This window comes from Sphingomonas sp. 4RDLI-65 (assembly GCF_049472435.1).
Classification (GTDB): Bacteria; Pseudomonadota; Alphaproteobacteria; order Sphingomonadales; family Sphingomonadaceae; genus Sphingomonas.
The window spans coordinates 401,697-514,935 of record NZ_JBCEBT010000003.1; the positions used below are offsets into that span (position 1 = coordinate 401,697).

At 66.3% G+C, this 113,239-nt stretch carries 105 protein-coding genes, 1 tRNA gene and 1 riboswitch (1 of these 107 running past the window's edge); of the genes, 63 read left to right on the forward strand and 43 right to left on the reverse strand.

Going from position 1 to position 113,239, the window contains the following annotated elements:
- Positions 1–35 precede the first annotated feature (35 nt).
- The 8 genes from VH567_RS10050 (at position 36) to VH567_RS10085 (ending at position 9,868) form a co-directional block, all read left to right on the forward strand.
- Positions 36–1,664 (forward strand): flavin monoamine oxidase family protein, encoded by a 1,629-nt coding sequence (locus tag VH567_RS10050; protein WP_423325637.1) that lies wholly within the window; start codon positions 36–38, stop codon positions 1,662–1,664.
- 161 nt (positions 1,665–1,825) lie between these two features.
- Positions 1,826–4,378 carry a TonB-dependent receptor plug domain-containing protein gene (locus VH567_RS10055; RefSeq protein WP_423325639.1) on the forward strand — a complete coding sequence of 851 codons (2,553 nt, stop codon included), beginning with the start codon at positions 1,826–1,828 and terminating at the stop codon, positions 4,376–4,378.
- Between the two features lie 54 nt (positions 4,379–4,432).
- Positions 4,433–4,945, forward strand: a complete 513-nt coding sequence (locus VH567_RS10060) for a RidA family protein (RefSeq protein ID WP_423325641.1) — start codon at positions 4,433–4,435, stop codon at positions 4,943–4,945.
- Between the two features lie 171 nt (positions 4,946–5,116).
- Positions 5,117–5,596 carry a DUF4126 domain-containing protein gene (locus tag VH567_RS10065; protein ID WP_423325643.1) on the forward strand — a complete coding sequence of 160 codons (480 nt, stop codon included), beginning with the start codon at positions 5,117–5,119 and terminating at the stop codon, positions 5,594–5,596.
- The gene (locus VH567_RS10070; RefSeq protein WP_423325645.1) at positions 5,596–6,987 is read left to right on the forward strand and encodes an FAD-containing oxidoreductase; all 1,392 of its coding nucleotides are present in this window, start codon (positions 5,596–5,598) and stop codon (positions 6,985–6,987) included. The genes VH567_RS10065 and VH567_RS10070 overlap by 1 nt, the downstream gene beginning before the upstream one ends.
- Entirely contained in the window at positions 6,984–8,642 is a 1,659-nt protein-coding gene (locus VH567_RS10075) for an FAD-dependent oxidoreductase (RefSeq protein WP_423325647.1), read from the forward strand. The genes VH567_RS10070 and VH567_RS10075 overlap by 4 nt, the downstream gene beginning before the upstream one ends.
- Positions 8,639–8,944, forward strand: a complete 306-nt coding sequence (locus VH567_RS10080; RefSeq protein ID WP_423325649.1) for a UBP-type zinc finger domain-containing protein — start codon at positions 8,639–8,641, stop codon at positions 8,942–8,944. The genes VH567_RS10075 and VH567_RS10080 overlap by 4 nt, the downstream gene beginning before the upstream one ends.
- A gap of 252 nt (positions 8,945–9,196) precedes the next feature.
- On the forward strand, positions 9,197–9,868 hold the full coding sequence (locus tag VH567_RS10085; RefSeq protein ID WP_423325651.1) for a peptidylprolyl isomerase: 672 nt from the start codon (positions 9,197–9,199) through the stop codon (positions 9,866–9,868).
- A gap of 200 nt (positions 9,869–10,068) precedes the next feature.
- On the opposite strand, the gene VH567_RS10090 is transcribed toward VH567_RS10085, so the two are convergent.
- A complete protein-coding gene (locus VH567_RS10090) occupies positions 10,069–11,685 on the reverse strand; it encodes an NAD(P)/FAD-dependent oxidoreductase (RefSeq protein WP_423325653.1) in 1,617 nt (538 codons plus the stop codon).
- Positions 11,686–11,739: 54 nt separating this feature from the next.
- Here VH567_RS10090 and cobO point away from each other — a divergent pair, with 54 nt between their 5' ends.
- From cobO to cobS, 5 genes are all read left to right on the forward strand, one after another.
- Complete coding sequence (gene cobO, locus VH567_RS10095) at positions 11,740–12,345, forward strand: cob(I)yrinic acid a,c-diamide adenosyltransferase (protein WP_423325655.1); 606 nt, start codon at positions 11,740–11,742, stop codon at positions 12,343–12,345.
- Between the two features lie 64 nt (positions 12,346–12,409).
- Positions 12,410–12,609: riboswitch (cobalamin riboswitch) on the forward strand.
- A 175-nt stretch (positions 12,610–12,784) separates the two neighbouring features.
- Positions 12,785–13,192, forward strand: coding sequence for a DUF1636 domain-containing protein (locus VH567_RS10100; protein WP_423325657.1), 408 nt, complete (start codon positions 12,785–12,787; stop codon positions 13,190–13,192).
- Positions 13,189–14,205 carry a nicotinate-nucleotide--dimethylbenzimidazole phosphoribosyltransferase gene (cobT, locus tag VH567_RS10105; RefSeq protein WP_423325659.1) on the forward strand — a complete coding sequence of 339 codons (1,017 nt, stop codon included), beginning with the start codon at positions 13,189–13,191 and terminating at the stop codon, positions 14,203–14,205. Before VH567_RS10100 ends, cobT begins: the two co-directional genes overlap by 4 nt.
- 11 nt (positions 14,206–14,216) lie before the next feature.
- Positions 14,217–14,774 carry a histidine phosphatase family protein gene (locus VH567_RS10110; protein WP_423325890.1) on the forward strand — a complete coding sequence of 186 codons (558 nt, stop codon included), beginning with the start codon at positions 14,217–14,219 and terminating at the stop codon, positions 14,772–14,774.
- Positions 14,771–15,502 carry an adenosylcobinamide-GDP ribazoletransferase gene (gene cobS / locus VH567_RS10115; protein ID WP_423325661.1) on the forward strand — a complete coding sequence of 244 codons (732 nt, stop codon included), beginning with the start codon at positions 14,771–14,773 and terminating at the stop codon, positions 15,500–15,502. The genes VH567_RS10110 and cobS overlap by 4 nt, the downstream gene beginning before the upstream one ends.
- Here cobS and VH567_RS10120 read toward each other — a convergent pair.
- Genes VH567_RS10120 through VH567_RS10130 form a run of 3 tightly spaced genes read right to left on the reverse strand, consistent with a single transcriptional unit; the run spans position 15,455 to position 18,850 of the window.
- Positions 15,455–16,936, reverse strand: coding sequence for a cobyric acid synthase (locus VH567_RS10120; RefSeq protein WP_423325663.1), 1,482 nt, complete (start codon positions 16,934–16,936; stop codon positions 15,455–15,457). The two genes, cobS and VH567_RS10120, sit on opposite strands and share 48 nt — an antisense overlap.
- A complete protein-coding gene (gene cbiB / locus VH567_RS10125) occupies positions 16,924–17,922 on the reverse strand; it encodes an adenosylcobinamide-phosphate synthase CbiB (protein WP_423325665.1) in 999 nt (332 codons plus the stop codon). The genes VH567_RS10120 and cbiB overlap by 13 nt, the downstream gene beginning before the upstream one ends.
- A complete protein-coding gene (locus VH567_RS10130; RefSeq protein ID WP_423325667.1) occupies positions 17,879–18,850 on the reverse strand; it encodes a threonine-phosphate decarboxylase in 972 nt (323 codons plus the stop codon). Before VH567_RS10130 ends, cbiB begins: the two co-directional genes overlap by 44 nt.
- Positions 18,851–18,963: 113 nt before the next feature.
- Between VH567_RS10130 and cobU the strand changes: the two genes are divergently transcribed.
- From cobU to VH567_RS10145, 3 genes are all read left to right on the forward strand, one after another.
- Positions 18,964–19,533 (forward strand): bifunctional adenosylcobinamide kinase/adenosylcobinamide-phosphate guanylyltransferase, encoded by a 570-nt coding sequence (gene cobU / locus VH567_RS10135; protein ID WP_423325669.1) that lies wholly within the window; start codon positions 18,964–18,966, stop codon positions 19,531–19,533.
- Positions 19,534–19,659: 126 nt separating this feature from the next.
- Complete coding sequence (locus tag VH567_RS10140; protein WP_423325671.1) at positions 19,660–19,863, forward strand: hypothetical protein; 204 nt, start codon at positions 19,660–19,662, stop codon at positions 19,861–19,863.
- Positions 19,864–20,091: 228 nt separating this feature from the next.
- Entirely contained in the window at positions 20,092–20,865 is a 774-nt protein-coding gene (locus VH567_RS10145) for a Crp/Fnr family transcriptional regulator (protein WP_423325673.1), read from the forward strand.
- On the opposite strand, the gene VH567_RS10150 is transcribed toward VH567_RS10145, so the two are convergent.
- The 5 genes from VH567_RS10150 to VH567_RS10170 form a co-directional block, all read right to left on the reverse strand.
- Complete coding sequence (locus tag VH567_RS10150) at positions 20,862–21,080, reverse strand: hypothetical protein (RefSeq protein WP_423325675.1); 219 nt, start codon at positions 21,078–21,080, stop codon at positions 20,862–20,864. The genes VH567_RS10145 and VH567_RS10150 overlap by 4 nt on opposite strands.
- Positions 21,081–21,167: 87 nt before the next feature.
- Positions 21,168–22,184 carry an arginine N-succinyltransferase gene (locus tag VH567_RS10155; RefSeq protein WP_423325677.1) on the reverse strand — a complete coding sequence of 339 codons (1,017 nt, stop codon included), beginning with the start codon at positions 22,182–22,184 and terminating at the stop codon, positions 21,168–21,170.
- On the reverse strand, positions 22,181–23,386 hold the full coding sequence (locus tag VH567_RS10160) for a hydrolase (RefSeq protein ID WP_423325679.1): 1,206 nt from the start codon (positions 23,384–23,386) through the stop codon (positions 22,181–22,183). The genes VH567_RS10155 and VH567_RS10160 overlap by 4 nt, the downstream gene beginning before the upstream one ends.
- Positions 23,387–23,426: 40 nt before the next feature.
- On the reverse strand, positions 23,427–24,329 hold the full coding sequence (locus VH567_RS10165; RefSeq protein WP_423325681.1) for a DUF481 domain-containing protein: 903 nt from the start codon (positions 24,327–24,329) through the stop codon (positions 23,427–23,429).
- Between the two features lie 39 nt (positions 24,330–24,368).
- Positions 24,369–24,863, reverse strand: a complete 495-nt coding sequence (locus tag VH567_RS10170) for an RNA pyrophosphohydrolase (protein ID WP_423325683.1) — start codon at positions 24,861–24,863, stop codon at positions 24,369–24,371.
- A 60-nt stretch (positions 24,864–24,923) separates the two neighbouring features.
- Between VH567_RS10170 and VH567_RS10175 the strand changes: the two genes are divergently transcribed.
- From VH567_RS10175 to VH567_RS10185, 3 genes are all read left to right on the forward strand, one after another.
- Positions 24,924–25,865: a histone deacetylase gene (locus VH567_RS10175; protein ID WP_423325685.1), complete on the forward strand. Its 942-nt coding sequence runs from the start codon at positions 24,924–24,926 to the stop codon at positions 25,863–25,865.
- A complete protein-coding gene (locus tag VH567_RS10180) occupies positions 25,862–27,223 on the forward strand; it encodes a cryptochrome/photolyase family protein (protein ID WP_423325687.1) in 1,362 nt (453 codons plus the stop codon). The genes VH567_RS10175 and VH567_RS10180 overlap by 4 nt, the downstream gene beginning before the upstream one ends.
- A 229-nt stretch (positions 27,224–27,452) precedes the next feature.
- Positions 27,453–28,697 carry a class I SAM-dependent methyltransferase gene (locus tag VH567_RS10185; protein ID WP_423325689.1) on the forward strand — a complete coding sequence of 415 codons (1,245 nt, stop codon included), beginning with the start codon at positions 27,453–27,455 and terminating at the stop codon, positions 28,695–28,697.
- A 130-nt stretch (positions 28,698–28,827) separates the two neighbouring features.
- Here the strand turns inward: VH567_RS10185 and VH567_RS10190 are convergent, their stop codons facing one another.
- Together VH567_RS10190 and purF are read right to left on the reverse strand one after the other, a co-directional pair.
- Positions 28,828–29,538, reverse strand: a complete 711-nt coding sequence (locus tag VH567_RS10190; RefSeq protein ID WP_423325691.1) for an SDR family NAD(P)-dependent oxidoreductase — start codon at positions 29,536–29,538, stop codon at positions 28,828–28,830.
- 16 nt (positions 29,539–29,554) lie between these two features.
- Complete coding sequence (gene purF / locus VH567_RS10195) at positions 29,555–31,012, reverse strand: amidophosphoribosyltransferase (RefSeq protein WP_423325693.1); 1,458 nt, start codon at positions 31,010–31,012, stop codon at positions 29,555–29,557.
- A gap of 120 nt (positions 31,013–31,132) precedes the next feature.
- On the opposite strand from purF, the gene hisI reads away from it, so the two are divergent.
- From hisI to VH567_RS10215, 4 genes are read left to right on the forward strand one after another with little or no spacing between them, the layout of a single operon-like run.
- Entirely contained in the window at positions 31,133–31,495 is a 363-nt protein-coding gene (gene hisI, locus VH567_RS10200; protein ID WP_423325695.1) for a phosphoribosyl-AMP cyclohydrolase, read from the forward strand.
- Positions 31,492–31,977: a hypothetical protein gene (locus VH567_RS10205; RefSeq protein ID WP_423325697.1), complete on the forward strand. Its 486-nt coding sequence runs from the start codon at positions 31,492–31,494 to the stop codon at positions 31,975–31,977. Before hisI ends, VH567_RS10205 begins: the two co-directional genes overlap by 4 nt.
- Positions 31,978–32,009: 32 nt before the next feature.
- Complete coding sequence (locus VH567_RS10210; RefSeq protein ID WP_132896305.1) at positions 32,010–32,459, forward strand: MerR family transcriptional regulator; 450 nt, start codon at positions 32,010–32,012, stop codon at positions 32,457–32,459.
- Between the two features lie 3 nt (positions 32,460–32,462).
- On the forward strand, positions 32,463–34,265 hold the full coding sequence (locus tag VH567_RS10215; protein WP_423325699.1) for an acyl-CoA dehydrogenase C-terminal domain-containing protein: 1,803 nt from the start codon (positions 32,463–32,465) through the stop codon (positions 34,263–34,265).
- A 102-nt stretch (positions 34,266–34,367) separates the two neighbouring features.
- Here VH567_RS10215 and VH567_RS10220 read toward each other — a convergent pair whose 3' ends face one another.
- Together VH567_RS10220 and VH567_RS10225 are read right to left on the reverse strand one after the other, a co-directional pair.
- A complete protein-coding gene (locus VH567_RS10220) occupies positions 34,368–34,637 on the reverse strand; it encodes a DUF1488 family protein (RefSeq protein ID WP_423325701.1) in 270 nt (89 codons plus the stop codon).
- Positions 34,638–34,809: 172 nt separating this feature from the next.
- A tRNA-Pro gene (locus tag VH567_RS10225) sits at positions 34,810–34,886 on the reverse strand.
- A 269-nt stretch (positions 34,887–35,155) separates the two neighbouring features.
- Here VH567_RS10225 and VH567_RS10230 point away from each other — a divergent pair.
- From VH567_RS10230 to mazG, 9 genes are all read left to right on the forward strand, one after another.
- Positions 35,156–36,085 (forward strand): lytic murein transglycosylase, encoded by a 930-nt coding sequence (locus VH567_RS10230; RefSeq protein WP_423325892.1) that lies wholly within the window; start codon positions 35,156–35,158, stop codon positions 36,083–36,085.
- On the forward strand, positions 36,069–36,806 hold the full coding sequence (locus VH567_RS10235) for a septal ring lytic transglycosylase RlpA family protein (protein WP_423325703.1): 738 nt from the start codon (positions 36,069–36,071) through the stop codon (positions 36,804–36,806). The genes VH567_RS10230 and VH567_RS10235 overlap by 17 nt, the downstream gene beginning before the upstream one ends.
- Before the next feature lie 26 nt (positions 36,807–36,832).
- Positions 36,833–37,996, forward strand: coding sequence for a D-alanyl-D-alanine carboxypeptidase family protein (locus VH567_RS10240; protein WP_423325705.1), 1,164 nt, complete (start codon positions 36,833–36,835; stop codon positions 37,994–37,996).
- A 16-nt stretch (positions 37,997–38,012) separates the two neighbouring features.
- Positions 38,013–38,990, forward strand: a complete 978-nt coding sequence (locus VH567_RS10245; protein ID WP_423325707.1) for an AAA family ATPase — start codon at positions 38,013–38,015, stop codon at positions 38,988–38,990.
- 50 nt (positions 38,991–39,040) lie between these two features.
- Entirely contained in the window at positions 39,041–40,588 is a 1,548-nt protein-coding gene (gene metG / locus VH567_RS10250; protein ID WP_423325709.1) for a methionine--tRNA ligase, read from the forward strand.
- Positions 40,588–41,364: a TatD family hydrolase gene (locus tag VH567_RS10255; protein WP_423325711.1), complete on the forward strand. Its 777-nt coding sequence runs from the start codon at positions 40,588–40,590 to the stop codon at positions 41,362–41,364. Before metG ends, VH567_RS10255 begins: the two co-directional genes overlap by 1 nt.
- A complete protein-coding gene (locus tag VH567_RS10260) occupies positions 41,361–42,125 on the forward strand; it encodes an MBL fold metallo-hydrolase (protein ID WP_423325713.1) in 765 nt (254 codons plus the stop codon). Before VH567_RS10255 ends, VH567_RS10260 begins: the two co-directional genes overlap by 4 nt.
- On the forward strand, positions 42,122–42,709 hold the full coding sequence (locus VH567_RS10265) for a retropepsin-like aspartic protease family protein (protein ID WP_423325715.1): 588 nt from the start codon (positions 42,122–42,124) through the stop codon (positions 42,707–42,709). The genes VH567_RS10260 and VH567_RS10265 overlap by 4 nt, the downstream gene beginning before the upstream one ends.
- A gap of 83 nt (positions 42,710–42,792) precedes the next feature.
- Positions 42,793–43,527: a nucleoside triphosphate pyrophosphohydrolase gene (gene mazG, locus VH567_RS10270; RefSeq protein WP_423325717.1), complete on the forward strand. Its 735-nt coding sequence runs from the start codon at positions 42,793–42,795 to the stop codon at positions 43,525–43,527.
- Here the strand turns inward: mazG and hflX are convergent.
- The 7 genes from hflX to dusB form a co-directional block, all read right to left on the reverse strand.
- Positions 43,508–44,800 (reverse strand): GTPase HflX, encoded by a 1,293-nt coding sequence (hflX, locus tag VH567_RS10275; RefSeq protein WP_423325719.1) that lies wholly within the window; start codon positions 44,798–44,800, stop codon positions 43,508–43,510. The genes mazG and hflX overlap by 20 nt on opposite strands.
- Positions 44,797–45,354: an RNA chaperone Hfq gene (hfq, locus tag VH567_RS10280; RefSeq protein ID WP_423325894.1), complete on the reverse strand. Its 558-nt coding sequence runs from the start codon at positions 45,352–45,354 to the stop codon at positions 44,797–44,799. The genes hflX and hfq overlap by 4 nt, the downstream gene beginning before the upstream one ends.
- 88 nt (positions 45,355–45,442) lie before the next feature.
- On the reverse strand, positions 45,443–46,819 hold the full coding sequence (locus tag VH567_RS10285; RefSeq protein ID WP_423325721.1) for a sigma-54-dependent transcriptional regulator: 1,377 nt from the start codon (positions 46,817–46,819) through the stop codon (positions 45,443–45,445).
- 4 nt (positions 46,820–46,823) lie between these two features.
- A complete protein-coding gene (locus tag VH567_RS10290) occupies positions 46,824–49,064 on the reverse strand; it encodes a sensor histidine kinase (protein WP_423325723.1) in 2,241 nt (746 codons plus the stop codon).
- A gap of 52 nt (positions 49,065–49,116) precedes the next feature.
- The gene (ntrC, locus tag VH567_RS10295) at positions 49,117–50,559 is read right to left on the reverse strand and encodes a nitrogen regulation protein NR(I) (protein WP_423325725.1); all 1,443 of its coding nucleotides are present in this window, start codon (positions 50,557–50,559) and stop codon (positions 49,117–49,119) included.
- A gap of 10 nt (positions 50,560–50,569) precedes the next feature.
- Positions 50,570–51,634: a two-component system sensor histidine kinase NtrB gene (locus VH567_RS10300; RefSeq protein ID WP_423325727.1), complete on the reverse strand. Its 1,065-nt coding sequence runs from the start codon at positions 51,632–51,634 to the stop codon at positions 50,570–50,572.
- Positions 51,621–52,619 carry a tRNA dihydrouridine synthase DusB gene (dusB, locus tag VH567_RS10305; protein WP_423325729.1) on the reverse strand — a complete coding sequence of 333 codons (999 nt, stop codon included), beginning with the start codon at positions 52,617–52,619 and terminating at the stop codon, positions 51,621–51,623. Before dusB ends, VH567_RS10300 begins: the two co-directional genes overlap by 14 nt.
- Positions 52,620–52,710: 91 nt before the next feature.
- Between dusB and VH567_RS10310 the strand changes: the two genes are divergently transcribed.
- The 3 genes from VH567_RS10310 to VH567_RS10320 are packed head-to-tail and all read left to right on the forward strand — an operon-like array spanning position 52,711 to position 54,910.
- Positions 52,711–53,862, forward strand: coding sequence for a bifunctional 2-C-methyl-D-erythritol 4-phosphate cytidylyltransferase/2-C-methyl-D-erythritol 2,4-cyclodiphosphate synthase (locus tag VH567_RS10310; protein ID WP_423325731.1), 1,152 nt, complete (start codon positions 52,711–52,713; stop codon positions 53,860–53,862).
- Positions 53,859–54,395 (forward strand): hypothetical protein, encoded by a 537-nt coding sequence (locus VH567_RS10315; protein WP_423325733.1) that lies wholly within the window; start codon positions 53,859–53,861, stop codon positions 54,393–54,395. Before VH567_RS10310 ends, VH567_RS10315 begins: the two co-directional genes overlap by 4 nt.
- Positions 54,395–54,910 carry a CinA family protein gene (locus VH567_RS10320; protein WP_423325735.1) on the forward strand — a complete coding sequence of 172 codons (516 nt, stop codon included), beginning with the start codon at positions 54,395–54,397 and terminating at the stop codon, positions 54,908–54,910. Before VH567_RS10315 ends, VH567_RS10320 begins: the two co-directional genes overlap by 1 nt.
- Here VH567_RS10320 and VH567_RS10325 read toward each other — a convergent pair.
- Both VH567_RS10325 and lipA read right to left on the reverse strand, forming a co-directional pair.
- A complete protein-coding gene (locus VH567_RS10325) occupies positions 54,856–55,329 on the reverse strand; it encodes a type II toxin-antitoxin system RatA family toxin (protein WP_055876000.1) in 474 nt (157 codons plus the stop codon). The genes VH567_RS10320 and VH567_RS10325 overlap by 55 nt on opposite strands.
- On the reverse strand, positions 55,329–56,255 hold the full coding sequence (lipA, locus tag VH567_RS10330; RefSeq protein WP_423325737.1) for a lipoyl synthase: 927 nt from the start codon (positions 56,253–56,255) through the stop codon (positions 55,329–55,331). Before lipA ends, VH567_RS10325 begins: the two co-directional genes overlap by 1 nt.
- A gap of 175 nt (positions 56,256–56,430) precedes the next feature.
- Here lipA and VH567_RS10335 point away from each other — a divergent pair, with 175 nt between their 5' ends.
- Positions 56,431–57,072, forward strand: coding sequence for a carbonic anhydrase (locus tag VH567_RS10335; protein WP_423325896.1), 642 nt, complete (start codon positions 56,431–56,433; stop codon positions 57,070–57,072).
- Positions 57,073–57,076: 4 nt separating this feature from the next.
- On the opposite strand, the gene VH567_RS10340 is transcribed toward VH567_RS10335, so the two are convergent.
- The 3 genes from VH567_RS10340 to aspS form a co-directional block, all read right to left on the reverse strand.
- Positions 57,077–57,853 carry a polyphosphate kinase 2 family protein gene (locus tag VH567_RS10340; protein ID WP_423325739.1) on the reverse strand — a complete coding sequence of 259 codons (777 nt, stop codon included), beginning with the start codon at positions 57,851–57,853 and terminating at the stop codon, positions 57,077–57,079.
- The gene (locus VH567_RS10345; RefSeq protein WP_423325741.1) at positions 57,850–59,253 is read right to left on the reverse strand and encodes an APC family permease; all 1,404 of its coding nucleotides are present in this window, start codon (positions 59,251–59,253) and stop codon (positions 57,850–57,852) included. Before VH567_RS10345 ends, VH567_RS10340 begins: the two co-directional genes overlap by 4 nt.
- 216 nt (positions 59,254–59,469) lie before the next feature.
- Positions 59,470–61,293 carry an aspartate--tRNA ligase gene (gene aspS / locus VH567_RS10350; RefSeq protein ID WP_423325743.1) on the reverse strand — a complete coding sequence of 608 codons (1,824 nt, stop codon included), beginning with the start codon at positions 61,291–61,293 and terminating at the stop codon, positions 59,470–59,472.
- Positions 61,294–61,384: 91 nt separating this feature from the next.
- Between aspS and rnd the strand changes: the two genes are divergently transcribed.
- Positions 61,385–62,560 (forward strand): ribonuclease D, encoded by a 1,176-nt coding sequence (gene rnd / locus VH567_RS10355; RefSeq protein ID WP_423325745.1) that lies wholly within the window; start codon positions 61,385–61,387, stop codon positions 62,558–62,560.
- Positions 62,557–62,853 (forward strand): I78 family peptidase inhibitor, encoded by a 297-nt coding sequence (locus VH567_RS10360; protein ID WP_423325747.1) that lies wholly within the window; start codon positions 62,557–62,559, stop codon positions 62,851–62,853. Before rnd ends, VH567_RS10360 begins: the two co-directional genes overlap by 4 nt.
- 130 nt (positions 62,854–62,983) lie before the next feature.
- Here the strand turns inward: VH567_RS10360 and VH567_RS10365 are convergent, their stop codons facing one another.
- Genes VH567_RS10365 through VH567_RS10380 form a run of 4 tightly spaced genes read right to left on the reverse strand, consistent with a single transcriptional unit; the run spans position 62,984 to position 68,574 of the window.
- On the reverse strand, positions 62,984–64,495 hold the full coding sequence (locus VH567_RS10365) for a Ppx/GppA family phosphatase (protein ID WP_423325748.1): 1,512 nt from the start codon (positions 64,493–64,495) through the stop codon (positions 62,984–62,986).
- A complete protein-coding gene (locus VH567_RS10370; RefSeq protein ID WP_423325750.1) occupies positions 64,492–66,657 on the reverse strand; it encodes an RNA degradosome polyphosphate kinase in 2,166 nt (721 codons plus the stop codon). Before VH567_RS10370 ends, VH567_RS10365 begins: the two co-directional genes overlap by 4 nt.
- Positions 66,658–66,673: 16 nt before the next feature.
- A complete protein-coding gene (locus tag VH567_RS10375) occupies positions 66,674–67,318 on the reverse strand; it encodes an HdaA/DnaA family protein (protein WP_056050416.1) in 645 nt (214 codons plus the stop codon).
- A gap of 11 nt (positions 67,319–67,329) precedes the next feature.
- Positions 67,330–68,574, reverse strand: coding sequence for a heavy-metal-associated domain-containing protein (locus VH567_RS10380; protein ID WP_423325752.1), 1,245 nt, complete (start codon positions 68,572–68,574; stop codon positions 67,330–67,332).
- A gap of 64 nt (positions 68,575–68,638) precedes the next feature.
- On the opposite strand from VH567_RS10380, the gene purM reads away from it, so the two are divergent.
- Genes purM through VH567_RS10400 form a run of 4 tightly spaced genes read left to right on the forward strand, consistent with a single transcriptional unit; the run spans position 68,639 to position 71,286 of the window.
- A complete protein-coding gene (purM, locus tag VH567_RS10385; protein ID WP_423325898.1) occupies positions 68,639–69,754 on the forward strand; it encodes a phosphoribosylformylglycinamidine cyclo-ligase in 1,116 nt (371 codons plus the stop codon).
- Positions 69,747–70,319, forward strand: coding sequence for a phosphoribosylglycinamide formyltransferase (gene purN, locus VH567_RS10390; RefSeq protein WP_423325754.1), 573 nt, complete (start codon positions 69,747–69,749; stop codon positions 70,317–70,319). The genes purM and purN overlap by 8 nt, the downstream gene beginning before the upstream one ends.
- Positions 70,316–70,681: an MmcQ/YjbR family DNA-binding protein gene (locus VH567_RS10395; RefSeq protein WP_423325756.1), complete on the forward strand. Its 366-nt coding sequence runs from the start codon at positions 70,316–70,318 to the stop codon at positions 70,679–70,681. The genes purN and VH567_RS10395 overlap by 4 nt, the downstream gene beginning before the upstream one ends.
- Positions 70,678–71,286, forward strand: a complete 609-nt coding sequence (locus VH567_RS10400; protein WP_423325758.1) for a hypothetical protein — start codon at positions 70,678–70,680, stop codon at positions 71,284–71,286. The genes VH567_RS10395 and VH567_RS10400 overlap by 4 nt, the downstream gene beginning before the upstream one ends.
- Positions 71,287–71,456: 170 nt before the next feature.
- Here VH567_RS10400 and VH567_RS10405 read toward each other — a convergent pair whose 3' ends face one another.
- From VH567_RS10405 to VH567_RS10420, 4 genes are all read right to left on the reverse strand, one after another.
- Positions 71,457–71,975: a GNAT family N-acetyltransferase gene (locus VH567_RS10405; RefSeq protein ID WP_423325760.1), complete on the reverse strand. Its 519-nt coding sequence runs from the start codon at positions 71,973–71,975 to the stop codon at positions 71,457–71,459.
- Complete coding sequence (ndk, locus tag VH567_RS10410) at positions 71,975–72,397, reverse strand: nucleoside-diphosphate kinase (RefSeq protein WP_031393391.1); 423 nt, start codon at positions 72,395–72,397, stop codon at positions 71,975–71,977. The genes VH567_RS10405 and ndk overlap by 1 nt, the downstream gene beginning before the upstream one ends.
- Before the next feature lie 91 nt (positions 72,398–72,488).
- Positions 72,489–72,935: a DNA polymerase III subunit chi gene (locus VH567_RS10415; protein ID WP_423325762.1), complete on the reverse strand. Its 447-nt coding sequence runs from the start codon at positions 72,933–72,935 to the stop codon at positions 72,489–72,491.
- A gap of 116 nt (positions 72,936–73,051) precedes the next feature.
- Positions 73,052–74,527, reverse strand: a complete 1,476-nt coding sequence (locus VH567_RS10420; protein WP_423325764.1) for a leucyl aminopeptidase — start codon at positions 74,525–74,527, stop codon at positions 73,052–73,054.
- Between the two features lie 182 nt (positions 74,528–74,709).
- On the opposite strand from VH567_RS10420, the gene VH567_RS10425 reads away from it, so the two are divergent.
- From VH567_RS10425 to rsmA, 4 genes are all read left to right on the forward strand, one after another.
- Positions 74,710–76,974, forward strand: coding sequence for an LPS-assembly protein LptD (locus tag VH567_RS10425; RefSeq protein ID WP_423325766.1), 2,265 nt, complete (start codon positions 74,710–74,712; stop codon positions 76,972–76,974).
- Between the two features lie 109 nt (positions 76,975–77,083).
- Positions 77,084–78,505, forward strand: coding sequence for a peptidylprolyl isomerase (locus VH567_RS10430; RefSeq protein WP_423325768.1), 1,422 nt, complete (start codon positions 77,084–77,086; stop codon positions 78,503–78,505).
- Between the two features lie 20 nt (positions 78,506–78,525).
- Positions 78,526–79,536: a 4-hydroxythreonine-4-phosphate dehydrogenase PdxA gene (gene pdxA / locus VH567_RS10435; protein ID WP_423325771.1), complete on the forward strand. Its 1,011-nt coding sequence runs from the start codon at positions 78,526–78,528 to the stop codon at positions 79,534–79,536.
- The gene (gene rsmA, locus VH567_RS10440; RefSeq protein WP_423325773.1) at positions 79,533–80,375 is read left to right on the forward strand and encodes a 16S rRNA (adenine(1518)-N(6)/adenine(1519)-N(6))-dimethyltransferase RsmA; all 843 of its coding nucleotides are present in this window, start codon (positions 79,533–79,535) and stop codon (positions 80,373–80,375) included. The genes pdxA and rsmA overlap by 4 nt, the downstream gene beginning before the upstream one ends.
- Positions 80,376–80,527: 152 nt before the next feature.
- Here the strand turns inward: rsmA and VH567_RS10445 are convergent, their stop codons facing one another.
- Together VH567_RS10445 and VH567_RS10450 are read right to left on the reverse strand one after the other, a co-directional pair.
- Positions 80,528–81,028, reverse strand: coding sequence for a tetratricopeptide repeat protein (locus VH567_RS10445; protein WP_423325775.1), 501 nt, complete (start codon positions 81,026–81,028; stop codon positions 80,528–80,530).
- A gap of 56 nt (positions 81,029–81,084) precedes the next feature.
- The gene (locus tag VH567_RS10450; protein ID WP_423325777.1) at positions 81,085–82,272 is read right to left on the reverse strand and encodes an RsmB/NOP family class I SAM-dependent RNA methyltransferase; all 1,188 of its coding nucleotides are present in this window, start codon (positions 82,270–82,272) and stop codon (positions 81,085–81,087) included.
- 211 nt (positions 82,273–82,483) lie between these two features.
- On the opposite strand from VH567_RS10450, the gene VH567_RS10455 reads away from it, so the two are divergent.
- Positions 82,484–83,773, forward strand: a complete 1,290-nt coding sequence (locus VH567_RS10455) for an N-succinylarginine dihydrolase (protein WP_423325779.1) — start codon at positions 82,484–82,486, stop codon at positions 83,771–83,773.
- Positions 83,774–83,974: 201 nt separating this feature from the next.
- On the opposite strand, the gene VH567_RS10460 is transcribed toward VH567_RS10455, so the two are convergent.
- Entirely contained in the window at positions 83,975–84,223 is a 249-nt protein-coding gene (locus VH567_RS10460) for a hypothetical protein (RefSeq protein ID WP_423325781.1), read from the reverse strand.
- Between the two features lie 249 nt (positions 84,224–84,472).
- Here VH567_RS10460 and VH567_RS10465 point away from each other — a divergent pair, with 249 nt between their 5' ends.
- Together VH567_RS10465 and VH567_RS10470 are read left to right on the forward strand one after the other, a co-directional pair.
- The gene (locus tag VH567_RS10465) at positions 84,473–86,632 is read left to right on the forward strand and encodes a TonB-dependent siderophore receptor (protein ID WP_423325783.1); all 2,160 of its coding nucleotides are present in this window, start codon (positions 84,473–84,475) and stop codon (positions 86,630–86,632) included.
- 95 nt (positions 86,633–86,727) lie between these two features.
- Positions 86,728–87,429 (forward strand): glutathione S-transferase, encoded by a 702-nt coding sequence (locus VH567_RS10470; RefSeq protein WP_423325785.1) that lies wholly within the window; start codon positions 86,728–86,730, stop codon positions 87,427–87,429.
- Between the two features lie 32 nt (positions 87,430–87,461).
- On the opposite strand, the gene VH567_RS10475 is transcribed toward VH567_RS10470, so the two are convergent.
- Positions 87,462–88,550: a Gfo/Idh/MocA family protein gene (locus tag VH567_RS10475; protein WP_423325787.1), complete on the reverse strand. Its 1,089-nt coding sequence runs from the start codon at positions 88,548–88,550 to the stop codon at positions 87,462–87,464.
- A gap of 30 nt (positions 88,551–88,580) precedes the next feature.
- On the opposite strand from VH567_RS10475, the gene VH567_RS10480 reads away from it, so the two are divergent.
- From VH567_RS10480 to VH567_RS10495, 4 genes are all read left to right on the forward strand, one after another.
- Positions 88,581–89,486 (forward strand): aldo/keto reductase, encoded by a 906-nt coding sequence (locus VH567_RS10480; RefSeq protein ID WP_423325789.1) that lies wholly within the window; start codon positions 88,581–88,583, stop codon positions 89,484–89,486.
- Complete coding sequence (locus VH567_RS10485; RefSeq protein ID WP_423325791.1) at positions 89,483–90,562, forward strand: LLM class flavin-dependent oxidoreductase; 1,080 nt, start codon at positions 89,483–89,485, stop codon at positions 90,560–90,562. Before VH567_RS10480 ends, VH567_RS10485 begins: the two co-directional genes overlap by 4 nt.
- A 353-nt stretch (positions 90,563–90,915) precedes the next feature.
- Complete coding sequence (locus VH567_RS10490) at positions 90,916–92,163, forward strand: MFS transporter (RefSeq protein ID WP_423325793.1); 1,248 nt, start codon at positions 90,916–90,918, stop codon at positions 92,161–92,163.
- Positions 92,164–92,249: 86 nt separating this feature from the next.
- A complete protein-coding gene (locus VH567_RS10495) occupies positions 92,250–94,559 on the forward strand; it encodes a TonB-dependent receptor (RefSeq protein ID WP_423325795.1) in 2,310 nt (769 codons plus the stop codon).
- A 152-nt stretch (positions 94,560–94,711) separates the two neighbouring features.
- On the opposite strand, the gene VH567_RS10500 is transcribed toward VH567_RS10495, so the two are convergent.
- The 3 genes from VH567_RS10500 to VH567_RS10510 all read right to left on the reverse strand — a co-directional run bounded on the left by VH567_RS10500 (position 94,712) and on the right by VH567_RS10510 (position 99,351).
- Entirely contained in the window at positions 94,712–97,111 is a 2,400-nt protein-coding gene (locus tag VH567_RS10500; RefSeq protein WP_423325797.1) for a TonB-dependent receptor domain-containing protein, read from the reverse strand.
- A gap of 168 nt (positions 97,112–97,279) precedes the next feature.
- Entirely contained in the window at positions 97,280–97,672 is a 393-nt protein-coding gene (locus tag VH567_RS10505; protein ID WP_423325799.1) for a MerR family transcriptional regulator, read from the reverse strand.
- The gene (locus VH567_RS10510; protein WP_423325801.1) at positions 97,669–99,351 is read right to left on the reverse strand and encodes a long-chain-fatty-acid--CoA ligase; all 1,683 of its coding nucleotides are present in this window, start codon (positions 99,349–99,351) and stop codon (positions 97,669–97,671) included. The genes VH567_RS10505 and VH567_RS10510 overlap by 4 nt, the downstream gene beginning before the upstream one ends.
- Positions 99,352–99,482: 131 nt before the next feature.
- Here VH567_RS10510 and VH567_RS10515 point away from each other — a divergent pair, with 131 nt between their 5' ends.
- From VH567_RS10515 to VH567_RS10530, 4 genes are all read left to right on the forward strand, one after another.
- Complete coding sequence (locus VH567_RS10515; RefSeq protein ID WP_423325803.1) at positions 99,483–100,619, forward strand: thiolase family protein; 1,137 nt, start codon at positions 99,483–99,485, stop codon at positions 100,617–100,619.
- Positions 100,619–102,937, forward strand: coding sequence for a 3-hydroxyacyl-CoA dehydrogenase NAD-binding domain-containing protein (locus tag VH567_RS10520; RefSeq protein WP_423325901.1), 2,319 nt, complete (start codon positions 100,619–100,621; stop codon positions 102,935–102,937). Before VH567_RS10515 ends, VH567_RS10520 begins: the two co-directional genes overlap by 1 nt.
- 325 nt (positions 102,938–103,262) lie before the next feature.
- Positions 103,263–103,673 carry a DUF2147 domain-containing protein gene (locus VH567_RS10525; protein ID WP_423325805.1) on the forward strand — a complete coding sequence of 137 codons (411 nt, stop codon included), beginning with the start codon at positions 103,263–103,265 and terminating at the stop codon, positions 103,671–103,673.
- 62 nt (positions 103,674–103,735) lie between these two features.
- Positions 103,736–105,040 (forward strand): OmpP1/FadL family transporter, encoded by a 1,305-nt coding sequence (locus VH567_RS10530; protein WP_423325807.1) that lies wholly within the window; start codon positions 103,736–103,738, stop codon positions 105,038–105,040.
- A 134-nt stretch (positions 105,041–105,174) separates the two neighbouring features.
- Here the strand turns inward: VH567_RS10530 and VH567_RS10535 are convergent, their stop codons facing one another.
- Complete coding sequence (locus tag VH567_RS10535; RefSeq protein WP_423325809.1) at positions 105,175–105,702, reverse strand: gamma carbonic anhydrase family protein; 528 nt, start codon at positions 105,700–105,702, stop codon at positions 105,175–105,177.
- On the reverse strand, positions 105,702–107,801 hold the full coding sequence (locus VH567_RS10540) for a malate synthase G (RefSeq protein WP_423325902.1): 2,100 nt from the start codon (positions 107,799–107,801) through the stop codon (positions 105,702–105,704). The genes VH567_RS10535 and VH567_RS10540 overlap by 1 nt, the downstream gene beginning before the upstream one ends.
- Before the next feature lie 102 nt (positions 107,802–107,903).
- On the opposite strand from VH567_RS10540, the gene VH567_RS10545 reads away from it, so the two are divergent.
- A complete protein-coding gene (locus VH567_RS10545; protein ID WP_423325811.1) occupies positions 107,904–108,779 on the forward strand; it encodes a LysR family transcriptional regulator in 876 nt (291 codons plus the stop codon).
- Here VH567_RS10545 and VH567_RS10550 read toward each other — a convergent pair.
- Positions 108,734–109,222 carry a MarR family winged helix-turn-helix transcriptional regulator gene (locus VH567_RS10550; RefSeq protein ID WP_423325813.1) on the reverse strand — a complete coding sequence of 163 codons (489 nt, stop codon included), beginning with the start codon at positions 109,220–109,222 and terminating at the stop codon, positions 108,734–108,736. The genes VH567_RS10545 and VH567_RS10550 overlap by 46 nt on opposite strands.
- Positions 109,223–109,300: 78 nt before the next feature.
- On the opposite strand from VH567_RS10550, the gene hppD reads away from it, so the two are divergent.
- The 5 genes from hppD to VH567_RS10575 all read left to right on the forward strand — a co-directional run.
- Positions 109,301–110,389 (forward strand): 4-hydroxyphenylpyruvate dioxygenase, encoded by a 1,089-nt coding sequence (gene hppD / locus VH567_RS10555; protein ID WP_423325815.1) that lies wholly within the window; start codon positions 109,301–109,303, stop codon positions 110,387–110,389.
- 201 nt (positions 110,390–110,590) lie between these two features.
- Positions 110,591–111,916 carry a homogentisate 1,2-dioxygenase gene (hmgA, locus tag VH567_RS10560; protein WP_423325817.1) on the forward strand — a complete coding sequence of 442 codons (1,326 nt, stop codon included), beginning with the start codon at positions 110,591–110,593 and terminating at the stop codon, positions 111,914–111,916.
- Complete coding sequence (gene maiA / locus VH567_RS10565; RefSeq protein ID WP_423325819.1) at positions 111,913–112,557, forward strand: maleylacetoacetate isomerase; 645 nt, start codon at positions 111,913–111,915, stop codon at positions 112,555–112,557. The genes hmgA and maiA overlap by 4 nt, the downstream gene beginning before the upstream one ends.
- Positions 112,554–112,919: a Rieske (2Fe-2S) protein gene (locus VH567_RS10570; protein ID WP_423325821.1), complete on the forward strand. Its 366-nt coding sequence runs from the start codon at positions 112,554–112,556 to the stop codon at positions 112,917–112,919. The genes maiA and VH567_RS10570 overlap by 4 nt, the downstream gene beginning before the upstream one ends.
- A 54-nt stretch (positions 112,920–112,973) precedes the next feature.
- A protein-coding gene (locus VH567_RS10575) for a rhodanese-related sulfurtransferase (RefSeq protein WP_423325823.1) crosses the window boundary here: on the forward strand, positions 112,974–113,239 show its beginning. The gene runs 709 nt beyond the window's last position; the window shows 266 of its 975 coding nt (coding positions 1–266); the start codon lies at positions 112,974–112,976; its stop codon lies off the right edge, out of view.

The window sequence follows — 113,239 nt, forward strand, 5'->3', positions numbered from 1 at the left end:
GGCCCTGGGAAGGCTTGTCGTTTTCGGGGGCCTTCATGATCACGCAGACCACGGCGATTACGCGTAGAACGATATTGGGACGGCTTGGCCTGATCGGCGGGCTGGGCGCGACGCTCGGCGCGATGCAGGCGCTCGGCCTGACGGGCGGACTGATCGGCACGTCGCACGCGGAGGGCATCGCGACATTGACGCCGACATTGGGCAAGGGCGTCCACGTCGTCGTGCTCGGTGCAGGGATCGCCGGCCTCACCGCGGCATACGAGCTCGAACAGGCCGGCTTTCGGGTGACGTTGCTCGAAGCAAGAGACCGGGTCGGCGGGCGCGCCTGGACGGTGCGTGACGGCGACAAAATCGAAATGATCGGCGAGGCGACGCAGACCGCCAAATTTTCCGATGGGATCTATTTCAACGCAGGGCCAGCCCGGATTCCGAGCTTTCACCAGGGGCTGATCGGGTATGCGAAGAAATTCGACGTGCCGCTGGAGGTGGAGGTCAATTCGAGCCGCTCGGCCTATGTGATGGGCGAGAATGGCGGCAAGATCCGGATGCGGACCGCGATCAACGACATGCGCGGGCATATCGCCGAACTGCTCGCCAAGGCGCTCAACCAGGGCGCGCTCGACCAGGCGATGACCGCGGCGGACAAGCAGAAGCTGCTTCCGTTCCTGCGGGCCTATGGCGATCTCGGCACGGATTACGCCTTCGCCGGCACCGAGCGTTCGGGGTTCGGTGCGGCGCCGGGTGCGGGCGTCACGTTTTCATCCGCCGGGACCGCGGTACCGCTCGACCAGCTGCTCGCGAACGAGCGGCTGCCGATGACGCTGTTCGAAGACAATCTTTACATGCAGGCGACGATGTTCGAGCCGGTCGGGGGCATGGACTGGATCCACGCCGGGTTCGACCGCAACCTGCGCCGCGCGGCGATCCGCGGCGCCGAGGTGACCAGGATCCGCCATACGCCACAGGGCGTCGACGTGGTCTACCGCGACAAGGCGAGCGATGTCGTCGAGACGGTGACGGCGGATTACATCATCTGCACGATCCCGTTCCCGGTGCTGGCGGCGATCGACACGGACTTCTCGCCCGCGCTCAAGACGACGATCGCCGGGGTGGTCTACGATCATTCGAACAAGGTCGCGTTCGAGAGCCCGCGGTTCTGGGAACGCGAGCAGATCTATGGCGGCATCTCGTTCGTCGGCGGACCCACCACGCTGGTCTGGTATCCGTCGGCCGGGCTGCATTCGACGCGCGGCATGCTGCTCGGCTGCTATTCGTCGGGGCCGACTGCGGCCGAATTCGCCAAGCGACCGATCGCCGAGCAGATCGCGTTTTCGCGGGGGGTGGTCGACCGGTTGCACCCGGGGCACGGCGCCGATCTGGTCAATGGAATCGCGGTCAACTGGCACAAGATCCCCTATAGCCTAGGCCCCTGGCCGGACTGGAACGCGGGCAGCGCGAATGGCCATCAGGAAGGGCATATCGATACGCCGGGCTTCCGCCTGCTCCAGCAACCCGACGGGCGCGTATATTTCGCCTCTGCCGCGCTCAGCCAGACGCCGGGCTGGCAGGAGGGTGGCATCCAATCCGCGCAAGGTCAGGTGATGGCACTCGCCCGGCGCGTCGCCGCGCAGGCGGTGACGGAACGACGTCGCAAGGCAGCATGACCTGCGCGCCGCGTGGAAAGGCGCCACCTTAAAGCACAGGTGCAATTGGTAGCAGCCTGTCTGTCGGTTGCGTGCGTGAATAAGCCTCCGCGAATGACGTAAGTCATTGCGGTCTATTGGAGGGGAGCCTGCTAGCGATCAGCAATAAGGGGGGAATCCTTATGAAGACTGTTACCAGCATTTCACGCGGCGCGCTTGTCATTGCGCTGGCAAGCCTGTCGACCGTCGCTGCCCATGCGCAGGTCGTCGAAGCGGCGGGGCAGGCCTCGGCCCAGGCCATGGCGGAGCAGGGCGACGACATCATCGTGACCGGCACGCGGGCAACTGGGATCACGGCCGCCGAAAGCGCTGCGCCGATCAAGGTGCTCGGGGCCGAACTGATGAGCCATGTCGGCCAGCCGAACCTCAACCAGATCCTCACGCAGCTGGTGCCGTCGTTCACCGCGCAGGCGTTTGGCGGCGATACCGCGAACCTGACGCTGTCCGCGCGGTTGCGCGGGCTGAGCCCGAACCACACACTGGTTCTGATCAATGGCAAACGACGCCATGGCACCGCAAATCTCGCAGTCCTTGGTGGCCCCTATCAGGGCGCCGCGACCGCCGATCTCGACCTGATCTCGCCATCGTCGATCAAGCGCATCGAAGTGCTCGAGGACGGCGCGGCGGCACAATATGGCTCGGACGCGATTGCAGGCGTCATCAACATCATCCTGAAAGACAATGATTCGGGCGGCGACGGCTATGTCACCGCGGGCGAGAACTACGACACCGGCGGTCGCACCTATGCCGGTACGCTGCACATCGGCACCAAGATCGGCGAGGACGGCTTCTTCAACATCACCGCATTCCATCGCTATCACGATTTTACGCAAGTCGGCGGGCTCGATCGGCGCGTGACCGATATCAACGGCACCCTACTGACCAGCCTGTCCGCGCTCCAGAAGACGCTCTATTCCAACATTCCGGGCTATCCCTACGTCAACAAGATCAACGGCGATGCGCAGTCGCGGCTGACCAACCTGCAATACAACACCGCCTATGATTTCGGCGGCGTCGAGGCGTACAGCTTCGGGACGTTCTCGCGGCGGATTGCCAGCGCTTACGAGAATCTGCGCGTGCCGACCCGCGTGTCGCGCACGGTCAACGGCGTCACGACCTATTTCGACCCCGAAGGCGACAGCCCGGTCAACGGGTTTTCGCCGCGCGAGAAGATCCGCGAGGACGACATGGCGTTCACCGGCGGCGTGCGCGGCGATGCGGGCGGCTTTCATTACGACCTGTCGACGACGTTCGGGCAGGACAAGAACCTGATCTACACCGTCGATTCCGCCAACGCCTCGCTCTACGCCGATACCGGGTTCACACCGACGAGCTTCTACAACGGCTTCTTCAAGTCGAGCGAACTCACCGCCAACGCCGATTTCACGCGCGCGATTGAGGTCGGCATGGTCGAGCCGCTCAACGTCGCCTTCGGGGGCGAGTATCGCAAGAACGTCTACGAGATCGGCGCGGGCGATGCCGCATCGACCTACAAGGAGGGCGGGCAATCCTATCCGGGGTTCCGCCAGTCGGATGCGGGTGTCAACGGCCGCGAGAACCAGTCGGCTTATCTCGACGTCGCGGCGATGCTGACCGATGCCTGGAAGTTCGACGGCGCGGTCCGCTACGAGCATTATTCGGATTTCGGCAGCAAGGTGATCTTCAAGGGCACGTCGCGCTATGATTTCACCGACATGGTCGCGTTGCGCGGCACGGTGGCGACCGGCTTCCGGGCGCCGACGCTGGCCGAATCCTATTATTCCGCCACCAACGTCTCGCCGACTTCCGCGTTCGTCCAGCTGCCGGCCAATTCGGCCGCAGCCAAGCTGCTCGGGTTCGAGAATCTGAAGCCCGAGAAATCGACCAACTTCAGCCTCGGCACGGTATTCCGCCCCGCGCCCAAGCTGACGATCACGCTCGACGCGTATCAGGTGCGGATCAAGGACCGTATCCTCGGGACGGGCACGATCTACAGTTCGGGGGGCGGCACCAACGCCGCGGGCCAGTCGCTGAACTTCCCGCTGGTCCGTGCCGCGATCGAAGCCAATGGCAACGTCCTCGACCCGACGGTGTCGCAGACCGGCGTCAACATCTTCACCAACGGTGCCGATACCCGCACCCGCGGCATCGACCTCGTCGTCAGCTATCCGACCGATTTCGGCGAGTATGGCACGGTCAGCTGGACGGTGTCGGGCAATTACAACAAGACCAAGGTCTACAACCTCAAGGCCGCACCGTCGCTGGTCAATGATGGCCGCGTCACGGTCAACCAGGCGGTGTTCGATGCCGAGGCGGTCAGCAATATCGAGACCGCATCGCCGCGCGTGAAGCTGGTGACGTCCGCCTTCTACACGCTCGACAAGTTCTCCGCGACGCTGCGGGGGACGGTCTACGGCAAGTCTTCGTCGAAATACTCGCCCGACGGCGCGGACTATTACAACCAGAAGATCGGGACCGCGTTCGTCGGCGACGTCGAGCTGAACTACAAGCTGACCAAGGAACTGGAGCTGTCGATCGGCGCGAACAACGTGTTCGACACGCAACCGCCGACGGTTCAGGTTCTGGCCGACGGCACGATCGTCAACGGGGGCAATGTGTATGACGCACCGCTCACGTTCAGCCCGTACGGGATCAATGGCGGCTATTATTACGCGCGGTTCAACGTCAGCTTCTGATCCCAAACCGGGCGCGGTACGATTGCCGCGCCCCAACCATCGATGGAGACCAGCATGATCAAGCTTTCCTGCGCAGCGATCGTCGCTACGCTCGCACTATTCGGGGCATCGCCGGCGATCGCCGCCGACGCCGTGGTCGTGCGCCACGCGAACACGCCGCCCGGGCTGATCCTGCAAGGCGTGACCGTGGCAGCGGGCGCGAAGATGCTGTATCTCAGCGGGCAACTCGCCGCCCCGATCGACCCTGCCAAGAAGATCGCACCCGCCGACCTGACGATTGCGGATTTCGGCGATACCAGGACGCAGACGATCAGCGTGTTCACCAAGATCAAGGCGCTTCTGGCGGCACAGGGGTTCGCGATGCAGGACGTCATCAAGCTGACGGTGTTCGTCGCGGGCGATCCGAAGCTAGGCGGCAAGATGGATTTTGCGGGCATGAACGATGCGTTCAAGATGTTCTTCGGGACGGCGGAGAACCCGAATACGGTCGCGCGCTCGACCGTGCAGGTCGCTGCACTGGCGGGCCCGGCATTCCTGGTCGAGATCGAGGCCACCGCAGCGAAATAAACTCTGCCGGCGTCCACCGTGGCGATCGCAGTACATTTCAGCATGTTGTGAAGACGTCGTCTGCCACCGCCAAGTACCCAGCCGCATTTACGACGTACAGCGGCAGATGTGTGGTTTGACCTTGACTGTCAGGCGTGAGAGCGTCGTCACTACGCCGGATTGGAGATTGCCATGCTCGTCACCCCGCTCATTCTCGGACTCATCCTAGCCTTTGCGATCGGCGTCGTCGCGGGATTGCGTGCTTTTCTCGCGCTGGCCGCGGTGGCTTGGGCGGCCGTTTGGGGCCTGTTGCCGTTACAGGGAACGTGGCTGATGCTCGTGGGGTGGCGGTTCACGCCGTGGATCCTGACATTCCTGGCCGTGGGCGAACTCGTCACCGATCAGCTGCCGTCCACGCCTAGCCGCAAGGTGCCGGTGCAATTTGGCGCGCGCCTCGTGACCGGGGGGCTGTCGGGCGCGACGATCGGCTACGGGATCGGCGCGCCGCTGCCGGGGCTGGTGCTCGGCATCGTCGGTGCGGTGATCGGGACCTATGGCGGCGCTGCACTGCGGGCACGGCTGGCGGCGGCGTTCGGGCAGGATCGTCCGGCGGCACTGATCGAGGATGCGGTCGCGATCCTCGGGGCGGTGCTGGTCGTCGGGGCGCTGTAATGCCGGTTGCGGAGGAGCCGTTCGATGCGATCATCGTCGGCGCGGGGCAGGCCGGGCCGCCGCTCGCCGGGCGGCTGACGGCGGCGGGCATGCGTGTCGCGCTGATCGAGCGGAAGCTGGTCGGCGGGACGTGCGTCAATACCGGGTGCATGCCGACCAAGACGCTCGTCGCGAGCGCTTATGCCGCGCATTTGGCCCGACGCGCCGCCGACTTCGGGGTGCGGACCGGAGACGTCTCGATCGACATGCCGGCGGTGGCGGCGCGCGCGCGGGCAGTCGTCACGGACGCGCGATCGAGCAACGAACGCTGGCTGGAGGGCATGGCGGGGCTCACCTTCCTGCGCGGGCATGCGCGGTTCACCGGCCCGCACACGATCGCGGTCGACGACCGGATACTGACGGCACCGCGGATATTCCTGAACGTCGGCGGCCGCGCGAGCGTGCCCGACATGCCGGGCGTCGGCGATGTCTCGCATCTCGACAATACCGACATGGTGGCGCTGGACCGCGTGCCCGATCATCTCGTGATCGTCGGCGGAAGCTATATCGGATTGGAGTTCGCCCAGATGTATCGCCGGTTCGGTGCCGCGGTGACCGTGATCGAGCGCGGCGAACGATTGATCGGGCACGAAGACCCGGACGTCTCGCAGGCCATCCGCGAGATCCTCGAAGACGAGGGTATAACGGTGCGGACGGGCGCGAACTGCATCGCCTTCGCCCCGCACGAGACCGGCGTCGCGGTATCGGTCGATTGCCAGGCAGGCGATCCGTCGGTGATCGGCAGCCACGTGCTGCTCGCCGTCGGGCGCAGGCCCAATACCGACGATCTCGGGCTCGGTCTGGCGGGGGTCACGCTCGATGCGAAGGGCTATGTGGTGGTCGACGACACGCTCGAAACGAGCGTCCCCGGGATCTGGGCACTGGGCGATTGCAACGGCCGCGGCGCGTTCACGCATACCGCCTATAACGACTTCGAGATCGTCGCCGCCAACCTGCTCGATGGTGAGGATCGCAAGGTCAGCCAGCGGTTGCCCGGCTATGCGCTGTATACCGATCCGCCGCTCGGCCGGGTCGGCATCACGCAGACCGAGGCGGAGGCATCGGGGCGGCCGATCCTGGTATCGAAGCGGCCGATGACGCGGGTCGGGCGCGCGATCGAAAAGGGCGAGACCAAGGGCTTCATGACGATCGTCGCCGACTCCGGGACGCAGCGTATCCTGGGGGCGGCGATCCTCGGTACCGGCGGCGACGAAGCGATCCACGGGATCCTCGACATGATGAACGCCGACCAGCCGATATCGGCGCTGCGCTGGGCGGTGCCGATCCATCCGACCGTGTCCGAGCTGATCCCGACGCTGTTGCTCGGCCTCGCGGCGCCGGCGCGATCATGAGCAGCGTCGCCGCCCGCGAGTACCAGATGTTCCCGGTGCTCGACGCGGGCCAGATGGAGACCGCCAAGCGTTTTGCGAGCGGCCCGGAACGCGTCTTCGCCGCCGGCGAGGACGTCTATGCGATCGGCGAGCAGGGCGCGCCGGCATGGCTGGTGCTCGCGGGAACGATCGATGTCGTCCGGCGCGACGGGCTGAGCCACGAGGCGCCGGTGACGACGCATGGCGCCGGGCAACTCACCGGCGAGGTCAACCAGCTGGCCGGCCGCCCGTCGATCGCGCGCGGCACCGCGGGCGCGGACGGGTGCACCGCGCTGCCGTTCGATCCGGCGCATCTGCGCGCGTTGATGGTCGGCTCGGCGGACGTCGGCGAGATCGTCATGCGCGCGCTGATCCTGCGCCGCGTCGGGTTGATCGAGCAGGGCAGCGGCGGAACGATCATCGTCGGTGTGCCGGGCAGCCCCGACATCGTCCGGTTGCAGGGTTTCCTCACGCGGTCGGGCTATCCCAACATCGTGCTCGATGCCGCGTCGGACGAGGAGGGGCGCGCGCTGGTCGAGCGGATCGGGGTGCCGCACGGCGACCTGCCGCTGGTGGTCTGTCCGAACGGGACAGTCCTGAAACGACCGTCCGACGTCGAGGTGGCGGCATGCCTGGGGATCACGCCCGACCTCGATCCGGCGGCGGTGTACGATGTCGCGATCGTCGGCGCGGGGCCGGCGGGGCTGGCGGCGGCGGTGTATGCCGCGTCCGAGGGACTGTCGGTGATCGTGCTCGACGAACGCGCGATCGGCGGGCAGGCGGGCGCGTCGGCGCGGATCGAGAATTATCTGGGGTTCCCGACCGGCATCTCGGGGCAGGCGCTGGCCGGGCGTGCGTTCAACCAGGCGCTGAAGTTCGGCGCCGAGATCGCCATTCCGCTGGAAGTGGCCCGGCTCGATTGCGACGATGCGCGACCGGCGGACGATCCGCTGATCCTTGCGCTGCCCGACCAGCGGCAGGTGCGATCGCGCACCGTGATCGTCGCATCGGGCGCACGCTATCGCCGGCCTGACATTCCTGATCTGGCGATGTTCGAGGGGGCGGGCGTCTCCTATTGGGCGTCGCCGATCGAGGCGCGGTTGTGCGAGGGCGAGGAAGTGGCGCTGGTCGGCGGCGGCAATTCGGCGGGGCAGGCGGTGGTGTTCCTCGCGCCGCGCGTGAAGCAGCTGCACCTGATCGTCCGACGCGATCTAGCAGCGACGATGTCGAAATACCTGATCGACCGGATCGCCGCGCTGGCCAACGTGACTCTGCATGTCGGGAGCGAGATCGTCGGGCTGGAGGGCGAGCGGGCGACCGGGCTGACCGCGGCGACGTTCCGCAATCGCATCGACGGATCGACCAGCCGGTGCGAAGTGCGCCATCTGTTCCTGTTCATCGGCGCCGATCCGAATGCCGGCTGGTTGCAGGGCTGCGTCGATACCGACGACAAGGGCTTTATCATCACCGGCATGGCGGCCCTGCCGTTGCAGACGAGCCGCGCGCGGGTGTTTGCGATCGGCGACGTCCGTGCGGGCTCGACCAAGCGAGTCGCGGCGGCGGTCGGCGAGGGCGCGGCGGTGGTCGCGCAGGTCCATATGGCCTTGGCCGACGCCGCGGAACGGAGCGGACGATGAGCTACGGATGCACGCATATGGACACGATCGCGGCGGTCGAGCCGAGTGCGAAAGGGTGCGAAGACTGCCTGCGGATGGGGAGCCAATGGGTGCATCTACGACTGTGCCGGACCTGCGGGCATGTTGGCTGCTGCGACGATTCCCCGCACCGCCACGCGACTGCGCATTTTCAGGCGACGCGGCATCCGATCATCGAGGGCTACGACCCGCCCGAAGGCTGGGGCTGGTGCTTCGTCGACGAGACGATGGTCGATTTGCCCGACCAGACACCGCAATGGGGTCCGATCCCGCGCTATGTTTGAGGGGAAGGCGTTCGAACAGACTTGATCGTTCAATACCACCCCGGCGAAGGCCGGGGCCCAATTGGCAAGGCGGGAGTAACGGCAGACGGTCCTTCGACATTACCGTCCCCCAATTGGGCCCCGGCCTTCGCCGGGGTGGTGTAGCGCCGGGTGGCAAGTACTTTCGATCAACCACACTCGGTCACCCTCGCTTGCGTCGCCGCACCCCGACCGCTAGCCGACCTCCATCGGTAAAAGCGTGAGTGACCTACGATGCGGCGTATCATGATGGGGCTGTTCGCCATTGCGGCGCTCGCCACGGCGGGATCTGCACAGCAGGCGAACCGCGCAGGACCGAAACCGGGGATCGTCCGCGTCCGCCTCGTGACCTCGGAGGGACCGATCCTGCTCGCGCTCGACACGCGCCATGCGCCGAAGACCACCGCGAACTTCCTCGCATATGTCGATGACGGGCGGTTCGACGGGACCGACTTCTACCGCGCGAGCCGGCAGAAATCGGCGCCGAAGCTCGGCTTCATCCAGGCGGGAATCCGCACCGATGCGCGCCGCATCCTGCCGCCGTTCCCGCTCGAAACGACCGCGATGACCGGGATCAAGCACGGCGCCGCGACGATCTCGATGGCGCGGGGCATGAACCCGGCGTCGGCGGGCGGCAATTTCTTCATCACCGTCGGGCCTGCGCCGGCGATGGACGCGCGGGCGGGCTATCCGGGGTATGCGGCGTTCGGTCACGTCGTTGCGGGGATGGACGTGGTGAAGCGCATCCTCGCCAAGCCGACCGGCGGCGGGATGGATGCGTTCAAGGACCAGATGATCCTGAAGCGCGTGGCGCTGGTGAGTGCGCGGCGGCTCGACGGCGTGGCTAAGCCGACGGGGTTGCCGCGGGCGTGGCTGATCAAGACGCGGCCTGATTGGGTGAAGTGAAGTTTCGACGCTAGCGGATGGCTTCTTTGCTCACCGCCAATTGGGTCGCGCGTCTGCCCACCGAACACCCGGACCACCCCGGCGAAGGCCGGGCCCAATTGGGACGGCCCCAGTAACGTAGGGTAGTCCCCTGTGAGTGACGTCCCCCAATTGGGCCCTGGCCTCCGCCGGGGAGGTATTCTGGAAGTTAGTCCCGTCAGTCATGCAGTCAGGCTGAGCGCGACGGCCTCGGCGACCTTTATCCCGTCGACCGCCGCGGAGAGGATTCCCCCCGCATAGCCGGCACCTTCGCCCGCCGGGAACAGGCCGGGGGTGTTGAGGCTCACGAAGTCGTCCCCGCGCGTGATCCTCACTGGCGAAGAGGTTCGCGTCTCGACCCCTGTCAGGACGGCGTCGGGGTGGTCGTAGCCGGGAATCTCGCGGCCGAACGCAGGCAACGCCTCGCGCAAGGCCGTAATCGCGAACTCGGGCAGGCACTCCGACAGGTCGGTCATATGTACGCCCGGCTTGTACGACGGGATCACCGAGCCGAGCGCGGTCGAGGCGCGGCTCGCGAGCAGGTCGCCGATGCGTTGCGCGGGCGCCTTGTAGTTCGAGCCGCCGGCGACATAGGCGCGCGATTCCCAGTGGCGTTGGAGTTCGATCCCGGCGAGCGGGTGGCCGGGATAGTCGCGCTCGGGATCGATGCCGATGACGATGCCAGAGTTCGCGTTGCGTTCGTTGCGCGAATATTGGCTCATGCCGTTGGTCGCGACGCGGCCCTCTTCGGAGGTCGCGGCGACGACGGTGCCGCCGGGGCACATGCAGAAGCTGTAGACCGTCCGCCCGTTCTTGCAGTGGTGCGACAGGCTGTATGCCGCCGCGCCGAGATCGGGGTGGCCCGCGCAGGGGCCGAACCGGGCTTCGTCGATCCAAGACTGCGGATGCTCGATGCGGACGCCGATCGAGAAGGGCTTGGCCTCGACGTGGACGCCCTTGGCATGGAGCATCTCGAACGTGTCGCGCGCGCTGTGCCCGACCGCGAAGACGACGTGGTTGGCTTCGAGATAGTCGCCGGTGCTCAGGTGGAGCCCGCGGAGCTGGCGCGTGCCCGCCTCCTCGACGATGTCGAGACCGTCGACGCGGGTCGAGAAGCGGTATTCGCCACCCAGCGCCTCGATCGTCTCGCGCATGCTTTCGACCATCGTGACGAGGCGGAAGGTACCGATGTGCGGATGTGCTTCCGTCAGGATTTCGGGCGGTGCGCCGGCTTTCACGAACTCGGTCAGGACTTTCCGGCCGAGATGGCGCGGGTCCTTGATCTGGCTCCAGAGCTTGCCGTCGGAGAAGGTGCCGGCACCGCCCTCGCCGAACTGGACGTTCGATTCGGGGTTGAGGACGCTCTTGCGCCAGAGGCCCCACGTGTCCTTGGTGCGCTCGCGGACGACTTTGCCGCGGTCGAGGATGATCGGGCGGAACCCCATCTGCGCGAGGATCAGGCCCGCGAACAGCCCGCACGGGCCTGCGCCGACGACCACGGGACGCGGGCCGGTATAGCTCGCGCCGCCCTTGGTGACGAAGCGATAGCCCGTGTCCGGGGTGCGCTGGACGTGGCGGTCCTTGCGGAAGCGCTGGAGCACCGTGTCCTCGTTCTTGAGCGTGACGTCGACCGAATAGACGAGCTGGATGTCCATCTTGTCGCGGGCATCGTGCGCGCGTCGCGCCACGGTGTAGCGGATCAGGTCGCGCGGTGTGACGCGCAGGCGATCGCGGATCGCGGCGGGGAGCGCTTCGTCGGCGTGGTTGAGCGGGAGCTTGAGGTCGGTGATGCGGAGCATGGGGGACGCTCTAGCGCCGCGCGGCGCGATCCGCCATCGGGAGGACGAGAGGACATGATCATGCGGACCGACGACGAGCAGAATGCCAAGAGTGCCAGGCGCAAGGAGGTCCACGACAAGATCGTCGCGAGCAAGACGATCGAGAAGGGCTTGATCATCGTCCACACCGGCAAGGGCAAGGGCAAGTCGACCGCCGCGTTCGGCATGGCGGTGCGGATGATCGGGCATGGGCGCAAGGTCGGCGTGGTGCAGTTCGTCAAGGGCGCGATGGCGACCGGCGAGAAGGCGGTGTTCGATGCGTTCCCGGACCTGTGCGAGTTCAAGCCGATGGGGGAGGGCTTCACGTGGGACACGCAGGATCGTGCGCGCGACATCGCAGTGGCGCGCGAGGCGTGGGACGAGGTGAAGCGGATGATCGCCGATCCGTCCTATGCGATGGTGGTGGCCGACGAGCTGAACATCGTGTTGCGGTATGAGTATCTGCCGGTCGACGAGGTGCTGGCGGTGCTGGCGGCTAAGCCTGAGATGACGCATGTCGTCATAACCGGGCGCAACGCGCCGGATGCACTGATCGAGATGGCGGACCTGGTGACGGAGATGACGCAAGTGAAGCATCCGTTCCGGTCGGGGGTGAAGGCGCAGGCGGGGGTGGAGTTCTGACGTCTTGATCCTCCCCTGTCAGGGGAGGATTAGAGGCTGCTTGTCTACCGTCGATCGTACGCCTATCGCTCCTCCCGCGACAGGTTTTCCCGAGGCGGCAACGCTCAGGGAAATGAAAATGGGAACGGGTGAACCCCGGCTGCCCCTGCAACTGTAAGCGGCGAGTCACCGTGCCACACGCCATTGGGACGCGAGTTCCGAGAAGGCGGCACAGACCGGCGTCGACCCGCGAGCCAGGAGACCTGCCCGTCGCGGTCGTCTTTCGTCCGGCCAGGGTGCGCCGAACGGACGGGTAACACCCCGAGCGACGACATCGCTTCGCGTCGCGCGCGAGAGCCGGAGGCCTGCGCCTCCTGCCCTATCGCGCGGTGCGGAATCGACTGTCCGAAGGGGTTTTCATGGCAAAGATATTTCGTTTTGCGTCCGTGCGAGGGCGGACATGCTGAAACCGGTCGAAAACCGCGTTGCAGTCGTCGCGTGCAACACGTGTCGGCATTCCGCTGAGGTCCGCAACGATGCGGACGGCAAGCGCGGCGGCGCGCGACTGGTCGAAGCGCTGCGCACGGTGCAGGCTGGCGATCCGGCCTATGCCGAGGTCGCGGTACAGGAAATGCCGTGCCTGTTCGCGTGCCAGGATTTCTGCACCATCCACCTCCGCGCGCCGGCCAAGGTGGGATACGTGCTCGGCCGGTTCGAGCCGACCGAAGACTCCGCCCGCGCCATCCTCGATTATGCGCGGCTCTATGGCGAAAGCGCGTTCGGGCAGGTACCGTTCAAGCAATGGCCGCAAGGCGTGAAGGGCCATTTCATCACCCGGACCCCGCCAGAGGGGTTCGTGGTCGAATGAGCGGATTCGCGTCGCCCGCCGCCTTCCTGGCGGCGCTGCGCAATCTTCCTCAGGCCGATGCGGCGGCGCGCGCAGCCGCAGTCGCGCGGCAGGGCGTGCTGACCAAGCCGCCCGGTTCGCTGGGGCGGCTGGAGGATATCGCGGTGTTCATGGCAGGCTGGCAGGGGCGCGAGCGGCCGCGGCTCGATCGTGGGCGCGCGATCATCTTTGCGGGCAACCACGGGATCGTCGCACGCGGCGTCAGTGCGTTTCCGGCATCGGTGACCGCACAGATGGTCGCGAATTTTGAGAATGGCGGCGCTGCGATCAACGCACTGTCGACCGCAGCGGGGCTTGGATTGAGCGTCGTCGCGCTCGATCTGGACCGTCCGACCGCGGACTTCACGGTGGAGCCGGCGATGTCCGAGGACGACTGTCTGGCGGCAATCAATGCCGGCGCGGCGGCGGTTACCGACGATTTGCCCGATCTCGTAGTGTTGGGCGAGATGGGCATCGGCAATTCGACCAGCGCTGCCGCGCTGTGCACCGCGAGCTTCGGCGGACCGGCGCGTGACTGGGTCGGGCCGGGTACCGGAGTCGATGACGAGGGGATCTTGCGCAAGATCGCGACGGTCGAGGCCGGGGTCGCACTCCATCAGGACAGGCTCGCTACCCCGTTCGAGACGCTGCGCCGGCTCGGCGGGCGGGAGCTGGCGGCGATCGCGGGTGCCGTGGTCGCGGCCCGGCTCGCGGGCGTGCCGGTGATGCTCGATGGCTTCATCTGTTGCGCGGCGATCGCACCGCTTGCGGCGGCATGCCCGGATATCCTCGATCACTGCCTCGCGGGGCACGTGTCCGCCGAGCCTGGACATGGGCGCCTGATCGAGGCGTTGCGGCTTGAACCCTTGCTGTCGCTCGGGATGCGGCTGGGCGAGGGGAGCGGCGCGGCGACCGCGACGTTGCTCGTCAGGGCGGCGCTGGCGGCGCATGACGGGATGGCGACGTTCGCGGAAGCCGGGGTGTCGGGCGCGTGACGGCGCCGCACATGCTGTACCTGATGCGGCATGGTGCGCCAGCGATCGAGGGGCGACTGCTCGGGCGGACCGACGATCCGGTGACTGAGAGCGGGATTGCCGCATGCGTCGCTCGCGCGCGCGGTCTTACCTTCGCTCGGATACTATCGTCCGATCTCATACGAGCACGGGACTGTGCGGCGGCCATCGCCGCTCCTCTTGGGCTGTCCCCGACATCCGACCCGTCGTGGCGCGAACTGGATTTCGGGGATTGGGACGGGCTTCCCCCGGCCGCGGTGGATCAGGCTGCTTTGCTGCGGTTCTACGACGACCCGGACGCCGCGCCGCCGCCGCAGGGTGAGCGCTGGTCGATCTTGCAGACCCGTGTGGCGCAAGCGCTGGCGACCATGGCTCCGGTCCCGACCTTGGTCGTGACGCATGGCGGTGCCATCCGGGCGGCACTCGCCGAACTGTGCGGGTTCGACCAGCGACAGCTCTGGGCGTTCCATCTCCCCTATGCCGCGCTGGTGTCGCTGCGCATCTGGCCGGGAGAAGCGCGCACCGTTCAGATTGTCGGAGTGTCGACATGAAGCGGCTGGTCGTCGCGTTCGGTTTCCTGACCCGGCTGCCGATGCCACGCGTGACGATGGCGCCGCAGGGCTTTGCCGAGGCGATCCGGTTCTATCCCATCGTCGGCCTAACGATCGGCGTGCTGGTGGCCGCGGCGGGGTGGCTCGGCGCCCTGGTCGATCCGTGGACCGGGGCATGTGCCGCGCTGCTGGCGTGGACCGCGGTGACCGGCGCGCTGCATCTCGATGGCCTGGCGGATCTCGCCGACGGGCTCGGCGCCGCGCATGGCGACCGGACGCGGCTGCTGTCGGTGATGGCGGATCCGCATATCGGCAGCTTCGGCGTCGTCGCGATCGCGGCGCAGATGATCGCCAAGCTCGTGCTGTTGCATGCGGTCGGCGCGAGCGGATGGTGGACGATCGCCTGCGTGCCGTTCGTCGCGCGGATGGGGCCGCTGGCCTGGGCGGTGCTGTTGCCGCCACTGAGGGTCGGCGGGCTGGGGGCCGCAATCGCCGGGGCTGTGCGCACGCGCGACCTGATCGGCTGGAGCATGCTGCTCATGCTCACCTGCGTCGCGGTGCCCGCTTTGCTCGCTGCGCCGCTGCTGGTCCTTGGCGTCGCCGCTTGGTTGCGGCGGACGCTGGGGGGCGTGACCGGTGATGCGCATGGGGCGGGGATCGAGATCGTCGAGACCGGGCTGTTACTCGCGCTCGCCATTGGTGGCGCCGTGGCCGGCCGATTGGGCTAACGCGAGCATCGCATCGAGATCGACATGGCGTTCGAGGACCCGGGCGATCGCGTCCAGAGCCGCATCGATCGATGCCGCATGATCGGGCCCGACCGCGTTCACGCCGATCCGCGCAAGCCACGCAGCCCGCTGTTCCGCAAGCGCCAGCAGGCCGTGGACGTAGCTCCCCGATACCAGGCCGTCGGGGCTCGTCGCGCCTTCGGGGGTGCCGTCGGCGCGGTGGCCGACGGGGTGCACGGTCGCGGGGCCGGTCGTCTCGCCCATATGCATCTCATAGCCCAGGAACCTCGCGCCCTGCGCGAGGCCTTCCACACGCTCGAGCGTCTTGGTTGGCGTGAGGATCGTCGTGACGTCGAGCAGGCCGAGCCCCTCAATCGTGCCGGCGGGTCCTTCGATTCCGTGCGGGTCGGCGATCGAGCGGCCGAGCATCTGATAGCCCCCGCATAGCCCGAGCACGGGTTTGCCGCGGCGATGATGCGCGCGGATGTCGATATCCCAGCCCTGCGCGCGGACGAAGGCGAGGTCGGGGATGGTCGCCTTCGATCCGGCGAGCACGATCATGTCGACATCGGGAATGGCCGAGCCCGGCGGCACCATCACGAGCGTGACACCGGCCTCCAGCCGGAGCGGATCGAGATCGTCGAAATTGGCGATCCGTGGCGTGATCGGGCAGGCGATCGTCACCTGGCGTTCGGGGGACGCGACGGGGCGTTCGAGGATCACGGCGTCCTCGCTCGGCAAGCGTACTGCGTCGGCGAGCCAGGGCACGACGCCGTAGCCACGCCACTCGCTGCGCGCCTCGATCGCGCGATAGCCATCGTCGAACAGCGCAGGATCGCCGCGGAATTTGTTGATCAGGAAGCCGTGGATCATCGCCGTATCGGCCGGATCGATCACCGCGCGCGTGCCGACGATCGCCGCGATCACGCCGCCACGGTCTATGTCACCCACAAGGATCACGGGCACGTCGGCGGCACGTGCGAAGCCCATGTTGGCGATATCGGCGGCGCGCAGGTTGATTTCGGCCGGGCTGCCGGCGCCTTCGACGATCACGAGGTCGCAGCTGGCGGAAAGTCGCTCGAAACTGTCGAGGACATCGACCAGCAAGCCTTCGCGGCCCTCGCGCCAACGTGCTGCGGCGAGGATGCCGCGGACCTGGCCGCGGACGATCAATTGCGAGGTGCGGTCGCCTTGTGGCTTGAGCAAGACCGGGTTCATGTCGACGCTGGGCTCGACGCGACAGGCGATCGCCTGCGTCGCCTGCGCGCGGCCGATCTCACCGCCATCGGCGGTGACGGCGGCGTTGTTCGACATGTTCTGCGGCTTGAACGGGCGGACCGAAAGCCCGCGATTGGCGAACGCGCGACAGAGACCGGCTACCAGCACCGACTTGCCGACGTCCGAACCGGTCCCCTGCAGCATCAGAGCAGCCATGCGATCCCTCCGGCGATCAGTAGCAACAGTCCGCATGCTCGGCGATAGATGGCGAGCGCGGCGCGAATGTCCGCGGCGGTGGCGGCGGTGCGTCCTTCGCCGATATACGGCTTGGCGACGCGCACGCCATCATAGGCGATCGGTCCTGCGAGGCGAAGGTGCAGCGCGCCCGCCATGGCCGCCTCGGGCCAGCCGGCATTGGGGGAGGCGTGCTTGCCGGCATCGCGCCACATCGTCCGCCACCCGGCGTGGCCAGCAATACCGGCAAGGCCGGCGTGACCGGCAAGGCACAGCAGCACGCCGCTGAGCCGCGCGGGGATCAGGTTCGCGAGATCGTCGGTGCGGGCGGCGGCCCAGCCGAATGCGCGCCAGCGTTCCTCGCGGTGGCCGATCAGGCTGTCGGCGGTGTTGATGGCCTTGTACGCCCACAGGCCGGGCAGACCGCCGACCAGCAGCCAGAACAGCGGCGCGACGACGCCGTCGCAGACGCTCTCGGCGAGGCTCTCGATCGCGGCACGGGCTATGCCGGGCTCGTCGAGCGCCGCCACGTCGCGCCCGACGATCATTGCGACGCGCGTGCGGGCCGTTTCGAGATCGCCCTGTTCCAGTGCTTGGGCGACGGGAACGACATGATCGTGGAGGCTGCGGATCGCCAGGCCGGGTGCGGCCATCAGTCCGATCGCGATCCATGCCGCATCGCCGAGCAGTAGCCGCGCGATCGTTGCCGCAAGCCAGGATAGGCCGATCGCGACGGCGACTATCATCAGTAGCGTGACGACACCGGCGACACGACGCGAGGCAGGCGACGAGGACTGGTTCCAGCGCGTTTCTGCCCAGCCGATCAGCCGGGCAAACCCGCCGACCGGGTGGCCGATGCGCGCATACAGCGCAGGCGGCCAGCCGATAGCGACGTCGACCAGGATCGCGACGACGGCGACCGGCTCAACCACGGGCGAGCGCGTGGTCCAGGCGGTCGAATGCAGCATCGTCGGCCGGGACACCGATACGAAGCCAGCGCGGGGCGTAATCGAACGGCCGGGTCAGGATGCCGGCGCGGGCCAGACGCTCGAAAACGGCGGATGCGTCGGTATCGACGAGCCGGAACAGCGGGCAATCCCCGGTCGCTTCGAGGCCGTGGCGCAAGAGGATAGCATCGAGCCGGGTGGCCCGCGCCGCAATGGATTGCCGCGCATCGGCGAGCCAGTCGCTATCCCGATAGGCGGCCAGACCGTAGGCGATCGCATGCGCGGATACCGGCCAGCTTCCCAGGCGGTTCCGCATCGCCGCGATCCGGTCAGGGGAAGCAATCATGAAGCCGAGCCTGAGCCCCGCCAGGCCGTACATCTTGCCGAACGAGCGGAGGACGATCACCGGGTCGTCGGGTTGCAGATGCGGTACGATGCTGCCCTCCGGCACGATATCGGCAAACGCCTCGTCGACGATGAGCGAAGCACCTTGGCGCGCGATCGCGAGCAGGCGCTCGGGCTTGTCGAGATGGCCGTCAGGGTTGTTCGGGTTCGCCAGCAGCAGAGTGCCGTCGATGACGGTGTCGATCGCCGACCGGGCGATCGGGGTCGCATCCGGCAACGCCGACGCATGCGTACCGTAGCTGGGCACGACGAATCGTGCGGGGGAGGGCAGCCCGAGCGATGCGAGCGAGCGCAGCCCGATCTCGCTTCCCGGCAAAGCCATGACACGATCGGCGCACGTCCCGAATGCATCGGCCGCCGCCACCTCCAGCTCGAGGATGCAGGCCGGCGAGGGGAGCGCGCTCGGATCGACTATGAGCGGTGCGGCCGGCACCCAGGGGTTCGGATTGATGCCGGTCGACAGATCGAGCCAGGGGCGCGGCGCGTGCGGGTAGTGCAGGGCGGCGAGATCGATCCGTCCACCGTGGATACGTAGCGCCGTCATATCGTCTTTCACGCTGTCCCGCGGGGTTTGGCTCGATCCCGCGGGGTTTCGCTTGATCTTCGCCGCGTCATCGTCATTCCGGCCGCGTGCGGCAAGTACGAAGGAGAGACGGCATGCATTCGGTTGATGCTTGGTTCGGCAGGAGCCTGTTCGTGCTCGGCGGCGCCCGCTCCGGCAAGAGCCGCCACGCCCAGGCGCTCGCCGAAGCTGCGGCGGCCAACGGTGGCGCGCGCCTCGTCTATATCGCGACGGCGCAGGCGTTCGACGAGGAGATGGTGGACCGCATCGCCCGGCACCGCGCAGATCGCGATGCGCGCTGGCGAACCGTCGATGCCCCGATCGAACTGGCCGAGGCGCTGGTGACGGCAGATTCCGAGGACACCGTGATTCTGGTCGATTGCCTGACGCTGTGGATGTCGAACCTCCTGCTGTCCGATCAGGATATCTCGGCGCGTACCGACGACCTGGTAGATACGCTGGCGCAACTGGCCGGTCGGGTCATACTGGTTTCCAACGAGGTCGGGCTGGGGATCGTCCCCGACAACGCGCTTGCCCGGCGCTTCCGGGACGCCGCGGGCAGGCTTCACCAGCAGGTCGCGGCGCAGGTCGAGTCGGTCGACATGGTGATGGCGGGTCTGGTCCAGCGCTGGAAGGCGCCGGCAGGTCGACACGAAGGGCGCTAGCGCATCGCCGCACGCCACCGTCCGGTCGTCGCGATTGGCTTTATACCCGAACAGCGCGCATGATAGGTGATCACGTCTTATGCAGAGGGTGGCGGTATGGTTGGAGATGCGCAAACGATCGCACGGTTGAAATCCATGCTGTTCCTCGTCGAGGAAGCGCTGCGAATCGCCGACGAGGGCGAAAGCGCGATGCTCGGCGCGAAACTCAGCGACTGTATCGATTGCCTCCATGTCGAACTGTCCCAGGTCGACGGTCACTCGCAGGCGGCTGTCGAACCCCGCCCCGGCATTCTGCCTGACGCTCCGATCACGATCCTATTGTCGTCCTAGTCTTCACCGGCTCTAAAATACTGATCAGTATTTCAAACGATCCTTCTCGATGATGATGTAATTCGGCACCAGATTCAAAAAGATGTTTTGCTTAGCACACCTGCGCTGAAGAAATTCATGTTCGACGCGATCGCGAATATTCGAACATATATTTAATAGAAGCCGCGCGAAGTATGTTACGGTCTTTCATCGCCAGCCGATCCTTGGGCACTGACGACCGAGAGATGCATGTGCTCCCGCCCCGATATTTGCGGGAATACGCATATGACTACCGTATCCGGGCCCCTGGCCCTGATGGTTCGCAAGCTGGAAACGCATGCGGTTCTCGATGCCGCGGACCGTCAGGCTTTGCTGGCGTTGCCATGCACTTACCGGACGTACGAACCCTCGTCCTATCTGGTGCGGGAGGGCGATGCGCCGGAACAATGCGCCGTTCTGCTGACCGGATTCGCCTATCGTCAAAAGCTCACCGGTGCGGGCATGCGACAGATCGTATCGCTGCATATCCCCGGCGAGGCACTCGATTTCCAGCACCTGTTCCTCGATGTCGCAGACCATAACGTGCAGACGCTGACGCGCGCCGAAGTCGCGACCATTCCCCGCAACGCACTGCGTGAACTGGCGCGGTCTCGTGCGGCGATCGGCAACGCCATCTTCGTCAACACACTGGTCGAGGGATCGATCTTTCGTGAGTGGATCCTCAATATCGGTCGCCGCGACGCGCGATCGCGACTGGCGCATTTCCTGTGCGAATTTGCCATCCGGCTCGATATGCAGGGGCTGACCGGCGAAGACGGATACGAGCTGCCGATGAGCCAGGAGCAGCTGGGCGATGCCCTGGGCCTGACGGCGGTGCACGTGAACCGGACGATCAAGTCGCTCGAAGCCGACGGCCTGATCACCCGGAACCGCCGGCGGATCAGCTTTCCGAACTGGGACGCACTGCGCGAACTCGCGGACTTCTCAAGCCGCTACCTGCATCTGGCGCAGCAGAAGACCTAGCCGTCGCGCGCGTGGTCGACGGAATCGATGATCCGCCCGCCGGCCATGAATACCGCGATCGGGCAGGCCGCGAACAGCATCCAGCCGCCGTAACCCGGATATTGCTGGAGATAATGCACGCCGCGCTCGACCGCGCCGAGGCCTAAGCCATAGATGACGAGAAACGCCTCGAACTTGGTCTTGATGATGAAGAGGCGGGCGAAGCGGTTCCACATGTGCGCGACCTAGCAAGACGCGTACCAATGGCCGAAATGCGCGGTTTCGCTACGCCAGGACATGGTTAAGTGTAAATTAACTCGACGCTATAGCCGGGGGACGTGGACGATATGGTCGTCTTCGCCGATACCCAGGGCATGCGCACATTCTTCTGCGAGGACGACGCCGTCGCTCGCCTCGCGCACGCGGCCGAAGGCGGCACGGAAATCGGCGAGCGCGCCGGTCGCGACCAGCGCTTCGGTGCCGCCGTCACGATCGATCGCGACGATCCTGCTCTCCCTTGCGTCGGCAATCGCACGGACGCGGTCGGTACGCGCCGTCATGGTCGGGCCACCGTCGAAGATGTCGACGTAATTCTCGAACGCGAACCCTTCATTTTCCAGCATGCGCATCGCGGCGCGGCCCGAGGGGTGCGGCAAGCCGATCGCCGCGCGCGCGCTTTCCGTCAGCATCGCGGTGTAGATCGGGTGCTTGGGCATCAGGTCGGCGATGAACTGATGGCCGTTGATCGCATTGAACTGATCCGCGTCCTGGAAATTCATCCCGAAGAAGCGGCCTGCGAGACCGTCCCAGAAGGGTGAGCCGCCGGCTTCGTCGATCACCCCGCGCAGCTCCGCGAGGATGCGATCGGCGAAGCGCGCGCGGTGCATCTTGATGAAGAGATAGCGGCTGCGGGCGAGCAGCAGGCCCAGGCCACCCGCGCGTTCGCCGGGGTGCAGGAACAGTCCGCCGACTTCGCTCGCGCCTTCGAGATCGGTGGCGAGTGACAGCATGTCGGCGCGGAAGGTGCGGTTGAGCTCCTTGCTGTGCTGCGTCAGCTGGCCGATCCGATAGCTGTAGAACGGGTAGCTCTGCCCGACCTGCGTGAAGATCTGGCAGGTGCCGCGGACTTCGCGAGTCTCGATATTCTCCAGGATCAGGACGAACAGCTCGTCCTGCAGCGGGCCGTCGGTGCGTGCGAAAGCGGCGTGGCTGCGTTCGAGCTTGGCGGTAAGCGCGCGGCGGTCAGGCGGCAGGTTGGTGAAGCCGCCGCCGGTGAGCTTGGCCATTTCATAGAGATGCTGGAGATCGTCGTCGACCGCGGCCCGGATCCTGAAGCTCACAACCGGCCCTCCGCAATGCGCATTATGGTGATGGCCGACAACGCGGCGCGCTCGGCTAGGCTGTCGGGGATCATGAATTCGTCCGCCGAATGGATCGCACCGCCGCGCACGCCCATCGTGTCGACCACGGGTACACCCGCCGCGGCGATGTTGTTGCCGTCGCACACCCCGCCGGTCGCTTTCCAGGCTATGTCGAGGCCGAGGTCCGCACCGGATGTCTTGACCAGGTCGAACAGGCGCGCGGCGCCCGCGTCGATCGGTTTGGGGGGGCGGTTGAAGCTGCCATGGACCTCGATACGGGCGTCGTGCTCGGCGGCGACCACCGCGACGGTGGAATCGATATGCGACTGCGCGCGCGTGATCTCTTCGAGGGACGCGGGGCGGAAGTTGATCCGGAGGATGGCGAGGTCGGGGATGACGTTGTTCGGACCACCGCCTTCGATACGCGCCGGGTTCACCGCAAGATGGGGACCGCGGACCTTTGACAGGCGCACCGCGATGTCGGCGGCCGCGACGAGGGCGTTGCGGCCTTCCTCGGGGTTGCGACCGGCGTGCGCGCTGCGGCCGTGGACGATGATCGAGAAATTGCCCGTGCCGCCACGCGCTCCGGCAAGCGTGCCGTCGGCGAGCGCCGGTTCGTAGGTCAGCGCTGCGACCTTGCCGTGGGCGGCGCGGGCCAGCAGCGCGGCGGACGAGAAGGAGCCGGTTTCCTCGTCCGAGTTGATGACGACGTCATAGCCGATCCGGGCGGCGAGCGGGCTGGCTTCGACCGCGCGCAGTGCCGCGAGCATGACGGCAAGGCCCCCCTTCATGTCGGCGACGCCGGGGCCGTTCAGCCGACCGTCGTCGCGCCACTGGAGCGACTGGAACGCGTGATCGACCGGGTAGACCGTGTCCATGTGCCCGGTGAACAGCATCCGTACCGGCGCGTCGGGGCGGACGACGAGATGCAGATGCTTGCCGTGCTCGATCGCCGATACCACGCCATCCGAGCCCACGCTGTCGACCGGCGCTGGATCGACCAGCGTGATCTCGCCCGGCAGGATCGCGAACGCATCGCCGAGCAGCCCGGCCATCGTCGCAAGCCCCGCGAGGTTGCGCGTGCCGCTGTTGATGGCCGCCCACGCCTCGACCTGGGCCAGCATCGGTGCAGCGCCCGCCGTTTCCACGGCATCGCGCTCGATCGTCGAAAGTCCTCTCATCGCACGACCCTAGCGAGGCCGGACGCGCGAGGGAACCGGGTCAGAAGCTGTAGACCAGCGAGGCTCGGCTGGTGGTGTCGGTCGAGACCGAGCCGACCGGCGGTTCGCTCTCATACTGGACGCTGTACGACAGCGACGCCGACAAGGGCCCGATCAGCTTGGCGTTGACCGACGTCGTGCCGCTGAGCGTGCTGTTGAAACGCTGGACATAGGCCGACGCGACCTGGCTGACCGACAGGCCGCTGAGGATACGCACGCTGAAATTGGCCGTCCCGCGTGCGGCAAGGCTGCTTTGCGTGGTGTCGTCGGTGAATTCGGTATGACGATACGCCGGCCCAAGTTCGAGATCGAGCTTGGTGCCGGCGGTCTTGATCAGGCTGTAGCCGGCACCGACCGAGGTCGAGTAACGGTTGAAATAGCCGAGGAAGCGGTCGCCCTCATATTGCGCGACGCCGTAGATGTAGGCGCGGTCGTCGACCTTGTAGTTGGGTTCGTACGAGGCGAGGTAATGCTCGCGCGTCGTGATATCGAGGTTCGACTGATAGTCGGCCTGGGCGTGGAACTTGTGCCGCCAGCGAAGGCCTTCGCGGTTGAGGTCGAGCACGGCGGTGCCGCCCGCCGTGTCGGAATTGCCGGTTGTCAGATAGCCACCGACCTCGGCCCGGCCGCTCCAGAGATCGAGGAAGCTGGCCTGGCGGATGACCTGCGTGCGCTGCGCTGCACGGTCGGCCTTCCACTTCTCGGCGATCGCCAGCACCGCGTCGCCGCTGAGCGGATCGGCGGCGCGGGCGTATTTGGCGACCGTGTTGACGTCCGCCTCGTTCCCCGATTCGAGCGCCGCATCGAGCATCGCCCGGATCGTCTCCGGGATCATCACCGATTGCGGATCGGGCGCGTTCGCCAGCAGTAACGGGGCGAGAAGGAGAAGGGATAAGCGGCGCACAGCCGTTCCGTAGCGGCAGTGCAGCATATTGGGAACTGGTCAGCGCGCGCTGGTTGCGCCGAGATGTGGCGCGAAGGCGGCGAGTACCTGCTCGTACAGCGCCTTCTTGAACGGGACGATCAGCACGGGCAGGTCGGCGGGGTCGCTCCAGCGCCACGCGCGGAATTCCTGGTGCTCGGTGGCGATGTCGATGTCGGCGTCGGTGCCAAGGAAGCGGTACAGGAACCAGCGCTGCGTCTGGCCGCGCCATTTGCCTTTCCAGACCTTGCCGAGCAGCTCGGGGGGAAGGTCGTAGACGAACTCGCCGGGCGCCTCCGTGATCAGTTGGACCTTGTCGGGCATGACGCCGGTTTCCTCGCCGAGTTCGCGCAGCGCGGCGGCTTGCGCGTCCTCGCCCGGGTCGATCCCGCCCTGCGGCATCTGCCACGCGTCCGAAGACGAATCGTTGCGCTGGCCGACGAAGATCTTGCCGTCCGCGTTGACGAGCATGATCCCGGCGCACGGGCGATAGGGCAGGGTCGAATAATCGGTCAACTTGGTCTCCGGACGGCAAGAATGCTTGGGCGGCAGGGGGCTCGCCCCTACCTATTGACCATGATCCATGTCGTCCACCACCCCGACTATGTCGCGCCCGCGCCGGCGCGCTCGACCTATCGCTGGAACAAGAACGGCCTGATCCGCGACCTGCTGCTCGCAAAGGGGGATGCGGTTGCGTGGCACAGGGCCAAACCGGCGCCGCGCGACTGGCTGGAGGCGGTGCATGATCCGGACTATGTGGCCGAGGTGCTGGAGGCTCGGGTGCCGCGCGAAAAGGAGCGGCGGATCGGCTTTCCGGTGACCGAGCCGGTGGCGAGGCGTGCGGCGATCGTGCCGCAGGGGACGTGGCTGGCGGCATGCCTCGCGCTGGAGCACGGGTTTGCGGCGAATACGGCGGGTGGGAGCCACCATGCGCTGGCGAACACCGGGGCAGGGTTCTGCGTCTTCAACGACCTTGCGGTTGCGGCCGTGCGCCTGATCGAGGAGCGACGGGTGCAGCGCGTGCTAGTGGTCGATTGCGACGTGCATCAGGGCGACGGGACGGCGGCACTGCTGGCGGGGCGACCGGAGATCGCGACCTATTCGATTCATGCGGAGAAGAACTTCCCGGTGCGCAAGGCACGCTCGACGCTGGACGTGCCGTTGGCGGACGGGATCGGCGACGCCGCGTACCTAGCGACGCTGGAGGCGACTTTGGTGCCGATGCTCGATGATTTTCGCCCGGACCTGATCCTGTATCAGGCGGGGGTCGACCCGTATGCGGGGGATCGGCTGGGGCGTCTGTCGGTGTCGCTGGAGGGGTTGGCGTACCGCGAGATGCTGGTGGCGCGCCTGGCGATCGAGCGGGGCGTGCCGCTCGCAAGCACCGTCGGCGGCGGGTATGGCGACGATGCGCTGGCGATCGCCGAGCGGCATGTCGCGGCGATCATGACGCTTGGCGAAACTTTCGCCGCAGCAGGTGACGCCGGCGGGCGCGTTCGTGCATTGAACAGTCGATGACGACACCGACCCTGCTCTGGCTCCGCCAGGACCTCCGCCTGCACGACCAGCCCGCCTTGATCGCCGCCGCGCATGCGGGGCCGGTGATCCCGGTCTATGTGCTCGACGATGACGCGCCCGGCGCATGGGCGATCGGCGGCGCGCAACGCTGGTGGCTGCACCATACGCTTGCCTCGTTCGCGGCGTCGCTGGCGGACAAGGGATCGAGGCTGATCCTGCGCCGCGGCGATGCGGTCGAGGTGCTGACCGCGTTGCTGGAGGAGACCGGCGCCGAGCACGTCCATGCGATCCGGCATTACGAGCCGTGGTGGCGCAAGGCGGAGGCAGCGCTGGGCGATCGGCTGTGCCTGCATGACGGCAACCATCTGGCACGGATCGAGGACGTGACGACTGGCTCGGGCGGGCAGTTCAAGGTGTATTCGTCGTTCTGGAAGGCGCTGAACCAGATGATGCCGCCGGGCGAACCCGAGCCTGTGCCGCATACGATCCCCGCGCCGAAATCCTGGCCTAAGAGCGAGAAGCTGGCCGACTGGGATCTGCTGCCGACCAAGCCGGACTGGTCGACCGGCTTTGCCGACTGGACGCCCGGCGAGGCACAAGCGCTCAAGAACGCGAAGGCGATGGCGCCGATCGTCGAGGCGTATGACGTCGACCGCAACATGCCCTCGATCGAAGGCACCTCGCGCCTGTCGCCGCACCTCCATTTCGGCGAGATTTCGGCGCGTGCGGTGTGGCACGCCGTGGACGGGCACGGCGATGCAACGACGTTTCGCAAGGAACTGGCATGGCGGGACTTCACGCAGGGCGTCGTGCTGACGATGCCCGATTACGGCGAGACGAACGGGCGGCCTAAGTTCGACAAGCTGCCTTGGCGGTCGGGCAAGGCCGCCGATGCCGACCTCAAGGCATGGCAGACCGGGCGCACGGGCTATCCGATCGTCGATGCCGGGATGCGCCAGTTGTGGGCGACCGGGTGGATGCACAACCGGGTGCGGATGATCACCGCGAGCTTCCTGGTGAAGCATCTGCTGATCGACTGGCGCAAGGGTGAGCGCTGGTTCTGGGATTGCCTGGTCGATGCGGACTACGGGAATAATGCGGTGAACTGGCAGTGGGTGGCCGGGACCGGGGTGGATTCAAATATGTTCGGGCGGATCATGGCGCCGTTGTCGCAGTCCGAGAAGTTCGATGCGGGGGATTATATCCGCGAATGGGTGCCGGAACTGGCGAAGGTCTCGGGCGAGGCGATCCATGATCCGGACGAGTCCGGATGCCGGCCTCGTGAGTATCCGGCAAAGATCGTCGGGCATCGCGAGGGGCGCGAGCGGGCGCTCGAAGCCGGGCGCCACGCGCGGTAGGGTGTAGCCAAGTCCACAGTCTTCTCGCCGTCATGCCGGACTGGTTCCGGCATCCACGGTGCCGCGATCTCGACAAAGTATGATGTGCGGATCGGTGGCCCCCGGAACCAGTCCGGGGTGACGAGGAAATTTAGGCCTGGTTCGGTGCTCAGCATCGGACCGCAATCAGCTTGCGTGTTTCACCGACACCTCTTTCCTAGCTCGCGCCCCTGTTGCATGGAGCGCCGCGATGACTGCCGTTCCCGCTTTCGATGATGTGCCCGCCGCGCAGGTTTCCACGGTCGCGCGCGTCGCCGCGCCGGTGTTTCACCGGTTGCTCGACCGGATCGATGCCGGGCTTGAGAGCGGCGGGATCGATGCGCGACTGCCCGATGGTACGCGGCGGCTGATCGGCGGCCGCACGGCGGGGCCTTTGCCGGTCGTGACCGTGCATCGTTGGCGCGCGCTGGTCCGGCTGGCGACGGCGGGATCGGTCGGCTGGTACGAAGGCTGGGCGGCCGGCGACTGGTCCAGCCCCGATCCCGTCCCGCTGTTCGAACTGTTCATGCGGAACCGGATATCGCTCGGATCGGCGGCGCGGTCGGGTGGCTTTGCGCGGCTGTCGGCGCGTGCGTGGCACTGGATGCGACGCAACCATCGTACCGGGTCGCGGCGCAACATCGCCGCGCATTACGACCTGGGGAACGACTTCTATGAACTGTGGCTCGATCCGGGGCTGACCTATTCGAGTGCGATCTTTGCCGAGCCTGTGTCGGAGGCGGAAACGCTCGAGCAGGCGCAGGCGACCAAGCTCCAGGCCATCCTGGATCGGACCGGGACCAAGCCCGGCGACCGGATCCTCGAGATCGGTTGTGGTTGGGGATCGTTTGCCGAGCTCGCGGCGCGCGCCGGCGTCGACGTGCATGGACTGACGCTGTCGGTCGAGCAGAAGCGGCAGGTCGAGGCGCGGATCGCGGATGCCGGGCTGTCGGGCGTGACGGTCGCGTTGACCGACTACCGCGACGTCACCGGCACGTATGACGCCGTGGCGAGCATCGAGATGGTCGAGGCCGTCGGCGAGCGATATTGGCCGGCGTATCTCGATGCGATCGCGCGTGCGTTGAAGCCGGGCGGGCGGGCGGCGATCCAGTATATCTCGATCGACGATGCGATCTTCGATGCGTATTCGACCAGCGTGGATTTCATCCAGCGGTACGTTTTTCCGGGCGGGATGCTGTTGTCGGAGCCGCGGTTTCGCGCACTGGCGGAGGCTCGGGGACTGACCTGGGAGGACCGGCGCGGGTTCGGGCTGCATTATGCGGAGACGTGCCGGCGGTGGCGGGCGGCATTCGATGCGGTCGTCGCGCAGGGGCGGCTGCCGGCTCGGCTGGATGCGCGGTTCGTGGCGTTGTGGCGCTATTATTTGATGTATTGCGAGGGCGGGTTTCGCGGCGGTGGGATCGATGTCGCGCAGGTTACGCTGGTGAAGCGCTAAAATCCTCCCCCGCCAGGGGGAGGTGGCTAGCGCTTGCCAGACGGAGGGGGAGGTAAGCGACCACGTAGGTTCCGTATCCTCCCCCTCCGTCGCCTTTGGCGCCACCTCCCCCTGGCGGGGGAGGATTCCTTTAGTTCACCCGCTCGAAATGACCCGCTTCGAAGCCTTCGATCGCCAGCGCGACGATGCGGTCGGCTACCACTGTGGGCTCTTTCACCGAGTTCGGATCCTCGCCCGGATAAGCCCGCGCGCGCATCTTGGTGCGCGTTGCGCCGGGGTCGACGATCGCGGTGCGGATCGCGCTGATCTCGGCCATCTCGTCGCCGTATGCGCCGAGCAGCGTCTCGAACGCCGCCTTGGACGCGCCGTAGAGGCCCCAGTACGCGCGAGGCTTGCGGCCCACGCTCGACGTCACGCCGATCACGCGGGCCGACTTGGCTTTCTTCAGCATCGTGTCGAACGCCGCGATCATCGCCGCCTGCGCGCTGACGTTGAGCGTCAGGACCTGCGCCATTTCCTTCGGGTCGATCGCCGGAACCGACGACAAGGAGCCGAGCATGCCAGCGTTTAGTACCAGTATGTCGAGCGCGTCCCAGCGGTCGCCTATCGCGGTGGCGAGGCGCGCGATCGCCTCGCTTTCCGCCAGGTCGAGCGGGGCGATCGTCGCCGAGCCGCCGGCCGCGTGGATCGCCGCCTCGACCTCTTCGAGACCACCAGGGGTGCGCGCGGTCAGGACGACGTGCGCGCCCTTTGCCGCCAGCGCGATCGCCGTCGCGGCGCCGATGCCGCGGCTGGCGCCGGTGACCAGCGCGAGCCGGCCTTCGAGAGGCTTGTCTGTCATAATCGCTCCGGGGGTATCAGATCACGCGTTCGGCGAGCATCGCGAACTGATCGACCTCGGCGCCCTCGTCATGGTCGGTCAGCGTGGTTGGATAGTCGCCGGTGAAGCACGCGTCGCAGTATTTCGGGCGGATATCCGCGCGCTTCGCCTCGCCGAGCGCCTTGTAGAGGCCGTCGATCGAGATGAAGGCGAGGCTGTCGGCGTGGATGAAGCCGGTCATGCCGCCCAGATCGAGCTTGGCCGCGAGCAGTTTCGCACGCTCGGGCGTGTCGACGCCGTAGAAGCACGAATGCCGCGTCGGCGGGCTGGCGATGCGCATGTGCACTTCGGCGGCACCCGCCTCGCGCATCATCTGGACGATCTTGAGCGAGGTCGTGCCGCGGACGATCGAATCGTCGACCAGGATGACCCGCTTGCCCTTGATCAGCGCGCGGTTGGCGTTGTGCTTCAGCTTCACGCCAAGATGGCGGACCTTGTCGCCCGGCGAGATGAAGGTTCGGCCGACATAATGCGAGCGGATGATGCCGAGCTCGAACGGAATACCCGATTGCTGGGCGTAACCGATCGCGGCAGGTGTCCCCGAATCGGGGACGGGGATGACGAGGTCGGCATCGACCGGCGATTCGATCGCGAGCTGCGCGCCGATCGCCTTGCGGACCGAATAGACCGAGTGATCGTCGACGATCGAATCGGGGCGCGAGAAATACACCCATTCGAAGATGCACGGCCGCGCCGCCATCGGCGCGAACGGGCGGATCGAGCGGATCTCGGAGCCCTGGACGATGACCAGTTCGCCCGGCTCGACCGCGCGGACGAAGGTGGCACCGACCACGTCGAGCGCGACCGTCTCCGAGGCGAAGATCACCGCGTCGCCGAGCTTGCCCATCACCAGCGGACGAATACCGAGTGGATCGCGGCAGGCGATCATGCCCTCGGGCGTCATCACGATCAGCGAATACGCGCCCTCGATCTGCTTGAGCGCATCGATGAAGCGGTCGAGCAATGTCCGATAGTTCGAGGTGGCGACGAGATGGATGATCGTCTCGGTATCGCTGGTCGACTGGAAGATCGAACCTCGGCGGACGAGCTCGCGACGCAGCCGCATCGCGTTGGAAATGTTGCCGTTATGCGCGATCGCGAAGCCGCCGGTCGACAGCTCGGCGTAGAGCGGCTGGACGTTGCGCAGCGCGGTCTCGCCCGAGGTCGAATAGCGGACATGGCCGCAGGCGACGGTGCCTGGCAAGGATCGGATGACGTCGTCGCGGTCGAAGTTGCCGGCGACATGGCCCATCGCGCGGTGCGTATGAAAATGCGCGCCATCGAAGGTGGTGATGCCGGCGGCTTCCTGGCCGCGGTGCTGGAGCGCGTGCAGCCCCAGGGCTACGAGCGCGGCCGCGCCATCGGTGGCGGAGACGCCGAACACCCCGCACTCTTCGCGGAGTTTGTCATCATCATAGGGGTTTGTCGTCAGCATGCCGGATCTCACGTCGTGCGGAAGCTGCCCTATACGAGCGGTTGGCGGCGTTGTCGCCTGTTTGTAATAACATTGCGTCCCGCTGGTCGCATCGGGGCGGGTTTCGGGTATATCCGGGGCATGACAGACAGCCGCGACACGGGCCTGACGCTCGATCCGAAATTCGATTCCATCGGGCTTTTGACCGCGGTCGTCACCGACCGGGTGTCGGGCGACGTGCTGATGGTCGCGCATATGAATGCGGAGGCACTGGCGCAGACGCAGGCGACCGGCGAGGCGCATTTCTGGTCGCGGAGTCGCGAGAAGCTCTGGAAGAAGGGTGAGACGTCGGGGAACGTGCTGCGTGTCGCCGAACTGCGGATCGATTGCGATCAGGATGCGGTGTGGGTGATCGCCGATGCGGCGGGGCCGGCATGCCATACCGGCGAGCGGACGTGCTTCTTCCGGCGGATCGAGGGGGGCGGACTGGTGCCGGCCGAATGAGGCAGGTGCTGCTGTTTGCTCTGGTGTTGGGCGGGTGTGGGCAGGAACCGTCCAATGTCGTCGCGGACAGCGCGGGTGCTCGGCTGGAAGCCGCCGCGGAGACGACGGGGATCGTGCCCGATCCGAACGCGCCGCTGCAGGGATCCTGGGCGCGCGATACCGACCGGGTCTGCGTCGTCGGCACCGAGAAGACCGCCCGCATCGGGGTCAGCGTCGATTATGGCGAGGACCAGGGCTGTGCCGCTTCGGGTACGGTCGAGCGCTCGGGGGATGCGCTGAAACTCGCGTTTGGCGCGTGCACGTTCGACGCCCGGTTCGATGGCGACCGGATCGTCTTCCCGGCCGAAATGCCTGCGGCCTGCGAATCGCTGTGCACCGGCCGTGCCTCGCTCGCCGCGCTGACCGTCGATCGGATCAGCGATTCGCGTTCGGAGGCCTCGACGCTGCGATCATCTGCGGGGAAGTTGCTCTGCGCTAATTGACGTTGACGTAAACGAGAGTTATCTCTTCGGGGATGGCGACACGAGCATCTCCTTCCCCGGTCTCTCCCGAATCCTACGCGGTGATCGAACCGCGGCATGACCGTGAGAGCTTCACGATCTCCGACCTCTCGGCCGAGTTCGACGTGACCGCACGCGCGCTCCGGTTCTACGAGGACGAAGGGCTGATCGCGCCCGAGCGTCGCGGGACCCAGCGCATCTATTCGCACCGCGACCGCGCGCGTCTTGCTTGGATCCTCCGCGGCAAGCGCGTCGGGTTCAGCCTTGGCGAAATCCGCGAGATGATCGACCTCTACGACCTCGGCGACGGCCGGCGTGCGCAGCGCCAGGTCGTGATCGAGCGCAGCCAGGCGCGGATCGCGCTGCTGACCGCGCAGAAGCGCGACATCGATCTCGCCATCGACGAACTCACCAGTTTCGTGGCCCTTCTCGAAGTCAGCCGCGCCCAGGACAACCAAGGATAAACCATGCCCCAGTATACGCCCCCCGTCCGCGACACGCGTTTCGTCCTCGAGCATGTCGTCGGCCTGCCACGCTATTCCAATCTCCCCGGCTTCGATGCCGCCTCGCCCGACGTCGTCGATGCAGTTCTTGAGGAGGGCGGCAAGTTCGTCGCGGAGGTGCTGTTCCCGCTCAACCTGTCGGGCGACCAGCAGGGTTGCACGCGGCATGAGGACGGCTCGGTGACGACGCCGGACGGCTTCAAGGAAGCCTACAAGCAGTATGTCGAGAGCGGCTGGGCGACGCTCGGCAACCAGCCGGAGTATGGCGGGCAGGGGATGCCGCACGTCGTGTCGACCGCGTTCCAGGAATACATGATCTCGTCGAACATGGCGTTCGCGATGTATCCCGGCCTCACGCACGGCGCGATCGCCGCGCTGATCGCCAAGGGCTCGGACGCGCAGAAGGCGATGTACGTGCCGAAGATGGTGTCGGGCGAATGGGGCGGGACGATGAACCTGACCGAGCCGCAGTGCGGCACCGATCTGGGCCTGATCCGCACCAAGGCCGAGCCGCGGGCGGATGGCTCGTATGCGATCACCGGGACCAAGATCTTCATCTCGTCGGGCGAGCATGACCTGACCGACAACATCATCCACCTCGTGCTCGCCAAGACGCCGGGCGCGCCGGATACCGTGAAGGGCATTTCGCTGTTCGTGGTGCCGAAGGTGCTGGTGAACGAGGACGGTTCGCTCGGCGCGCGCAACGGCGTCACCTGCGGCTCGATCGAGCACAAGATGGGAATTCACGCAAATTCGACCTGCGTGATGAACTATGATTCGGCGACCGGCTGGCTGGTCGGCGAGGAGACGAAGGGCCTCGCCGCGATGTTCATCATGATGAACGCCGCGCGTCTCGGCGTGGGCTTGCAGGGGCTCGGTGTTGCGGAAGTCGCCTACCAGAATGCGGTCCAGTACGCGCAGGATCGTCGCCAGGGCCGCGCGCTGACCGGGCCGAAGGAGCCGCAGGAGAAGGCGGACACGCTGTTCGTGCATCCCGACATCCGCCGCATGCTGATGGAGGGCAAGTCGCTGACCGAGGGCCTGCGCGCGCTGATCCTGTGGACCGCGCTCCAGGCCGATCTCGAGCATCACGCCGAGAGCGAGGAAGAGCGCCAGCTCGCCGGCGACCTGATCTCGCTGCTGACCCCGGTCATCAAGGGATACGGCACCGACATGGGCTATGCGATCGCGACCAACGCACAGCAGGTCTACGGCGGTCACGGCTACATCGCCGAATGGGGCATGGAGCAGTATGTCCGCGATGCGCGCATCGCGATGATCTACGAGGGCACGAACGGCGTCCAGGCGATGGATTTGGTCGGACGCAAGCTCGCGCAGAATGGCGGGCGCGGGATCCAGGCGTTCTTCAAGCTGGTGGCGGACGACGTCGCCGCAGCCAAGGGCGATCCGGCAACGGCATCGTTTGCCGAGGCGCTGGAGAAGGCGAACGGCCAGCTTCAGGCGGCGACGATGTGGTTCATGGCCAATGGCATGAAGAACCCCGAGAACGTCGGTGCCGGCGCGGTCAGCTACATGCACCTGATGGGGATCGTCGCGGTCGGCACGATGTGGCTGCGGATGGCGGTCGCTGCGACCAAGCTGAAGGCGGCAGGCGAGGGCGAGGCTGCGTTCCTCGACGCCAAGCTGGTCACGGCGCGCTTCTATGCCGAGCGGATCCTGCCGGATGCGGGCGCACTGCGTCGCAAGATCGAGGGTGGCGCAGAGTCGCTGATGGCGCTGCCGCCCGAGATGTTCATGGCGGCCTGAAGCCAGTCAGTATCACGGCCCGCTTTCGTCATCGACGAGCGGGCCGTCGTTCTTCCGGCCAGGCGGGCCGACTGAGCACGCCTGGTCGGACATCGATATACGTTATTCGAGATCGTTCTCGTCGACGATCACGACGGTCGCCGAGGGCTTGCGCTCGATCGCGGCAAGGCAGGCATCGACGATATCGTCGTTGAACCGGTTGAACAGCTCGATCGCATCGTCCTCGGGCTCGTCGCCGCTCAGTTCCTTGAGAACCGCGTACTTCACCGCAAACTCATATTCGTCGCTGTCGAATTCGCCGGTGAATTCGATCTGCTTTTCGACGTCGTTGTCGACGATGCTCGACTGGTCGATTTCGAGACTGTTGGCCATGCTTGAACTCCTGGATTTCACGCGTCTACTGCCTGCCGTCGATGGCCAGCGCAAGTCACCGTTTCCGGGTGACCGCAACACCTCGATTTCGATGGAAGGCCAAGACGTACGCAAACAGCGCGGGCGGCCCAAAGGATCCGCTCGACACGCTGTTCGCGACGATTTTCGATGATGGTCGGGGAGACAGGATTCGAACCTGCGACCCCCTGGTCCCAAACCAGGTGCGCTACCAGCCTGCGCCACTCCCCGACGGCGCTGCGGTTAGGCGGTGTCGCCGGGATGTGCAAGCGCGATAACGCAATACCGGCGAATTTGCGCGGTAGCGGCTGTCCGAGGCTGGCGTACGACGATGCGAGGTTCCGATCCGGGGGCGGGTGTGGCACATCCGCGTCATGGGTGGGACATCTACAGTATCGAAGCGCGCGACCTGGCTGCGCAACGGCGTCATCGGCATCATCGCGGCGCTGTCGGGCAGCGGGCCTGCGTTGGCGCAGGATGATGCGGGCTTCCAAGCGTATATGAGCGCGCTCCGCCAGCAGGCGATTGCGGAGGGTGTCAGCACGCGGACCGCGGATGCCGTGTTCCCCGGACTGACGCTCAACATGCGGGTCATCGAGCTCGATCGAGGGCAGCCGGGCGCGACCAACTCCAGCGCCATTCCCGCCTTCGCGCCGTATCGCCTGCAGCATGTCGATGCGGCCCGGATCGCGCGTGGTCGCCAGACCTATCAGGCGCAGCGCTCCCGGCTCCAGCGGATCGAGCAGCAGACCGGCGTACCCGAATCGATCATGGTCGCGATCTGGGGGCATGAGACGAATTACGGCAGCTATACGGGTAACTTCGACCTGCTGCGGTCGCTTGCCAGCCTTGCCTATGAGGGACGCCGGCGATCGCTGTTCGCGGGCGAGTTCATCGCCGGACTGAAGATGCTCGATCGCGGCGTGACGCGCGAGCAGCTCAAGGGCAGCTGGGCAGGTGCGACCGGCAATCCGCAGTTCCTGCCGTCGATCTATCTGCGCGTGGCGCGCGACGGTGACGGCGACGGACGCGCGGACATCTGGAACAGCCCGGCCGACACGCTCGCCTCGATCGGCAATTATTTCACCGATGCCGGGTGGCGCGCGGGCCAGCCCTGGGGCGTGGCGGTCAACGTGCCCGCCGGGTTCGATCGATCGCAGGTGCGCAATCGGCTGGTGTCGCCACGTTGCCCGCGGGTGTTCGAACGGCATAGCGGCTGGCGGACGATCGCCGAATGGCGCGCGCTGGGCGTGACGCCGCAAGGCCGGAGCCTGCCTGCCGACAGCGTGATGGCGACGTTGCTCGAGCCCGACGGGCAGGGGGCGACCGCCTATCTGCTGACCAGCAACTACCGTGTGATCCTCGATTACAACTGCTCGAACTTCTACGCGCTGTCGGTCGGATTGCTGGCCGATGCGGTCGAGCGCTAGGGCCCTTTGCCTCGCCGTCGCGGTTGCCGTCGGTGGAAGCGCGACCGGCAGTGTCGCCGCGACCTTGCCGCCCGCCGAGCTGTACGGCAGCTATCAGGACACGGGTCTGGCAAGCTGGTACGGCGAGGAATTGACCGGCAACCGCACCGCATCGGGCGAGGCGTTCGATCCCGCGGCGATGACAGCGGCGCACCGTACCCTGCCGCTCGGATCGTTCGTCGAGGTGACGTCGGTCGAGACCGGGCGCTCGATCCTGGTCCGCATCAACGATCGCGGGCCGGGACGTCGCGACCGGATGATCGACCTGTCACGCGCCGCCGCGCATCTGCTCGGTACCGATCGACGCCAGCTGGCCGCGGTGCGCATCCGCGCGATCGTGCAGGACGCGTCGATCCTGCGTGCCGGCAAGGCGACCGCGTTGCGGATGCCGGAGTTTACGCGCGCTGCGGTGTTCCATGCGCTGCCAACGCGGTCGCCGTTGCCGCGCTTCGTCGCGGGGCGTCGCTATGTGCTGCAGGTCGCGACCTTCTCGAATCAGCCGCGCGCGTCAGCGCTTGCGCAAAGACTCAGCGGCGCCCTGGTCAAAAGCGGGGTGATCGAAAGCGGTGGTCTCTATCGCGTCCGCATCGGGCCGTTTTCGGATGCCGCCAGCCTGCAACGCGCACGTGACGCGGTCGCCGAGCGCGGCTATGGAGATGCACAGGTCCTGCCCACGGATTGAGTTCCCTTTTGCTCACGGAATACCCCATGAAGAAGCTGATCGTCGCACCGCTCGCCGCCATCGCGCTGGCGCACCCGTCCATCGCCGCCGCGCCGCAATTCCAGACCGCTGCGCCGATCGCGTATATGGAGGACCTGTCCTCCGGCGCGGTGCTGTTCGCGCGCGACGCGGACCGTCGTATGCCGCCGGCCTCGCTTGCCAAGATGATGACCGTCTATGTCGCGTTCGACATGGTCCGGAAGGGCGAGCTGAAGCTCGACCAGATGATGACGGTGCGCCCCGAGACTTGGGCGAAATGGCATGGTCCTTCCGCGGGTTCGACGATGTTCCTGTCGTCGGGTGAGAACGTCAGCGTCGCCAATCTGCTGTACGGCATCGTCACGCTGTCGGGTAACGATGCGTGCATCGTGCTTGCCGAGGGCATCTCGGGGTCGGAGCAGGCGTTCACCGAGCGCATGAACCGAAAGGCTGCCGAACTCGGCCTCAAGGACAGTCATTTCGGCACCGCGAACGGCTGGCCCGACAACGGCGTCACCTATGTCACCGCGCATGATCTCGCCAAGCTCGCCGCGGCGACGATCACCAACTATCCCGATCTCTACAAGCAATTCTATTCGAAGCGCGATTTCACGTGGGGCAAGACGATGGGCGGCAGCGCCATCACCCAGGCGAACCGCGATCCGATCCTCGGCCGCGTCGCGGGCGCGGATGGCCTGAAGACCGGTCACACCGAAGAGGCCGGCTATGGCTTCACCGGATCCGCCGTGCAGAATGGCCGCCGCCTGGTGATGGTCGTCGCCGGCCTGACGAGCTCGGGCCAGCGCGCCGAGGAATCGGTGCGGTTCATGGAATGGGGCTTTCGCGCGTGGCAGTCCAAGCCGATCGTTGCGAAGGGCAAGAAGATCGAGACCGCGGCCGTCCAGCTCGGCGATTCGTCGAGCGTCGGCCTCGTCGCTCCCAAGGCGCTGACCGTGACGCTGCCCGCCGGCACCTCGCCGAACCTGACCGCGAAAGTGGTCTATGACGGTCCGATCAAGGCGCCGATCAAGGCGGGCCAGCATATCGCCGACCTCGTCGTGACCACCTCGGACGGACTCCAGCAGACGATGCCGCTGGTCGCCGACAAGGATGTCGCGGTCGCCGGGTTCTTCGGTCGTGCCTGGGCGGGTCTCACCGGGTTCTTCGGGTGAAGAGCGCGCCGAAGGCATGACGTCGATTATCGGCAACACCGCCGCGCAGGCCGCTTTCGAGGCGGCGATGCGTGGCGGATCGTTGCATCACGCCTGGTTGCTGACGGGGCCTCAGGGCGTCGGCAAGGCGACGTTCGCGCGTGCGGCCGCGATGCGCATGCTCGCCGACGCGGTGGCGCCCGAGCGCATTTCGATCGGGTTCGACGTGCCCGAAGGCGACCGGACGCGTTCGCTGATCGAAGCGGGGTCGCACCCCGATTACCGGGTACTGGCGCGCTTGCCGAAGGACGCGGAGAAGCCCGACCAGGATCTCGCGCGCAGTATCACGATCGCGCAGGTGCGGACCTTGCAGCCGCTGTTCGCGACAACCCCGTCGATGAGTCCGCGCCGTGTCGTCCTGATCGATGCCGCCGACGACCTGGAGCGGAACGGCGCAAACGCGTTGCTCAAGAATCTGGAGGAGCCGCCTGCGGGAACGATCTTCCTGCTGGTCAGCCACGCGCCGGGACGATTGCTGCCGACGATCCGGTCGCGTTGCCGGCTTCTCCGCTTCGAGGCGCTGGGCAATGACGAGGTCGCCAGCGCGATCCGGACGCTTCAGCCCGATGCGGACGAACAGGAAGTCGCTGCGCTGGTGCGTGCCAGCGATGGGGCTCCGGGGCGGGCGCTGCGCTATGCCGGGCTCGATATCGCCGCGATCGACGCCGCCATCGCAGCGATTGCATCGGATGGCGACCGCGACAATGGCCGCCGACTGAAACTGGCCAAGGCGCTCGGACTGAAGACGGCGCAACCGCGCTACGAGGCATTTCTCGACCGCGTGCCCGCGTTCATCGCCGATGCGGCGCGAAGCCGATCGGGCCCGGCGCTGCGATCCGCGCTGGACGCGCACGCAGCGGCGCGCGATCTGGCGGGGGCCGCGATCGGGCTTTCGCTCGACGCGCAGGCCACCGTGTTCGAGATGGCGGGGATCGTCGCGACATTACGCCATTGAAGAGGTCGCACAGGCTTCACCTGATCGGGACGATGCTCTAGGAGCGCGGCATGGCCGATCCTTTCTATATCACGACCGCAATCCACTATCCCAATGGCCGTCCGCATATCGGCCATGCCTACGAAATGGTGGCCGCCGATGCGATCGCGCGCTTCCAGCGGCAGGCCGGGCGCGACGTGCTGTTCCAGACCGGGACCGACGAACACGGCCTCAAGATGGTCCAGGCAGCGCGCGAGCGGGATATCCCGGTGCGCGAACTGGCCAATGAAATGTCGTCGTATTTCCATGCGATGGCCGATCGTTTTGGCATCTCGTATGACCGCTTCATCCGCACCGTCGACGAGGATCATTACGCCGCGAGCGCCGCGATCTGGCAGGCGATGGCGGATGCGGGCGATCTGTATCTCGATCGCTACGAGGGCTGGTACTCGGTCCGCGACGAGGCGTTCTACGACGAGTCCGAACTAACCGGGAAGGGCGATGATCGCCGTTCGCCGCAGGGCACGCCGGTCGAATGGACCGCCGAGGAGACTTGGTTCTTCAAGCTGTCGAAATATCAGCAGCCCTTGCTCGATCTCTTCGCCGCCAACCCCGATTTCATCCGCCCCGAAAGCCGCCGCAACGAGGTGATGCGCTTCGTCGAGGGTGGCCTGAAGGATCTTTCCGTCTCGCGGACCAGCTTCGACTGGGGTGTCCCGGTACCCGGCAGCCCCGGGCACGTCATGTACGTGTGGGTCGATGCGCTCACCAACTATCTGACCGGCATCGGTTATCCCGACATGGCCGGGGACAAGGCGAAATACTGGCCGGCGGATATCCATCTGATCGGCAAGGATATCGTCCGCTTCCACGCGGTGTATTGGCCGGCGTTCCTGCTGTCGGCGGGCATTCCCCTGCCCAAGAGCGTGTTCGGCCACGGTTTCCTGCTCACGCGCGGCGAGAAGATGTCAAAGTCGGTCGGCAACGTCGTCGACCCGATGGCGCTGGCAGATGCGTTCGGCGTCGATGCGCTGCGCTATTTTTTCCTCCGCGAGGTGAGCTTCGGCCAGGACGGCAGCTACTCGCCCGAGGCGATCGTCATGCGCGTGAATGCCGAGTTGGCGAACAGCTTCGGCAATCTGGCGCAGCGGACTTTGTCGTTCATTGCCAAGAACCTTGACGGCGTCTTTCCCAGCACGGGTACGGTCGACGACGCCGACGGCATGCTGATCGAGGAGATCGTCGTGGCATGCGCCGGGCTCAAGTCGGGCTTTACCGATCTGGCACTGTCGCAAGGCATCGAGGCGTGGATGCGCGGCGTGTTCGCATGCAACCAGTATATCGACGCGCAGGCGCCCTGGGCCCTGCGCAAGACCGATCCCGAGCGGATGCACGCGGTGCTGCGCACGCTGGTCCGTGTGATCCGCATGCTCGCCATCGCGATCCTGCCGGTCGTGCCCGAGTCCGCCGGCAAGGTCCTCGACCAGATCGGCGCGACCGAGCGCGATCATGCCGCGATCGACGACGATGGCTGGTACGACCGCGTTGCCGCTTCGGACTTCCGGATCGCACCACCGTCGCCCGTGTTTCCCCGTCTCGAAATGCCCGCGGAGGCCTGATGCTCGCCGACAGCCATTGCCACCTGAACTACAAGGGCTTGGTCGAGGACCAGCAGGCCGTGCTCGCGCGGGCACGGGCGAGGGGGGTGACGGCGATGCTCAACATCTCGACGCGCGAGAGCGAGTGGGACGATATCGTCGCCACCGCCGAGCGCGAGCCCGATGTGTGGGCGACGATCGGTATCCATCCCAACGAGGCGGATACCTATCCCGACGTCGATGCCGCCAAGCTGATCGCGCGAGCACGGCACCCTCGCGTGGTCGGCCTCGGCGAGAGCGGTCTCGACTATTTCCGCGACACGTCCGATCGCGCCCGCCAGCAGGCGAGCTTTCGGGCGCACATAACCGCCTCACGCGAAACCGGCCTGCCGATCGTCGTCCATACGCGTGATGCCGAGGACGACACCGCCGCGATCATGGCGGAGGAGATGGGGAAGGGGGCCTATCCAGGCGTTATCCACTGCTTCACCGCCAGTGGAGCTTTCGCCGACAAGGCGCTGGATTTGGGGCTTTATATTTCCATATCCGGGATCGTCACGTTCAAGAACGCGCGTGACCTTCAGGAGACCGCCGCGCGACTTCCGATCGAGCGGCTGCTGATCGAGACCGATGCGCCATTCCTCGCGCCGGTGCCGCATCGCGGCAAGACCGGCGAACCCGGCTTCGTCGCCGACACCGCGCAGTTCCTCGCCGAGCTCCGCGGCGAGAATGTCGAGGAATTGTCGCGGCGTACGGCCGAGAACTTCCACACGCTGTTCGGCAAGACGCGGGCGTGAAGATCACTATCCTGGGCTCCGGAACGTCGTCCGGCGTGCCGCGGATCGGCAACGACTGGGGCGAATGCGACCCGACCGAACCGCGCAACCGGCGGACCCGCGCGTCCGCACTGGTCGAGCATGCCGGCACGCGGATCCTGATCGACACCAGCCCTGACATGCGCGAGCAATTGCTGGCGGCGGATATCGACCGGGTCGATGCGGTGATCTGGACGCACGATCACGCCGATCATTGCCACGGCATCGACGATCTCCGGCAACTGTTCCACGCAACCGGTACCCCCGTGCGCGGCTATGCACGCCCGGCGACGCTCGCCGCGCTCGACGCGCGGTTCACCTACGCGTTCCACGGGCGAACCGGGTATCCGCCGACGATCGCGGCCGAGATCTTGCCGGACCGCCTGACCATCGGCGGCATCGACATTCGCGTCACCGACCAGCCTCACGGCAACATCCACGCGGCAGGCCTGCGGTTCGATGCGGATGGCGTGTCGATCGGATATGCTACCGATTTCAATATCATGACCGACGATATGGCCAACCTGTATGAGGGGCTCGACGTCTGGGTCGTCGACGCACTGCGCCGTCGGCCGCATCCGACGCACATGGAGCTTCCTGCCGTGCTCGGCTGGGTCGAACGCCTGCGGCCGGGTCGGACCGCGTTGATCCACATGGATCACAGCATGGACTATAAGACGCTATGTCGAGAACTGCCGGCGGGCGTCGAGCCTGGCTATGACGGATTAGTCCTGACCGCATGAGCGGCGATCGCGCAGCCCAGTTCGCGCTGTATGCGGTGATGCTGATCCTGCCGCTCAGCGCGCTGGTCGCGCGTCGACAGCCGATCGGGCCGATGCTCAAGATGGCGCTGGCCTGGGTCGCGATCTTTTCCGTGGGTTTGCTGGTCGCCAGCCAGCGTGACCGGCTCTCCGGACTGACGGCTCTGTTTGCCGACCAGCAGGTCAGCGGGACCGAGACGCGCATTCATATCGCCGACGACGGACATTTCTGGGCCGATGTCGAGATCGACGGCGTCGGGCGGCGCATGCTGATCGACAGCGGCGCCACGACGACCGCGTTGTCGACGGCAACCGCGAAGGCGGCGGGACTGGACGACGAAGAGAGTCCGTTCCCGATGGTGATCGACACCGCCGATGGGCAAGTGACCGCGCGCACCGCGACGGCAAAGCGTGTCACGATCGGCTCGATCACCGCGACCGACCTGGGCATCGTGACGTCGCCGTCGTTCGGCGAGACCGACGTGATCGGGATGAACTTCCTATCGCGTCTGGAATCGTGGCGGGTCGAGAACGGGACGCTCGTTCTCACCCCCAAACAGATCTAGGTTTTACATAATGTTTATTATCGATCTTGCGTGTGACAGGATCTTGCAATCGTATTCGAGGACCTACCGATGATCGCCCCCTTATGATCGAACGCCTCGTTTCCATCATGTCGCGGTTGCGCGATCCGGTCGACGGCTGCGACTGGGATCGTGTGCAGACTTGGGCCTCGATCGCGCCCTATACGATCGAGGAAGCGTATGAGGTCGCCGATGCGATCGCGCGCAACGATGTCGCCGATCTCAAGGACGAACTGGGCGACCTGCTGCTCCAGGTCGTCTTCCACAGTCGCATTGCCGAAGAGGCCGGCGCGTTCGCGCTGTCCGACGTCGTCGCGGCGATCAGCGACAAGATGGAGCGTCGCCATCCGCACATCTTCGGCGACGCCGAAACATCGCCTGGCTGGGAAACGATCAAGGCAACCGAACGCGCTGCCAAGCCTGACAGCAGCGCACTCGCCGGCGTGGCGATCGGACTGCCCGCGCTGTCGCGTGCGGACAAGCTGCAGAAGCGCGCTGCGCGCGTCGGATTCGACTGGCCCGACGCAACCGGACCGCTCGCCAAGGTGATCGAGGAAATCGACGAGGTCCGCACGGCGGATGTGGATCATGTCGCCGAGGAGATCGGCGACCTGTTGTTTGCGGTGACGAACTGGGCGCGGCATCTGGGGATCGATCCCGAAGCCGCGCTCCGGGCAGGCAACGCGAAGTTCGAGGCGCGCTTCCGGGCGATCGAGGCCGATGCCGGCGATGCGTTTGCCGACATGTCGCTCGATCAGAAGGAAGCCTTATGGCAGGCGGTCAAGCGTCGCGGCGGATGAACCGGTCGTAATCGGCCTCGGACAGACGCACATCGTAGGTCGTTTCCAGATCGTCGATCGCGCTGCCGAGGACCTCGCCATGCGCATGGAGCCATGCGGCCCCCGCCCCGTCGCTGGCCTCGATCGTGATGCTGTAGCGGCGATGCGCGTCGGTCAGCTTGGCGGCAACCTGTTCGATCAGGTGTTGCACCCCTTCCCCGCTCAGCGCCGAAATCGCCACGACATCATCGCGGTGCGCCGCCTGCCCGGCGATCTCGTCATGCGTGTCGGGATCGAGCAGATCGAGCTTGTTCCAGACTTCGAAGCGCGGCGTATTCTCGTCGACGCCGATCTCGGCCAGGACCGTCTCGACGTCGGCGCGCTGCGCCTCGGTATCGGGATGCGCGATGTCACGAATGTGCACGAGCAGATCGGCGGACACCACCTCCTCGAGCGTCGCCTTGAACGCCGCGACCAGCTGCGTCGGCAGGTCCGAGACGAAGCCGACCGTATCGGAGAGGATCGCCTTGTCGATGCCGGGCAGCTGGATCTGCCGCAGCGTGGGGTCGAGCGTGGCGAACAGCAGGTCCTCCGCCATGACGTCGGCGCCGGTCAACCGGTTGAACAGCGTCGACTTTCCCGCATTGGTATAGCCGACGAGGGCAATGATAGGCCACGGCGCACGCTGGCGACGTTCGCGGTGGAGGCCCCGCGTACGACTGACCTGTTCGAGCTCGCGCTTCAGCCGCGCCATCCGGTCGCGAATCAGGCGACGATCCGCCTCGATCTGCGTCTCGCCCGGACCACCGAGAAAGCCGAAGCCGCCACGCTGGCGTTCGAGATGCGTCCAGCTCCGCACGAGCCGACCGGCCTGGTAATCGAGATGCGCGAGTTCGACCTGCAGGCGTCCCTCGGCGGTCGCGGCGCGTTCGCCGAAGATCTCGAGGATCAGGCCGGTGCGATCGATAACCTTGGTTTCGAGCGCCTTTTCCAGATTGCGCTGCTGGATCGGGCTGAGGCTGGCGTCGAATACGACCAGTCCCGCCTCTTCCATGCGGACCTGCGTCGCAAGCAATTCGACCTGCCCGCTGCCGATCAGCGTGGCAGGCTTGGCCTGGCGCACGCGGTAGGCGATCCGCTCGACGACTTCGACGCCGATCGCCGCGGCGAGACCGGCGGTCTCCTCGAGGCGGGCATCGACGTCGCGCGTGGCGTCGCCCTGATCGGGAAGGACGACGATCGCGCGCATACCGCGCGTGAACTCGTCCCGATCGCGTTCGAAACCACTACTCAATCGTCATCGTCCGTTTCATCGGTGTCGGTGGGCTCTTCGGCGAGGTTCAGCGGGCGTGCCGGCTGGATCGTCGAGACGGCATGCTTGTAGACAAGCTGCGCCATGCCTTCGCGCTGGAGCAGCATGCAGAACAGGTCGAAGCCTGCGATCTGGCCCTGCAGCATGACGCCGTTGATCAGGAACATCGTCACGCTGTCTTCGGATTTGCGCACCGCATTGAGGAAGATTTCCTGCAACAACGGATGCTTCTTCTGGTTTTCTCCCACCGCCTCGACGATAGCGGAGACGTCCATCGGGCCTGCGGGCATGATCGTCGAGATTGCATGCTTGTAGATCAGCTGCGACTGGCCATCGCGGCGCAGAAGGACGGAGAAATTATCGAACCATGTGACGATGCCCTGGAGCTTCACGCCCTTGACGAGGAACATCGTGACCGGCGTCTTGGAGCGCCGTAGTGCATTCAGAAACAGATCCTGAAGCGAGCCTGGTTTTTCGGCCAATGGGATAACCCTTTGTTTTTGGCGGGACTTTGCCCGCAAGGCGCTGTTTCCCAGCGTCGGAGATGCACCCGGTTACCGGGCACAGGTACTGATCTATGATCGACACCCTCCTAGTTCCAGAGGGCGGCGAAAATGCGGCGATTTATTCGTCGCGTGTTTCGGTGATGCCCAGCAGCTTCAATTTCCGGTGCAGCGCAGAGCGCTCCATGCCGATGAAGCTCGCCGTGCGCGAGATGTTGCCCGAGAAACGCCGGATCTGGACGCGGAGATATTCCCGCTCGAACGTCTCGCGCGCCTCGCGGAGCGGCGATCCCATGATCGCGGTGCTGCCGGCCGACCCCATGTCGCCTTGGTCGCCCAACACTTCGGCGGGCAGCAGATCGAGGTCGATCCGGCCAATACGATCCCCGGGGGCGAGGATGATGGTCCGCTCGACGACGTTGCGAAGCTGGCGGACATTGCCCGGCCAGTCGTAGGATTGCAGCGCAACCATCGCATCCGGCGCGATTTCCGGCGTCGGCACGCGGCGTTCGGAAGCGTAGTGCGCGATGAAATGCTGGACCAGCGCGGGGATGTCCTCACGCCTGTCGGACAGCGGCGGGATCATCACCGGAACGACGTTCAGCCGGTAATAGAGGTCCTCGCGGAACCGTCCCTCGGCAATCGCGAAGACGAGGTCGCGCGCGGTGGCCGAGACGACGCGAACGTCGACCTTGACCACCCGGGTACCACCGACGCGCGTGAAGCTCTGGTCGGTCAGCGCGCGCAGAATCCGCGCCTGCGTGGTGATCGGCATGTCCGCGATCTCGTCGAGGAACAGCGTGCCGCCATGCGCCTGCTCGAACAGGCCGGGACGGACGAGATCACCCGCCTCCTCGACACCGAACAACTCCTCGTCGACGCGCTCCGGAGTCATCCGGGCGGCGCTGACGACGATGAACGGCGCGTCGGTGCGCAGGCTCCAGCCGTGGAGCAGGCGCGCGGCGACTTCCTTGCCGACGCCCGCCGCGCCCATGATCAGCACGCGGCTGCCGGTGGCCGCAACCCGCTTCAAGGTCGCGCGAACACCGTTGATCGAGCCCGAACTGCCGGTGAGATCAGTTTCCCGGCCGACGGTCGCGCGGAGCGACGCGACTTCGCGACGGAGACGTTCGGTCTCGGTGGCCCGCGCGACCATCAGCAGCAGGCGCTCGGCCTCGAACGGCTTCTCGATGAAATCGGACGCGCCGCGCCGGATCGCCGCGACCGCCGTGTCGAGATTGCCGTGGCCCGAGATCACCAGCACCGGGATCGACGGATCGCGCCGCTTGATCTCGTCGAGCAGCTCGAGCCCGTCGAGCCGCGAGCCCTGGAGCCAGACGTCGAGCAGGACCAGCGACGGGCGTCGTGCCGCGATCGCCTCCAGCGCGGTATCGCTGTCGCCAGCGTCGCGCGTGTCATAGCCTTCGTCCTCCAGAACGCCGGCCACCAGTTCGCGAATGTCACGTTCGTCGTCTACGACGAGAATATCGAGCGCCATCAAATCATGTCCGGTTACGAGTCATCATGGCGAGTTGGCCCTCCCCTGCCAACTCGGGTGCGGATGCCCCTTGGTCGAGCGCAGCCAGCGCCTTGGCGTCGAAGATCATGGTGACGACCGTGCCGCCACCCGGTCGATCGGAAAACCCGATCGTTCCGCAATGCTCCTCGATGATCTTCTTGACGATGGCAAGCCCGAGACCGGTGCCGCGGGCACGCGTCGTCACATAGGGCTCGACGATCCGGTCGCGATCGGCGGGGAGGCCGATCCCGGTATCGGCGACGGCGATTCCGACTGTTCGGCCCTCGTCCTGGGTCAGGGTCATCGTCACGGACCCACCGAGTTCGCCCCGTGTTTCAATGGCCTCGACCGCGTTCTTCACGATGTTCGTGAGCGCCTGGCCGATCTGGCGTCGGTCGCAGACGAGGGCCAACCCGGGATCGTCGTTGACCAGCGTGAAGCTGATACCGGGATGCGCGACTTCGTGCAGGAACAGCGCTTGGCGGGCGGCATCGACCAGCGATTCCTCGCGGAACACGGGTTTGGGCATGCGCGCGAACGACGAGAATTCGTCGACCATGCGGCGCAGATCGCCGACCTGGCGGATGATCGTGTCGGTCAGCCGCGAGAAGGTGCCGTCCTGCGCCTCGATCTTGCCACCGTAGCGGCGCTGCAACCGCTCCGCCGCGAGCTGGATCGGGGTCAGCGGGTTCTTGATCTCGTGCGCGATCCGCCGGGCGACGTCGGACCATGCCGCGCGGCGCTGATCGAGCAGTTGCTGCGTGATGTCGTCAAAGGTAAGGATCGGGCCGGTCGCCGGGCGCGCGATGCGCACCGCAAGCGTGCGGACCTCGCCCCCCTGCCCGACCTCGACGATCGCCTCGCGGTCGCCACCGTCGAGCATCTCGTCGAGTTCGGGGGCGACATCGACTAGGCGGCGCCCGACGAGCCCGCCCGCACCGGTGCCCAGCAAGGCGGTCGCGGAATCGTTGGCGATCGTGATCGTGCGCTCGCGGCCGGTCGCGACGACGCCCGCCGATACGCCAGCCATCACCGCCTCGATCAGCGCACGACGGTTTTCGAGCTGGCCGTTCGCCGTGACGAGCTCGGTATTCTGCTCCTCGAGGCGGTCGGTCATCTGGTTGAACGCATTCGCCAGCGTGCCGACCTCGTCGCGGCTGCGCGGATCGGGAACGCGTGCGGTCAGGTCGCCGGCCGCGACGCGACGCGCTGCATCGACAAGCTCCCCGACGGGACGGACGAGGCGATCGGCCACCGCAAGCGCGATCCAGACCGCGATACCGACGATCAGCAGCGAGATCACGAGCAACGCCGCGTTGAACCGCAGCTGCAGGCTCCGCGACCGCGCGAGGAGTGAGCGATAGCTCGTCAGCACCTCGTTCGCGCGGATCGTCTGGCCTGAGAGCAGCTTGGTATCCTCGACGCGTCCGGCATAGAGAAACAGCTCGTCGGAGCCCGGCAGCAACGTGATGGTCTGAATGCGGTCGCCGGTGACCGCGACGACCGCCGACTTGCCGCCGCGCAACTGGGCGATCGACTGGGGCGTCACCTGGCGCGCGAAATCGATCTTGTAGGGATCGACCACGGCGAAGGTCTGGATCTCATTCTGCGGCGTGACCTTGAACAGCGCGGCCTCGGACAGGCTGCGGTAATAGACCTGCTGGAGGAAATAGCCGGAGAAATCGGGGCTCTGGAGCGACTTGGCCTCGAGATAGCCCGACATGTCTGCGGCCATCGTGACGGTCGCCTCCTCCCACCGGCTGAGCTGGCGCGCGTAGGACGATTGCGCGAGCGCGGTGGCGTTTTCGAGCATCCCGCGGGCCTGGTCCGAATACCAGAACTGGACGCCGTACTGGAACAGCAGCGAGGCAAAGATCGTCACCAGCAGCATCGGCACCGCGGCGACGACCGAAAACAGCGCGACGAGCCGGACATGCAGTCGGCCACCACCACCGACCGGCGATCGTGCGGCGCGGCGCATCGCCACGCGACGCCCGAGCAGCATCAGCAACGCTATGCCGGGTACGAGGTTGGCGACCAGCAGCAGTGCGACCAGCGGCGGCGGGATCAGGCGCTGGGGGGCATCGCTGCCGTCGATAACGAAGTAGCTCGTCACGCCGACCGCGATCGCCGTCGCCAGCACGAGCGCCTCTACCGCAGGCGTCACTGCGAACCGGTGTGCAGGCCCGTCATCATCCATCGGTAGCGTCGCGGAAGCGATCATCGTTGCCCCGATACAACGTCAACCGTTGCCGGGAAACCACATAATGCGAGATTCAGAGTCGCCGCTGATCGTTCGGGCGCTGCGCGTCGCCGACATCGATGCCAAGCGTGTCGAGACGCTTGCGCAACGTGTTGCGATTGATCCCCATCGCCCGTGCGGCGCGGAGCTGGTTCTGGCCGTGGCGCGCGAGCATGGCTTCGATCAGGGGGCGCTCAACCTCGCCGATCACCCGGTCGTACAGGCTGCCGTCATCGAGTGCGGCAGGATTCTCGCGGGCGATCCGCTCGATCATCGCGCGTACCGCCTGGCCGATATCGAGATCGGCGGGTTCGCCGACGATCGCCTGCGTGCCGATCATCGCGCGGATCGCATCCGCCCCGATCACCTCGTCGCGCGACAGGACCGCGAGGCGGCGCATCAAATTCTCGAGCTCGCGGACGTTGCCGGGCCAGTCATGCGTGCCGAGCTGGGTCAGCGCATCGCTCGCCAACTGGCGGCGCGGCAACCCCTGGACCGCGGCGTGGTCGAGGAAATGGCGGGCGAGCAGGGCAATGTCCTGGCGGCGCTCGCGCAAGGCCGGCAGCGCGATCGGCACGACGTTAAGGCGGTAGAACAGGTCTTCGCGGAACTGCCCGGTCGCGACCTGGGCCGAGAGATCGCGATTGGTCGCCGCGACGATGCGGACGTCGACACGGATCGTCCGGGCCCCGCCGACGCTGGTGAACTCGCCCGACTGGAGCACGCGCAGCAACCGGGTCTGCGCCTCCATCGGCATGTCGCCGATCTCGTCGAGGAACAAGGTGCCGCCGGATGCCTGCTCGAATCGCCCGGCGTTGCGCGTCGCCGCGCCCGTAAAGGCACCGCGCTCGTGGCCGAACAGCTCGGCCTCGATCAGTTCGCGCGGGATTGCCGCCATGTTGATCGCCACGAACGGCGCGGTGCTGCGCGGACCCAGATCGTGGATGGCGCGCGCGACCAGCTCCTTGCCGGTGCCGGATTCGCCGGAGATCAGCACCGTCAGGTCGTTCGAGACGACACGCGCGATGACCCGGTACACGTCCTGCATCGCCGCGGACCGTCCGATCAGCGGAAGCGCGCGGTCCTCTTCACGCAGATCGTCGTCGGATACCATCCCGCCGCGCGCGAGCGCCCCCGTCACAGCGCGCGTCAGCACGTCGAGATCGAACGGCTTGGGGAGGTATTCGTATGCGCCGACCTCGGCCGCGCGGACTGCGGTGGTCAGGGTGTTCTGCGCGGAGAGGACGATGATCGGGAGCAGCGGAAAGCGCGCGGCGACGCTGCGAACATGATCGATGCCATCGCCATCCGGCAGGATCACGTCAGTCACGATCACGTCGGGCAAGGCGACGGCAAGCGCGCGTTCGAGCTGCGCGAGGCTGTCTGCAACCGTCACGTCGTGCCCGGCCCGGCGCAACGCCTGCGCGACGACGGTCCGGATCGCGGCGTCGTCGTCGACGACCAGAACGTTGCTCATGTCGGGACTCTCATGACGCGGCTCTCGGCAGCAGCAGGCGAAGGACGGTCATCTCGGGCGCACCCTCCCGGGCGTATTGGACGATCCCGCCCATGTCGCGCGTCAGCTTGTCGACGAGCGCGAGGCCGAGCCCCTGCCCTTCGCGCCGGCCGGACACGAACGGATCGAAGAGATGATCGGCGATGTCGACGGGCGCGCCCGGGCCATTGTCGAACACGCAGATCTCGATCGGCAGCGGCAGGCGTGGCTTGCCCGGCGCCGAACTGACGGTGATGCCGTGCCGGTAGGCGGTGGTCATCACGATGCGGGGTTCGCGTTCGTTTCGAACGGCTTCGCGGGCGTTCTTGAGAAGATTTATGATGATCTGGAGCAGCGCGTCTCGGTTGATCTGCGCGGGAGGAAGCGATGGGTCGAAGCGTTCCTCGATCGCGATACCGCGGGCGAAGCCGGCCAGTGCGAGGCGGCGGGCATGGCCGAGCAGCGGGTAGATGTTCTCGCTGGCGAGCGGCAGCGGCCGGGTATCGCTAAAATCCTGCATCCGATCGATCAGCGCCGCGATGCGGTCGACTTCGGTAACGATGAGCGTGGTGAGTTCGCCTGCGCCGAGCAATTGCGCCGCACCGCGGATGCCCGACAGCGGGTTCTTGATCTCGTGCGCGAGCATCGCCGCTGCGCCGACCGCTGCGCGCGCGCCGGCCGCGCGGTCGGCGGAATGGCCGAGGCGCCTTGAGGTTGCGGCGGAATGGAGCGTGATGGCGCGCCAGCCGGGATAGTCGGCGATCTGCGTCTCGGCGAAATCGACGCGGATCTTCACGCCGCGCGCGGTCGCTATCTCGGTGTCGTAGACCGCCAGTCCGTGGCCATCGCGGTTGCGCGGATCGTCGGGCGGCGGGATGATCGCGTCCAACGGCTGGCCGATCATCAGCCGCTCGGAGAAGTTGAGCAGTTGTTCGGCCAGCGCATTGGCGTGCGCGACACGGTGGTCGGGATCGACGACGACGACCGCGACCGGCAGCGCGGCGAACAGGTCCGCGAAGCCCGGTCGCGCGCGCGAATGCGTGTCAGGCTGCTGCAAGATCGCGCCAGGGAGCGTAGAACTCGGCCAGCATCGCCTTGACCTGCTTGGGATCAGGGATCTGGTTCACCTTGTTGCGGAACTCGGCCGAACCGGGCAGCCCCTTGGTGTACCAGCCGATATGTTTCCGCGCCATGTTGACGCCGGTCTCGATCCCGTAATGTTCGAGCATCGCTTCGTAGTGGCCTGCGATCGCGTCATATTGTTCGGTGATCGACGGGTCCTCGATGCGCCGGCCGGTGGCGAACCATTCCATCACCTGGCCGAGCACCCACGGACGGCCATAGCTGCCGCGACCGATCATCAGGCCGTCGGCGCCGGACTGGTCCATCGCCGCCTCGGCGTCCTCGATGGTGCAGATGTCGCCATTGACGATCACTGGCACGCTTACCGCGTCCTTGACCTTCCGGACGAAGCCCCAGTCGGCGTTGCCCTTGTACATCTGATTGCGCGTGCGGCCGTGGACGGTGATCAGCTTGATGCCGAGGTCCTCGGCAATGCGGGCTAGATCGGGGGCGTTGAGGCTGTCGTGGCACCAGCCCATCCGCATTTTCAGCGTCACGGGCACGTTGACCGCCTTGACCGTGGCCTCGATGATCGCGCTGGCGAGCTTGGTGTCGCGCATCAGCGCCGAGCCCGCGTCGCCGTTGACGACTTTGCGCACCGGGCAGCCCATGTTGATATCGATGATCGCGGCGCCGCGATCCTGGCTGAGCTTCGCGGCCTCGCCCATCTCGTAGGGAGTGCAGCCGATCAGCTGCATCGACACCGGCTCCTCGAGCCGATCCCACGCTGCCTTCTGCAACGACTGGCGCGTCTCGCGGATCGCCGCCTGGCTCGCCACCATCTCGGTGACGTTGAGGCCCGAACCATAGCGTCGCACGAGCGTGCGGAACGGCATGTCGGTGACGCCGGTCATCGGCGCGAGCACGACGGGGCTTTCGATCCGGACGGGACCGATCTGGATGGGGTTCAAGTTACGCATGAATGTGCCTGAAAAAGAGGCATCGCCCTACCGCGTCCGGTGGTTTTTCGCAAGACTGGCGAGCATCGGGACGAACCGCTAGGTCGCGAGGATGACACAGACCCAGCGTATCGTCGCGATCATCGTCGCCGCCGGAACCGGCGTGCGCGCCGGGGGAGCGGTTCCCAAGCAGTTCGCGCTGATCGCCGGGCGTCCGATGGTCGCCTATTCCTACGATGCGTTCGCCGCGCATCCTTCGATTGCCGAGACGATCGTCATTATCGGTGAAGGGCAGCAAGCCCTTGCCACCGAATCGCTCGACCGCGGCGTGAGAACCGTGATCGGTGGAACGACGCGCCGCGAGTCGGTCGCGAACGGACTCACAGCGGTCGCCGATGCGACGCACGTGCTGATCCACGACGCGGCCCGCCCCTTTCTTTCTGCCGCCGTCATCGATTCGCTCGTCTCGGCCTTGAAGACCCGGGACGCAGTTATCCCCGTCCTTCCGGTGGCCGATACGCTTGCCCGTGGCACGGTCCTGCTAGGCGACATCGTGCCTCGCGCGGACCTCAACCGAGTGCAGACTCCGCAGGCGTTTTCCGTTGAAGCGTTACGCGCCGCGCACGCCGTCTGGCCCGCTGACGAGGACGCCACCGACGACGCGCAGATGGTGCGGCGGCTTGGCGTCGGCGTCGCGTTGGTGCAGGGCTCGGCGATGCTCGAGAAAGTCACCCACCCCGAAGATTTCGCGGCCGCCGAAGCGCGCGTCGCCTACGAAACCCGCACCGCGATGGGTTTCGACGTCCACCGGCTCGAAGTCGGCGAGGAGCTTTGGCTCGGCGGCGTCCAGATCCCGCACGACAAGGGGCTGTCGGGGCATAGCGACGCCGACGTCGCGCTCCACGCGCTGACCGACGCGCTGCTTGGGACGATCGCGGCGGGCGATATCGGTACGCATTTTCCGCCGAGCGACCCGCAGTGGAAGGGCGCCGACTCCGCGCAGTTCCTCCAGCACGCCGCCAAGCTGATCGCGGACAAGCGCGGCCGGATCGATTTCGTCGACCTGACGCTGATGTGTGAAGCGCCGAAAATCGGGCCGCACCGCGCGGCGATGACTGCGCGGATCGCCGACCTGCTTGGCCTCACGATCGACCGGGTCAGCGTCAAGGCAACGACGACGGAGCGGCTCGGTTTCACCGGTCGCGGCGAAGGGATCGCGGCGCAGGCTGTTGCGACCGTCCGCGTTCCCGGAATGCCGGCATGAAGGCCCGCATGAGAATCGGCGCTGCACTTGCCTCCGTCGCGCTCCTCGCCAGCCCGGCGGTCGCGCAACCCCGCTGCATCACTGGACCCGAGGCAGAGTCGCTGACGCTCGTCGCGATGCCTGACATACTGCGCGAAACCGGCCGCGTGTGTGCGGCGCAGCTTCCCGCCGCCAGTCTCATCCGGTCGCAGTCGAGTGCGCTGATCGACCGGTATCAGATCGAGTCCGACCGGGCCTGGCCATCCGCGCGCGCGGCGATCGTCAAGCTGAGCGATCCTGCGGTCGACGCGATGCTAGATTCGGAGTTTGCGCGGCCGTTGCTGACGACGCTGCTGGTGCCGCAGATCGTCGGGCGGATCGCGACGCGCGATTGCGGGACGATCGACCGGATGGTGACGCTGCTCCAGCCCTTGCCACCGCGCAACACCGCGGGCATCGTCGTGGAGACGTTGCGGTACCTGAAATCTCAGAAGCCGCGCGGCGGTGATATCGCCGCGGTAGCGATGCTGCTGTGCCCGGTGGAGACACGTTGATGGACACGATCCTTCCCGCCGAACTGGTTGCTGCCGCGCGTAAGGTCGTCGAGCAGAACCGCGCTATCGGCCGCCGGGTCGCGGTCGCCGAAAGCTGCACCGGCGGCCTCGTCGCAGCGGCGCTGACCGAGATTCCTGGATCGTCCGACGTGTTCGAGGTGGGCTTCGTCACCTATTCGAACGAAGCCAAGCTCGGCGTGTTGAAGATCAGTTCCGACGTGCTGGAGACTTTCGGCGCGGTCTCGATCGCGGTGGCGTGGAGCATGGCGCAGGCCGCACTCAAGCAGTCTGGCGCGGACATCGCGGTCGCGATTACCGGTGTCGCTGGCCCCGGCGGCGGTTCGCTCAAGAAGCCGGTCGGCACCGTCGTGTTCGGTCGCGCTGAGAAGGGCGGCGATCCGTCCGACGTCCATGCCGATCGCAAGGATTTCGGCGATCTCGGCCGCGGCGGGATTCGGCTTCAGGCCGCGTTGTGTGCGCTTGAACTCTTGCTACCGGATGCGTCAGCCCCGTAAAGCTCGGCGGCGCGGGTCTCGAACGCGCCGATCATTTTCCGCAACGCGGCACCGAACACCTGCCCGGCGATCATCTCGAACATCCGGTTCTTGAACGCAAAGTCGACGGTGAAGTCGACCGCGCAGCCTTGCGGTTCGGGCCGGAAATGCCATTCGTTGCGCAGGTACTTGAGTGGCCCGTCGACGTAATCGACGGTGAGTTCGCTCGGGCGCACCTTCTCCACCCGCGACGTGAACGTCTCGCGCAGGCCCTTGAAGCCGACGATCATGTCGGCGAGCGTCTCGGTCTCGCTGTTCGACCGCACACGCATCGCGCTGACCCAGGGCAGGAACTCTGCGTAGCGTCCGACATCGGCGACCAGGTCGAACATCTGCTCAGGTGTGTAGGGCAAATGGCGCGTTTCCGAATGCTTCGGCATCAGATGCGCGCGACGCCCAGTTTCGCATCGCGGTTCGCGCGCAATTTCTCGAAATCGTCGCCGGCGTGATAGCTCGACCGGGTGAGCGGCGACGATGCGACCAGCAGGAAGCCCTTGGCGCGGGCGATCGAGGCATAGGCGTCGAACGCCTTGGGCGGCACGAACTCTGCGACCTTCGCATGGCGCGGTGTGGGCTGGAGATACTGGCCCATCGTCAGGAAATCGATGTCGGCGCAGCGCATGTCATCCATCACCTGATGGATCTCCAGGCGCTCCTCGCCGAGCCCGAGCATCACGCCCGATTTGGTGAAGATCGACGGATCATGCTTCTTGACGCTCTCCAGCAGCCGCAGCGACGCATAGTAGCGCGCACCCGGGCGGATCGTCGGATAGAGCCGCGGCACGGTCTCGAGATTGTGGTTGTAGACGTCGGGTCGTGCCTCGACGATTGACTCGATCGCGGCCTGCGCCTTGTTGCGGAAATCGGGCGTCAGGATCTCGATCGTCGTCGTCGGGTTCGACGCGCGGATCGCCTGGATAACCTTCACGAACTGCGACGCGCCACCATCGGGCAGATCGTCGCGATCGACCGAGGTGATGACGATGTGGTTGAGCCCCATCTGCGCGGCCGCGTCGGCGACGTTCTGCGGCTCCATGCGATCGACTGCGCGGGGCATGCCGGTCTTGACGTTGCAGAACGCACAGGCGCGCGTGCAGGTGTCGCCGAGGATCATGACGGTAGCATGCTTCTTCGACCAGCATTCGCCGATGTTGGGGCACGCCGCCTCTTCGCACACGGTCGTTAGGCTTTTCGAGCGCATCAACTCGCGGGTCTTTGCGAAGCCAGCGGAGGTCGGCGCCTTGACGCGGATCCAGTCGGGCTTGCGCGCGCGGACCGGCGCAGCCATCGGGGTCATGTCGTTCATGAGGTGCCAGATAGCCCCGCCCTGCCCTGGAGACAATGGTGGCGGATCAGGTCGGCCCGTTTGAACGGCTGGAAAAACGGGATAAAATGATGGAACCAGATCCAACATGACAAGTTTGTCATGTTGCAGTGCAAACGTCCATGAAAGGCTAACCGTGCCAACTCACTTTCCGGAAATGATCGAAGGCTATCACCGTTTCAAGGACGGCCCCTGGGAGGAGCAGCGCGAGCGCTGGAAGGAACTGAAAGACGGCCAGAGCCCGAAGGTGATGATCATCGCCTGCTCGGACAGCCGCGTCGAACCCGCGCAGATTTTCGACACGCTGCCGGGCGAAGTGTTCGTCGTCCGTAACGTCGCCAACCTGGTACCGCCGTTCGAAACCGGTGGTGGTTATCACGGCGTCTCGGCGGCGATCGAGTTCGCCGTCACCCAGCTGAAGGTCGAAGAGATCGTCGTGATGGGCCATGAGAAGTGCGGTGGCTGCAAGGCGGCCCTGACGCAGGCGTTCGCGGATGCCGAGCACGGCGCGGGCGGCTTCGTCTCCGACTGGGTCAGCCTGCTCGATGGCGCGCGCGAGAAGGTGATCGCGAAGTATGGCGAGGGCGCCGAGGCCGGTCGCGAGATGGAACTCGAGTCAGTCCGCACCTCGATCGCCAACCTGCGCACCTTCCCGTTCGTCACCGAAGCCGAGGCCGCCGGGACGCTGGCGCTGCGCGGTGCCTATTTCGGCATCGACAAGGGCCAGATGCTGCTGCTCAACGAGGATGACGAGTTCATCCAGGCCGAGGCAGCAGAGGCCAAGTCCGCAAAGGCCTGACGGTTCAGCGAAGGCCTAACGCCTTCTCCGCCACGCGCTTGACCTTCGGGTCGAGCGGTGGCGGCACCATCGACACCCCGGCTTCGAGGCGGTCCGCGATCAGCGTCAGCGCTGCGATCCGGGCCGCCTTTTTGTCGTTGCCGTCTATCACCGTCCACGGCGCGGTCGCGGTATCGGTGCGCGCGAACATCTCCGCCATCGCCTCCAGATAATCGCCGCGCTTCGACCGGTTGTGATAATCGTCGAGCCCGGTCTTCCAATGCTTCCACGGATCGTCGAGCCGCGCCTTCAGGCGACGGTCCTGTTCCTTCTGCGTGGTGTGGATGAACAGCTTTACGAGGGTGGTGCCGCTCTCGACCTGCTGCGCTTCGAACGCGTTGATCTCGTCATAGCCGTGGCGCCATTCTGTCTCGCTGGCGAACCCTTCGACGCGCTCGACCAGGACGCGGCCGTACCAGCTGCGATCGAACACCGCGATGTTGCTGCAGGCGGGCAAGCGGTTCCAGAAGCGCCAGAGGAAATGGTGCGCCTTCTCGTCCGCGGTCGGCGCGGCGATCGGCCAGACCTTGTAGTTGCGCGGGTCCCATTCGGCGGAGAGGCGCTGGATGATGCCGCCCTTCCCCGCCGCGTCCCAGCCCTCGAACATGATGATGGCGCGCGTTCCACCGACGATGTGCGCGACCTGGATGTGCTCGAGACGCTTCTGGAGTTCCTTCAGGTCGTGCTTGTACTTGCCGTCATATTCGTCGCCGGTTTCGTAGTCGGCCAGATGGATCGTCATGCGTTGCTCTCCGTCGCTAGTGGAACATGAACGTTCCAAGGCCCTCGACGACGCAGGACGAACCAATAATAGGCAATCGAGAGCAGGATTTCGGCCGCGGTCATGATCAGGCCGGGGCGGCCCTCCTCCAGATCGAACCAGCTCGTCCAGCAGACATAGCCGAGCGCCAGCAGCGTTACGAGGGGCGCCAGCGGATAGAGCGGCATCTGGTACGGCGCGTGGGCGGTCTTGCCGGTCCGCCTGCCGACCATCGCCGCGACGCAGATGCCCGCGTAGATCGCGACGAGGCCGGTGCCGCTGAGGACGAGCAACAGTTGCAGCGGCAGGAAGCAGGCGACGATCCCGAACCCGCCGACGAGCAGCGTACCGACCCAGGGCGAGCCGAACTTCGGGTGGACGTGCGCCATCCACTGATCGAGCGGGCGGCCCCATGAGCCGTCACGCGCGGTGCCGTAGAAGAACCGCGCGCAGGCGAGGATGCAGGCAATCACCGCGTTGACGATCGCGACAACCACGCCGACCGAAATCCAGTTGGCCATTGCCGAGCCGCTCCGGAGGGCGACGAGGAGGCCGAAAGGATCGCTCGCGGTGAGCGTGGCGTGGAGGTCGGGTGCGCCGACGAGGACAGCGACGATCGGGATGCCCTCGAACAGCAGCGTCAGCGCGAGGGACGCCATGATCGCGCGGGCGATCAACCGCGGCGCGTCGAGCATCTCCTCGCCGAAATACACCGCGGCGCCATAGCCATTGAGCGCGAAGATCGCGATCGAGGTGGCGAGGCCGATCGACGCGGCGGACGCCGGAACTAGGGCAGCACCTTGCGGCATCACCGAGTGGAGGAGCAGGTCGCCGAACGGGCGCACGGCGTCGGCAAATCCGAGCCAGACGACCGCGAGGATCGCCAGCATCTCGACCAGCAGGAAGAGCCCGGTGAGCCAGGCGTTCACCTTGATCTGGAGGATCGCGACCAGCGTCGATCCGGCGACTACGGCGATCGCGACGGGAATCTGCGGCAGGCCGGGAACGAGCGTGCCGAGCACCGCGCTGACGCCGAGCCCAGCGACCGGCGGGAAGAGCAGGTTGTTGAAGACGTTGACGCCGAGCATGACGAACCCCGCCATCGGCCCGAGGGTATGCGCGACCGCGACATACTCGCCGCCGGCGACCGGCCAAGCGGACGAGAGTTCGGCATAGACGAACGCGGTGGCGACGCAGACGAGTCCGGCGATCAGCGTCGCCCACACCGCGCCGGTGCCCGCGACCTGGAGCATGCCGGGGACGATGACGAACACCGACGAGGCCGGGGTCGCGACCGAGAGGGTGAGGAAGAGGACGCCCATGACGCCGAGGCTGCGGACGAGTCTCGGCGCCGCCGCCGGTGTCATCTGATCGTCGAGCATGCCATCCCCTTACAGTGGAGGGGTATTTGCATGGTTAACTGGGTTGGGAAAGCGGCGGGGTGTACAACTTTACCCCTCGCCCCTCCGGGGAGAGGGAGGGGCCCGCCCGCGCTTGCGGGTGGGAGGGTGAGGGCACGCGCTCGTGTCGCAACGTGCCCTCACCCTCGTTCGCTTTGCGAGCTTTCCCTCTCCCCGGCGGGGAGAGGGTTAGGGACGTCACCCAGCGTTAGGCGCGACCACCTTCGTCGCGTCTTTCGGGCCATCGACGGTCAACCGGATGTTGAGTTCCTTCAACTGCTTCGCGCTGACCGGGCTCGGCGCGCCCATCATCAGATCCTCGGCCTTCTGGTTCATCGGGAACAGCACGACCTCACGGATGTTCGGCTCGCCCGCGAGCAGCATCACCATCCGGTCGATCCCCGGCGCCGAGCCACCATGCGGCGGCGCGCCGACCTTGAACGCGTTGATCATGCCCGCGAAGTTCGTGTCGACGTCGGCCTGCGTATAGCCGGCGATCTCGAACGCCTTGTACATGATCTCAGGGCGATGGTTCCGGATCGCGCCCGACGACAGCTCGACGCCGTTGCAGACGATATCGTATTGGTACGCGAGGATATCGAGCGGATCCTTGGTCTCCAGCGCCTCCATCTCGCCCTGCGGCATCGAGAACGGGTTGTGGCTGAAGTCGACCTTCTTCGCGTCCTCGTCATATTCGAACATCGGGAAGTCGACGATCCAGCAGAACTCGAACCGGTTCTCGTCGATCAGGCCGAGGTCCGCGCCGATCCGCGCGCGGGCTGCGCCTGCGAGCTTAGAGGCGGGCAGTTCCTTGCCGGCCGCGAAGAAGATGCCGTCGTTCGGGCCGAGGCCCATCTCGGCGATCAGTTTCCGCGTCGCTTCCTCGCCGTGGTTCTTGGCGATCGGGCCACCGAGTTCACCGTTCTTCTGCGTGATGTAGCCGAGCCCGGCATGCCCTTCGGCACGCGCCCAGTCGTTCATGTCGGTGAAGAATTTGCGGCTCTTGTCCGCGGTGTTCGGCGCGGGAATCGCCCGGACCACGTCACCGCCTGCGACGATGCCCGCGAACAGGCCGAAGCCCGAATCGACGAAGTGATGGCCGACGTCGTGAATCAGGATCGGGTTGCGCAGATCGGGCTTGTCGCTGCCGTATTTGAGCATCGATTCGCGGTAGGGGATGCGCTTGAACGGGAGGGCCGACACTTGGCGACCCTTGCCCTGCCAGTCAGCGAATTCCTCGAACACGCCGTGAAGGACGGGCTCGATCGCGTTGAATACGTCGTCCTGCGTGACGAAGCTCATCTCGAAATCGAGCTGGTAGAATTCACCCGGCGAACGATCGGCGCGCGCGTCCTCGTCGCGGAAGCACGGCGCGATCTGGAAATAGCGGTCGAAGCCTGCGACCATCAGCAGCTGCTTGAACATCTGCGGCGCCTGCGGGAGCGCGTAGAACTTGCCCGGATGGACGCGGCTCGGCACCAGGTAATCGCGTGCGCCCTCAGGGCTCGACGCGGTCAGGATCGGCGTCTGGAATTCGGTGAACCCCTGCCCGTTCATGCGGTTACGCAGCGATGTTATCACCTGGCTCCGGAGCATGATGTTGGCGTGCAGCCGCTCGCGACGCAGATCGAGGTAGCGATAGCGCAGGCGGATATCCTCGGGATACTCGGCCTCGCCCGCGACCGGCATCGGCAACTCGCCGGCCATCGACTGGACCGTTGCGGCGGTCGCGCGGATCTCGATCCCGCCGGTCGGCAGGTTCGGGTTCACGGCTTCGGGCGCCCTGGCCGTGACCTTGCCGGTGATCGTGACGACGCTTTCGCTCTTCAGGCCCTCGATGACCTTGAAGACCGGGCCGCTGACGTCGGTGACGATCTGGGTGATGCCATAGTGATCGCGCAGATCGATGAAGACGAGGTCGCCGTGATCGCGCTTCTTGTGGACCCAGCCGGAGACGCGGACCTCTTCGCCGACCTGTTCGGGGCGGAGGGCGGCGCAGTTGTGGGTGCGATAGGCGTGCATGATGGGTCTTCTCGGACGATAAACAGGTGGTCCGCGCTTCCCTTCATCACCCGCCTTTGTCAACCTTGGCGAGCCTCGCTATGGACGGTCCATGCATATCCACCCGCTTATCTCCGACAGTGCCACGCTCGCCAATCTGTGCGCGCGCATGGCCGACGCCGACTATGTGTGCGTCGACACCGAATTCATGCGCGAGAGCACCTATTACCCGGAGCTCTGCCTGATCCAGATCGCCGACGACAAGGAGGCGGCCGCAATCGACCCGATGGCACCGGGGATCGACCTGAAGCCGCTGCTCGACCTGCTCGTCGAGAATCACGACGTGCTGAAGGTGGTTCACGCCGGCGGGCAGGACATCGAGATCGTCTACAACCTCACCGGCAAGACGCCCTTCCCGCTGTTCGACACGCAGGTCGCGGCGATGGCGCTCGGCCAGGGCGAGCAGATCGGCTATTCGAACCTCGTCGACAGCTGGCTCGGAATCGCGGTCGACAAGGGCGCGCGGTTTACCGACTGGGCGCGCCGGCCGCTCGACGCACGGCAGATCGAATATGCGATCGGCGACGTCACGCATCTGTCGAAGATCTTCCCGAAGATGCTCGAGCGGTTGCGCAAGACCGGGCGCGGCGTGTGGCTCGATCAGGAGATGGAGCGGCTTGGCGACATTGCCAATTATGCGAACGATCCGGATCTGGCGTGGAAGCGCGTGCGGATTTCGGGGCGCAAGCCTGACGTGCTGGGCAGGTTGAAGGCGCTGGCGCGGTGGCGCGAGCTCGAGGCGCAGGCGAAGGATTTGCCGCGCGGGCGGATCGTCAAGGACGAGACGCTGGGCGACATGGCGGGGCATCCGCCGCGGAAGCAGGCGGACTTGGCCCGGATCCGTGGGTTGTCGGCGACTTGGGCCGGCAACGATATTGGTGGTCGCTTGATGGCGGCGATCGAGGGTGCACAGCCGCTGAGCGACGAAGAAATGCCGCCGCGCGACGATCGTAAGCCGGGGCTCGGCAAGGAGGGGTCGCTGGTCGCAGACCTCCTCAAGCTGTTGCTCAAGATTCGCTCGCGAGACATTGATGTTGCGTCGAAATTGCTCGCGCGAACCGATGAGCTAGAGGCGCTGGCAGCCGGCGTTCGGACCGGGCTGCCGATGCTGGAAGGCTGGCGGTTCGATCAGTTCGGGCGTGATGCGCTCGACTTGGTCGAAGGACGACTCGCGTTTGCGGTCATCGGCGGCAAGCTCAAGATGACGCGTACGGAGGATGCCGCATGAGGATCGTTCTGGTCGCAGTCTTGGCCGCCACGGCGGCGTGTACGCCGGTAGAGATGCGCGGCGAGACGCCGGCTGCTGCACCGGTGGCTGCGGCGTGCAATGCCGATTCGCTGGGCGATCTAGTCGGCAAGCGCGCGAGCGATGCCCGGGCGGATGTGATGCAGACCCGGTCGGGATCGCGGACGCTGCGCTGGATCGCGCCGAACACCGCGGTGACGATGGATTTTCGGCCTGACCGGCTGAATGTGTACGTCGATGCGAAGGGCCGGATCGAACGCTTCACCTGCGCCTAAATCTGCTCGGTATATCCTCCCCTTGCAGGGGAGGTGGCTGGCGCTTGCCAGACGGAGGGGTGCCTCCCTCGATAGCGCGATACCCCTCCGTCAGTCCTCCGGACTGCCACCTCCCCTGCCAGGGGAGGAATTAGCTGAGTGCCAACACGGGTTTGCGGCCTAACGCGGTCGCCAGAGCGGTATGGCGACGTTCTACCGCCTCTCCGTAGAGCCCGCGATCGTCCGAGCGGAGCGTCAGCGTCAGGGAGACACCGTCGTCCGCGAGGCTGGAGCGTTTCAACGGTCCGGCCAGGCCGCCGCTCATGCGCTGGCCAAGGCGCATCGCCAGCCCCCACGCGGTCGCGCTCTTTACCGCCGCAGGACTTGCCAAGCGGCCTACCGGATCTGCGGCCGCCAAGTCGCCGCCCAGGCTCGTATATAGCGCTTGCGCCAACATGCCCCGACCCGGGGCGTCGATCGCCACCCAATTGCCGTGCAGCGCGACCTCCACGCCCCGTTCGGCGCGGAACTCCGGATTGGCTCGCCAGCCAACGTCCGCGAGCAGGCATGCGGTATGACGGAGTCGCGCCATTGCAGGCGGCTCGGTGGTAAATAACGGCGCGAGCCAGCGATCGAGCAAGTCGCCGTGCTCGGGAAACCGGCCCAGCAGGCGGCCTTCTTCGCGGGCGGCAACGATCAGCGGGTCGAGCGTGCGGTCTGCGGGCTTCAGATGTTCGTAGAGCAGCCCTTCGCGCAGACCGTAGGCCGATACGACCGTCGTCTTGCTGCCGAGCTGGCGCATCAGCACGCCGAGCAATGCGGCGGCGTCGGCCAGCGTCGCGGTACGGCCCGACGACAAGCCCGGGATAGCCTTCAGGCGGGGCTTCGAAAGCTGCGGGATCGTCCGGCTCAACCGCGTGATGGTCGCGGCGGTCATCGGGTATTGGTGGATGATCGGCAGCGGATAGTCCGACAGCTCCATGTCGAGACGCGCGAGCGCACGCCACGATCCGCCGACGAGGTAGAGCGGAAGCCCCTGCCCCTTGGCCGTCCAGCCCGCCTCGCGGACCAACCTCGCCACGTAGCGTTCGAGCACTTTGCCGCGTTTGGCGCGAAGCGGGCCGATGCGGAGCACGCCGAGCGGGAACGAGACGCGATCCTCGATCTTGCCGCGGCGGACGCGGACGAGTTCGAGACTGCCGCCGCCGAGATCGCCGACGATGCCGTCTGCATCGGGGATCGCGGAGAGCACGCCGTAGCCGGCCGCACTCGCTTCCTGCTCGCCCGAAAGCGTCTCTACCTTGAGGCCGAGTTGCTCAGCCGTTGCAATGAGTTCGCCGCCGTTCTTCGCATCACGAACCGCCGCCGTCGCGACCGTGCGGAGCGTCGAGCATTCCATCTCGCGTGCGACGGCCGCGAACCGAGCAAGTGCCACCCGCGCCGTCTTTAGCGCCGACTTCTCGATTGACCCGGTTGCCGCCAGGCCTCGACCAAGCCCCGCAAGCACCTTCTCGTTGAACCGGATCGCGGGCAGCCGTGGCGGTCCCTGATACACGACCAGACGAATCGAGTTCGAGCCGATGTCGATGATCCCCGTACGCGGGTGATCGTCGGTCTCGGCCTTGGGGGGCGAATTGCCGAACAGGACGCTGGTGACGCTCATCGTTTTCGGCGGAGCGACAGCGTTGGCACGGCATTACTGGTCGCGAGCGAGGCGCCGCGGCCGGAGAGCGAAGGATTCGTCATGAAATACCGATGCAGGTTGAACGGGCGGTCGCCGGGATCGACGCGGCTATATTCGCCGTCGGGGCCTAGCTCCCAACTCTGCTCGTTGTCGATCAGGTTCGCGACCATCACCTGGTCGAGGATCTGATCGTGGACGGTCGGGTTGAGGATCGGCAGCATATATTCGACACGGCGGTCGAAGTTGCGCGGCATCCAGTCGGCCGACGAGATGAACAGCTTGGCGCCGTCATTGGGGAGCGCCTTGCCGTTGCCGAACGCCCAGATCCTGCTGTGCTCGAGGAACCGCCCGATCACCGACTTCACGCGGATCGTTTCGGACAATCCGGGCACGCCGGGGCGCAGGCAGCAGATGCCGCGGATGATCAGGTCGATCTCAACCCCTGCCCCGCTCGCCTCGTACAGCTTCTCGATCACCGCGGGGTCGACCAGCGAGTTCATCTTCGCCCAGACGCCGGCGGGCTTGCCGGCGCGGGCGTTGGCGATCTCGACGTCGATCAGGTTCATCAGGTTCTGGCGAAGATCGCGCGGGCTCAGGCTGACGCGCGCCATGTCGGTCGGTTCGACATAGCCGGTGATGTAGTTGAACATTTGTGCCGCATCGCGCCCGACCGCAGCGTCAGCGGTGAAGAAGCTGAGGTCGGTGTAGATCTTGGCGGTGACAGGGTGATAATTGCCGGTGCCGAAATGGCAGTAGGTGCGGAACGCCTGGCCTTCGCGGCGGACCACCAGCGAGACCTTCGCGTGCGTCTTCCAGTCGATGAAGCCGTAGACGACCTGCACGCCTGCGCGTTCCAGTGCTGAGGCCCAGACCATGTTCTGTTCTTCGTCGAACCGTGCCTTCAGCTCGACGACTGCGGTTACCGACTTGCCGGCTTCGGCCGCGGTGATGAGCGCGTTGATGACCGCAGGCTGCTTGCCGGCGCGGTACAGCGTCTGCTTGATCGCCACGACGTCGGGGTCGTTCGCCGCCTGTTTCAGGAAGGCAAGCACCACCTCGAACGTTTCGTACGGGTGGTGGACGACGATGTCCTTGGCCTTGATCGCCGCGAAGCAGTCGCCGCCGAATTCGCGGATTCGCTCGGGGAAGCGCGGCGTGAACGGCGGGAACTTCAGGTCGGGGCGATCCTCGTCGACCAAGCCGTCGAGGTCGACGATGCCGAGAAGGTTGCCGCTTTCGGTGATGATCGCGTCGGCGCCGCCGAGTTCGTCCTTGAGGACCGCGGCGAGCACGTCGGGGATGCCGGTTTCGAGTTCGAGCCGGATCACGCGACCGCGGCGGCGGCGCTTGATCGCGTTGGCGAAGTAGCGGACGAGATCTTCGGCTTCCTCCTCGATCTCCATGTCGCTGTCGCGCAGCACGCGGAAGCTGGCGGCGGCGAGGACGTCGTAGCCGGGGAACAGGACGGGGGCGAACCGCTTGAGCAGCGTCTCGACCGCGATATAGCGCGCCGGCTCGCCGGGCAGGCGGATGAAGCGGGTCATCGTGTGCGGGAGCATGACCAGTTCGCGGACCGGCTCGTTGTCCGAGATGCGGACGAGGTCGAAGATCACCGACAGGCCGCGGTTCGGGATGAACGGGAAGGGATGCGCGGGATCGAGCGCCTGCGGGGTCAGGATCGGGAAGATCTGGTCGCGGAAATGCGTTTCGAGCCATTCGTCCGCCTCGCCTTCGATGGCTTCGCGGCGGAGGACGAACAGCCCGGCTTCGTCGAGCAGCACGCGGAGATCGCCCCATACCGCCTGCTGGCTCGCCATCAGCGCGTCGGCCTCGCGGACGATAGCGGTCAGCTGCTGGCCGGCAGTCAGCCCGTCTGCCGAGCGCCGATCGACGTCCTGCGTCTGCTGCCCCTTCAGGCCGGCGACGCGGACCATGAAGAACTCGTCGAGATTCGAGCCCGAGATCGACAGGAAGCGGAGCCGTTCGAGCAGCGGATGCGCTGGGTTGCACGCCTCCTCCAGCACGCGGCGGTTGAACGCCAGCCAGGACAGTTCGCGGTTGAAATACCGGTCGTTCGGCTCTGCGCCGATGGGATCGTCGTCGTCTTCCGCTTGGCGGACGATATGGGCTGGACGGTTCATCGGGCCTCTTGGGGGCTTATGGTGGCGTAAAGAGCGGCAAATCCAGGGCGAGTTGCGGTCGGAGGATCAGCCCGGCCTCGGTGAGTGTGGTTCGTGCAAGAGGAATGGACAAGCGCTTGCGACGTTCCATCGCCTCCTGATCGAGCGCATCGACGGTTCGCGTTACGGTAATATGACTGCGCTCGATTCGGGTCGCGAGCCAGTCGATCAGATCGGGCCGCGCATCGAGGCTGCGGCGCTCGAACAGATGCGCCAGCAACAGCCGCATGAGTTCGTCGTCGGGCGCGCCGATCGCCGCGATCGGGCTGGCGGCGAGGCGCGAGCGGAGATCGGGGAGCTTCACCTTCCATTCGGGCGGCGCAGCGTCCGCAACGATCAGCAGCGGCCTGTGCTCCTCTTGCGCGCGGTTCCAGGCGTGGAACAACTGCGCCTCTGGCACGCGTTCGGCATCGTCGATGATCGTGCCGCCGCTCTTCGCCGCGAAGATCCGCGCGAGCAGGCTGCGGCCCGATTTGCGCGGGCCGGTGAGGATGGCGGTCATGACGGGCCAGGTGGCCGTATGCTCCAAAGTGTGGACCGCTCGCGAGTTGGAGGGGGTAACCAGAAAGGCGTCGTCGCGAGGGTCCGCCGGCCACCCGAGTGGCAGCGCGATTTGAGTCATCTTGGTCGCGCTCACCCTGTCGTCACGTTGTCCGCGGGCAGATCCGGCGGAAGAAGTTGGGCGACCCGGCGAATTCGGATCGTCTGGCCGGAGCCGAATACCTGGTAGCCGCGGGCTTCCAATGCGGTCTTCAGCGCCGCCGGATCGCCGTCGTACGCGACGCGCATCAACGAGACGCCACCGAGCGCGAGACTGGTCGTCGCTGCGGAGCGGACGCCGGGGATCGCGCGGAGGGCGGCTTCGGTCGAAGACACCGCCGTAGCTGCGGGCGTGTCGAACTGGACGGTGATCGAGATGCCCGCGCCACCGGTCAGGACCGCTGTGTTCGCATCGGCGGTCTCGTCGTTTGGCAGGTCGTCGATCAACGCAGCTTCGGGCGGTGGTGGCGGCGAGAGGCTGTAGTCGACACGCAGCGAGCCGTTGCGACGCGCCTGCTGGTACAGGTCGTCGATCCGCTTCACGCCGGTGTCGAGCAATTGCGCGATGCCATCGGGCGTGCCGACTCGCAGCGTGAAGCGGCCGATGAGGTCGTTGTCGGGGCCGTGGCGCGCTTCGAACACGCCGATCACCGGGCCGCCGGGCCATTGGCGATAAAGCTTCACGACCGGCATCAGCACGTCGCTCGCGCCATATTGGTCGAGCACCGTCCGCCACCAACCGCGGCCGGGACGCTGCGTCTGGCCGACGTTGAGGAGGAGTGCGTCGGGGCCGGAGCCGGACGGGCGGACATAATCGATGCTGCTGTTGCCGGTGCGATATCGTGCCCAGGCCTGCTGCCACTGCGTGCTCTGCTCGAAGGCCTGGCCGACGCCGCCCGAATATTGGATGGGGATCGTCAGCATCGGCTGCGAGCGATCGGCATAGGTCGAGATGCCGAGGATCGATCCGGCGCGGGTGCGGTCGAACAGCACGCCGAGCTTGGCGATGTAGCGCTGCGGGCCGATCTGCTCGTTCTCGACGACGATCCCGGAGACCAGCGAATCGAGCGTGCCATCTGACACGAGGCCGCCACCGCCGCCCAGTCGGTTCGACAATTGCACCCAGGCCTTGCGCTGGGCGAGCCGCCAACCGCTGTAGCGCGCGGCGTCGGCGGTCTTGCCCGCGACGTCGACAGTCACGCCGCTCACCTCGTACGCGCTGCCGCTGTCGACAGGGGCTGCGCCTCGGCTGCCGCCCTCGATCTGCGCGAGCACGGCTCCGCCGCTGAGCAGCAGTGCGGCGCCGGCTAGGGCTGTGGGAAGGGTACGGATACGCATCAAGCGGGCCTTTTGGCGAAGCAGACGTGGAAATCCAAGCGCGATGTGGCTAGCAGCACCGATCATGACCGATACGCCAGACTCCGCCGCTCCCGCCACGGGCTCCTATACCTACGCTCAAGCGGGCGTTTCGATCGCCGCGGGCAACGCGCTGGTGCGGGCGATCGCTCCGCTTGCGCGCTCGACGAGGCGGCCGGGGGCGGACGCCGATCTTGGCGGGTTCGGCGGGATGTTCGACCTCAAGGCGGCGGGGTTCGTCGATCCGTTGCTGGTGGCGGCGAACGACGGCGTCGGGACGAAGCTGAAGCTGGCTATCGAATGGGACCGGCATGAAGGCGTCGGCGTCGACCTCGTCGCAATGTGCGTCAACGACCTGATCGTTCAGGGTGCCGAGCCGCTGTTTTTCCTCGATTATTACGCAAGCGGGAAGCTCGATGCGGCGGTCGCCGAGCGCGTCGTCGCGTCGATCGCGGAAGGGTGCAAGACCGCCGGCTGCGCGCTGATCGGCGGCGAGACCGCCGAGATGCCGGGCATGTATGCGGACGGCGATTACGATCTGGCGGGTTTCTGCGTCGGTGCGGTCGAGCGGACCAACGTGCTCACCGGGCGCGAGATCGCGGCCGGCGACGTGATGCTCGGGCTGGCGTCGTCGGGTGTGCATTCGAACGGGTTCTCGCTGGTTCGCCGGCTGGCCACCGATCGCGGGTGGAAGCTCGATCGGCCTGCGCTGTTCGACCAGGACAAGTTGCTGATCGATCATTTGATGGCGCCGACTCGGATCTATGTTGCGAGCCTGCTGCCGTTGTTGCGCGAGCGGCGGATCAAGGGGCTGGCGCATATCACCGGTGGCGGTCTGCTCGAGAATATCCCGCGCGTCCTGCCTGAGGGCGTGCATGCGGTGGTCGATGTGGATGCATGGGAGCAGTCGCGATTGATGGCGTTCCTGCAAGCCCAGGGTGCGATCGAGCCGGAGGAGATGGCGCGGACGTTCAACTGCGGGATCGGCATGGTCGTGATCATCAGCGCCGACGAGGCCGAGGCGGTGACCGCGGCGCTTCAGGCGGCGGACGAGACTGTGTTCACGATCGGGCGGATCGAGAATGGCGCACACGGTTGTACGGTCCGCGGCTCGGCGGGGACGTGGAGCGCACGCGAGGACTGGACCGCGACGCATGGCTGAGAAGACGCGCGTCGGCGTGCTGATCTCCGGGCGCGGATCGAACATGATGGCGCTGGTTGGCGCATCGCGCGCAGCCGAGTGTCCGTATGAGATTGCGCTGGTGGCTTCGGACAAGCCTTATGCGGCTGGGCTCGAATGGGCGCGGTCCGAGGGTGTCGCGACGTTCGCGCTCTCGCCAAAGGGTCTGGGCAAGCCGGCGTACGAAGCTGCGATCGATGCGGCGTTGCGCGAGGCTGGCGTCGAGGTCGTCGCGCTGGCCGGCTATATGCGGTTGCTGTCGGATGGGTTCGTCGCGGCGTGGCGGGACCGGATCGTCAACATCCATCCCTCGCTGCTGCCCAAATACAAGGGTCTGGACACGCATGCGCGGGCGATCGCGGCGGGCGATGCGGTCGGCGGGTGTTCGGTGCATGTCGTGACCGAGGAACTCGATGGCGGCGTGGTGCTCGGGCAGGCCGAGGTGCCGATCCTGACAGGCGACGATGCGGATGCGCTTGCGGCGCGCGTGCTGGCGGCGGAACATGCTTTGTACCCGAAGACCTTGGCGGAGTTCGTGACGCGATGACCGACTTGTCCCCCCTCGACCGTGTTCGTGCGGCGGCGCTGGCGTTGCCCGAGACCGAGGAAAAGGTGTCGCATGGCCAGCCGACGTTCTTCGTCGCGGGCAAGCAGTTCGCGCAGTTCCGGGCGGATCATCATGGTGATGGACTGACGGTCATATGCGTGAAGACGGGCGGAAGCGACGAGCAGGCGATGCTGATCGAGGCGAACCCGGACGTGTATTCGCGGCCTGCTTACCTGGGAGCGACCGGGTGGGTTGGAATGAACCTGGCGGGCGACCCCGATTGGGCACTGATCGAGGACCGGATCGCGCGCAGTTGGGAACTGGCGGCCCCTGCCCGGCTGCTGGAGGCTGGCGGTCGATGAGCGGCGAGACTCCGACCGAACGGCGCGAGGCTGCGGCGACGCGGCGGCGCTGGGTGACGCTGGCCGAGGTGCTGGCGGTGGCCGGCGTGCTGATCGCGGCGCTGACCTTGTGGAGCAACTGGTCGGAGCGCAGCGCTGACAATGCCGAGAAGGCGAGCGCGCGGGCTAGCGAGGCGCGGAAGGATCAGCGCTTCGAAATCCGCGCGGTGGCGGCGGAAAATGGCGACTCGCTGATGCTGTTGCGTGACGAGAAGCACGAGATCGTGGACGCGACCGTGGCGTTTCCGACCGCCCTCGGCGTCGGGCGGCAGGATGCGTTGACCGATCAGATCCAGCGGAGTTGGTTCGAGAAGGCGCTGCTGAAGGCGACCGATGGCGGCGCGGACGATCAGGCTGGGCGGCTGCCGGTGTTCATCACGGTGAACTATACCGATGGCGATGCGACCCGGTCTGCAAGCGGGATTTACGATGTGATCTGGCAGACGAAGGCTGGCGGGTTCCTGTCCGGGCGTTCGTTGAAGTTGCAGGGGTTGCGGGTTCGGCAGCGTGGTGGGGATCAGGCTAGGCTTGATGCGATCTGGGCGAAGGAAAAACCGGCGGCGTAAGTCGATGATGTCCGAGCGGCACCACCCCGGCGGAGGCCGGGGCCCAGTTGGGGAACGTCGCTAACTGAGGATCGCACGTCGTTACTGCGACCATGCCACCTGGGCCCCGGCCTCCGCCGGGGTGGTGGCTTCCGCAGGGGTGGTGGCCATTCTAGTTGGAGCGCCCTTGCTCAAATCGCTCGTGCGTAGACCGGATCGTCGTGGAGGGTGGTGCCGACCGTGAACTGGCGGGCGCCGATTACCTTGAAGCCTTGGCGTTCATAGAAGGCTCGAGCGCGGGTGTTTTGGTCCCATACGCCTAGTAGTACTCGGGTCCTGCCAGCCTTGGCCGCGTCTTCGAGCGCGCGGGCCATCAGGGCGGCGCCTAGGCCTGAGCCTTGGGCCTGCTTCATGAGATAGATGCGGCGGAGTTCTATATCCGCGGGGCCGGGTTCGATCGGGAAGTCCGGTGCGGTCAACACCGTGTAGCCGATCGGCGCGTGGCCGGGCTCGTACTCCGCCAGCGTCACGATCGTGGCCGGATCAGCCAGCCACGTCTCGAACGTGGCGATGCTGTTCTTCATCGTGCAATGGGCGACGATGTCCGCCCCCGTCAGCACGGTCGCGTAGGTATCAAGAAACGTGGCGGATGCGACGAGCGATAGCGCGGGCGCATCGCCCGGCCCTGCCCGTCGCAGCCGCCAGGTCATCAGCCGACGATTTCTTCGGGCTTGAAGAAATAGGCGATCTCGATCTCGGCGTTCTCGTCCGAATCCGAACCGTGCACCGAGTTCGCTTCGATCGACTCGGCGAGTTCCTTGCGGATCGTGCCGGGCTCTGCGTTGGCGGGGTTGGTGGCGCCCATGATGTCGCGGTTGCGCTGCATCGCGTTCTCGCCTTCGAGAACCTGGACGACGACCGGGCCGGAGATCATGAACGAGACGAGCTCGCCGAAGAACGGACGCTCCTTGTGGACCGCATAGAAGCCTTCGGCCTGCTCGCGGGTCATCTGAATGCGCTTCGAGGCGACGACGCGCAGGCCGGCTTCCTCGAGCATCTTGGTGACCGCACCGGTCAGGTTGCGGCGGGTTGCGTCGGGCTTGATGATCGAAAAGGTACGGTTCGCGGCCATGATGGTCACGGGCTCCTGTGTTGACGGTAATTGGATGCGCGGCGCTTAGGCGGGAGACGCGCCTAAAGCAACCTAAACGGCCGGTTCCCGCCTAAGCGGCCTGTTCCCAACGGCCGGAGTCGTTCTGCTTCCAGTAGCGGCGTTCGACGCCTTCGCGATCGGCTAGTGCCTTCCAGGCGAGGCGGGCTTCGCGGATCGCTTCGTCGTCGAAGATATGGAAGGCGCGGTCGAAGGTCAGGGTCAGGTCCCGCCACCGACCATCGACGATCGCGACGTTGCGCGCCGCATTGGCTGGGGCGCTTTCGGATATGTCGTCCGCAATCAGGATGGGCTGGGCTGCATCGTCGTTGCTGCCGGCCTGGGCGTGAGGGAGGAAGCTCTCGGGCGCGTAGGACCAGAGCAGGCGATCGAGTGCGGTGCGTTGCTCCTGGGGTTCGGCGACGATGAGCAGGCGACCGCCGGTTGCGACGACGCGCTCGGCGATACGCGGGAGGACGCGGTCGAGGGGGCTGGTGAGGTGGTAGAAATCGACCTGCATTCTTACTCCCCTTCCGCTTGCGGGAGGGGTCGGGGGAGGGGGTCGCCTCGCTCGACACCGCTCGCGGTTGGCCCCTCCCCTAACCCCTCCCTCAAGCGGGAGGGGAATTCTTGCGTTCAGCCCTCGAAATTATCCGCGACGAACTGGTCGAGCAACCGCACGCCGTAGCCGGTTGCACCCTTGTCGTGGTTCGTCCCCGGCTTGTCCGACCAGACCATGCCGGCGATATCGAGATGCGCCCACTTCACGCCTTCGTCGACGAAGCGCTTGATGAACTGCGCCGCGGTGATCGAGCCGGCACCGCGCGGCCCCACGTTCTTCATGTCGGCGATCGGCGAGTCGATCAGCTTGTCGTAAGCGGGCGACAGCGGGAAGCGCCACAGCGTGTCGCCAGTGGTCTTGCCGGCCGCGATCAGCTGGTCGGCGAGCGCGTCGTCGTTTGCGAAGATGCCGCCATTCTCGGTGCCGAGCGCGACGATCATCGCACCAGTCAGCGTCGCGAGATCGACGATCGTGGTCGGCTTGTGCGCCTGCTGCACCCAGGTCACGCAATCGCAGAGCACGAGGCGACCCTCGGCGTCGGTGTTGAGCACTTCGATCGTCTGGCCCGACATCGAGGTGATGACGTCGCTTGGACGCAGCGCGGCGCCGTCGGGCATGTTCTCGACGAGGCCCATCACGCCGACGACGTTCGCCTTGGCTTTACGCGATGCCAGCGCCTTCATCGCGCCGGCGACCGCGCCCGCCCCGCCCATGTCCCACTTCATGTCTTCCATGCCCGCGCCGGGCTTGATCGAGATGCCGCCCGAATCGAACGTGACGCCCTTGCCGACGAACGCGAGCGTGGGCGCATCGGCCCCTGCCCCGTTCCACTTGAGCGCGAGGATGCGCGCTTCCCGCCGGGAGCCCTGGCTGACGCCGAGCAGCGAGCCCATGCCGAGCTCGGTCATCTGCGCCTCGTCGAGCACGGTGATCTCGAGCCCGAGGCCCTCGACGTCCTTAGTCACCTTCTCGACGAAGCTCTCGGGATAGACGACGTTCGGCGGCGACGTGACCAGCCAGCGCGTCAGGTCGAGACCGCCAGTGACGGCCAGCTGCTCGGCCCAGGCCGCGTCGGTGCCTTCGGGCGCACCCGCGATGGTGATCTCGGTCAGCGTCGGCTTCGACTTCTCGGCCAGCTTGGTGCGGTACGTGTCGTAGCGCCATGCCCGCTGAGCGGCGGCAGCGGCGAAGTGTGCGGCGGCCTTCGGCGTCGGCGTGGCACCCGCCGAGAGGTCGGCGACGACCGACGTTGCGCCCGAGGTCAGCAGGCGTGCGGTGATCGCGCCGCCAGCCTTCTCCCAATCGGCGTTCTCGCCTGCGCCGACACCGACGAGCAGGACCTGGCGCACTGCGCCATCGACGGCCACGAACAGTTCGACGACCGAACCGGCCTCGCCTGCGAACCGGGCCGCGCTTGCCGCGCTCGTCGCCACCGCCTCGACATCGCCGCCGATCGCGCTCCAGTTGACCTTTGCCACGCCGTCCTTTGCGACGGGCACGGCGAGGATCGGGGCGTTGGCGGGAACGGTCGGGGCGAAGACGATCTGCATGAAGAAACCTCGGGAAGCTTTGAACGGTAGGAATGACTTGGCCCTAAGTTGATACCGCGTGCTCGGCAAAGCAAGGTGGCGGCCTGTCATCTCACGGCGATTGCAGCGAAGCCCCGGTGGTGCGATAGGCGGCCGATATGGCGGCAAACGGCTGCCCAGTGCCAAAGGGGTTGGTTCGGATCGTGTTGCGTATCGACCTTTTGACGGGTTGCGCCCTTTCGCTCGCGCTGGCGACCGGACTCGCCGCGACCCCGGCTCAGGCCCAGGATTTCCAGAACCGCCCGGTTGCGCCGCCCGTGCCCGAAGCGCCAGTCGCCAATGCGTCGACGGCGACGCCGGCTGAAGATCAGGTGCAGTTCAGCTCGACCGCGCTGGAATACAACACCAACACCGATATCGTCACCGCGACCGGTGAGGTCCGGATGTTCCGCCAGGGCAGCCGCCTGCGCGCCGACAAGGTCGTCTGGAACCGCAAGACCGGCAAGGTCGTCGCGACCGGCAACATCGCGGTCACCAATCCCGAAGGCGATATCGCGTACGGCGACGAGATCAACCTGACCGATTCGCTGAAGGACGGCGTGGTCGACAACATGCTCGTCGTGCTCGAACAGGGCGGGCGCCTGGCGGCCAAGCAGGGCGAGCGCGACGCGGACGGCACGGTCAACCTGCGCACCGCGGCCTATACCCCGTGCGGCGTCACCAATGCGGCCGGCTGCCCGAAGGAGCCGACCTGGAAGATCACCGCGGTTCGCGTCACCTATCGCCCCGAACGCAAGCGGATCTATTATTCGGGTGCGCGGCTGCATCTGTTCGGGCTGCCGAGCCTGCCGCTCCCCAAATTCTCCAACCCGGTTGGCGGTGGCAGCGACAGCGGGCTGCTGTCGCCCAATGGCGGGTATAGCCGCGTCAACGGCCTCGAAGTCAGCGTCCCCTATTACTGGAAGCTGGCCCCCAACCAGGGGCTGGTCGTCACGCCGCACATCTACAGCAGTGTGCTGCCGATGGCGCAGGTCGATTACTCAGCGCTCAATTCGAAGGGCGCGTTCCGCGTCCGGGCCTATGCCACGGAGAGCCGTCGCAGCGACGATCTCAGCACGGCGGTATCGACCGACACGAGCATGGCGTTCCGCGGCTATATCGACGGCATGGCGCGGTATCAGCTGTCCACCAACTGGACCGCGAGCGGCTCGCTCCGCCTGACGACCGATCGCACCTTCCTGCGTCGCTACGACATTTCGCGCGACGACCGGCTGCGCAGCACCGCCAGCCTCGAGCGGATCGACGACAGCAGCTATTTCTCGCTGAGCGGCTGGTATGCGCAGACGCTGCGGGTGAACGACAGCCAGGGCGAACAGCCGATCGCGCTGCCCGAGATCGATTATCGCAAGCGGTTCGACGACGGGCTGGTCGGCGGCAAGGTCCAGCTGCAGCTCAACACGCTCGCGCTGACCCGGACCGACGGGCAGGATACGCAGCGCGCGTTTGCAAGCCTCCAATGGGACCTGCGCCGTTTCACGAACTGGGGCCAGGAGGTCACGTTCACGGCGTTCGCGCGGGGTGATCTGTACAATACCAGCGACATCGAAGCCACGATCCCCAGCTATCAGGGGTTCGAAGGTTTCCACCAGCGCGTCATCGGCGCGGCCGCGGTGGACGTAAAATGGCCGTTCATCGGCACGTTCCTTGGCGGGACTCAGCGCTTTACGCCGCGCGTCCAGTTCGTCGCGGCACCCAAGGTCGCCAATATTTCGTTACCGAACGAGGATTCGCGCGCCGTCGACCTGGACGATACCAACCTGTTCTCGCTCAACCGGTTCGCCGGCTATGATCGGTTCGAGGACTCGTCGCGCGTCACCTATGGCGGCGAATGGGCGCTCGACCTGCCGGGTATCGCATTCACCACCAACGTCGGCCAGAGCTACCGCGTGAACACGCGGCCGACGATCCTGCCGAACGGCACCGGGCTCAGCGACCGTTTCTCGGATATCGTCGGGCGCAGCGAACTCCGGTTCCGCGACTTCGTCTCGATCGTCCACCGCTACCGGCTCGACAAGGACGGGTTCACGATCCGCCGCAACGAGCTGGACGCGACGATCGGCTCGCGCGCGACCTATGTGCTGGTCGGCTATCTGAAGCTCAACCGCAACATCGACGCGGCGATCGAGGATCTGCGCGACCGCGAGGAAATCCGCGTTGCCGGCCGGGTCCAGTTCGCGCGGTTCTGGTCGGCGTTCGGCTCGGGCGTGGTCGACCTGACCAACGCATCCGAGGACCCGCTGTCGGTGAGCGACGGCTTCACGCCGATCCGCCACCGCCTGGGCATCCAGTACGAGGACGACTGCCTCCGCCTCGGCGGGACGTGGCGGCGGACCTACAACGACACCGGCGACGCGCGGAAGGGCAACAGCTTCCTGTTGACGCTGGCCTTCACCAACCTCGGCCGCTAAGCCCGCGTTCAGCTACTTTGAGGCAAGCCGCGCCGGATACGCGTCGCCATGACAATGGCGATACGATTTGCGGGACGATTTGCGGGACGCGATGATGGGATACCGACACTTGAAGCATGATGTTCGACTGGCGGCGCGTGGCGGCCGTGTGATCGGGGCGGTGGTTCTGGCCGCGCTGACGGCAAGTGCGATCGCCCAGGGTGTGCCGCCGCAGGGCGCACCGCAATCCCCGCCGCCGCAGCAGGGCGCATCCGGCCAGACGGTGCAGGACCAGAGCGTTCCCGACAATACCGGCCTCGATATCCCGACCAACCTGCAGATTTTTGGCAAGCTCGACCCCAATGTCCGCAAGCCGACCGCGATCGTCAACGACACGGTGATCACCGGTACCGACGTCGACCAGCGCGTGGCGCTGGTGGCGATGGCGAACGAGGCGAAGCTGTCGCAGGAGGATCGAGAGCGGCTGAAGCTCCAGGTGCTGCGCCAGCTGATCGACGAGACGCTGCAGATCCAGGAGGCGAGGACCGCCGACGTCGTCATCACGCCCGCCGAGCTGACGCAGAGCTATGACGCGGTGTCGAAGCGCTTCAACCGCACGCCCGTCGCAATGCGCGCGTATCTGCGCGAATCGGGGTCATCGGAGCGCTCGCTCAAGCGCCAGATCGAGGGCGAGCTGGCGTGGCAGCGCTACCTGCGCAAGCGGGTCGAGCCGTTCGTCAACGTCGGCGACGAAGAAGTGAAGTCGATCATCGACCGTCTCCAGGCGGCCAAGGGCACCGACGAGTTCAACCTCAAGGAAATCTATCTCGCGGCGACGCCGGCCAACAGCCAGCAGGTCTATGCGAACGCCAAGCAGATCCTGCAGGAAATCCAGAAGGGCGCGCAGCCGTTCGAATATTATGCGCGCCAGTTCTCGGAAGCATCGACCCGTGCGGTCGGCGGCGATCTGGGCTGGATCCGCGCCGCGACGCTGCCGGCGGCGCTGTCCGAGGCTGCGACGACGATGCAGGTCGGCCAGGTCGCAGGGCCGATCGAGGTCTCCGGTGGCTATTCGATCCTGTACCTGACCGACAAGCGCCAGGTGCTGACCGCGGATCCGCGCGACGCCAAGCTCAGCCTCAAGCAGCTGACGTTGCGCTTCCCGCCCAACACCAACCAGGCGCAGGCCTCGGTTCGCGCGCAGGCGTTCGCCAAGGCGACGCAGGAGCTTCGCGGCTGCGGCACGGTGGCGAAGGTCGCGGCCGGGATCGGCGCGGACGTGGTCGACAACGACACGGTCCGTATCCGCGACCTGCCGCCGCAGCTCCAGGAGATCATGCTAAAGCTGCAGGTCGGCGAGTCGAGCCCGCCATTCGGCTCCGCGGAGCAGGGCGTTCGCGCGCTGGTGCTGTGCGGTCGCGACGAGGCAGCGGGTGGATCGGTGCCGAATTCTGAGCAGATCCAGGGTCAACTCGAACAGCAGCGCGTCAACCTGCGCGCTCAGCAGAAGCTGCGCGATCTGCGGCGCGACGCGGTGGTCGACTATCGTTGAGCGCCGTCGTTGATCCGCGCGTGACCCGTATCGTGCCGCTCGCGGTGTCGATGGGCGATCCCGCCGGGATCGGTCCGGAGATCATCGCCAAGGCGTGGGACGCACGCGAGATGCAGGCCTTGCCGCCGTTCGTGGCGGTCGGCGACGCGCGCGCAATCGAGCGGGTCTGGGCGGGGCCGATCGCACGCGTTGCGGATATCTCGGCGGCGGTGGGCGCGTTCGCGACCGCGCTGCCGGTGCTGACCGTCGGCGATGCCGGCGCGATCGTTCCGGGTGAGCCGGACGCGGATGGCGCACGCTGCGCGCTGCATTCGCTCGAACTGGCCGTCGGGCTGGTGCGCACCGGGGCGGCGCGCGCGCTCGTGACCGGGCCGGTGTCGAAGGCGCAGCTGTACGCGATCGGATTCACGCATCCCGGCCAGACCGAGTTCGTCGCCGAACGCTACGGCGTGGCGGGCGACAATGCGGTGATGATGCTGGCAGGACCATCGCTGCGCGTCGTGCCGATCACCACGCACGTGCCGTTGAAGGACGTTTCCGGGCTGCTGACGGTGGATCTGATCGTCGCCAAGGCACGCGCGACCGCGCGCGGCCTGTTGCGCAATTTCGGGATCGAGAATCCGCGGCTCGCCTTTGCCGGGTTCAATCCGCATGCCGGCGAACAGGGTGCGCTCGGGCGCGAGGAAATCGAGATCATCGCGCCCGCGATTGCGATCCTGTGCGGCGAGGGCATCGACGCAACCGGACCGTTCGCGGCGGACACGATGTTCCATCCGAGGGCACGCGCGACGTACGACGTCGTGATGTGCTGCTATCACGACCAAGCCTTGGTGCCGCTCAAGACGATCCATTTCGACGAGGGCGTGAACATGACGCTCGGGCTGCCGATCGTGCGGACCTCGCCCGATCACGGCACTGCGTTCGCGATCGCCGGCAAGAACCTGGCCGAGCCCGGCGCGATGATCGCCGCTATCAGGATGGCCGGCGAGGCTGCCGATCGACGCGCGCAGACCGCCGCCGCCAGATCATGAGCGACGCGGTGACCGTCCTGCCGCCGCTGCGCGAGGTGATCGCGCGCTATGGCTTGAATGCGAGCAAGGCGCTCGGCCAAAACTTCCTGTTCGACGGGCAGTTGCTCAAGCGGATCGCGGCTGTGCCCGGCGATCTGCGCGATGCCGAAGTGCTCGAAGTGGGGCCCGGCCCCGGTGGCCTGACGCGTGCGCTGCTCGCTGCGGGTGCGCGGGTAACCGCGATCGAGCGCGATCGGCGCTGCATCCCGGCGCTGGCTGAACTCGGCGAGGCGTATCCGGGGCAGCTTCGAGTCATCGAAGGCGATGCGATGGAGATCGAAGCTTCGGCACTGTTCGAGGGCAAGCCGCATATCGTCTCGAACCTGCCGTATAATATCGGCACCGCGCTGCTGGTCGGGTGGCTGTCGACGTCGTGGCTGCCGTGGTGGCAGTCGTGCACGCTGATGTTCCAGAAGGAAGTCGCCGAGCGAATCGTCGCCAAAACCAACGACGATCATTACGGTCGGCTGGCCGTACTCGCGCAGTGGCGCTCGACTGCGCGGATCGCGATGCCGGTGCACCGGTCGGCCTTTACGCCGCCGCCCAAGGTGATGTCGGCGGTGGTGCACCTGACGCCGGTCGAAGCGCCCGAAGGGGTGAACTTCGCTATTCTCGAACGGCTGACGGGTGCGGCGTTCGGGCAGCGGCGGAAAATGCTGCGGCAGAGTCTGAAGGGCGTACCGGGCGCGCTCGATGCGCTGGAGCGGATCGGGGTGGAGGCGACGCGGCGGGCGGAGACGCTGTCGGTGGAGGATTTCACCGCACTGGCTAAGGCGGTTGGCTCGACGCGGCGCGACTAGTCCGCGCGCGCAGGACATTTCGAGAAGCCCCACCCCAGCGGAGGCCGGGGCCCAATTGGTAAGGTCGTAGTAACGACCCGCCGTCCTACGTTATCGCCGTTCCCCAATTGGGCCCCGGCCTCCGCCGGGAGGTGCAGCGTTCGTGGGAAAACTCAGTCCTTGGACGCGACCGGCGTCTTGTCGACCTGCGCGGTGGCGATCGGCGGCCCCTTGGCGATCACCGCCGCGAGCTGCGTCGCCTCCGGGCAGACGCCCTTGCACAGCGTCCGGATCTTCACGAGATTATCTTTTGCGCGAACCACGGCGCCCTTGGCAACCAAGGCCTCGCCCTGCCCCTTCAACGCCGCGACGTCGTTCGGCTCGAGCAGCAGAGCCTCGCGGTACAGGCGGATCGCCTTGCCCGGCAGGTCGCGCGTTTCGGCTACCCGCGCGAGCAGCAGGAACGCCGCCCGGTTGCGCGGATCGACCGCCACCGAAGTCTCCAGCACGTCGGTCGCACCGTCGAGATTGCCCGCGGCCACCAACGAGCGTCCCTGCGCCAGCAGCTGCATCGAGCGTGCGTCGATCTGACTATCGGGCCGTTGCCCGTTCAGCGACGTCGACACACACACGATGGTCAGCGCGGCGGCAAGGGCAACGGACGAAAAACGCATGAACGTCTCCAGGCGGGTCACGGGGTGGGCCGCAAGTTGGACCATAAGGCGGCTGGCTAGCACGCGGCCCGGAGGCGCGCGACAAAAAAGCCGTCGGTGCCATCGCGGCCGGGTTCGAGGCGGACGCCGTGGCCGTGTTTCGCGCCAGCGGGGAGCGAAACGGCCTCCGTGGTCCAGCCCGGATGCGCGTTCAGGAACCACGTGACCTGGTCGGTGCCCTCGGCGTCGAGCAGCGAGCAGACGATATAGACGAGCGCGCCGCCGGGCTTGACCAAAGTGGCGGCGACCGACAGCACCTGCTGCTGCGTCGATTGCAGCCGCGAGACGCGGTCGGGGGTAAGCCGCCAGCGCGCCTCGGGATTGCGCCGCCACGTGCCCGTCCCCGAGCACGGCGCGTCGACCAGCACGCCGTCGGCACGCCCAGCCCATTCGCTGAGCGCCTCGATCTCGCGCGTCGGGTTGAGCAACCGGCTCTCGACGATCGTCGCACCGGCACGCGTCGCTCTCGGCGCAAGGCGCGAAAGGCGGTTGCGGTCGGTATCGCAGGCGAGGATCACGCCTCGGTTGGCCATCGTCGCGGCCAGCGCCAGCGTCTTGCCGCCGGCGCCCGCGCAGAGATCGACGATCCGCTCGCCCGGTTTCGCCTGCATCGCGAGGCCGACCAGCTGGCTGCCCTCGTCCTGCACCTCCAGCGCGCCTTCGTTGAACAGCGGCAGCGCCTCGACGTTGGTGCCGGTCGGCAAGCGGATGCCGTCCGGGGCATGCGGGGTGGCTTCGGCTTCGGGGAGTGCGGCAAGCACGGTCGCGCGGTCGGAGATCAGCGTGTTGACGCGGAGGTCGAGCGTGGCACGCCCGGCCAGATCGGTCAGCGCGGCGCCGTCGAGCCCGGACGCACGCAGGGCCTTGGTCAGCCACTGCGGCGCGACACCGGCGCGTGCGCGCGGTTCGTCCTTGGCGATCGGCGCCGGCGCGTGGGTCGAGCCGTCGAAGGTCGCAGCGACCGCCGGATCCGCATCGGCGACCAGCAGCATTGCGGCGCGCCCGTCCTCGGGGCGATCGCCGGCCTTGCGGATCGCGGCGTAGACGAGCTCGCGGACGGCGCGGCGGTCCTTCGAGCCGGCATAGCGGCGGGTGGCGAAGTAGCGCGCGATCAGCGTGTCGGCGGCGGCGCCGCTTTCACGGGCGGCGGCGATGATCTGGTCGAGGAGTTCGATCGCGGCCTGGGTACGGGCGGGAGGCGTCACGTGCGACCTCCCGAGATCGCGGGTGTTCCGGGGCAGGCGTGGTACGGGGTGTTCGTCATCATCCCCTCCCCTAGCCTTTCCGGCGCGTAGCAGGCGAATACTTTCCGCCGGGCCCCGTGGGCGGCCGCATGCGCAAAGCGAAAATCCTGTTCGGAGCGCGGCATCGGATCGGCTAGCGTCGCCGCCGGATCATGAGGAAGGACGCAACGCGGTGATCGAGATCAATTTCGACGGGATCGTCGGACCAACGCACAATTATGCCGGCCTCTCGTTCGGCAACCTCGCCTCGTCGAACAACGCCGGCGCCGTCTCCGCCCCGCGTCTCGCGGCCTTGCAGGGCGTCGCCAAGATGCGGCGACTGATGGCGCTGGGTCTCCGCCAGGGCATCTTCCTGCCGCATGTCCGCCCCAATGTCAGTTGGCTGCGCACCCTCGGGTTCGGCGGCGACGATGCGGAGGTGCTCGCGACCGCCTGGAGCACCGACCGCGCGCTCGTCGCCAACGCGCTGTCGGCATCGGCGATGTGGACGGCGAATGCGGGCACGGTTTCGCCCGGTACCGACACCGTCGATGGCCTGTGCCATATCTCGGTCGCGAACCTGTCGACGATGCCGCATCGCGCCGCCGAGGCGGAGCAGACCGAGCGGCAGTTGCGGCTCGCCTTTGCCGATCCCCGCGTCTTCCACGTCCACGGCCCCGTCCCCGCTCCGTTCGGCGACGAGGGCGCGGCGAATTTCATGCGCGTCGTGCCGCCATCGGGCGGGCGGGGCGTCGAGATCTTCGTGTACGGCGAAACGGGCGGCGGCGTCTTCCCGTCCCGCCAGCGCCGCACCGCCAGCGAGGCCGTCGCGCGCCGACACGGGCTGAACCCCGACCGCACGCTGTTCGTCCAGCAGAGCGAGGCGGCGATCGCGGCCGGCGCGTTCCACAACGACGTCGTCGCGGTCGCCAACGGCCATGTCGTCTTCGCGCACGAACACGCCTTCGCGGACCCCGCCGCATTCCACGCGGCGCTGCGCCGGATCGTGCCCGAGGTCGCGATTATCGAGGTGCCCGCCGATCGTGTCGACCTCGATACCGCGATCCGCACCTATCTGTTCAATTCGCAGCTGGTCACGCTACCCGACGGCAGCATGACGCTGGTCCTGCCCGCCGAGGCCCGCGAGAATGCCGGCGTCTGGACATGGCTGACCGAACTAATCGAGAGCGGCGGCCCGATCCGGCGGCTGGAGGTGGTCGACGTCCGGGAATCGATGCGCAACGGCGGCGGCCCGGCCTGCCTGCGGTTACGCGTGCAGATCGAACCGGACGCACTGGCGGCGATCGACCCGCGTTTCCTGCTCGACGACGCGGCGTGCACGCGGATCGAAGCGGTCGTCGCCCGCGAATGGCCCGAGGCGATCGCGTTCGACGATCTGGGCGATCCCCGATTGTGGGCGCGCTGCCATCGCGCATGCACTGCATTGACGCAGGCGCTGGGCTTCCAACCGGACGAGATCTGATTTTTTGATACGAAGCGGGAAACGAGGCGCCCCGCCCGTCCGTGCGACACTCTCGTATCCGGGCGGGGCACCGAGGACGCAGCACCCTTCGGCAGCGCGTCACTAAGGGTAAGCTAGCACGGGATGCTCGGCTGGAAAGTCATGTCGCGCAAGTTGGCGCTTCGTTTTATCCGATATTTCGCCCGTCATGCCGCCGTTCGGTCAGGCGTGGCCGCGTCCTGGCAGCTTTACCTTGCGCAGCGACGCGATCATCTGCCGCGCGCCTGGCGGCGCGACTTGCACGAACAGATCGAAAAGATCCTCGTCGTCGAGCGCATCGGTATCGACGCCGGTCGGCAGCGCGATCGCCTGTCGGCTGCGGGCGCCCGGCTGCGCCTCGATCACGATCGTCCGCCACGCCATGCCGACCGGCGGATCACCCGCGACATCGTCGAACTCGCCCGGCACCATGTTGCGGATCCTCAGGCGACGGTCCGTATGCCTGTCGAACCACGCGGCGTCTCTTCCGGTCGCGATACCTGCTGCGATTCCCATTCCCGTCATTGCCCTGCCTCAGTTCGTCACGTGCGCGATTCAGTCCGTCACAGGTGTTGCGCGATTGCCGCAGGTGCAAGGCTTAAAATGAAAACCGACGCCGGTTCGTGTTGATAATAGTTCGCATAAACATTAGCGGAGGCGTCATAACGTAAAGGGTACATCATGACACGTCGTCGTTTCGGCATCGCCTTCCTACTGGGCTCCGCATTCACCGCCGCGCCAAGCTATGCGCAAACGACGGCCCCCAGTGTCGATGCGAACGTAATCGTCGTCAACGGCCAACACCCACGCAACCAGGCGTCGTCGGGCACCAAGACGGCGACTCCGCTCGCCGAGACCCCGCAGTCGATCACCGTTATCACCCCTGAGGATATCGCCGGTCTGGGGTTGCAGAACCTAAACCAGGCGCTGCGCTTCGTCGCCGGCGTCACGCCGGAAACGCGCGGCGCGAGTGCCGAGGTTTATGACCAGTTCAAGCTGCGTGGCTTCGACGCTCCGGTCTATCTCGACGGCCTGAAGCAGTTCGGCAGCGCCACCGGCTATGCGGTGCCGCAGGTCGACGTGTCGCGGCTCGACCGCATCGAGATCGTCAAGGGACCCGCCTCGGTGCTGTACGGTCAGTCTAGCCCCGGCGGCTTGGTCGCCGAAGCCAGCAAGCTGCCACTCGACCGGGATCTCTACGGTGCGGTCAGCGGGACCTATGGCAGCTACGACCTGTACCGCGTCGATGCCGATATCGGCGGGCGCGCGGGCGAGGGCGTGCTGTGGCGAGTGTATGGCAGCACCAACGGTGCCGACGACCAGCAGACGCAGGGCCAGGGCAAGCGCGAACGCCAGACGATCTCCGCCGCGGTGACCGCCGGCGCGGGCAGCAGCACCAGCTTCACGCTGCTCGGGGCCTATTCGCACGATCCGTTCAACGGCAATTACGGCGTGTTCCCGGCGCTCGGCACGCTGATCGACAACCCGGCCGGCAAGATCTCGAGCAAGTTCTACGGCGGCGAACCGGGCGACTTCTTCAGCCGCGAACAGGCCGCGCTGACCTACATCTTCAATCACGATTTCGGCGACGGCTGGGCGCTGCGCTCATCCGGCCGCTACCAGTATGTCGGCAGCCGGATGGGCATAGTCTATACCGCAGGCGCCGCGGTCGATCCGCTCGCGGCCGCGCCGACGGTCTATACCCGCTACTCCTATTCGACTCGCGAGCAGCTCAACAACTGGACCTTCGACAACCAGCTGACGGGCAAGATCGTGACCGGGCCGTTGACGCACAGCCTCCTGTTCGGCGTCGATCGACAGGTCGCGCACTCGGCCGGGCTCTCGGCGTTCGGTGGTGCGACATCGATCGACGTGTTCGACCCGGTCTACGGCACGATGGCCACGCCGCAGACTCCGTACGAGGTCCAGGGCTATGCCCTCGACGGCAGTTTCGCGGACGTCGCCTCGGCCAACGTCCGGCAGCGCCAGCAGGGAATCTATGCGCAGGACCAGATTTCGGTCGGCGGGCTGCGCGTGACGCTGAGCGGGCGGCAGGACTGGGCGCGTCAGGCCCAGGGCACAGCGTCGCAAAAGAACGACAAGTTCACCTGGCGTGCCGGTGCGCTGTATTTGCTGCCGTTCGGCCTGGCGCCCTATGCGAGCTATTCGACCTCGTTCGAGCCGCAGAATGCAAGGCTTCGCAGCGGCGATCTGGCGCAGCCGTCGCTCGGCAAGCAGGTCGAGGTCGGCGCGAAATACCAGCCGCCCGGCACGCCCATTCTCGTCACTGCCGCCTGGTTCCGGATCGAACAGACCAACGTCGTCGTGTCCTATCCCGATTTCACCTCGGACCAGGTCGGCAAGGTGCGGTCGCAGGGTATCGAGGTCGAGGCGAGCGCCCCGCTGCCTTACGGCTTCAACGCCAAGCTCGCCTATAGCCGCCAGCGCGTGAAGAAGGTCGAGGACGTCGTCCCCGCCAATATCGGTCTGCCGCTCGCGACGGTCGGGCGCGGCGGCATCTCGGCGAACCTGGAATGGGCACCCACCGAAGGGCCAGCGTCGGGTTTTGCGATCGGTGGCGCGGTCCGCCATGTCGACAAGACATATGCCGATTTCTATGCGGACGGCATCGCGCGCTATACGCCTGCCTACACCGTGTTCGACGCATTGCTGCGCTATGACCTGGGCAAGGTCAGCCCGCGGTTTGCCAACGTCAATCTCGGCGTCAACGCGACCAACGTGTTCGACAAGAAGTATCTGACGTCGTGCTTCGCCAATTACGGCTGGTGCTGGTACGGCAACCGCCGCACCGTGCAGGCGACGATCGGCTATCGGTTCTGAGGCCTCTCGACCGTGATCCGCGCTCGGTATCGGGCGCAGATCACGGTCGACAAGACCACGCGACCCAAGCGCAGCATCGCGGTATACGCGGCCCGATGCTGCCGATCCTCTACAGTTTCCGTCGATGCCCCTATGCGATGCGCGCGCGTCTCGCGGTTCTGGCGAACGGCGTCCGCGTCGCGATGCGCGAAGTCAGCTTGCGTGACAAGCCGGCCGCGATGCTCGAGGCATCGCCCAAGGGCACCGTCCCGGTGCTCGTGCTGCCCGACGGAACGGTGATCGATCAGAGCCTGGAGATCATGCGCTGGACGCTCCCGCCAGCCGATCGCGCGCTGTGGCCGAACGAGACCGCCGCGGCGCTCGTCTCGGTCAATGACGGCGCGTTCAAGCATCATCTGGACCGATACAAATACGCCGATCGCTACGGGGTGGACGGACATCACCACCGCGATATCGCGACGGAAATCCTGAAGCGGCTCGACGCGGCGCTGGGCCGCGATGGCAAGCTTGGCGGCGCACTTGGAGACGCGGCGGGCAGCGCGGCGGAGTCGATGACCGATCTCGCGATCATGCCGTTCGTCCGCCAGTTCGCGGAGACCGACCGATCCTATTTCGACGCACTGCCGTTCCCCGCGCTGCAGGCATGGCTCGCGCGGCATCTGGAATCGGCGCCGTTCGCGCGCGTCATGCTACGCCCGGCTCCCTGGCAGCCGGGCGATGTACCGATCCTGTTTCCGCCGCTCGCGACACCGGGCGATCTCGTCCCTGATCCCGTAGCGGCTGGATCTGGCGGCTAGCTCGTTACCGGCCCACCCATCCGGAAACGCCGTTAGAGCCCCAGCTCGGCCAGCGTCACCACGCGGTGTTCGCGCGCGCTGATCTCGGCCGCGGTGCCGATCGCGACCGCGCGCAGGCCGTCTTCGGCGGTAACCTGGACCGGACCTTCGCCACGGACCGCTGCGGCAAACGCGGCGTGCTGGTAGTAGGTCGCTCCCTCATGCGAGCCGGCGGCTTTGGCAGCGGGATCGACCGCGACGTGGCTGCGTTCGACGGCCTTCGGGTTCAGGAAGCCGACGCGGGGGGAGTAGACCAGCTCACCTGCCGGGATCAGCACGTCAAGGCGCGCGGCGTCGCCGGTGGCGGACATCTCCTCCTGGTTCTCCGCACCGTCGGCGAACATGCTGAGGTCGAGCATCGCCCGGACGCCGTTGGCGAAATCGACGGTGGTGTAGCTGTTGTCGATGATGTCGGGGCGCTGGCCGTCATAGCGTTCGTCGAGATGGTTCACGTCCATCGCGCCCGAGCAATAGACGCGGACCGCTTCGGACCCGACGATCAGCCGCATCAGATCGAAGAAATGGCAGCATTTCTCGACCATCGTGCCGCCGGTGTTGCGCGAAAAGCGGTTCCAGTCGCCGACCTTGGGGAGGAACGGGAAGCGGTGTTCGCGGATCGAGAGCATCTGGAGTCGGCCGACGCGGCCGCCTTTTACCTGCTCGATGAATGCCGCGGCGGGGGGCATGAAGCGGTACTCCATGCCGGTCCAGAACGGTTTCACATGGGACGCGGCGCGTTCGACGATCCAGCGCGCGTCCTCCATCGTCGTCGCCAGCGGCTTCTCGCAGAGGATCGCGGCGTCCATGTCGAACAGCCGCTCCAGCACGTCGCGGTGCGTGTTGTTGGGCGAGGCGATGACGATGGCGTCGACATCGGCGCCCTTCGCGAACGCCTCGACCGAATCGAACCGTGCGACGCCAGCGGCACTGTCGCCCAACGCCTCGGTCGCCCAGTCGATCGAGGTCGCGACCGGATCGGCGATCGCGACGATCTCCGCGCTCGGCAGAATCGCCAGGTTCCGGATGTGTTCGACGCCCATCATGCCCGTTCCGACGACGCCGTATCTGATCGTGGCTACCAAGCTGTCATTCCCTATGCCATGGCCGCCTGCATGACGACGATCCGCCTTTCCAACGACCTCCGCCCGCTCGGCAAGAGCGAAATCCTTGTTTCACCGATAGCCTGGGGCATGTGGCGGCTGGCCGGAGAGACTGCACCAGATACCGGGCCGGTCCACGCGATGATCGAAGCCGCGCTGTCGGCCGGGATCAACTTCTTCGACACCGCCGACATCTATGGCTGCGACGTGCCCGCCGGGTTCGGCTCGGCGGAGGAACTGTTCGGGCGTGCGCTGGCCGAAGACCGGTCATTACGTGCGCAGATGGTGATCGCGACCAAGGCGGGCATCCGGCCCGGCATCCCGTATAATTCGAGCGCGACGTATCTTGCCGATGCGCTCGACGCGTCGCTGACGCGGATCGGGGTCGAGCAGGTCGACCTTTACCAGATCCACCGCCGCGATTTCCTGACGCATCCGCACGAAGTGGCCGAGACGCTGACGCGGATGGTCGACACGGGCAAGATCCGCAGCATCGGCGTGTCGAATTACAGCGTGCACGAGTTCGACGCGTTGCAGGCGTTCCTCGGCCAGCCGATCGTCAGCACGCAGCCGGAGTTCTCACCGTTGCGGACCGCGCCGCTGTTCGACGGGACGCTGGACCAGGCGATGCGGCACGACGTCGCGGTGATGGCGTGGTCGCCGCTCGGTGGCGGTCGGCTGGCGCAAGGCGATCACCCCGCGGCCAAGCTGCTGGCCGAGCACGGCGCGCGCTACGGCGTCGATGCGGCAACGGCGACGCTCGCCTGGATCATGGCGCATCCGGCGCGAATCATTCCGATCGTGGGGTCGCAGACTCCAGCGCGGATCGCGGCTTCGGCTGAAGCGTACAAGGTCGAGTGGACGTGGGCCGAATGGTACGGCGTGTTGCAGGCCGGGATGGGTGAGAATTTGCCATGAGTGACCCGGTGTCGAGCTTGCCCCCCTGCGAGATTAGCTGGTTTTCCGCGCTGTGCGACGACGATTACGAGTTTCTCGGCGTGCCCGACGCGGCGCTGAAGTCGAGCTGGGAGCATTGCCGCGACATCGTGATGCAGGCGGAGACCGCGGGCTACGACAACATCCTGCTGCCGTCGGGCTATGCGCTGGGGATCGACACGACCGCGTTCGCCGCGGGGATCGCGCCGATGCTGAAACGGCTGCGGTTGCTGATGGCGGTGCGGATCGGCGAGAGCTGGCCGCCGCAGTTGGCACGCCAGATTGCGACGATCGACCGGATGCTCGGCGGGCGGCTGGCGATCAACATCATCTCGAGCGACCTGCCGGGCGAAAAGCTGGAGAGCGCGCCGCGCTATGCGCGCACGGTCGAGGCGATGCATATCCTGCGGACGTTGCTCGACGGCAAGCCGCTCGATCATGATGGGGATTTCTGGAAGCTGAAGGTCGATCCGCCTCGGGTGACGACGGTGTCGGGGGCATGCCCGGCGCTGTATTTCGGCGGGCTGTCGGAGGCTGCGCGCGATGCGGCGGCGACCAATGCCGACGTGTATCTGATGTGGCCGGACACGATGGACGCGGTGCGCGCGATCATCGCGGATCTGCGATCACGGGCGGCGAAGCATGGCCGCACGCTTAAGTTCGGCTACCGCGTGCATGTCGTCGTCCGCGAGACTGAGGCCGAAGCCCGCACTGCCGCCGACCGGCTACTCTCGAAGCTCGACGATGCCGAGGGTCGCGCGATCCGGGAGCGGTCGCTGGATTCGCAGTCGGCTGGCGTGCGACGCCAGGCCGAACTGCGCGAGGGGTCGGACGACGGCTATGCGGAGGCTAATCTCTGGACCGGGATCGGGCGGGCTCGGTCGGGGTGCGGGGCGGCGATCGTCGGCGATCCGGATCAGGTGCTGGCGAAACTGAACGCGTACCGGGCCGAGGGGATCGATGCGTTTATTCTTTCTGGGTATCCGCATGCGGCGGAGGCGGATTTGTTCGCACGGCATGTGTTGCCGCTGATCGAGCATGGGCCTTTGGTTATTTGATCGCGGGCTTACCCGGTAAATAACGCCACCCCGGCGAAGGCCGGGGCCCAATTGGGGAACATCGCTAACTGAGGGCCGCGCTTCGTTACTGCAGCCTCTCCAATTGGGCCCCGGCCTTCGCCGGGGTGGTGATGGGTTGGGGTGGCCCTTTCCCTCCTTGTTCTCCCGCGAAGGCGGGAGCCCAGTCTGGATCCCCGCCTTCGCGGGGAAACACACTTGCTTGCTCGAGCGGGATACCGCCGAACAAATCCGAGGAGCGAGCGCGGGCCTGCCCACTCCCTGCAATCAAATAACCGCGTCCGCGAAGAGAAACTGGCTAGCCTCTCCCCTCCGCTCGTTCATGCTCGTCCGCTATGACCAAGCCTACCAAGACCGTCGCGCAACTCAGCGCACGCGCACGCGCCCTGTTGTTCGCGCTCGTCGTCACCGCCGGCATCCTCAATCTCGTCGACCGCCAGATCATCTCGGTCCTCAAGCCGACGATCGCTGCCGATCTCGGCTGGAGCGACGACGATTATGGCACGCTCGCCGCGTGGTTCCAGGGGGGCGCGGCGTTCGCGTTTCTGTTCACCGGGTGGATCGTCGACAAGCTCGGCGTCAAATGGGCGAATCCGATCGGCGTCGCGGCGTGGAGCATCGCGGCGATGGCGCATGGCTGGGCGCGGTCGATGACCGAGTTCGTGATGATCCGCGTCAGCCTCGGCGCGACCGAAGCGATGGGGACGCCGACGGGAATCAAGACGATCGCGTCGGTGCTGCCCAAGAACTGGCGGTCGAGCGGGTTCGGCGCGACCAATGCCGCGAACAGCATCGGCGCGATCCTGGCGCCGCTTGCGATCCCCGGCGTCGCGTCACTGGTCGGCTGGCGCGGGACGTTCGTCGCGGCGGGGGCGCTCGGGCTTGTCTGGGCCGCGGTCTGGCTGATCGCGACGCGCCGCGTGACGTTCTCCCCACCAAGTCCGGTCGAGACGGACGCCGCTCCACCGACCGAGTACGGCCCGATCCTGCGCAACCGCCAGACCTGGGCAGTCGCGGGCGCGAAAATTCTGTCGGACGCGACGTGGTGGCTGCTGCTGTTCTGGCTGCCTGACTTCTTCCACCGCCAATACGGCCTGACCGGCGTCGCGCTCGGCGTGCCGCTCGCGATCGCCTATGGCGGCGCGGCGGTCGGATCGCTGCTCGGCGGCGGTGTTTCGACGCGGTTGCTGAGCCTCGGCTACAGCGTCAACGCGGTGCGCAAAGGCATATTGCTGGTCGCCGCGCTCTGTGTCCTGCCGATCCCGCTGGTGCTGTATGCGGGCAATTACGCGCTTACGATCGGATTGATGGCGCTCACGCTCGCCGCACATCAGGCGTTCTCGACCAATCTCTTCGCGCTGATCGCCGATGTCGTGCCACAGGATAAGCTCGGCCGCGTGACCGCATTCGGATCGTTCAGCGGCAATGTCGGGGGCATGGTGATCGCCAAGGTCGCGGGGCTCGTGCTCACCGCAGGGCTCGGATATCTCCCGCTATTCCTGTTCGCGAGCGTCTCGTACCTGCTCGCGGTCGGCTGGATCCAGCTGCTGCTGCCGGTGCTGCGACCGGTCGAGGCACGCTAAAGCTGACACGACGCGCCTGCATGCCATTCTTTATACCCATCGCACGAATGGGAATTAAAAGACGCTATCATTTCGGGAGGGAAACCATGTTCGACCCACGTACCCAGCGCCTCAGCCTTGCGCTTCTCGCCAGCACCGCACTCGCCACCCCGGCGTTTGCACAGGAAACGCCCGCGCCGGCTGCCGCGCCCGCCGCACCACAGAGCGACGAGGTGATCGTCACCGCGCGCTACCGCAACGAGACGCTCCAGTCGGTGCCGATCGCGATCACCGCGGTCAGCGGCCAGTCGCTCGCCGAACGCCAGTTGAACACCGTCGAGAACATCGCCGCGACCATCCCCTCGGTCGGCTTCCGCAGCGGCGCGTCGAACAAGGATCGCACGATCTTCATCCGCGGCGTCGGCACGATCACGACTTCGCCCGGCGTCGAGCCCTCGGTATCAACCGTGCTCGACGGCGTCGTCCTGACCCGCCCCGGCCAGTCGACGCTCGATCTCGGCGAAGTCGAGCGGATCGAGGTGTTGCGCGGACCGCAGGGCACGCTGTTCGGCAAGAACGCCTCGGCGGGCGTAGTCAACATCGTGACCCGCAGCCCGACCGACGAATTCCGCGCGTTCGGCGAGGCCGGCGTTACCTCGGACGAGGAATACCGGCTCAAGGCCGGCATTTCAGGCGCGCTCGTGCCCGGCAAGGTGCAAGCCCTGATCGGCGGCCTGTACGACGACTATAAGGGCAACGTCCGCAACGTCGCGCGCAACCGGGACGTCAACGGCTACCGGCGCTCCGGCGCGCGCGGCAAGCTGGTCGTGACACCCAGCGACGACCTGAAGTTCACGATCATCGGCGATTATCTCAACTCGCACGATACGACACCGACCAGCGTCTATGCGGCTACCAGCCGCACGGCGTATCCGACCGGTGTCGTCACCAATTCGCCCGACCTCGCCGCCGCTCTCGGCGCAAGCGGGATCGTTGCGGGGCCGAGCAATCGCCGGACCAACAACAACACGATCACCGACGTGAAGGACGAGAATTACGGCGGGTCGTTCACCGGCGAACTCGCGCTCGGCGATTATCACGTCACCTCGATCACCGGCTGGCGGCAATGGCTCAACAACCAGCGCCAGGATTACGACAGCGTCGCCGCGCTCTCGACCGTCTTCCCGTCGGGGCAGGATGCGGGCAGCGTGAATACCAAGCAATTCTCCGAGGAACTGCGGCTGACGTCGCCCAAGGGCGGGCTAATCGATTACGTCGTCGGCGCCTATTACCTGCACGCGACGACCGACGAGCAGTACCAGCGCACGTTGACTTCGCTCGCCGCCGGCGGCGCGCAGACCACGACGACGGGCGTCGCGAACTACGGCATCACCAACGACAATTACGCGCTGTTCGGCGAGGCGAACGTCAATTTCACGCCGAAATTCCGCGGCATCGCCGGTTACCGCTCGACGTGGGACAGCCTGGATTATTATCACGTCCGCACGTCGACCGCGGACCCGCTCAACACCGGCGCGGCGGCGCTCGATCGGCCCGGCGTCCGCGCCTATCACAACACGACCGGCGGGATCGACAAGCGCGGCGACAGCTACCGGCTTGGGCTTCAGTACGATCTGGGCGAGCATGCGCAGACCTATTTCACCTATTCGCACGGCTATAAGGGCCCAGCGTACAACGTGTATTTCAACATGCGTTCGCTCAACGCAACGACGCCGCTCGACGAAGTGCCGCTGAGCCCGGAGACGTCCAATTCCTACGAGGTCGGGCTGAAGGGCAGCACCGCGAACCGCGCGCTGAGCTACAGCCTGGCGGCGTTCACGACCAACTTCGATGGCTATCAGGCGAGCTTCAACGACGTCGTCGCGGGTGCGCAGGTCAGCCGGCTGATCAACGCCGGGTCGGTCCGCTCGCGCGGGGTCGAGGCGGACGTGACGCTGCGCCCGACCAAAGGCCTGACGCTCGACATCTCCGCCGCCTATACCGACGCAACGGTACGCAACTTCCTCTGCCCGACCGGCGCGCCGACGAGCTGCAACATCAACGGCCAGCCCCTCCCCTACGCGCCGAAGATCAAGCTGTATGAGAATGCGGCGTACAAGTTCGGGCTGACCGACACGCTGGCGCTCGAGCTGCAGACCGACGTGACGTTCAGCAGCAAGGTACAATATTCGCTCGCCGAGACGCCGAGCACGGTCCAGCCGTCCTATGCGATCTGGAACGCGAGCGTCGCGGTGCTGAGCGATACGTCCGGGTGGCAGCTGCGCGCGTATGTGAAGAACCTGACGAACACGTCCTATTCGTCGTTCCTCACCGCAGGCACGTTTGCCGGTACGGTGCGGTTCGTGCCGCGCGACGACAAGCGCTATGCCGGGCTGCTGCTGCGCAAGGACTTCTAAGAGGCGGCGCGTTACCGCGTATCGGAAAAGCCCCCCGGCGAAGGCCGGGGCCCAATTGGAAAGGCCGCAGTAACGGAGCGCCGTACTTCGTCGGCGACGTCCTCCAATTGGGCCCCGGCCTTCGCCGGGGAGGTACGATGATATGCTGAAGCTCAGAACCCGACGCTGATCGTCCCGAACACCTGGCGAGGTGCCACCGGGAACTGGTTGAAGGTGCCGCTCGCCGCGCCGATGCTCAGCGTCGAGGCGGCGCGCTTGTTGGTGATGTTGGTGACGTTGAGGCTGACCGTGGCGGTGCGGACGATCTGCCCTGCCGACAACGGTACCTTTGCCGCGATCCGGCCCGACAGCGTGAAGTAGGCCGGCACCGACAGATCGTTGGTGTAGGTTGCGAACCGCTTGCCGATATAATCCCCGACCAGTTGCGCGTCGAAGATGTCGTAATTGGCCGACGCGGTGAACTTGTTGAGCCAATCGGGGCTGCCCGGCACCTTCTTGCCCGCCGTCGCGACCGTGCTCGTGCCGCTGATGTAATTCTCCTCGTAGCGCGAGTTGTTGTATGACAGCGCGTCGTAGAACGAGAAGTGCGAGCCGAACCGGAACGTGCCGGCGACATCGAACCCGTCGGTCTTCACCGCGCCGACATTCTGGAGGATCGCCGCGCCGCTGACGACCGCGGTCACCACCGGCGTCGGGCTGATGCCGAGCAGGCGGTTGCTGAAATCGACGTGATAGACGCTGATCTGGCCGTCGAACCCGGTGAGCGGGCCGAGGTTCAGCGCGTGGTGCGAGCGTAGTCCAGCCTCGTAGGTCCAGCTCGTCTCGGGCTCGACATCCTGCTTGAACAGGTCGAACGCCGCTTGGCTGCCGAGCGCGAACGGCGACAGGCCGGCCGCGGCGCTGGTCTGGAACTGGCGAATGTTCTTCTGCACGTTGACGAACACCTGCTCGTCGTCGGTCACGTCCCACAGCGCACCCAGTTGCGGCAGGAAGTATTCGTGTGTGTCGATTCTGCCGACCGGCAGCGCGACCGAGCCGGTGAACGAGCCCGGGATCGGCTGCGTCGGCACGCGCTGCGATGCGTTCTGGAACGTACTCTTGACGCCGCCCTGGATCGCCAGCGTCGGCAGCAGCTTCCAGCTATCCTGGATATGCGCCTGGTATTCGTCGACGCGGACTTCGCTGTGATATTGCGTGATCAGCGGCGTCAGCGTGTCGTGCGGACGCTGATAGGGCGTGGTCGGAGCATTGACCGGGAACGCGTACCAGCGGCGATAGGCGGACGAGCTCTGACGCTCGTACCAGGCCCCGAACTCGATGTGATGCGCGCCGAGGTCGATGCCGACGCTCGATACCAGGCCACCGCGATCGATGCGGTATTCGGTGGTGCGCGTGGCGAGGCCGGAGCCGCCGAACACCGACGTCAGGTTCTGGCCGGGATAATAGAACGAGAACAATTTGGGCAGGCCAGCGACGTCGATCGGGCCACCGATGACGCCGACACCGTCGTTATGATGGTAATAGGCCTGGTTCGAGAAGGTCACCCGGTCGCTGACGTTCCAGTCGTATTTGACGTAGCCGAGATAGTCGGTGCGCGCCGCGACGCCGTAGTAATTGCGATAGTTGGACCCGTCCGCCTTGTACGCGCCCGAATTCAGATAGGTCAGCATCTCGTTGAAATTGGGATAGACGAAGGGCCGGACATAGGGTGCGGTCGCCTGCGTCGCGGTGGTGATGACGGTCGAGTCCTCGTTGGGCTCGGTCTTGTCCGAATAGGCGGCATAGAGCGTCAGCTTGCCGTTCGAGTCGTCGTGGACGAACTTCGCATTGGCCTGATAGCCGCCCTGGATACCGTTGAAATCCCACGCCTTGGCCTTCTGGCGCGAGCCGGACACATAGAAGCTGTTGCCGTTGCCGAACGTCCCGCTGTCGATCCGCGCGAACAGCCGCGAGGTGGAGTGGCTGCCCAGCGTCTGATCGACCTGGACGCCGAGATCCTTGCGCGGGTCGCTCGAGAAGGTGTCGATCGTCCCGCCGAGATTGCTGGTCGACGCGGTGCCGAGATCGCCTGCGCCGCTGGCCAGCGTGACCCGCGAGACGTTCTCCGAGATGATCGCACGTTGCGGCGACAGGCCGTTGTAATTGCCGTAATTCTGGTCGCCGAGCGGCAGGCCGTCGAGCGTGTAGCCGAGCTGCTGCGCGTTGAAGCCGTGGACGAACAGCGAGATGTTCTGCTCGTTATTGCCCCAGGGATCGGCGGTCAGGAACGTGACGCCGGGCAGCGTCTGGAGCGCCTTCAACGGGCTCACGCCGGGCAGGATCTTCTGCATGTCGACGCCGCTGACCTGGGTCACGGAGCGCGTGGCGGCGCCGGTGACGACGATCGTGTCGTCCTGTCCGGGCGCGGCAGCCGGCTGCGCGCTGCCGACCGGTTCGGCAGGGTCGGTCGCGACCAGCGATTGCGCCGACGCGGCGATCGGCAAGACGGCAATTGTGGCGATCCCGACCGCGGTGCCCAGCAGCCGCGCGGTCGTCCGTGAAAACATCGTCATACTGTAAAACCCCTAGCGAGATCGATCGATCGTCACTCCCGGAGCTGCGCCTATGGGCATCGCGAGACAGTCGCATGACCGCCACGCTACAGTTTTAATTCGCTGTGCCGAAGCGCGAAGGCGTCCGCCCCGGAGAGGCTCACGTTACGCCGTCCCGGCGGGCTCGCGTTACACGGTCGCGGCGGGGATCCGCGCCAACGCTTCCTGCTCGATCTTTTCGAGCTCGTCGCGGGTCTGGACGATCGCTTCGCGTTGCGCGTCGAGCAGGTCGATCCGTTGGCGACAGCGTTCGGCCAGCGCGCGCATCTGTTCGACATGCGTCGGATCCGCGTCGTACAGATCGAGGAATTCCTCGATATCGCGCAACGTGAAGCCGAGCCGCTTGCCACGCAGGATCAGCTGCATCCGCGCCACGTCGCGCCGGGTATAGACCCGGGTCGTGCCGATCCGGCACGGCTCGATCAGCCCCTTGTCCTCGTAGAACCGCAACGTCCGCGCACTGACGCCGAGCGTCCGCGACACTTCCTGGATACCGGTAAGATCGTCCTGACGATCGTTCATGTCTGTACGTCCCTCTCCCCAGACGCCGCTTTCGCGTTTTCTTCAGCGACAAGTTCCTTTTTGGATAGCTTGCCGATCAGCGTCTTGGGCAGAGTGTCGCGGATTTCGACCTCGCGGGGAAGCTCGATCTTGCTGATCTTGTCGCGGAGAAAATCGCGCAGTTCGAGCGGGGTAGCCACCGCACCTTCGGCCAGCACGACGAACGCCTTGGGGGCCTGGCCGCGGTATTTGTCCGGCACGCCGATGACGACCGCTTCGAGCACCGCGGGGTGTTCGTACAGCGCCTCCTCGATCACGCGCGGATAGACGTTGTAGCCGCCGGCGAGGATCAGGTCCTTGATCCGGTCGACGATGAACAGATAGCCGTCTTCGTCGAGATGGCCGACGTCCCCAGTCCGCAGCGCCCCGTCCACGAACAGCTCGGCGGTCGCGGCGGGCTTGTGCCAATAGCCTTGCGTGATCTGGGGACCGCGTGCGCAAATCTCGCCATTCTCGCCGATCGGGAGCAGCCGGGTCGGGTCCTCGCGGTCGCGGATCTCGATCGTCGTGCCGGGGAAGGGCAAGCCCGCCGAACCCGGCTTGTTGAGCCCGCCGATCGGATTGCAGGTGATGATCGGCGACGCTTCGGACAGGCCATAGCCCTCGACGAGCTTGGCGCCGGTCGCGGCCTCGAACGCGGTGCGGACCTCGGCGGGGAGCGGCGCGCCGCCCGAGATGCACGCGTGGATCGACGACAGGTCGATCTTCTGCGTCTCGGCGGCCGTGGTGATCGCCGCGTAGATCGTCGGCACCGCGGGGAAATAGCTCGGCTTGGTGCGGTCGATCGTCTTGAGCAACTGCTGCAGTTCGAAGCGCGGCAGCAGGATCATCTCCGCGCCGGTGCGGATCGAATAGGTCAGTACCGTCGTCAGCGCGAAGACGTGGAACAACGGCAAAGCGCCGAGCACTCGGTCCTGGTGCGGCTGCTCGCCACCGACGAACATCACCATCGCATCGGCGTTCGCGACGAGGTTCGCGTGGCTGAGCATCGCCGCCTTGGGCTCGCCGGTGGTGCCGCCGGTATATTGCAGCACGGCGACCTCGTTCGGGGAGACCGCGACCGGAGCGGGCGCGCCCTTCGCCTTCAACAGCGAATCGAACGTGCAATGGCGCGCATCGCTGGGGACGTGGCCGATCTCGGCACGCTTGAAGATGCGGTAGGCGATCGACTTCACCGTCGGCAGTGCGCCTGCGATCGGACAGGTTATGACGTGCTTGACGCCCATCTGCCTGGCGACCTTGATGACGCGCGCATGGATCTCGGCAATGTCGCAGGTGGCGATGATCGTCGCGCCCGAATCCTCGAGCAGGTGCGCCAGCTCGCGTTCGACATAGAGCGGGTTGACGTTGACGACGATGCCGCCGGCCTTGAGGATCGCGAAGAACAGGATCGGGTAATAGGGCGTATTCGGCAGGCAGAGTGCGACGCGTGTACCCTTGACGACGCCAAGGTCCTGGAGCCCCTTCGCGGCCCGATCGACCTGCTCGCCGAGCTCGGCATAGGTCAGCGTCCGACCCATGAAGTCGAGCACATTGCGCGACCCGAACCGGCGCACCGACGTGTCGAGCATGTCACCCAGCAGCCGTGGCTCGCCCTGCAACGGCATGCCGATCGCCTTGCCCCCGGAAGTGTCCTGCATCTCGCTCTCCATAAGATGGTGTGCGTAAGCCATATTGTCGGCCGCTTCACCTTGACGTAAAGGTGAGGTATCGCACCTTAAGGGTAACCCGCAAGCGTTAACCGGGTCGACCGCAATATGAGAGGATCATCGTGACCAACGTCGTCATCGCCGGGTACGCCCGTTCGCCGTTCCACCTCGCCGGCAAGGGCGAGCTCGCCCGCGTCCGTCCGGACGATCTCGCCGCGCAGACGATTCGCGGGTTGCTCGACAAGACTGGCGTCGATCCCGCCGAGATCGAGGACATCATCCTCGGCTGCGCGTTCCCCGAGGGCGAACAGGGCCTCAACGTCGCCAAGCTGATCGCGCAGATCGCCGACCTGCCGATCTCGGTCGGCGGCATGACGGTCAACCGGTTCTGCGGCTCGTCGATGAGCGCGATCCACATCGCCTACGGCCAGATCGCGGTCGGCGCGGGCGAGGCGTTCATCTGCGCGGGGCTCGAGTCGATGAGCCGCGTGCCGATGGGCGGCTACAACCCCCTCCCCAACCCCGCGCTCGCGAAGAAGAGCGCCGGCGCGTACATGGGCATGGGCGAGACCGCCGAGAACGTCGCGCGCCAATACCAGATCACGCGCGCCGAGCAGGATGCGTTCGCGGTGAAGAGCCAGGACAAGGCCGCCGCCGCGCGCGCCGATGGTCGGCTGTCCGACGAGATCGTGACGATCCAGACCAAGGCTGGCCCGGTCAGCCAGGACGGTACGATCCGCGCCGGCACCACGACCGAAGCGCTCGCCGGGCTGAAGCCCGCGTTCAGCGCGGAAGGCTCGGTGACCGCCGGTACGTCCTCGCCGCTGACCGATGGTGCGTCCGCTGTACTGGTCACCTCGGAGGAGTTCGCCAAGAAGCACGGGCTGACGATCCTCGCACGGATCAAGTCGATCGGCGTGTCGGGTTGTGCGCCGGAGACGATGGGGCTCGGGCCGATCGGGGCGTCGAAGAAGGCGCTGGAGCGTGCCGGGATCACCGTCGCCGACCTCGACGTGGTCGAGATCAACGAGGCGTTCGCGAGCCAGGCGATCGCCTGCATCCGCGACCTCGGGCTGAAGGACGAGACGATCAACCTCGACGGCGGCGCGATCGCGATCGGTCATCCGCTCGGCGCGACCGGCGCGCGGATCGTCGGCAAGGCTGCGTCGCTGTTGTCGCGCGAGGGGGGGCGTTATGCGCTCGCCACCCAGTGCATCGGCGGCGGTCAGGGCATCGCTACGGTGCTGGAGCGCGCATGATGGTCGATGCTGTGAAGAAGGTCTGCGTCATCGGCGCAGGCGTCATGGGTGCGGGCATTGCGGCACAGGTCGCGAACGCCGGCATCCCCGTGCTGTTGCTTGATATCGTCCCCCGCGAGGGTGACGACCGTGACGCAGTGGCGAAGGGTGCGGTCGCGAAAATGCTCAAGACCGACCCTGCCCCCTTCATGTCGAAGCGGGCGGCCAAGCTGGTCGAGACGGGCAACATCGACGATCACCTCGACCGCGTCGCCGAGTGCGACTGGATCGTCGAGGCGATCGTCGAGCGGCTCGACATCAAGCAGGCGCTGTACGCCAAGCTGGAAGCGCTGAAGCGTCCCGGCACCGCGGTGTCGTCGAACACCTCGACCATCCCGCTCGGCAACCTCGTCGAGGGGCGCTCGGACCAGTTCAAGGCCGACTTCCTCATCACGCATTTCTTCAATCCGCCGCGCTACATGCGGCTGGTCGAGATCGTCCGCGGCGAGCACACCGATGTTGCGGTCGCGGATAAGGTCGAGGATTTCGTCGATCGTTTCATGGGCAAGCGGATCGTTCGCGCGAAGGACACGCCGGGGTTCATCGCCAACCGCATCGGCACCTACTGGCTGGCGATCGCGATCAACGCGGCGATGGATCAGGGGCTCACCGTCGAGGAGGCCGACCAGATCGGCGGCCGTCCGATGGGCGTGCCGAGGACGGGCATTTTTGGTCTAGTCGACCTCGTTGGCGTCGACCTGATGCCGCTGCTCTCGAAGAGCCTCTCCTCCACGCTGCCCGCGGGCGATCCGTATTTCGATACGGTCCGCCCGCTGCCGCTGGTCGACAAGATGATCGCGGAGGGCTTCACCGGCCGCAAGGGCAAGGGAGGCTTCTACCGCTTCGACAAGGCGACCCGCACGAAGCTGTCGCTCGATCTCGCGACTGGTGAGTATCGCCCGGAGGCCAAGCCGGCTGAGCTACCCGGCAAGACCGGCAAGGACCTCGCCGGACTGATCGCGGAGCCCGGCAAGATCGGCACCTACGCGTGGTCGATCCTCGGCAACACGCTGTCCTACGCGGCGATGCTCGTCGGCGAAGCGGCGGACGATATCGTCGCGATCGATGACGCGATGAAGCTCGGGTATAACTGGAAATACGGACCGTTCGAACTGATCGACCGGATGGGCCCCGGCGTGCTCGCCGCGCGCCTTGCCGACGAAGGTCGCGACGTTCCGGCGATCCTGACCACCGCGGGTGATCGTCCGTTCTACCGCGTCGAGAACGGCCAGCGCCAGTATCTCACCGCCGCCGGTGACTATGCCGACGTCCCCCGCGCGGACGGCGTCGAGCTGCTGGAGGACATCAAGCTCCGGTCGCAGCCGATCCTCCAGAACCTGTCGGCGTCGCTCTGGGATGTCGGCGACGGCGTCGCGGCGCTCGAATTCCACACCAAGATGAACGCGCTCGACGACCAGGTCGTGGCGCTCATCAACGAGGCGATTCCGGTCGTCCGCGAGCGCTTCAGGGCGCTGGTGGTGTATAACGAAGCGTCGAACTTCTCGGCGGGTGCAAACCTCGGCGCGGCGATGTTCGCGGTCGGGGCGGGCCTTTGGGACATGGTCGAGGCCAGCGTCTCGGGCGGGCAGCAGGCGTACAAGGCGCTCAAATACGCGCCCTTCCCGGTCGTCAGCGCGCCGGCCGGGCTCGCGCTCGGCGGCGGGTGCGAGATCCTGCTCCACTCGGACGCGGTGCAGGCGCATGCCGAGACCTATGCAGGGCTCGTCGAATGCGGCGTCGGGCTCGTCCCCGGTTGGGGCGGCAATGGCGAGATGCTCGACCGCTGGGCCAAGTCGGGTATGGTCCCGAAGGGCCCGATGCCGGTGCTGACCAAGGTGTTCCAGGCGGTCTCCACCGCGCAGGTCGCCAAGTCGGCGGCGGAGGCCAAGGAGATGATGATCCTGCGCAAGGACGACGGCATCACGATGAACCGCGACCGGTTGCTGGCGGACGCAAAGGCCAAGGCGCTGTCGCTGGTCGAGGGCTATGTCGCGCCGGAGAAGCCGACCTTCCGTCTGGCGGGCGAGAGCGGCCGGACCGGGCTGAACATGGCGGTGGCGGACTTCCACAAGAAGGGCATGGCAACCGGCTACGACCTCGTCGTCGCGGATCGTCTCGCCGAGGTGCTGACGGGTGGCGAGGCGGATCTGGTCGACACCGTGACCGAGGACGAGTTGCTCGACTTGGAGCGCGCGGCGTTCATGGCGAGCGTCAAGGATCCGAGGACCCAGGCTCGGGTCGTGCATATGCTGCAGACGGGCAAACCGTTGCGCAACTGAGGCACAGCACTCACTCCATCCACTCCGTCACCCCAGACTGGTTCCGGGGTCCACCGTTCCGCCAACTCGATGCCGTCGGGTGTGCGGAACGGTGGATGCCGGAACGAGCCCGGCATGACGGCGTCTTCGTGACGACGCGCGCCGCATGAACACTTTTTCACCCGCTGGAATCGGTAAGAAGACTTGACTTGTCTTCGTACAATTCTAGTCGGGATCAGTAACTGCCGTATACGGCAACAGGGTCGCGATAACGTCGATGGCCTGACGAGAAATTCGGTGACCGTACGCATGCGGCGCCCCCAACGACACTAGGAGAGGATAGAAGATGTCCCTGTTGATTATCGCCGCAATGCTCGCGGGCGCTTCGGCCACCCCCGACACCGTGATCGGTCGCTGGAAGACCGAGACGCACAACGCCATCGTCGAGATCGCCCGCTGCGGCCCGTCGATCTGCGGCAAGATCCTCACCTCCGACGCACTGCGCGCCAATCCTTCGATGAAGGACGCGAACAACGCCAACACCGCGCTGCGCAACCGCCCGATTCAGGGCATGCAGATGCTCAGCGGGTTCAAGCCCGACAAGGACGGCGTCTGGAGCAGCGGGCAGGTCTACAATGCCGAGGACGGCAAGACCTATAGCGGCAAGATCACGCCCCTCGGCGCAAACCAGCTAAAACTGCGTGGCTGCGTCTTCTTCCCGCTCTGCAAGACGCAGACCTGGACGCGCGTGCGCTGAGGCGCGCCGCCCAGTCTTCGCTACCTCCCCGACCAATCAGTAAAGCTTTCAGGATCTTCCTCATGACTATGCGTACCAAAGCTCCGCTCCTCGCGGTATCCGCACTCGTGTCCGCCTTCGGCTTCGCCAGCACCGCCTATGCCGACGCCTTCTATCTCCAGGCGCAGTCCGCACGCGGTGCAGGCCGTGCCTTCTCCGGTGAGGCCGCCGACACCGGTGCCGAATCGCTGTGGTGGAACCCCGCCGCGATCGCCGGCATCCGCGACGGCAGCGCGACGCTCAGCGCCAGCGCGATCCTGCCGAAGGGCGACGTCGTCGACACGGGCACGCGGATCTGCCGCCCGGGCCAGGCCTGCACCACGATCAGCGGTCAGTCGAACTCGAGCGACCCGATCAACAAGGGCATCGTACCGTCGGGCGCGATCGCCTATCCGCTGACCGACCGGATCGCCGTCGGCCTCGCGGTCACGTCGCCGTTCAGCTTCACCACCAATTACGACGCGGACAGCTGGGCCCGCTACAGCGCCGACAAGACCCGCCTGCGGACGATCGACATCCAGCCGTCGGTTGGCGTCGTGGTGACCGACTGGCTGCGTGTCGGTGGTGCGCTGAACGTCGAATATACCGATGCGAGCCTCAGCAACGCGCTGCCCAACCTACTCGCGTCGCTGCCTGACGGGCATCAGGAATTGAGCGGCGACGGCTGGGATCTTGGCTGGACCGCGGGCGTGCAGTTGCACAACGACTTCGCGACGGTCGGCGTCACGTACAAGTCGAGCATCCGCCATCACCTGAAGGGCGACCTCGTCGTCAGCGGCCTCGTCGGCTCGCTTGCATCGCAGAACACGACCGTGTCGGGGGCCAAAGCGAGCTTCAATACGCCGGGCCAAGTGATCGTCGCCGGTCGGTTCCGCGGCACCGACAAGCTGACGCTGAACGCACAGGTCGTTGCCTATAGCTGGAACAAGTTCGACACGATCGATCTCGGCGCACCGCTGAACACCGCGATCCCGGAGAACTACAAGGACAGCTGGAGCCTGGCCGGCGGTCTCGATTACGACGTCACGCCGAAGCTGACCGTGCGCGGCGGCGTGCAGCGCACCAAGTCGCCGACGCAGGATGGCCAGCGGGACGCGCGCGTGCCCGACGCCGATCGCTGGACCTATGCAGCGGGTGGCTCGTACCAATTGTCGCGCCGGATCGCGCTCGACGCAGCCGCGCAATATGTCGACTTCGAGAACACCACGATCGACCGCGTGACGGCGGCGTATGTCGGCTCGCTGGCGCAGACGAATATCCTGACGTCGGGTGCTCTGCGTAACGCATCGGCGGTCGTGCTGTCGCTTGGTGGCCGCGTGAGCTTCTAAAAATTTCACGATCCTCCCCCGCAAGGGGGAGGTGGCGCAAAGCGACGGAGGGGGAGGACACGGAACCGACGTGTCGGCTACCTCCCCCTCCGACTGGCAAGTGCCAGCCACCTCCCCCTGGCGGGGGAGGATTTCTACACTTCGACCAGCCTCAGGCCCTCGGCGTAGACTCGCTGCTTGGCTGCATAGCCCGCGGCCGACATCTTCAGCCCGGCGATCGCTTTCGGCGACAACTCCCGCACCGCCTTGGCCGGCGAGCCGACGATCAGGCTCCCCGCCGGAAACACCTTCCCCTCCGTCACCAGCGCGTTCGCGCCGATCAGGCAATTATCGCCGATCACGGCGTGGTTGAGGATCGTCGCGCCCATTCCGACCAGCACGTTGCTGCCGATCGTGCACCCATGCAGAATCGCATGATGACCGATTGTGCACCCCTCGCCCACGCTCAGAGGCGCGCCCGGATCGGAGTGCAGCATCGCCCCCTCCTGGATATTGGTCCGCGCGCCGACGAGGATCGGCGTGTTGTCCGCGCGGATCACCGCGCCGAACCAGACGCTCGCGCCCTCCCCCAGCCGCGCGTCGCCGATCACGTCTGCGGAGGGCGCGACCCACACGTCGTCGGCCAGGGTCGGGCGTTTTCCCTCGATCGCGTAAAGTGGCATCAGGCGGCATCCCTCTCCTTTGCCCGCGCGCGGAACGCGTGGAGCAGCGGCTCGGTATAGCCGCTCGGCTGCGTCAGGCCATCGAACACGAGCGCGCGGGCGGCCTGGAACGCGAGGCTCTCGTCCTCGTGCCCCGCCATCGGCCGATACAGCGGATCGCCCGCATTCTGCGCATCGACCTTCGCCGCCATCCGCCGCAGCGCCGCGTCCGCCTGCTCCGGCGTGGCTATGCTGTGGAGCAGCCAGTTCGCCATGTGCTGCGAACTGATCCGCAGCGTCGCGCGGTCCTCCATCAGGCCGATGTCGTGGATGTCGGGCACCTTCGAACAGCCGACGCCCTGGTCGATCCAGCGCACGACATAGCCGAGGATGCCTTGCGCGTTGTTCTCCAGCTCCTCGCGAACATCGTCCGGCTGCCAGTTATGCCCGGTCGCGACCGGGATCGTCAGCAGCGCATCGAGCGAGGCGATCGGCTCGGCCTTGCGCTCCGCCTGCCGCGCGAACACGTCGACACGGTGGTAATGCGTCGCGTGCAGCGTCGCGGCGGTCGGCGACGGCACCCAGGCCGTATTCGCGCCGGTCATCGGATGCGCGATCTTCTGCTCGAGCATGTCCGCCATCCGGTCCGGCGCGGCCCACATGCCCTTGCCGATCTGCGCCTTGCCGCTGAGCCCGCAGGCGAGCCCGATCTGGACGTTGCGATCCTCATACGCCTTGATCCACGACGAGGCCTTCATCTCGCCCTTGCGGATCATCGGCCCGGCCCGCATCGACGTGTGCATCTCGTCGCCGGTGCGATCGAGGAAGCCGGTATTGATGAACACCACGCGGTCCTTCACCGCAGCGATGCAGGCGGCGAGGTTGGCGGAGGTGCGGCGCTCCTCGTCCATCACGCCGACCTTGATCGTGTGGCGCGCGAGGCCGAGCAGGTCCTCGATTCCGTCGAACAGCTGGTTGGTGAAGGCGGCTTCGTCGGGGCCGTGCATCTTCGGCTTGACGATGTAGATCGAGCCCGCGCGGCTGTTGCGGATCGGGCCTGTGCCCTTCAGGTCGTGCAAGCCGATCAGCGACGTGACGATGCCGTCGAGGATACCCTCGGGCGCCTCTTGGCCGTCGGCGAGCAGGATGGCGGGCGTCGTCATCAGATGACCGACGTTGCGCACGAACATCAGGCTGCGGCCGGGGAGCGTGAACGCGCTGCCATCGGGGGCGGTGTACTGCCGGTCCGGTTCGAGTGCGCGCGTGACCGTGCGGCCGCCCTTGTCGAAGCTAGCGGTCAGGTCGCCCTTCATCAGCCCGAGCCAATTGGCGTAGGCGGCCACCTTGTCCTCCGCATCGACTGCGGCGATCGAATCCTCGAGATCGGCGATCGTGCTGAGCGCGGATTCGAGGACCACGTCGGCGAGGTTCGCAGGGTCGTCGCGACCGATCGCATGCTGAGAATCGATCACCAGTTCGATGTGCAGGCCGTTGTGACGCAACAGGATATTGTCGCCTGCGTGCCCGACGAGCTGGCTCGGCTCGGCGAGCTGCGGCGTGCCCCCGGTCCAGTCGGTCCACGACCCGCTCGCCAGCGGCACCCCATCGTCGAGGAATGCCTTCGCCCACGCGATGACCTGCGTGCCTCGGGCGGCGTCATAGCCCTTGCCGGACGCCGCGCCAGTAATCGCATCGGTGCCGTAGAGCGCATCGTACAGGCTTCCCCAGCGCGCGTTCGCGGCGTTGAGCAGGAAGCGGGCGTTGAGGATCGGCACTACCAGTTGCGCGCCGGCGAGCGAGGCGACCTCCGCATCGACGTTTGTCGGGGCGACCGCGAACGGGGCGGGCTCGTCGACCAGATAGCCGATCTCGCGCAGGAACGCCTGATATTCGGGCTGGTCGATCGGCTTCCCGGCGCGGGCTTCGTGCCAGGCGTCGATCCTTGCCTGGAGGTCGTCGCGGACTGCGAGTAGCGCGGCATTCTCCGGCGCGAAGCTGGCGTAGATATCGGACACGCCTTGCCAGAACGCCGCGGCTTCAAGCCCCGTCCCCGGCAACGCCTGCTTTTCGATGAAGTCCACCAGCGATGCGGCGATCTTCAGACCTGCCTTTTCGATCATCTCGGCCATGCTGCTCTCCTATGCTCTGGCAGCACGATAGACGTCCGCCACCTTCGCCACTAGACACCATAAACCGAAAGCTGTTGATCGTCTGGAGAACGAATGGATCCTGACATCGTCCTCTTCGCCGAAGTGGTCCGCACTGCCAGCCTCAGCGCGGCGGGGCGATCGCTCGGCATATCGCCGGCGATGGTGTCGAAACGGATCGCACGGCTGGAAGCGCGTCTCGGCGTGCGGTTGCTCAACCGGACGACGCGGCGGCTCGACCTCACCGCACGCGGTGCGGCCTATCACCGCGACATGGTGGGGATCCTTGCCGCGATCCGCGATGCCGAGGCACGCGTGTCGGACCGCGCCGAGACGCCCGCGGGGCCGCTCCGGGTGAGCGCGCCGACCTCGTTCGGTCGTCTCCACATCGCGCCGCACCTGAAGCCGTTCCTCGACGCGCATCCGGCGATCGAACTCGACCTCGATCTGTCGGACGGCTTCTCCGACGTCATAGGCGACCGGCTCGACCTCGCCATCCGGATCGCGCCTGCGGTGCCGCCGAGCCTCACAGGTTATCGTCTCGCCGACAGCCGCCGCGTTCTCTGCGCCGCGCCAAGCTGCATTGCGCCAAACGATGCGGCAGATCTCACAAAACACCGCCTGCTCGCGGCAAAAGGCCAGATGCCATGGCGGCTGGCCGGGCCGGACGGCGACGTCACGGTCGACCGCCCCAGCTACGTCTCGACCAATTCCAGCGAAGTCGTCCGCGAACTCACGTTGGCGGGGGTCGGCATCGCACTGCGCTCGCTCTGGGACGTCAGCGCGGATCTCGCGAGCGGTCGGCTTGTCCGCGTCCTGCCGGAACTTGCCGGGTCGGCGGACGTCGGCATTTATGCGGTGCACGCATGCGGGCCGGTGTCGTCGGGGACCACCGCGCTGCTCGATTACCTGCGCGGTCTCTGGTCGCCGATCCCGCCGTGGGAGTCCTGAACGAGGTCGATCGTCACCGCGTCGATCCGTCGCAACATCGCCACGAACTGCTCGACTTCCTTAGCTGAAAACCCGGCGAAGATCCGCCGCTCCAGATCGAGCGCTTTCGGCGCGACCGACGCGTAGAGCGTTTGCCCGTCTTCCGTCAGCTTCAGCAAGTGCGAGCGACGATCCTCGGGATTCGCGTGCCGCTGCATCAGCCCGCGTTCGACCAGCGCGATCGCCGCGCGGCTGACCGTGACCTTGTCCATACGCGTCTGCTGGCCGATCTGCTGCTGCGTGATCCCGCCGGCCTCTGCGACCACGGTAACCAGCCGCCACTCCGGAATCGTCAGGCCGAACAGCGCTTCGTAGGTGTCCGCCACCGCTTCGCTGACGAGGTTGGAGGTGATCGACAGGCGATACGGGATGAAATCGTCCAGGACGAGTGCGCGGTCAGCCATGGAGAAATCGTAACGATTGACACCAGTTGTTCAACCCGCCAGATTGGTAACAACGGATACCAATTTGAGGATCGAGTCATGGACCATATGCCCCAGTCTGACCATATGGACGTAAACCCGATGGGTCTCGACGGGTTCGAGTTCGCCGAGTTCACCTCGCCCGATCCCGACCGGATGGCCGCGCAGTTCGAGCAGTTCGGCTTCGTCGCCGCCTCGACCCACCCGACCAAGGCCGTTACGCGCTACAAGCAGGGCCGCATCAACCTGTTGCTCAACCGCGAGGAAAGCGGTCATGCGGCGGCATTCCGCGCGGATCATGGCCCGTCGGCGAGCGGCATGGCGTTCCGCGTTCATGACGCCAAGGAAGCGTTTGACGCCGCCCTCGCGCGCGGTGCCAAGGCGGCGGATGCCAGCTCGGGTGCACTCGGCGAGGGCAGCTACGTGCTCGAAGGGATCGGCGGTTCGCTGCTGTATCTCGTCGACAAGCACGGCGCGGCCGGCAGCCTGTACGACGACTGGAATGCGGTTCCGGGCGCGGCCGAAGCCGAGGCCGAGAACAATGTCGGCCTCGACCTGCTCGATCACCTCACGCACAACGTGAAGCGTGGCCAGATGCGGACCTGGGCGGAGTTCTACGGCCAGATCTTCGGCTTCGAGGAGCAGAAGTATTTCGACATCAAGGGCAAGGCGACTGGGCTGTTCAGCCAGGCGATGATCGCGCCCGACCGCGCGATCCGCATCCCGCTCAACGAGAGCCAGGACGACAAGAGCCAGATCGAGGAATTCATCAAGGATTACAACGGCGAGGGCATCCAGCATCTGGCGCTGACCACCGACGATATCTTCGAGACGGTCGAAAAGCTGCGCGCACGCGGCGTCAAGCTGCAGGACACGATCGAGACCTATTACGAGCTGGTCGACAAGCGCGTGCCGAACCACGGCCACGATCTCGAACGCCTGCGCCGCAACCGGATCCTGATCGACGGCAATGTCGGCGAGGAGGGGCTGCTGCTGCAGATCTTCACCGAGAACATGTTCGGGCCGATCTTCTTCGAGATCATCCAGCGCAAGGGGAATGAGGGCTTCGGCAACGGCAATTTCCAGGCGTTGTACGAGAGCATCGAGTTGGACCAGATCCGCCGTGGGGTGATCACGGTCGACGCGTGAGTTTTAAACCCTCTCCCTCGGGGAGAGGGAAAGGCGCGCCAGCGCCGAGGGTGAGGGCACGCGCGACGCCAGCACGTGCCCTCACCCTTCCGCCGCGCAAGTGCGCGTCTCCCTCCCTCTCCCCCGAGGGGAGAGGGCAAATAAGAGTTTGAACGGCCGGCGGTTCGGGCGTTGATCGGAACAGGTGACGGAGAGGAAGCCATGACAATTCACCAGCCGACCAATGCCGCAGGCGAGACCGCCGGCCAGACCGAGTATCTGCCCGGCTTCGGCAACCACGTATCGACCGAGGCGATCCCCGGCGCACTCCCGATCGGCCGCAATTCACCACAGCGCCCCGCGTTCGGTCTTTATACCGAGCAGCTCTCCGGCACCGCGTTCACCGCGCCGCGCCACGAGAACCGCCGCAGTTGGCTCTACCGGATGCGCCCGACCGCCGAGCATCCGCCGTTCGAGCGCTACATCGGCGCCGAGCGGTTCGCGCCCGGCACCACCGATGCGCCACTCGCGCCCAACCGGCTGCGCTGGGACCCAATCGCCGCCCCCGCTCCGAATATCGATCTGATCGACGGCATGACGACAATGCTCGCCAACCGCGATCCTGCCGATCTCGAAGGCGTTGCGCTGCATGTCTATGCCGCCAACGCGGACATGACGGACCGAGTGTTCATGGATGCCGACGGCGAACTGCTGTTCGTGCCGCAGGCCGGACGTCTCCGGTTGCTGACCGAGCTCGGCCGAATCGACATTGCCCCCGGCCAGATCGCGCTCGTCCCGCGCGGTGTCCGCTTCCGCGCCGAACTCCCCGATGGCGAAGCGCGCGGCTATGTCGCGGAGAACCACGGCGCGCTGTTCCGCTTGCCCGACCTCGGCCCGATCGGCGCCAACGGCCTCGCCAACCCGCGCGATTTCGAGACCCCGGTCGCGTGGTGCGAAGACCGCGACGAGCCGGTCGAGGTGGTCCAGAAGTTCATGGGTTCGCTATGGACGACGACGCTCGATCATTCTCCGCTCGACGTCGTCGCATGGCACGGCAACCTCGCGCCGTGGCGCTACGATCTGTCGCGGTTCAACACGATCAACACGGTCAGCTTCGACCATCCCGATCCTTCGATCTTCACGCTGCTGACCTCGCCGAGCGACGTGCCCGGCCGTGCCAACGCCGATTTCGTGATCTTCCCGCCGCGCTGGATGGTCGCAGAAGGCACCTTCCGCCCGCCGTGGTTCCACCGCAACGTCATGTCCGAGGCGATGGGGCTGATCACCGGCGCATACGACGCGAAGGCGGAGGGGTTCGCGCCGGGCGGCATCTCGCTGCATAACCTCATGTCGGGCCACGGGCCGGATCTGGCGAGCTGGCAGGGTGCGAGTGCGGCGGACCTGAAGCCGCACAAGATCGACGGGACGATGGCGTTCATGCTGGAGAGCTGCTGGCCGTACAAGCCGACCGCCTACGCGCTGGAGCATTCGCAGTTGGATTACGATGCGGTCTGGTCGGATTTTCCGAAGGCGGTCCTGCCGAAGTGAGCCTCACGCTGCACGGCTATTGGCGCTCGACCACCGCCTATCGCGTCCGCATCGCGTTGGCTCTGAAGGGCATCGCGTACGAACAGGTCACGCACGATCTCCGCACCGGCGCGCAACGCAAGGCCGAGTATCGGACGCTCAATCCCCAGGGGCTCGTTCCGGCGCTGGAGACCGACGATGTAGTCCTGACGCAGAGCCCAGCGATCCTCGAATGGATCGACGAGGTGTATCCCGACCCACCGTTGCTTCCCGTCGACGCAGATGGCCGGGCGATCGTCCGCGCGATGGGGGCGGCGATCGCGTGCGATATCCACCCCGTGAACAACCTCCGCATCCTGAACGCCTTGCGGACCGAGTTCGGGGCCAACGAGGCAGCGGTGAACCGCTGGATCGCGCGCTGGATCGGCGAGGGGTTCGCTGCGCTGGAGACGCTGATCGCGCGTCATGGCGACGGCTTTGCGTTCGGTGCGACGCCGACGATCGCCGACTGTCATCTGGTGCCGCAGGTCTATTCGGCCGAGCGGTTCGCGGTCGATCTCTCGCCCTATCCGCACCTCAAGAGCGCCGCCGACAAGGCACGCGCCCTCCCCGCCTTTGCCGCCGCGCATCCGGACCGGCAGCCGGACGCCGACCGCGCATGAGCGACGGCGAACGGCTGACCGCCACGCCCGACGGGATCAAGCTCGCGCCGCTCGATGCGATCGCCGAGGGTAAGGCGCGAAACTTCGTGCTCCAGATGCGCGCCGGCCGTTTCCATGGCTTCGTCGTGCGCAGGGGCGATGCGGTGTTCGGCTATGTCGACCGCTGTCCGCACATGGGCCTGCCGCTCGCGCAGGTGCTCGACGACTATCTCACGCCGAGTGGCGACCTGATCGCGTGCAGTTGGCACTCCGCGTTGTTCGAAATCGAGAGCGGCAATTGTGTCGGGGGGCCTTGCGGCGGGACAAGGCTGACGCCGTGGCCGGTCGTGGTGGCTGATGGGATGATCGTCACCGCAGGCTGACGCGGGGGTGGAGTTGCGCTAAGGGACGGCCCCTCACCCCTGCATGATAGACCGATGACCGAAATCCTGCCCATCCGCGTCGTGGCGCTGTACCGCTTCACGCCGTTCGCCGACATCGCCGCGATCCAGCCGCCGCTTGCGCTCGTGTGCTGTTCGAACGGGGTGAAGGGGACGCTGCTGCTCGCCGCCGAGGGGATCAACGGGACGATCGCCGGGTCCGAAGAGGGGATCGACGCGGTGCTGACGCATATCCGCGCTCTGCCGGGTTGCGCCGACCTCGACGTCAAGGAATCACGCGCGGAGACGATGCCGTTCCACCG

Coding starts and splice junctions, on each gene's coding strand:
- VH567_RS10050 (WP_423325637.1), top strand. CDS start 36: ATGATCACGCAGACCACGGCGATTACGCGTAGAACGATATTGGGACGG.
- VH567_RS10055 (WP_423325639.1), top strand. CDS start 1,826: ATGAAGACTGTTACCAGCATTTCACGCGGCGCGCTTGTCATTGCGCTG.
- VH567_RS10060 (WP_423325641.1), top strand. CDS start 4,433: ATGATCAAGCTTTCCTGCGCAGCGATCGTCGCTACGCTCGCACTATTC.
- VH567_RS10065 (WP_423325643.1), top strand. CDS start 5,117: ATGCTCGTCACCCCGCTCATTCTCGGACTCATCCTAGCCTTTGCGATC.
- VH567_RS10070 (WP_423325645.1), top strand. CDS start 5,596: ATGCCGGTTGCGGAGGAGCCGTTCGATGCGATCATCGTCGGCGCGGGG.
- VH567_RS10075 (WP_423325647.1), top strand. CDS start 6,984: ATGAGCAGCGTCGCCGCCCGCGAGTACCAGATGTTCCCGGTGCTCGAC.
- VH567_RS10080 (WP_423325649.1), top strand. CDS start 8,639: ATGAGCTACGGATGCACGCATATGGACACGATCGCGGCGGTCGAGCCG.
- VH567_RS10085 (WP_423325651.1), top strand. CDS start 9,197: ATGCGGCGTATCATGATGGGGCTGTTCGCCATTGCGGCGCTCGCCACG.
- VH567_RS10090 (WP_423325653.1), bottom strand. CDS start 11,685: ATGCTCCGCATCACCGACCTCAAGCTCCCGCTCAACCACGCCGACGAA.
- cobO (WP_423325655.1), top strand. CDS start 11,740: ATGATCATGCGGACCGACGACGAGCAGAATGCCAAGAGTGCCAGGCGC.
- VH567_RS10100 (WP_423325657.1), top strand. CDS start 12,785: ATGCTGAAACCGGTCGAAAACCGCGTTGCAGTCGTCGCGTGCAACACG.
- cobT (WP_423325659.1), top strand. CDS start 13,189: ATGAGCGGATTCGCGTCGCCCGCCGCCTTCCTGGCGGCGCTGCGCAAT.
- VH567_RS10110 (WP_423325890.1), top strand. CDS start 14,217: ATGCTGTACCTGATGCGGCATGGTGCGCCAGCGATCGAGGGGCGACTG.
- cobS (WP_423325661.1), top strand. CDS start 14,771: ATGAAGCGGCTGGTCGTCGCGTTCGGTTTCCTGACCCGGCTGCCGATG.
- VH567_RS10120 (WP_423325663.1), bottom strand. CDS start 16,936: ATGGCTGCTCTGATGCTGCAGGGGACCGGTTCGGACGTCGGCAAGTCG.
- cbiB (WP_423325665.1), bottom strand. CDS start 17,922: ATGCTGCATTCGACCGCCTGGACCACGCGCTCGCCCGTGGTTGAGCCG.
- VH567_RS10130 (WP_423325667.1), bottom strand. CDS start 18,850: ATGACGGCGCTACGTATCCACGGTGGACGGATCGATCTCGCCGCCCTG.
- cobU (WP_423325669.1), top strand. CDS start 18,964: ATGCATTCGGTTGATGCTTGGTTCGGCAGGAGCCTGTTCGTGCTCGGC.
- VH567_RS10145 (WP_423325673.1), top strand. CDS start 20,092: ATGTGCTCCCGCCCCGATATTTGCGGGAATACGCATATGACTACCGTA.
- VH567_RS10150 (WP_423325675.1), bottom strand. CDS start 21,080: ATGTGGAACCGCTTCGCCCGCCTCTTCATCATCAAGACCAAGTTCGAG.
- VH567_RS10160 (WP_423325679.1), bottom strand. CDS start 23,386: ATGAGAGGACTTTCGACGATCGAGCGCGATGCCGTGGAAACGGCGGGC.
- VH567_RS10175 (WP_423325685.1), top strand. CDS start 24,924: ATGATCCATGTCGTCCACCACCCCGACTATGTCGCGCCCGCGCCGGCG.
- VH567_RS10180 (WP_423325687.1), top strand. CDS start 25,862: ATGACGACACCGACCCTGCTCTGGCTCCGCCAGGACCTCCGCCTGCAC.
- VH567_RS10185 (WP_423325689.1), top strand. CDS start 27,453: ATGACTGCCGTTCCCGCTTTCGATGATGTGCCCGCCGCGCAGGTTTCC.
- VH567_RS10190 (WP_423325691.1), bottom strand. CDS start 29,538: ATGACAGACAAGCCTCTCGAAGGCCGGCTCGCGCTGGTCACCGGCGCC.
- purF (WP_423325693.1), bottom strand. CDS start 31,012: ATGCTGACGACAAACCCCTATGATGATGACAAACTCCGCGAAGAGTGC.
- hisI (WP_423325695.1), top strand. CDS start 31,133: ATGACAGACAGCCGCGACACGGGCCTGACGCTCGATCCGAAATTCGAT.
- VH567_RS10205 (WP_423325697.1), top strand. CDS start 31,492: ATGAGGCAGGTGCTGCTGTTTGCTCTGGTGTTGGGCGGGTGTGGGCAG.
- VH567_RS10210 (WP_132896305.1), top strand. CDS start 32,010: ATGGCGACACGAGCATCTCCTTCCCCGGTCTCTCCCGAATCCTACGCG.
- VH567_RS10215 (WP_423325699.1), top strand. CDS start 32,463: ATGCCCCAGTATACGCCCCCCGTCCGCGACACGCGTTTCGTCCTCGAG.
- VH567_RS10220 (WP_423325701.1), bottom strand. CDS start 34,637: ATGGCCAACAGTCTCGAAATCGACCAGTCGAGCATCGTCGACAACGAC.
- VH567_RS10230 (WP_423325892.1), top strand. CDS start 35,156: ATGAGCGCGCTCCGCCAGCAGGCGATTGCGGAGGGTGTCAGCACGCGG.
- VH567_RS10235 (WP_423325703.1), top strand. CDS start 36,069: ATGCGGTCGAGCGCTAGGGCCCTTTGCCTCGCCGTCGCGGTTGCCGTC.
- VH567_RS10240 (WP_423325705.1), top strand. CDS start 36,833: ATGAAGAAGCTGATCGTCGCACCGCTCGCCGCCATCGCGCTGGCGCAC.
- VH567_RS10245 (WP_423325707.1), top strand. CDS start 38,013: ATGACGTCGATTATCGGCAACACCGCCGCGCAGGCCGCTTTCGAGGCG.
- metG (WP_423325709.1), top strand. CDS start 39,041: ATGGCCGATCCTTTCTATATCACGACCGCAATCCACTATCCCAATGGC.
- VH567_RS10255 (WP_423325711.1), top strand. CDS start 40,588: ATGCTCGCCGACAGCCATTGCCACCTGAACTACAAGGGCTTGGTCGAG.
- VH567_RS10265 (WP_423325715.1), top strand. CDS start 42,122: ATGAGCGGCGATCGCGCAGCCCAGTTCGCGCTGTATGCGGTGATGCTG.
- mazG (WP_423325717.1), top strand. CDS start 42,793: ATGATCGAACGCCTCGTTTCCATCATGTCGCGGTTGCGCGATCCGGTC.
- VH567_RS10285 (WP_423325721.1), bottom strand. CDS start 46,819: ATGGCGCTCGATATTCTCGTCGTAGACGACGAACGTGACATTCGCGAA.
- VH567_RS10290 (WP_423325723.1), bottom strand. CDS start 49,064: ATGATCGCTTCCGCGACGCTACCGATGGATGATGACGGGCCTGCACAC.
- ntrC (WP_423325725.1), bottom strand. CDS start 50,559: ATGAGCAACGTTCTGGTCGTCGACGACGACGCCGCGATCCGGACCGTC.
- dusB (WP_423325729.1), bottom strand. CDS start 52,619: ATGCGTAACTTGAACCCCATCCAGATCGGTCCCGTCCGGATCGAAAGC.
- VH567_RS10310 (WP_423325731.1), top strand. CDS start 52,711: ATGACACAGACCCAGCGTATCGTCGCGATCATCGTCGCCGCCGGAACC.
- VH567_RS10315 (WP_423325733.1), top strand. CDS start 53,859: ATGAAGGCCCGCATGAGAATCGGCGCTGCACTTGCCTCCGTCGCGCTC.
- VH567_RS10320 (WP_423325735.1), top strand. CDS start 54,395: ATGGACACGATCCTTCCCGCCGAACTGGTTGCTGCCGCGCGTAAGGTC.
- VH567_RS10325 (WP_055876000.1), bottom strand. CDS start 55,329: ATGCCGAAGCATTCGGAAACGCGCCATTTGCCCTACACACCTGAGCAG.
- lipA (WP_423325737.1), bottom strand. CDS start 56,255: ATGAACGACATGACCCCGATGGCTGCGCCGGTCCGCGCGCGCAAGCCC.
- VH567_RS10335 (WP_423325896.1), top strand. CDS start 56,431: ATGATCGAAGGCTATCACCGTTTCAAGGACGGCCCCTGGGAGGAGCAG.
- VH567_RS10340 (WP_423325739.1), bottom strand. CDS start 57,853: ATGACGATCCATCTGGCCGACTACGAAACCGGCGACGAATATGACGGC.
- VH567_RS10345 (WP_423325741.1), bottom strand. CDS start 59,253: ATGCTCGACGATCAGATGACACCGGCGGCGGCGCCGAGACTCGTCCGC.
- aspS (WP_423325743.1), bottom strand. CDS start 61,293: ATGCACGCCTATCGCACCCACAACTGCGCCGCCCTCCGCCCCGAACAG.
- rnd (WP_423325745.1), top strand. CDS start 61,385: ATGCATATCCACCCGCTTATCTCCGACAGTGCCACGCTCGCCAATCTG.
- VH567_RS10360 (WP_423325747.1), top strand. CDS start 62,557: ATGAGGATCGTTCTGGTCGCAGTCTTGGCCGCCACGGCGGCGTGTACG.
- VH567_RS10365 (WP_423325748.1), bottom strand. CDS start 64,495: ATGAGCGTCACCAGCGTCCTGTTCGGCAATTCGCCCCCCAAGGCCGAG.
- VH567_RS10370 (WP_423325750.1), bottom strand. CDS start 66,657: ATGAACCGTCCAGCCCATATCGTCCGCCAAGCGGAAGACGACGACGAT.
- VH567_RS10375 (WP_056050416.1), bottom strand. CDS start 67,318: ATGACTCAAATCGCGCTGCCACTCGGGTGGCCGGCGGACCCTCGCGAC.
- VH567_RS10380 (WP_423325752.1), bottom strand. CDS start 68,574: ATGCGTATCCGTACCCTTCCCACAGCCCTAGCCGGCGCCGCACTGCTG.
- purM (WP_423325898.1), top strand. CDS start 68,639: ATGACCGATACGCCAGACTCCGCCGCTCCCGCCACGGGCTCCTATACC.
- purN (WP_423325754.1), top strand. CDS start 69,747: ATGGCTGAGAAGACGCGCGTCGGCGTGCTGATCTCCGGGCGCGGATCG.
- VH567_RS10395 (WP_423325756.1), top strand. CDS start 70,316: ATGACCGACTTGTCCCCCCTCGACCGTGTTCGTGCGGCGGCGCTGGCG.
- VH567_RS10400 (WP_423325758.1), top strand. CDS start 70,678: ATGAGCGGCGAGACTCCGACCGAACGGCGCGAGGCTGCGGCGACGCGG.
- VH567_RS10405 (WP_423325760.1), bottom strand. CDS start 71,975: ATGACCTGGCGGCTGCGACGGGCAGGGCCGGGCGATGCGCCCGCGCTA.
- ndk (WP_031393391.1), bottom strand. CDS start 72,397: ATGGCCGCGAACCGTACCTTTTCGATCATCAAGCCCGACGCAACCCGC.
- VH567_RS10415 (WP_423325762.1), bottom strand. CDS start 72,935: ATGCAGGTCGATTTCTACCACCTCACCAGCCCCCTCGACCGCGTCCTC.
- VH567_RS10420 (WP_423325764.1), bottom strand. CDS start 74,527: ATGCAGATCGTCTTCGCCCCGACCGTTCCCGCCAACGCCCCGATCCTC.
- rsmA (WP_423325773.1), top strand. CDS start 79,533: ATGAGCGACGCGGTGACCGTCCTGCCGCCGCTGCGCGAGGTGATCGCG.
- VH567_RS10445 (WP_423325775.1), bottom strand. CDS start 81,028: ATGCGTTTTTCGTCCGTTGCCCTTGCCGCCGCGCTGACCATCGTGTGT.
- VH567_RS10460 (WP_423325781.1), bottom strand. CDS start 84,223: ATGGTGCCGGGCGAGTTCGACGATGTCGCGGGTGATCCGCCGGTCGGC.
- VH567_RS10465 (WP_423325783.1), top strand. CDS start 84,473: ATGACACGTCGTCGTTTCGGCATCGCCTTCCTACTGGGCTCCGCATTC.
- VH567_RS10470 (WP_423325785.1), top strand. CDS start 86,728: ATGCTGCCGATCCTCTACAGTTTCCGTCGATGCCCCTATGCGATGCGC.
- VH567_RS10480 (WP_423325789.1), top strand. CDS start 88,581: ATGACGACGATCCGCCTTTCCAACGACCTCCGCCCGCTCGGCAAGAGC.
- VH567_RS10485 (WP_423325791.1), top strand. CDS start 89,483: ATGAGTGACCCGGTGTCGAGCTTGCCCCCCTGCGAGATTAGCTGGTTT.
- VH567_RS10490 (WP_423325793.1), top strand. CDS start 90,916: ATGACCAAGCCTACCAAGACCGTCGCGCAACTCAGCGCACGCGCACGC.
- VH567_RS10495 (WP_423325795.1), top strand. CDS start 92,250: ATGTTCGACCCACGTACCCAGCGCCTCAGCCTTGCGCTTCTCGCCAGC.
- VH567_RS10500 (WP_423325797.1), bottom strand. CDS start 97,111: ATGACGATGTTTTCACGGACGACCGCGCGGCTGCTGGGCACCGCGGTC.
- VH567_RS10505 (WP_423325799.1), bottom strand. CDS start 97,672: ATGAACGATCGTCAGGACGATCTTACCGGTATCCAGGAAGTGTCGCGG.
- VH567_RS10510 (WP_423325801.1), bottom strand. CDS start 99,351: ATGCAGGACACTTCCGGGGGCAAGGCGATCGGCATGCCGTTGCAGGGC.
- VH567_RS10520 (WP_423325901.1), top strand. CDS start 100,619: ATGGTCGATGCTGTGAAGAAGGTCTGCGTCATCGGCGCAGGCGTCATG.
- VH567_RS10525 (WP_423325805.1), top strand. CDS start 103,263: ATGTCCCTGTTGATTATCGCCGCAATGCTCGCGGGCGCTTCGGCCACC.
- VH567_RS10530 (WP_423325807.1), top strand. CDS start 103,736: ATGACTATGCGTACCAAAGCTCCGCTCCTCGCGGTATCCGCACTCGTG.
- VH567_RS10535 (WP_423325809.1), bottom strand. CDS start 105,702: ATGCCACTTTACGCGATCGAGGGAAAACGCCCGACCCTGGCCGACGAC.
- VH567_RS10540 (WP_423325902.1), bottom strand. CDS start 107,801: ATGATCGAAAAGGCAGGTCTGAAGATCGCCGCATCGCTGGTGGACTTC.
- VH567_RS10545 (WP_423325811.1), top strand. CDS start 107,904: ATGGATCCTGACATCGTCCTCTTCGCCGAAGTGGTCCGCACTGCCAGC.
- VH567_RS10550 (WP_423325813.1), bottom strand. CDS start 109,222: ATGGCTGACCGCGCACTCGTCCTGGACGATTTCATCCCGTATCGCCTG.
- hppD (WP_423325815.1), top strand. CDS start 109,301: ATGGACCATATGCCCCAGTCTGACCATATGGACGTAAACCCGATGGGT.
- hmgA (WP_423325817.1), top strand. CDS start 110,591: ATGACAATTCACCAGCCGACCAATGCCGCAGGCGAGACCGCCGGCCAG.
- VH567_RS10570 (WP_423325821.1), top strand. CDS start 112,554: ATGAGCGACGGCGAACGGCTGACCGCCACGCCCGACGGGATCAAGCTC.